The 114403-nt window shown below is 63.7% G+C and carries 110 protein-coding genes, 3 tRNA genes and 1 pseudogene (1 of these 114 cut by a window edge); 74 read left to right on the forward strand and 40 right to left on the reverse strand.

Translation table 11 applies throughout. From position 1 onward, the window contains the following. Positions 1 to 240 precede the first annotated feature (240 nt). Positions 241 to 669 carry a hypothetical protein gene (locus HGO92_RS03725; protein ID WP_169992088.1) on the reverse strand — a complete coding sequence of 143 codons (429 nt, stop codon included), beginning with the start codon at positions 667 to 669 and terminating at the stop codon, positions 241 to 243. Positions 670 to 1093: 424 nt separating this feature from the next. After that, the gene (locus tag HGO92_RS03730) at positions 1094 to 1282 is read right to left on the reverse strand and encodes a hypothetical protein (protein WP_169992089.1); all 189 of its coding nucleotides are present in this window, start codon (positions 1280 to 1282) and stop codon (positions 1094 to 1096) included. Positions 1283 to 1335: 53 nt separating this feature from the next. On the opposite strand from HGO92_RS03730, the gene HGO92_RS03735 reads away from it, so the two are divergent. Beyond that, positions 1336 to 2559 (forward strand): DUF418 domain-containing protein, encoded by a 1224-nt coding sequence (locus HGO92_RS03735; RefSeq protein ID WP_169992091.1) that lies wholly within the window; start codon positions 1336 to 1338, stop codon positions 2557 to 2559. Here the strand turns inward: HGO92_RS03735 and HGO92_RS03740 are convergent. Together HGO92_RS03740 and HGO92_RS03745 are read right to left on the reverse strand one after the other, a co-directional pair. Next, positions 2540 to 3178 (reverse strand): histidine phosphatase family protein, encoded by a 639-nt coding sequence (locus HGO92_RS03740; RefSeq protein ID WP_169992093.1) that lies wholly within the window; start codon positions 3176 to 3178, stop codon positions 2540 to 2542. The two genes, HGO92_RS03735 and HGO92_RS03740, sit on opposite strands and share 20 nt — an antisense overlap. Continuing rightward, positions 3178 to 4677, reverse strand: coding sequence for a CCA tRNA nucleotidyltransferase (locus HGO92_RS03745; RefSeq protein WP_169992095.1), 1500 nt, complete (start codon positions 4675 to 4677; stop codon positions 3178 to 3180). The genes HGO92_RS03740 and HGO92_RS03745 overlap by 1 nt, the downstream gene beginning before the upstream one ends. 101 nt (positions 4678 to 4778) lie before the next feature. Between HGO92_RS03745 and HGO92_RS03750 the strand changes: the two genes are divergently transcribed. The 7 genes and pseudogenes from HGO92_RS03750 to HGO92_RS03780 all read left to right on the forward strand — a co-directional run. Further along, a complete protein-coding gene (locus tag HGO92_RS03750) occupies positions 4779 to 5303 on the forward strand; it encodes an NUDIX hydrolase (protein WP_169992097.1) in 525 nt (174 codons plus the stop codon). 184 nt (positions 5304 to 5487) lie between these two features. Continuing rightward, entirely contained in the window at positions 5488 to 7155 is a 1668-nt protein-coding gene (gene murJ / locus HGO92_RS03755) for a murein biosynthesis integral membrane protein MurJ (RefSeq protein ID WP_169992099.1), read from the forward strand. A gap of 90 nt (positions 7156 to 7245) precedes the next feature. Continuing rightward, positions 7246 to 8922: an ABC transporter substrate-binding protein gene (locus tag HGO92_RS03760; RefSeq protein WP_169992101.1), complete on the forward strand. Its 1677-nt coding sequence runs from the start codon at positions 7246 to 7248 to the stop codon at positions 8920 to 8922. Between the two features lie 145 nt (positions 8923 to 9067). Continuing rightward, a complete protein-coding gene (gene trxB / locus HGO92_RS03765) occupies positions 9068 to 10051 on the forward strand; it encodes a thioredoxin-disulfide reductase (RefSeq protein WP_169992103.1) in 984 nt (327 codons plus the stop codon). 26 nt (positions 10052 to 10077) lie between these two features. Further along, positions 10078 to 10404: a thioredoxin gene (trxA, locus tag HGO92_RS03770; protein ID WP_074700288.1), complete on the forward strand. Its 327-nt coding sequence runs from the start codon at positions 10078 to 10080 to the stop codon at positions 10402 to 10404. Positions 10405 to 10409: 5 nt separating this feature from the next. Continuing rightward, positions 10410 to 11597, forward strand: coding sequence for a peptidoglycan-binding protein (locus tag HGO92_RS03775; RefSeq protein ID WP_169992105.1), 1188 nt, complete (start codon positions 10410 to 10412; stop codon positions 11595 to 11597). A gap of 4857 nt (positions 11598 to 16454) precedes the next feature. Further along, positions 16455 to 16877: pseudogene (locus HGO92_RS03780) on the forward strand (ATP-binding protein); the annotation flags it as partial. A 219-nt stretch (positions 16878 to 17096) separates the two neighbouring features. On the opposite strand, the gene HGO92_RS03785 reads toward HGO92_RS03780, so the two are convergent. The 8 genes from HGO92_RS03785 to rpmH form a co-directional block, all read right to left on the reverse strand. Next, complete coding sequence (locus tag HGO92_RS03785) at positions 17097 to 18455, reverse strand: ParB/RepB/Spo0J family partition protein (RefSeq protein ID WP_169992107.1); 1359 nt, start codon at positions 18453 to 18455, stop codon at positions 17097 to 17099. 58 nt (positions 18456 to 18513) lie between these two features. Further along, on the reverse strand, positions 18514 to 19512 hold the full coding sequence (locus HGO92_RS03790) for a ParA family protein (RefSeq protein ID WP_240974408.1): 999 nt from the start codon (positions 19510 to 19512) through the stop codon (positions 18514 to 18516). A 218-nt stretch (positions 19513 to 19730) separates the two neighbouring features. Beyond that, positions 19731 to 20366, reverse strand: coding sequence for a 16S rRNA (guanine(527)-N(7))-methyltransferase RsmG (rsmG, locus tag HGO92_RS03795; RefSeq protein WP_169992109.1), 636 nt, complete (start codon positions 20364 to 20366; stop codon positions 19731 to 19733). A gap of 42 nt (positions 20367 to 20408) precedes the next feature. Continuing rightward, complete coding sequence (locus HGO92_RS03800; protein WP_169992111.1) at positions 20409 to 20969, reverse strand: Jag family protein; 561 nt, start codon at positions 20967 to 20969, stop codon at positions 20409 to 20411. Beyond that, positions 20966 to 21931: a membrane protein insertase YidC gene (yidC, locus tag HGO92_RS03805; protein WP_169992112.1), complete on the reverse strand. Its 966-nt coding sequence runs from the start codon at positions 21929 to 21931 to the stop codon at positions 20966 to 20968. The genes HGO92_RS03800 and yidC overlap by 4 nt, the downstream gene beginning before the upstream one ends. 6 nt (positions 21932 to 21937) lie before the next feature. Then, entirely contained in the window at positions 21938 to 22339 is a 402-nt protein-coding gene (gene yidD, locus HGO92_RS03810) for a membrane protein insertion efficiency factor YidD (RefSeq protein ID WP_169992114.1), read from the reverse strand. After that, the gene (rnpA, locus tag HGO92_RS03815; protein WP_169992116.1) at positions 22336 to 22719 is read right to left on the reverse strand and encodes a ribonuclease P protein component; all 384 of its coding nucleotides are present in this window, start codon (positions 22717 to 22719) and stop codon (positions 22336 to 22338) included. The genes yidD and rnpA overlap by 4 nt, the downstream gene beginning before the upstream one ends. A gap of 74 nt (positions 22720 to 22793) precedes the next feature. Further along, the gene (rpmH, locus tag HGO92_RS03820) at positions 22794 to 22931 is read right to left on the reverse strand and encodes a 50S ribosomal protein L34 (RefSeq protein ID WP_003800212.1); all 138 of its coding nucleotides are present in this window, start codon (positions 22929 to 22931) and stop codon (positions 22794 to 22796) included. A gap of 428 nt (positions 22932 to 23359) precedes the next feature. Here rpmH and dnaA point away from each other — a divergent pair, with 428 nt between their 5' ends. The 12 genes from dnaA (at position 23360) to HGO92_RS03875 (ending at position 36412) form a co-directional block, all read left to right on the forward strand. Continuing rightward, the gene (gene dnaA, locus HGO92_RS03825; protein ID WP_169993009.1) at positions 23360 to 24778 is read left to right on the forward strand and encodes a chromosomal replication initiator protein DnaA; all 1419 of its coding nucleotides are present in this window, start codon (positions 23360 to 23362) and stop codon (positions 24776 to 24778) included. Positions 24779 to 25336: 558 nt separating this feature from the next. Further along, positions 25337 to 26461, forward strand: a complete 1125-nt coding sequence (gene dnaN, locus HGO92_RS03830) for a DNA polymerase III subunit beta (RefSeq protein WP_169992118.1) — start codon at positions 25337 to 25339, stop codon at positions 26459 to 26461. 73 nt (positions 26462 to 26534) lie between these two features. After that, positions 26535 to 27458: a phosphogluconate dehydrogenase (NAD(+)-dependent, decarboxylating) gene (gene gnd, locus HGO92_RS03835; RefSeq protein ID WP_169992120.1), complete on the forward strand. Its 924-nt coding sequence runs from the start codon at positions 26535 to 26537 to the stop codon at positions 27456 to 27458. A gap of 10 nt (positions 27459 to 27468) precedes the next feature. Beyond that, positions 27469 to 28650: a DNA replication/repair protein RecF gene (gene recF, locus HGO92_RS03840; protein WP_169992122.1), complete on the forward strand. Its 1182-nt coding sequence runs from the start codon at positions 27469 to 27471 to the stop codon at positions 28648 to 28650. 59 nt (positions 28651 to 28709) lie between these two features. Beyond that, entirely contained in the window at positions 28710 to 29255 is a 546-nt protein-coding gene (locus HGO92_RS03845; protein WP_413542014.1) for a DciA family protein, read from the forward strand. Between the two features lie 263 nt (positions 29256 to 29518). Beyond that, positions 29519 to 31567, forward strand: coding sequence for a DNA topoisomerase (ATP-hydrolyzing) subunit B (gene gyrB, locus HGO92_RS03850; RefSeq protein WP_205834206.1), 2049 nt, complete (start codon positions 29519 to 29521; stop codon positions 31565 to 31567). A 62-nt stretch (positions 31568 to 31629) separates the two neighbouring features. Next, a complete protein-coding gene (gyrA, locus tag HGO92_RS03855) occupies positions 31630 to 34311 on the forward strand; it encodes a DNA gyrase subunit A (RefSeq protein ID WP_169992128.1) in 2682 nt (893 codons plus the stop codon). After that, positions 34308 to 34901 (forward strand): DUF3566 domain-containing protein, encoded by a 594-nt coding sequence (locus HGO92_RS03860; RefSeq protein WP_169992130.1) that lies wholly within the window; start codon positions 34308 to 34310, stop codon positions 34899 to 34901. Before gyrA ends, HGO92_RS03860 begins: the two co-directional genes overlap by 4 nt. Before the next feature lie 154 nt (positions 34902 to 35055). After that, positions 35056 to 35129 (forward strand) — tRNA-Ile (locus HGO92_RS03865). 31 nt (positions 35130 to 35160) lie between these two features. Continuing rightward, positions 35161 to 35277, forward strand: a complete 117-nt coding sequence (locus HGO92_RS23640; RefSeq protein ID WP_211482295.1) for a DLW-39 family protein — start codon at positions 35161 to 35163, stop codon at positions 35275 to 35277. A gap of 39 nt (positions 35278 to 35316) precedes the next feature. Further along, positions 35317 to 35389, forward strand: a tRNA-Ala gene (locus tag HGO92_RS03870). A gap of 105 nt (positions 35390 to 35494) precedes the next feature. After that, complete coding sequence (locus HGO92_RS03875) at positions 35495 to 36412, forward strand: EamA family transporter (protein ID WP_169992132.1); 918 nt, start codon at positions 35495 to 35497, stop codon at positions 36410 to 36412. On the opposite strand, the gene HGO92_RS03880 is transcribed toward HGO92_RS03875, so the two are convergent. Then, complete coding sequence (locus HGO92_RS03880) at positions 36413 to 37252, reverse strand: glycosyltransferase family 2 protein (protein WP_169992134.1); 840 nt, start codon at positions 37250 to 37252, stop codon at positions 36413 to 36415. 97 nt (positions 37253 to 37349) lie between these two features. Beyond that, the gene (locus HGO92_RS03885) at positions 37350 to 38366 is read right to left on the reverse strand and encodes a hypothetical protein (protein ID WP_205834176.1); all 1017 of its coding nucleotides are present in this window, start codon (positions 38364 to 38366) and stop codon (positions 37350 to 37352) included. Between the two features lie 153 nt (positions 38367 to 38519). Here HGO92_RS03885 and HGO92_RS03890 point away from each other — a divergent pair, with 153 nt between their 5' ends. Both HGO92_RS03890 and HGO92_RS03895 read left to right on the forward strand, forming a co-directional pair. Then, positions 38520 to 39062: a peptidylprolyl isomerase gene (locus HGO92_RS03890; RefSeq protein WP_169992136.1), complete on the forward strand. Its 543-nt coding sequence runs from the start codon at positions 38520 to 38522 to the stop codon at positions 39060 to 39062. A gap of 79 nt (positions 39063 to 39141) precedes the next feature. Then, on the forward strand, positions 39142 to 40014 hold the full coding sequence (locus tag HGO92_RS03895) for a rhomboid family intramembrane serine protease (RefSeq protein WP_169992138.1): 873 nt from the start codon (positions 39142 to 39144) through the stop codon (positions 40012 to 40014). An 867-nt stretch (positions 40015 to 40881) separates the two neighbouring features. Here the strand turns inward: HGO92_RS03895 and HGO92_RS23435 are convergent. Continuing rightward, positions 40882 to 41019: a hypothetical protein gene (locus tag HGO92_RS23435; protein ID WP_205834177.1), complete on the reverse strand. Its 138-nt coding sequence runs from the start codon at positions 41017 to 41019 to the stop codon at positions 40882 to 40884. 270 nt (positions 41020 to 41289) lie between these two features. On the opposite strand from HGO92_RS23435, the gene HGO92_RS23440 reads away from it, so the two are divergent. Both HGO92_RS23440 and HGO92_RS03905 read left to right on the forward strand, forming a co-directional pair. Beyond that, positions 41290 to 41673, forward strand: coding sequence for an alpha/beta fold hydrolase (locus HGO92_RS23440; protein ID WP_346768875.1), 384 nt, complete (start codon positions 41290 to 41292; stop codon positions 41671 to 41673). A 365-nt stretch (positions 41674 to 42038) separates the two neighbouring features. Beyond that, positions 42039 to 43220, forward strand: a complete 1182-nt coding sequence (locus HGO92_RS03905; protein ID WP_346768846.1) for an NAD(P)-dependent malic enzyme — start codon at positions 42039 to 42041, stop codon at positions 43218 to 43220. A 75-nt stretch (positions 43221 to 43295) separates the two neighbouring features. Here the strand turns inward: HGO92_RS03905 and HGO92_RS03910 are convergent, their stop codons facing one another. Continuing rightward, a complete protein-coding gene (locus HGO92_RS03910; protein ID WP_074703149.1) occupies positions 43296 to 43547 on the reverse strand; it encodes a cell division protein CrgA in 252 nt (83 codons plus the stop codon). 207 nt (positions 43548 to 43754) lie between these two features. Here HGO92_RS03910 and HGO92_RS03915 point away from each other — a divergent pair, with 207 nt between their 5' ends. The 3 genes from HGO92_RS03915 to HGO92_RS03925 are packed head-to-tail and all read left to right on the forward strand — an operon-like array spanning position 43755 to position 45393. Continuing rightward, positions 43755 to 44579, forward strand: coding sequence for a class E sortase (locus HGO92_RS03915; RefSeq protein WP_169992140.1), 825 nt, complete (start codon positions 43755 to 43757; stop codon positions 44577 to 44579). A gap of 2 nt (positions 44580 to 44581) precedes the next feature. Next, entirely contained in the window at positions 44582 to 44746 is a 165-nt protein-coding gene (locus tag HGO92_RS03920; protein ID WP_169992143.1) for a hypothetical protein, read from the forward strand. Between the two features lie 2 nt (positions 44747 to 44748). Continuing rightward, positions 44749 to 45393, forward strand: a complete 645-nt coding sequence (locus HGO92_RS03925; RefSeq protein WP_169992145.1) for an aminodeoxychorismate/anthranilate synthase component II — start codon at positions 44749 to 44751, stop codon at positions 45391 to 45393. A gap of 39 nt (positions 45394 to 45432) precedes the next feature. Here the strand turns inward: HGO92_RS03925 and pknB are convergent, their stop codons facing one another. Genes pknB through HGO92_RS03960 form a run of 7 tightly spaced genes read right to left on the reverse strand, consistent with a single transcriptional unit; the run spans position 45433 to position 55038 of the window. Next, complete coding sequence (gene pknB, locus HGO92_RS03930; RefSeq protein ID WP_169992147.1) at positions 45433 to 47481, reverse strand: Stk1 family PASTA domain-containing Ser/Thr kinase; 2049 nt, start codon at positions 47479 to 47481, stop codon at positions 45433 to 45435. A gap of 27 nt (positions 47482 to 47508) precedes the next feature. Then, positions 47509 to 49302, reverse strand: a complete 1794-nt coding sequence (locus HGO92_RS03935; protein WP_169992149.1) for a protein kinase domain-containing protein — start codon at positions 49300 to 49302, stop codon at positions 47509 to 47511. Beyond that, entirely contained in the window at positions 49299 to 50747 is a 1449-nt protein-coding gene (locus tag HGO92_RS03940; RefSeq protein WP_169992151.1) for a peptidoglycan D,D-transpeptidase FtsI family protein, read from the reverse strand. Before HGO92_RS03940 ends, HGO92_RS03935 begins: the two co-directional genes overlap by 4 nt. After that, positions 50744 to 52180 (reverse strand): FtsW/RodA/SpoVE family cell cycle protein, encoded by a 1437-nt coding sequence (locus HGO92_RS03945; RefSeq protein ID WP_169992153.1) that lies wholly within the window; start codon positions 52178 to 52180, stop codon positions 50744 to 50746. Before HGO92_RS03945 ends, HGO92_RS03940 begins: the two co-directional genes overlap by 4 nt. Further along, positions 52173 to 53813 (reverse strand): PP2C family protein-serine/threonine phosphatase, encoded by a 1641-nt coding sequence (locus HGO92_RS03950; RefSeq protein ID WP_169992155.1) that lies wholly within the window; start codon positions 53811 to 53813, stop codon positions 52173 to 52175. The genes HGO92_RS03945 and HGO92_RS03950 overlap by 8 nt, the downstream gene beginning before the upstream one ends. Before the next feature lie 2 nt (positions 53814 to 53815). Continuing rightward, positions 53816 to 54298, reverse strand: a complete 483-nt coding sequence (locus tag HGO92_RS03955; protein ID WP_169992157.1) for an FHA domain-containing protein FhaB/FipA — start codon at positions 54296 to 54298, stop codon at positions 53816 to 53818. Beyond that, a complete protein-coding gene (locus HGO92_RS03960) occupies positions 54298 to 55038 on the reverse strand; it encodes an FhaA domain-containing protein (RefSeq protein ID WP_169992159.1) in 741 nt (246 codons plus the stop codon). Before HGO92_RS03960 ends, HGO92_RS03955 begins: the two co-directional genes overlap by 1 nt. A gap of 426 nt (positions 55039 to 55464) precedes the next feature. On the opposite strand from HGO92_RS03960, the gene HGO92_RS03965 reads away from it, so the two are divergent. Both HGO92_RS03965 and HGO92_RS03970 read left to right on the forward strand, forming a co-directional pair. Then, positions 55465 to 55547, forward strand: a tRNA-Leu gene (locus tag HGO92_RS03965). 110 nt (positions 55548 to 55657) lie between these two features. Next, positions 55658 to 56038 carry a VOC family protein gene (locus HGO92_RS03970; RefSeq protein ID WP_169992161.1) on the forward strand — a complete coding sequence of 127 codons (381 nt, stop codon included), beginning with the start codon at positions 55658 to 55660 and terminating at the stop codon, positions 56036 to 56038. Positions 56039 to 56102: 64 nt separating this feature from the next. Here the strand turns inward: HGO92_RS03970 and HGO92_RS03975 are convergent, their stop codons facing one another. Next, positions 56103 to 56498, reverse strand: coding sequence for a DUF5997 family protein (locus HGO92_RS03975; RefSeq protein ID WP_169992163.1), 396 nt, complete (start codon positions 56496 to 56498; stop codon positions 56103 to 56105). A gap of 124 nt (positions 56499 to 56622) precedes the next feature. On the opposite strand from HGO92_RS03975, the gene HGO92_RS03980 reads away from it, so the two are divergent. The 6 genes from HGO92_RS03980 to HGO92_RS04005 all read left to right on the forward strand — a co-directional run bounded on the left by HGO92_RS03980 (position 56623) and on the right by HGO92_RS04005 (position 61015). Further along, entirely contained in the window at positions 56623 to 57423 is an 801-nt protein-coding gene (locus HGO92_RS03980; protein ID WP_169992164.1) for a LysR family substrate-binding domain-containing protein, read from the forward strand. A gap of 53 nt (positions 57424 to 57476) precedes the next feature. Further along, positions 57477 to 58265, forward strand: a complete 789-nt coding sequence (locus HGO92_RS03985) for an inositol monophosphatase family protein (protein WP_169992167.1) — start codon at positions 57477 to 57479, stop codon at positions 58263 to 58265. A 27-nt stretch (positions 58266 to 58292) separates the two neighbouring features. After that, positions 58293 to 59090 (forward strand): enoyl-CoA hydratase/isomerase family protein, encoded by a 798-nt coding sequence (locus tag HGO92_RS03990; RefSeq protein ID WP_169992169.1) that lies wholly within the window; start codon positions 58293 to 58295, stop codon positions 59088 to 59090. A gap of 134 nt (positions 59091 to 59224) precedes the next feature. Continuing rightward, on the forward strand, positions 59225 to 59767 hold the full coding sequence (locus HGO92_RS03995) for a YceI family protein (RefSeq protein ID WP_169992171.1): 543 nt from the start codon (positions 59225 to 59227) through the stop codon (positions 59765 to 59767). Between the two features lie 215 nt (positions 59768 to 59982). Then, positions 59983 to 60348: a hypothetical protein gene (locus tag HGO92_RS04000; RefSeq protein WP_169992173.1), complete on the forward strand. Its 366-nt coding sequence runs from the start codon at positions 59983 to 59985 to the stop codon at positions 60346 to 60348. A 52-nt stretch (positions 60349 to 60400) separates the two neighbouring features. Beyond that, positions 60401 to 61015, forward strand: a complete 615-nt coding sequence (locus HGO92_RS04005; protein WP_169992175.1) for an SRPBCC family protein — start codon at positions 60401 to 60403, stop codon at positions 61013 to 61015. On the opposite strand, the gene HGO92_RS04010 is transcribed toward HGO92_RS04005, so the two are convergent. Together HGO92_RS04010 and HGO92_RS04015 are read right to left on the reverse strand one after the other, a co-directional pair. Then, the gene (locus tag HGO92_RS04010; protein ID WP_169992177.1) at positions 61002 to 62108 is read right to left on the reverse strand and encodes a phosphate ABC transporter substrate-binding protein PstS; all 1107 of its coding nucleotides are present in this window, start codon (positions 62106 to 62108) and stop codon (positions 61002 to 61004) included. The genes HGO92_RS04005 and HGO92_RS04010 overlap by 14 nt on opposite strands. A 79-nt stretch (positions 62109 to 62187) precedes the next feature. Beyond that, the gene (locus HGO92_RS04015) at positions 62188 to 63711 is read right to left on the reverse strand and encodes an FAD-dependent oxidoreductase (RefSeq protein WP_169992179.1); all 1524 of its coding nucleotides are present in this window, start codon (positions 63709 to 63711) and stop codon (positions 62188 to 62190) included. Between the two features lie 117 nt (positions 63712 to 63828). Here HGO92_RS04015 and HGO92_RS04020 point away from each other — a divergent pair, with 117 nt between their 5' ends. From HGO92_RS04020 to HGO92_RS04030, 3 genes are all read left to right on the forward strand, one after another. Beyond that, positions 63829 to 64392: a cysteine hydrolase family protein gene (locus tag HGO92_RS04020; protein ID WP_169992181.1), complete on the forward strand. Its 564-nt coding sequence runs from the start codon at positions 63829 to 63831 to the stop codon at positions 64390 to 64392. Between the two features lie 80 nt (positions 64393 to 64472). Then, positions 64473 to 64715 (forward strand): DUF2630 family protein, encoded by a 243-nt coding sequence (locus HGO92_RS04025; RefSeq protein WP_169992183.1) that lies wholly within the window; start codon positions 64473 to 64475, stop codon positions 64713 to 64715. A 38-nt stretch (positions 64716 to 64753) separates the two neighbouring features. Continuing rightward, entirely contained in the window at positions 64754 to 65524 is a 771-nt protein-coding gene (locus HGO92_RS04030) for an MBL fold metallo-hydrolase (protein ID WP_169992185.1), read from the forward strand. 78 nt (positions 65525 to 65602) lie between these two features. Here the strand turns inward: HGO92_RS04030 and ku are convergent, their stop codons facing one another. Further along, on the reverse strand, positions 65603 to 66535 hold the full coding sequence (gene ku, locus HGO92_RS04035; RefSeq protein WP_169992187.1) for a non-homologous end joining protein Ku: 933 nt from the start codon (positions 66533 to 66535) through the stop codon (positions 65603 to 65605). A gap of 69 nt (positions 66536 to 66604) precedes the next feature. On the opposite strand from ku, the gene HGO92_RS04040 reads away from it, so the two are divergent. From HGO92_RS04040 to HGO92_RS04075, 8 genes are all read left to right on the forward strand, one after another. Next, positions 66605 to 69136, forward strand: a complete 2532-nt coding sequence (locus HGO92_RS04040; protein ID WP_169992189.1) for an ATP-dependent DNA ligase — start codon at positions 66605 to 66607, stop codon at positions 69134 to 69136. A 59-nt stretch (positions 69137 to 69195) separates the two neighbouring features. Beyond that, on the forward strand, positions 69196 to 71676 hold the full coding sequence (locus HGO92_RS04045; protein WP_169992191.1) for a phosphoketolase family protein: 2481 nt from the start codon (positions 69196 to 69198) through the stop codon (positions 71674 to 71676). 102 nt (positions 71677 to 71778) lie between these two features. Beyond that, positions 71779 to 72846 (forward strand): LacI family DNA-binding transcriptional regulator, encoded by a 1068-nt coding sequence (locus HGO92_RS04050; RefSeq protein WP_169992193.1) that lies wholly within the window; start codon positions 71779 to 71781, stop codon positions 72844 to 72846. A gap of 10 nt (positions 72847 to 72856) precedes the next feature. Continuing rightward, positions 72857 to 73618: an alpha/beta hydrolase family protein gene (locus tag HGO92_RS04055; RefSeq protein WP_169992195.1), complete on the forward strand. Its 762-nt coding sequence runs from the start codon at positions 72857 to 72859 to the stop codon at positions 73616 to 73618. A gap of 58 nt (positions 73619 to 73676) precedes the next feature. Further along, positions 73677 to 74594: a PfkB family carbohydrate kinase gene (locus tag HGO92_RS04060; protein ID WP_169992197.1), complete on the forward strand. Its 918-nt coding sequence runs from the start codon at positions 73677 to 73679 to the stop codon at positions 74592 to 74594. 29 nt (positions 74595 to 74623) lie between these two features. Further along, positions 74624 to 75427, forward strand: coding sequence for an HAD family hydrolase (locus HGO92_RS04065; protein WP_169992199.1), 804 nt, complete (start codon positions 74624 to 74626; stop codon positions 75425 to 75427). A gap of 13 nt (positions 75428 to 75440) precedes the next feature. Next, positions 75441 to 76253 (forward strand): glycerophosphodiester phosphodiesterase family protein, encoded by an 813-nt coding sequence (locus HGO92_RS04070; protein ID WP_169992201.1) that lies wholly within the window; start codon positions 75441 to 75443, stop codon positions 76251 to 76253. Continuing rightward, positions 76250 to 77371 carry a glycerate kinase gene (locus HGO92_RS04075; protein ID WP_169992203.1) on the forward strand — a complete coding sequence of 374 codons (1122 nt, stop codon included), beginning with the start codon at positions 76250 to 76252 and terminating at the stop codon, positions 77369 to 77371. The genes HGO92_RS04070 and HGO92_RS04075 overlap by 4 nt, the downstream gene beginning before the upstream one ends. An 11-nt stretch (positions 77372 to 77382) precedes the next feature. Here HGO92_RS04075 and HGO92_RS04080 read toward each other — a convergent pair whose 3' ends face one another. Beyond that, complete coding sequence (locus HGO92_RS04080; RefSeq protein ID WP_169992205.1) at positions 77383 to 77634, reverse strand: hypothetical protein; 252 nt, start codon at positions 77632 to 77634, stop codon at positions 77383 to 77385. A gap of 123 nt (positions 77635 to 77757) precedes the next feature. On the opposite strand from HGO92_RS04080, the gene HGO92_RS04085 reads away from it, so the two are divergent. After that, the gene (locus HGO92_RS04085; RefSeq protein WP_169992207.1) at positions 77758 to 78411 is read left to right on the forward strand and encodes a dienelactone hydrolase family protein; all 654 of its coding nucleotides are present in this window, start codon (positions 77758 to 77760) and stop codon (positions 78409 to 78411) included. 38 nt (positions 78412 to 78449) lie between these two features. On the opposite strand, the gene HGO92_RS04090 is transcribed toward HGO92_RS04085, so the two are convergent. Both HGO92_RS04090 and HGO92_RS04095 read right to left on the reverse strand, forming a co-directional pair. Then, a complete protein-coding gene (locus HGO92_RS04090) occupies positions 78450 to 78659 on the reverse strand; it encodes a dodecin (protein ID WP_074700241.1) in 210 nt (69 codons plus the stop codon). A gap of 99 nt (positions 78660 to 78758) precedes the next feature. After that, positions 78759 to 80087, reverse strand: coding sequence for a uracil-xanthine permease family protein (locus HGO92_RS04095; RefSeq protein WP_169992209.1), 1329 nt, complete (start codon positions 80085 to 80087; stop codon positions 78759 to 78761). A gap of 223 nt (positions 80088 to 80310) precedes the next feature. On the opposite strand from HGO92_RS04095, the gene HGO92_RS04100 reads away from it, so the two are divergent. Further along, the gene (locus tag HGO92_RS04100; RefSeq protein ID WP_169992211.1) at positions 80311 to 80940 is read left to right on the forward strand and encodes a malonic semialdehyde reductase; all 630 of its coding nucleotides are present in this window, start codon (positions 80311 to 80313) and stop codon (positions 80938 to 80940) included. Positions 80941 to 80989: 49 nt separating this feature from the next. Here the strand turns inward: HGO92_RS04100 and pgm are convergent, their stop codons facing one another. Next, a complete protein-coding gene (pgm, locus tag HGO92_RS04105) occupies positions 80990 to 82636 on the reverse strand; it encodes a phosphoglucomutase (alpha-D-glucose-1,6-bisphosphate-dependent) (protein WP_169992213.1) in 1647 nt (548 codons plus the stop codon). Between the two features lie 175 nt (positions 82637 to 82811). Between pgm and HGO92_RS04110 the strand changes: the two genes are divergently transcribed. Then, the gene (locus HGO92_RS04110) at positions 82812 to 83276 is read left to right on the forward strand and encodes a DUF4190 domain-containing protein (protein ID WP_169992215.1); all 465 of its coding nucleotides are present in this window, start codon (positions 82812 to 82814) and stop codon (positions 83274 to 83276) included. A 63-nt stretch (positions 83277 to 83339) separates the two neighbouring features. Here HGO92_RS04110 and HGO92_RS04115 read toward each other — a convergent pair whose 3' ends face one another. Then, positions 83340 to 83714 (reverse strand): ArsR/SmtB family transcription factor, encoded by a 375-nt coding sequence (locus HGO92_RS04115; protein WP_205834179.1) that lies wholly within the window; start codon positions 83712 to 83714, stop codon positions 83340 to 83342. A 123-nt stretch (positions 83715 to 83837) separates the two neighbouring features. Here HGO92_RS04115 and arsB point away from each other — a divergent pair, with 123 nt between their 5' ends. The 3 genes from arsB to HGO92_RS04130 are packed head-to-tail and all read left to right on the forward strand — an operon-like array spanning position 83838 to position 86835. Further along, positions 83838 to 84965, forward strand: a complete 1128-nt coding sequence (arsB, locus tag HGO92_RS04120) for an ACR3 family arsenite efflux transporter (protein WP_169992217.1) — start codon at positions 83838 to 83840, stop codon at positions 84963 to 84965. Next, on the forward strand, positions 84965 to 85408 hold the full coding sequence (locus tag HGO92_RS04125) for an arsenate reductase ArsC (RefSeq protein WP_169992218.1): 444 nt from the start codon (positions 84965 to 84967) through the stop codon (positions 85406 to 85408). Before arsB ends, HGO92_RS04125 begins: the two co-directional genes overlap by 1 nt. A gap of 11 nt (positions 85409 to 85419) precedes the next feature. Then, a complete protein-coding gene (locus tag HGO92_RS04130; protein ID WP_169992220.1) occupies positions 85420 to 86835 on the forward strand; it encodes an FAD-dependent oxidoreductase in 1416 nt (471 codons plus the stop codon). Positions 86836 to 86970: 135 nt separating this feature from the next. Here the strand turns inward: HGO92_RS04130 and HGO92_RS04135 are convergent, their stop codons facing one another. The 4 genes from HGO92_RS04135 to HGO92_RS04150 all read right to left on the reverse strand — a co-directional run bounded on the left by HGO92_RS04135 (position 86971) and on the right by HGO92_RS04150 (position 92879). Next, on the reverse strand, positions 86971 to 88446 hold the full coding sequence (locus tag HGO92_RS04135; protein WP_169992222.1) for a peptide MFS transporter: 1476 nt from the start codon (positions 88444 to 88446) through the stop codon (positions 86971 to 86973). A gap of 117 nt (positions 88447 to 88563) precedes the next feature. Beyond that, positions 88564 to 89946, reverse strand: coding sequence for an amidase (locus HGO92_RS04140; protein WP_169992224.1), 1383 nt, complete (start codon positions 89944 to 89946; stop codon positions 88564 to 88566). Between the two features lie 57 nt (positions 89947 to 90003). After that, positions 90004 to 92061: an ABC1 kinase family protein gene (locus HGO92_RS04145; RefSeq protein WP_169992226.1), complete on the reverse strand. Its 2058-nt coding sequence runs from the start codon at positions 92059 to 92061 to the stop codon at positions 90004 to 90006. A gap of 74 nt (positions 92062 to 92135) precedes the next feature. Beyond that, on the reverse strand, positions 92136 to 92879 hold the full coding sequence (locus HGO92_RS04150; RefSeq protein WP_169992228.1) for a Type 1 glutamine amidotransferase-like domain-containing protein: 744 nt from the start codon (positions 92877 to 92879) through the stop codon (positions 92136 to 92138). 110 nt (positions 92880 to 92989) lie between these two features. Here HGO92_RS04150 and HGO92_RS04155 point away from each other — a divergent pair, with 110 nt between their 5' ends. The 3 genes from HGO92_RS04155 (at position 92990) to HGO92_RS04165 (ending at position 94658) form a co-directional block, all read left to right on the forward strand. Further along, positions 92990 to 93316 (forward strand): rhodanese-like domain-containing protein, encoded by a 327-nt coding sequence (locus HGO92_RS04155; protein WP_169992230.1) that lies wholly within the window; start codon positions 92990 to 92992, stop codon positions 93314 to 93316. Further along, a complete protein-coding gene (pheA, locus tag HGO92_RS04160) occupies positions 93316 to 94242 on the forward strand; it encodes a prephenate dehydratase (protein ID WP_169992232.1) in 927 nt (308 codons plus the stop codon). Before HGO92_RS04155 ends, pheA begins: the two co-directional genes overlap by 1 nt. Before the next feature lie 86 nt (positions 94243 to 94328). Beyond that, on the forward strand, positions 94329 to 94658 hold the full coding sequence (locus HGO92_RS04165) for a hypothetical protein (RefSeq protein ID WP_169992234.1): 330 nt from the start codon (positions 94329 to 94331) through the stop codon (positions 94656 to 94658). Positions 94659 to 94691: 33 nt separating this feature from the next. On the opposite strand, the gene HGO92_RS04170 is transcribed toward HGO92_RS04165, so the two are convergent. After that, positions 94692 to 95801, reverse strand: coding sequence for a diacylglycerol/lipid kinase family protein (locus HGO92_RS04170; RefSeq protein ID WP_169992236.1), 1110 nt, complete (start codon positions 95799 to 95801; stop codon positions 94692 to 94694). Positions 95802 to 95874: 73 nt separating this feature from the next. Here HGO92_RS04170 and serS point away from each other — a divergent pair, with 73 nt between their 5' ends. The 4 genes from serS (at position 95875) to HGO92_RS04185 (ending at position 98705) form a co-directional block, all read left to right on the forward strand. Further along, positions 95875 to 97158, forward strand: a complete 1284-nt coding sequence (serS, locus tag HGO92_RS04175; protein ID WP_169992238.1) for a serine--tRNA ligase — start codon at positions 95875 to 95877, stop codon at positions 97156 to 97158. Positions 97159 to 97241: 83 nt separating this feature from the next. Continuing rightward, complete coding sequence (locus HGO92_RS04180; protein WP_169992240.1) at positions 97242 to 98120, forward strand: HAD family hydrolase; 879 nt, start codon at positions 97242 to 97244, stop codon at positions 98118 to 98120. 91 nt (positions 98121 to 98211) lie between these two features. Then, complete coding sequence (locus tag HGO92_RS24190) at positions 98212 to 98340, forward strand: hypothetical protein (protein WP_277351860.1); 129 nt, start codon at positions 98212 to 98214, stop codon at positions 98338 to 98340. Then, positions 98337 to 98705 carry a type II toxin-antitoxin system death-on-curing family toxin gene (locus HGO92_RS04185; protein WP_169992242.1) on the forward strand — a complete coding sequence of 123 codons (369 nt, stop codon included), beginning with the start codon at positions 98337 to 98339 and terminating at the stop codon, positions 98703 to 98705. The genes HGO92_RS24190 and HGO92_RS04185 overlap by 4 nt, the downstream gene beginning before the upstream one ends. Here the strand turns inward: HGO92_RS04185 and HGO92_RS04190 are convergent. The 3 genes from HGO92_RS04190 to HGO92_RS04200 form a co-directional block, all read right to left on the reverse strand. Beyond that, on the reverse strand, positions 98702 to 99130 hold the full coding sequence (locus tag HGO92_RS04190; RefSeq protein ID WP_169992244.1) for a DUF1761 domain-containing protein: 429 nt from the start codon (positions 99128 to 99130) through the stop codon (positions 98702 to 98704). The two genes, HGO92_RS04185 and HGO92_RS04190, sit on opposite strands and share 4 nt — an antisense overlap. A 60-nt stretch (positions 99131 to 99190) precedes the next feature. Then, positions 99191 to 99820 carry a hypothetical protein gene (locus tag HGO92_RS04195; RefSeq protein WP_169992246.1) on the reverse strand — a complete coding sequence of 210 codons (630 nt, stop codon included), beginning with the start codon at positions 99818 to 99820 and terminating at the stop codon, positions 99191 to 99193. A gap of 105 nt (positions 99821 to 99925) precedes the next feature. Beyond that, positions 99926 to 100489 (reverse strand): inorganic diphosphatase, encoded by a 564-nt coding sequence (locus HGO92_RS04200; RefSeq protein ID WP_074700220.1) that lies wholly within the window; start codon positions 100487 to 100489, stop codon positions 99926 to 99928. A 185-nt stretch (positions 100490 to 100674) separates the two neighbouring features. Here HGO92_RS04200 and dacB point away from each other — a divergent pair, with 185 nt between their 5' ends. The 15 genes from dacB to lysS all read left to right on the forward strand — a co-directional run. Beyond that, positions 100675 to 102099 carry a D-alanyl-D-alanine carboxypeptidase/D-alanyl-D-alanine endopeptidase gene (gene dacB, locus HGO92_RS04205; protein ID WP_169992248.1) on the forward strand — a complete coding sequence of 475 codons (1425 nt, stop codon included), beginning with the start codon at positions 100675 to 100677 and terminating at the stop codon, positions 102097 to 102099. A gap of 116 nt (positions 102100 to 102215) precedes the next feature. Next, on the forward strand, positions 102216 to 103394 hold the full coding sequence (locus HGO92_RS04210; protein ID WP_169992249.1) for an Rv3626c family coenzyme F420 biosynthesis-associated protein: 1179 nt from the start codon (positions 102216 to 102218) through the stop codon (positions 103392 to 103394). Then, positions 103391 to 104578: a tRNA lysidine(34) synthetase TilS gene (tilS, locus tag HGO92_RS04215; RefSeq protein ID WP_169992251.1), complete on the forward strand. Its 1188-nt coding sequence runs from the start codon at positions 103391 to 103393 to the stop codon at positions 104576 to 104578. Before HGO92_RS04210 ends, tilS begins: the two co-directional genes overlap by 4 nt. 15 nt (positions 104579 to 104593) lie before the next feature. Then, positions 104594 to 105145: a hypoxanthine phosphoribosyltransferase gene (hpt, locus tag HGO92_RS04220; protein WP_169992253.1), complete on the forward strand. Its 552-nt coding sequence runs from the start codon at positions 104594 to 104596 to the stop codon at positions 105143 to 105145. 162 nt (positions 105146 to 105307) lie between these two features. Continuing rightward, positions 105308 to 107377 (forward strand): ATP-dependent zinc metalloprotease FtsH, encoded by a 2070-nt coding sequence (gene ftsH, locus HGO92_RS04225; protein ID WP_169992255.1) that lies wholly within the window; start codon positions 105308 to 105310, stop codon positions 107375 to 107377. A 9-nt stretch (positions 107378 to 107386) separates the two neighbouring features. After that, positions 107387 to 107995 carry a GTP cyclohydrolase I FolE gene (folE, locus tag HGO92_RS04230; protein WP_346768848.1) on the forward strand — a complete coding sequence of 203 codons (609 nt, stop codon included), beginning with the start codon at positions 107387 to 107389 and terminating at the stop codon, positions 107993 to 107995. Positions 107996 to 108023: 28 nt separating this feature from the next. Continuing rightward, on the forward strand, positions 108024 to 108929 hold the full coding sequence (folP, locus tag HGO92_RS04235) for a dihydropteroate synthase (protein ID WP_169992257.1): 906 nt from the start codon (positions 108024 to 108026) through the stop codon (positions 108927 to 108929). Positions 108930 to 108964: 35 nt separating this feature from the next. Continuing rightward, a complete protein-coding gene (folB, locus tag HGO92_RS04240) occupies positions 108965 to 109324 on the forward strand; it encodes a dihydroneopterin aldolase (RefSeq protein WP_169993017.1) in 360 nt (119 codons plus the stop codon). Continuing rightward, a complete protein-coding gene (gene folK / locus HGO92_RS04245; protein ID WP_169992259.1) occupies positions 109321 to 109815 on the forward strand; it encodes a 2-amino-4-hydroxy-6-hydroxymethyldihydropteridine diphosphokinase in 495 nt (164 codons plus the stop codon). Before folB ends, folK begins: the two co-directional genes overlap by 4 nt. A 19-nt stretch (positions 109816 to 109834) precedes the next feature. Next, complete coding sequence (locus tag HGO92_RS04250) at positions 109835 to 110332, forward strand: DUF3180 family protein (protein ID WP_169992261.1); 498 nt, start codon at positions 109835 to 109837, stop codon at positions 110330 to 110332. Continuing rightward, positions 110325 to 110837, forward strand: a complete 513-nt coding sequence (locus HGO92_RS04255) for a PH domain-containing protein (protein WP_169992263.1) — start codon at positions 110325 to 110327, stop codon at positions 110835 to 110837. Before HGO92_RS04250 ends, HGO92_RS04255 begins: the two co-directional genes overlap by 8 nt. Next, positions 110834 to 112366, forward strand: a complete 1533-nt coding sequence (locus HGO92_RS04260) for a PH domain-containing protein (protein WP_440915755.1) — start codon at positions 110834 to 110836, stop codon at positions 112364 to 112366. Before HGO92_RS04255 ends, HGO92_RS04260 begins: the two co-directional genes overlap by 4 nt. Continuing rightward, a complete protein-coding gene (locus HGO92_RS04265; protein ID WP_169992265.1) occupies positions 112353 to 113270 on the forward strand; it encodes a Rossmann-like and DUF2520 domain-containing protein in 918 nt (305 codons plus the stop codon). Before HGO92_RS04260 ends, HGO92_RS04265 begins: the two co-directional genes overlap by 14 nt. Then, positions 113267 to 114172: a pantoate--beta-alanine ligase gene (gene panC, locus HGO92_RS04270; protein ID WP_169992267.1), complete on the forward strand. Its 906-nt coding sequence runs from the start codon at positions 113267 to 113269 to the stop codon at positions 114170 to 114172. The genes HGO92_RS04265 and panC overlap by 4 nt, the downstream gene beginning before the upstream one ends. A gap of 118 nt (positions 114173 to 114290) precedes the next feature. Then, positions 114291 to 114403: the start of a lysine--tRNA ligase gene (gene lysS / locus HGO92_RS04275; RefSeq protein WP_205834218.1), read on the forward strand. It continues 1342 nt past the right edge of the window; 113 of the gene's 1455 nt are visible here — the first part of the coding sequence; the start codon lies at positions 114291 to 114293; its stop codon lies off the right edge, out of view.

Genomic DNA, 114403 nt, shown 5'->3' on the forward strand with positions numbered 1-114403 from the left:
GATTCAGCCGGAGAAAACTGGGCCAGATACGCCAGCCTGAAACGCCAACCGTAACCGGCGACGGAAAGCCAAAGCCCCAGCAGTATCGCCGCACAGAACACTACTCAGAGTCCTCCGGCGAACGGCCCGCCTCTTCTCCCAGATGGTCACTAGCAGCAGCGGATCAGACAGCCCTACACAGGCGCCAGCCGATGAATACGCCCGAACTTGATACGCAGAGGTGCCAGTATGACGGGCTTCTCAGCGGATCAGTTGCTGATTGCTCATCATCTGATCGCGGACCTGTTCCAACCGCTGCTCATCAACACGCACGCTCTGTATTCGCTTCCACAGCGACGCACCCTGCCGTAGCTTTCGGATCATCGCGCTCACCTCCTTTTGGGCCAAGTAGTTGGGCATGGTGTTTTCGGTGCGGACGGAGTCGCTTTCCTCGACATCGTCGTCGACGGCGGGTTCGGAAGCGCTGATTCCGTCCAGTTCGCGCAGACTGCCGGCGGTGATCAGCTCACCGGGGCCCGCATTTTGTTCGTCGCGCCGTGATTCCGTCGGGGACAGGGCCCGGGAGTCTGCGTACAAGACGGCCTGCGGCTCTGCCGATTCCTGCTTTTGTTTAGGCGGCCGGAGTGACCTTTCCGGAGCGGGTAAAACAGCTGAATCCAGCGGTTTCATGAGTGCTTCCTCTTTCGATGGGTTATCAACCGGGACTGACCGCGCGAAGGGACTCGTGATCCTGGCACGTGTCCTGGCTGTCAGATGGTTTTGGCGATGCAGGATTTTTGGGGATGCAGAAAGCAGCGGGCTATGCCCGTGCGACATTTACTGCGGAAGGTGCTCATGGCGAAGGTCCTCAACGATTGACGTGAGGCCTCCGCGCGTGGGAGCGGTAGAAATACGGTGGTTCTTAGGGAAAGCGGTTTAAGACAGAAACCGGCCCAAGAAACTGAAATCTAGTGCGCAGAAATGGCGGAGGCGGGGCGGACTTTGGCGGTAAATACGCCGCCGAGCGTCTTGAAAATATTCACGGAACCCACCTCCCTTTCATCTAGTGCGCCAATAGAGACAATGCCCGACGAAAACTCGTGATTGAGAAAGATCAATCGGACTCGTTTAACATACCCATGAAGTGTCTGATTTGACCAGCTTCTTTGGGAACTTTCTTGAGGAACTTCTTTTTCAGCGGCGTGTCTCCTTCAACACGCCGACCATTACGACGCCGGCCCTCACCCCGGGCGCCGATGGCCAGAAAATACGTCGCAAGATGGACTATCACCGGTTGGTCCATTAATAGACTGGCCGCAGAGACCGGCCACGTCACACCGATGGAGCAAAATCAGGATGAACAACGTAGTCCCTCACAACACCGCTCCGAATGCCAGGCTCACGGCTTCACGCGTCATTGAATTGGATGCCCTGAGAGCCTTCGCCCTGCTGGGAATTCTCTGCGTCAATATCTGGTTCTTCGCCGATCCCTTTGTCATGACGGGCAATCCCAATCCTGATTTCCAGTCACCACAGGATGTGGCGGTCAAATTCGCCGTCAGCGTTTTCTTCGAAGCCAAGTTCTACATCCTGTTCTCGTTCCTCTTCGGCTACAGCTTTGTCCTCCAGTGGGCCTCCGCGGCGTCCGCTGGACAGTCCGAGGTGCCCCGCACGCTGCGCCGCGCTGCAGGACTGGTCATCATCGGCCTCTTCCACGGGCTGTTCCTTTTCCACGGCGACATCTTGCTGACCTACGGACTCGTCGGCCTCGTCTTGCTGGGCACCCGCATGATCTCCGCCCGGGCCGCCGCTGTTACAGCCGGCATCCTCATCGGAACGATGGGTCTGGTCATTCTGCTGCTGGGGCTGCTGACGGCAGCGGTGGAGCCGACGCTCGGCGGGGCCGACCTCCAAATGGTGCCACCTGCGTTCGACCTCGCCGGAAGTCCGGCAGCCGTCCTGGCCCAGAACATCTCGCTATATCCGATGACGATGGTCAACGCCCTGTTCCTGCAGGGCCCGATCGCGCTCGGTGCGTTCTATGCCGGGCTGGCATGTGCCAAGAACAGGCTCATAGAGCGGGGCCTCTCCTGCCGCACTCTGATGTTGCTGGTCGGCATCGCCCTCCCGATCGGCCTGGCCGCAGCGCTGCTGCAGGGTTACCTCGTCAATTACGTGGGCGGCATGGGTCTCCAAGTTGTCGGCTTCGGTATCTCGACCCTGACCGGGCCCCTGCTGACAGCTGGGTATGTGGGACTGCTGCTCCTGGTGTTCCGCACCAGGCTGGGCCGGGTGGTGCGCAACGCCCTTGCGCCGGCGGGACAGCTTGCCCTGTCCAACTACCTCGGCCAATCCGTCCTGATGCTCCTGCTGTTCACCGGCTTCGGCCTATCGCTGACCAATCAGGTGCCGCCGCTCGGCGTGCTTGGCATTGCCGTCCTGATCTTCCTGACGCAACTGCTGCTCAGCTATTGGTGGGTCAGGAAATTCCGCTACGGCCCGATGGAAGCCCTGCTGCGGGCCGCGACGTACTGGCGGAAACCCACACTGGGTTCCGCGCCTAAATATTCCAGCCGGTAACCGCGGGCGTCTTCTTGTCCCACCCAAGATTGCAGACTGCCGCTGTCTCCAGGACAAAGCGCCGGCCCTCGATCGGCTCCAGTTGCAGCCATCGTGCGGCGAGGACGCGCAGGAAATGCCCGTGTGCCACCAGCAGGACGTTCCTTTGCTGCAATGACGACGGCGAATCCGGCTTGCTCCCGGAAAACGGGGCCGCATCAGGAGTGTCGAGCACTTTAGCTATGACATGGTCGGCCCGGTCCGCCACTTGCTGCAGCGTCTCCCCGCGCACCACGCCATGGGTCCAGATCAGGTAGGACGGATCCTTCTTGCGGATGTCGACACTGCGCTGGCCTTCGTAGTCGCCGTAGTCCCACTCGTGGGCATACGGCACCACCTCTGCATCGGGAAAGCCAGCCAGTTCGGCGGTGCTCCGTGCCCGTCTCAAAGGGGAGGTCAGGACTGAAGCAAAGTTGATGCCTGACAGTTTGCTTCCGGCGGCGATAGCCTGCGCCACGCCCTCGTCAGTCAGTTCCAGGTCGGTCAGTCCTGTGTACTGATGGTTTTTCGACCATTTGGTCTCACCGTGCCGCACCAGCCATAGTTTAGGGAAGTCATGGGCATCAGCAGGTTCGATCATTACAAACCCTTTGTTGAAGCAGGATCAGCAGCATCATGAGTTTTGGTACTGCCGGTCATCGCCTCGGGCTGCTCCGCCCACCAGGCCCGTAACTTCTGTTCCGCGACTTCAGCATCCTGCGGCCCGTTCTCCAACCGCTCCTCCAGCAGGAACTTATAGGCGCGGCCCACCACCGGCCCGGGCTTGATGCCCAGAAAGGCCATGATCTGCTGTCCGTCCAGGTCCGGACGGACAGCATTCATCTGTTCCTGTTCCTGCAGGTCCGCGATGCGCTGTTCCAGATCGTCATAGGCAAACGCGAGCCGCTCCGCCTTGCGCCGGTTCCGCGTGGTGACGTCGGAGCGGGTCAGCCGGTGCAGCCGCTCGAGCAAGGGTCCGGCGTCATTGACGTAGCGGCGCACGGCGGAATCGGTCCAGCCGGCTTCGCCATAGCCATAGAAGCGCATGTGCAGTTCCACCAGCCGCGCCACGGCCTTGATGGTGTCATTGTCGAAGCGCAGCTTCTTCATCCGCTTGGCCACCAGCTTGGCGCCGACCACTTCATGGTGGCGGAAACTAACCGCGCCGGAAGGCTCGAACCGGCGCGTAGCCGGTTTGCCGACGTCGTGCATCAGGGCAGCAAACCGCAGGACAAAATCCGGAGCCGGCACCGCGCCGTCGTCGTCGGTTTCCAGTTCGCACGCCTGCGCCAACACGGTCAGCGAGTGTTGGTAGACGTCCTTGTGCCGGTGGTGCTCGTCGATTTCCAGCTTCAGCGCCGAGACCTCCGGCAGCACATATTCGGCCAGGCCGGTTTCCACCAGCAGATCGATGCCGGTCCGCGGGTCCCTGCCATTGATCAGCTTGGTCAGCTCGTCGCGCACCCGCTCGGCCGAAATAATCTCGATCCGCTGGGCCATGTCCGTCATCGCCGCGCGCACCTCGTCCGCCACCGTGACGTTGAGCTGGGAGGCGAAGCGGGCGGCGCGCATCATGCGCAGCGGATCATCGGAGAACGACGCCGAGGGCTCACCGGGGGTGCGCACCACGCCTGCATGCAGGTCCTTGACGCCGCCGTAGGGATCGACCAGTTCCAGCGACGGCAGGCGCAGCGCCATGGCGTTCATGGTGAAGTCGCGGCGGAAAAGATCATCCTCGAGCGACTTGCCGAAGGCGACCACGGGCTTGCGGGAATCCGGATCGTAGGCCTCGGCGCGGTACGTGGTGATCTCGATGGTGTGCTCGCCCTTGCGCAGGCCGATGGTGCCGAAGGCCCGGCCGATTTCCCAGAAGTTGTCGCACCACTTGCGGATGACGGCGATGGTGGCATCCGGATCCGCATCGGTGGTGAAATCCAGATCCGGCGACACGCGGCCCAGAAAGAGATCCCGCACCGGCCCGCCGACCAGGGAGAGCTCGTGCCCGGCGTCAACGAAAAGCTGACCCAGTTCGACAACAACTTCGGGCAACGGCAGGGCGGACGTCTCGGGATTACTTGCCGAGCCAAAAAGGTGAACCATAGTGATTTAAGGGTGCCAGAAACACGCGGGCGATGTTTAACAATCTCTGCGCCATGTCCTACTCGCACAGCACTCGATTAAAAATCGTTAGAGTGGACTGCATGGCACATCCGGTCCCGAGCGCTCCGAAGCGCACTCCACTGACAGCGTCAGTGGGCAGTGCCGCGCCCGGACACCATTCCCTGCCAACCGTGGAGGAAGTTTCGGCTGGCGGAGTCGTGGTGGACACTTCCACCAAGGAATTCCGCGTTGCCATCATTGCCCGCTTCAACCGCGGCGGCCGGCTCGAGTGGTGCCTGCCGAAGGGCCATCCGGAGGGCGAAGAGACCAACGCCGAAGCCGCGATCCGCGAGATCGAGGAAGAAACCGGCATCCAGGGTGAAGTGCTGGCCACGCTTGGCAGCATCGATTACTGGTTCACGGTCAGCGGCCACCGCGTGCACAAGACGGTCCATCACTTCCTGCTCAGGGCCACCGGCGGCGAGTTGACCATCGAAAACGATCCGGACCACGAGGCCGTGGACGTCGCGTGGATCCCGTTGGGGGACCTGGGCCGGAAGCTGTCCTTCCCGAACGAGCGCCGGATTGTGGATCTGGCCCGCGAAGTCCTGCCCGAGTACCTCTAAGCGCGCGGACAAACACGACGCCGTAACTGCTCGGTGACACTCCGATGACCGGCCGATCACGTTGCGATGGCTGCCCGATCACACTTCGATTGCTCCCGCGTGACGCCGCGCCGTCCCGCATTGCTGGACGTTCGCTGAACAGATCCTGCCCCGTCAAGTGAGACGATAGACAGCGATGTCTGACATGGAAACACAAAGCACAGCGCGCGCCAGCGCCGTCATGGCCGGCGGGACCCTGGTCTCGCGCGTCCTCGGGTTCGTGCGCACGTCGCTGCTCGCCGTCGCCATCGGTGCCAACACCACCATGGGCGACATCTTCGAAAAAGCGAACACCATCCCGAACATCATCTACCTGCTGCTGGCCGGCGGCGTGTTCAACGTGGTGCTGGTGCCCCAGATCATCAAAGCAAGCAAGAACAACAACGACGGCGGCGCCGACTACATCTCGCGCCTGCTGTCCCTGACGCTGCTGGTGCTGGCCGCCATCGCGCTGGTTGTGACGGCGCTTGCCGGACCGATCATCCGGCTGCTGACGCGGGACTGGACGCAGGGCATGCTCGAACTGGGCACCATCTTCGCGCTCTGGTGCCTGCCGCAGATTTTCTTCTACGGGCTCTACGCCGTGGTCGGCCAAGTGCTCAACGCCAAGAGCCGCTTCGGCTGGTATATGTGGGCGCCCGTGGTGAACAACGTGGTGGCCATCGGCGTCCTGGTCCTCTACATCGTGCTTTTCGGGACCTTCTCGCGCGCCACCGACAGCCCCGAGGCCTGGACCTCTGAGCAGACGCTGCTGCTGGCAGGCGGCACCACCCTGGGCATCATCCTGCAGGCCCTGGTGCTGCTTTGGCCGCTCAGCCGGCTGGGGCTCGGCCTGAAGCTGAAGTTCGGCTGGCGCGGCATCGGGCTCGGCCGCGCGGGCAAAGTGGCCGGCTGGACGCTGGGCACCATGGTGGTGGGCAACTCCGCGTACCTGCTGTATGGCACCATCGCCTCCAGCGCCACCGCCGGACGCCAGGAAGTCGAAGGCTCCGGGGCCGGGGTTGCCGGCGAGTACGCCCTTAATACTGCGACCCTGATCGCGATGCTGCCGCACTCCGTCGTCGTACTTTCAATCGCCACGGTGCTGTTCAACCAGCTCTCACGTTCCCAGGCCCACGGGCAGCTCGAAGAAGTCCGACAGACCGTGAACTCGGGCCTGCGGACCATCGGCGTTGCCACCATGTTCGGCGCCGCCGTGATGGTGGTGCTGGCCGGACCGCTGGCACGGCTGTTCGCCGGCTCCGGCCCAACTGCCCCCGCTTCGGCAGCCGCGATGGGCCAGCTGCTGGCCGTCCTCGGGGCCGCGATGCCGTTCATGAGCATCTACTTCTTCCTCGGCCGCGTGTTCTACGCGGAAGAGGACGCCAAGACGCCGCTGGTCATGCAGTCCATCCTGTCCGGCACGTGCGTGGTCATCGCCCTGGTCATGGCACAGCTCATGCCGGCCACCGAGATCGTGTTCGGCCTGGCCGTGCTTTTCGCCGTCTTCCATATCCTGTCGGCGCTGTTGGCGCACTTCTTCACGGTCCGGCGGGTGGGCGATTACGGCGCCGGCCAGGTCGCCGAGACCTATATCCGCATTGGCTACGCGGCCCTCGGCGCCAGTCTCGCCGGCGCATCCGCACTGTGGCTGTTCGGCGGGTACCAGCCCGGCGGCTTCGCCATGGCGTCGATCTTCAGCGCCATCGTCACCATCGCCGTCTGCGGCATCGTCATGGCGTTGGCCTACCTGCTCCTGCTCAAGGCCCTGCGGGTGGCCGAACTCCACGATTTCCTGCAACCAGTCCTCAGCCGGCTACCGGGGCGCGGTTAACAGAACCGCAAGCCGGCCGGTGCCAACCGGTAGCATGTAACCAAACGTCCAGGGCGCCCAAACGCCCAACTATTCCGCCTGGAGGAACACGTGCCGCAACCAGTAGATGTGGGGACCTTGCTCGGCGGCCGCTACAAGGTCACCGCGCAGATCCTCGCGTCCGCCGAGCAGGACCTGGTGCTCAATGGCGTGGACCAGGTCCTCAACCGACCGGTCAGCATCCTCGTCGCCGCGCCGGAGAATGCGAGCCAGGCCGCCATGAGCGCCCGCGAGATCGCCACGGGCGAGCGTGCCGGCAGCGTGCAGGTCCTGGACCTGGGCATCACGGACGGCTACACGTACCTCATCACCAACCAGGCCGAGGCGGCGGACCTCCTGGACCTGGTCATCCAGCAGGATGCCGCTCCCTATGTCGAGCCGTTCTTCACGGACACCCTCGGCTCGGAGATCTTCGGCCAGGCCCGCTCGCGCGAGCCGGAGACCTATGACGAGGATGACTACTACGAGGAAGAGTACGAGGACGAGCCGCGCACCAGCCTCCGCGACCGCCTGAACAAGCTGGACCTGCCCAAAATCGGCCGTTCAAACAACGACGGCGGCGCCAAGCCTTTGTTCGGCCGTCGCCCGGGAGCCGGTACAGCGGCCGGTGCTGGAGCCGCAGGCGCGGCAGCCGGCGCCGCTGCAGCAGGTCACTCGGGAGCCGGTACGGCCGATGACCGCACAACCCACTTCGAGCGTCCCCGGGCAGACAGCTCCGCGCGTGCAGGCAGCGTGCCCCCGCCGCCCCAGTCGCCGCCGCAGTTTTTCGACGACAACAACCATCCGGCTACCGCACCGGTGGACCAGCGGACGGAACACCGGGAAAACGGTGGAGCCCCGAAGGTCAGCCTCTGGTCGGACAACGATTACTACGAGGACCGGCCGCAAACCTCCTATCAGTCGGCCGCTGAACCTGCCGCACCGGCCCCGCCGGCACGCGATGCCCGTTCAGAGGAAGACGAGTACGTCCGCGCTGCCTCGATGTTCCCCGCCGGGGCCCGCGGCAATTCGAAGTCGCGCGAAGAAGACTACGAGTACGACGAGTATGACGACGACGAGAACAACAGCCCGAAAACATCGCGGCTGCTGATCGGCGGCTTGCTTGCCGTCCTGCTGATTATCGCCGTCGTCATTGCGGTCAACCAGCTGAACCTGTTCCGCGGCGGCCCCGTTGCAGGTGAAAATACCGAAGAAAACAACTCCGCGCCGGCAACTCCGGGCGAGACGGGCGCCGCAGAGAGCGCTCCCGCCGAAGACGCCGTGGTGGAGCCTGCAATCGCCGGCCTGGAACGGCTGGTGCCGGATATGCCCAGCCTCGACGCGGAAAACGACGGCAGTCTACCGGAGGCCATAGACGGGAACCCGGCCACCTACTGGGCCAGTTACCAGTACCAGTCGGACCAGTTCGGTGGTTACGCCTCCAGCATGGCCTTGGTCGTCGAACTTGAGGAGTCCTCGAGCATCAGCACCATCGAGTTGACCCAGCTCAGTGGCAGCGGCGGAAACTTCTCGGTGATGCTCAACGATTCCCCCTCGCTGGAGGGTGCGCGGCAGGTTGCCCAGGGCAGCTTCACCGCCCAGAAGACCACCATCCCGGTTCCGGAAGATGAAGGCGCCGCGCCGAAGGCAGAGTACGTCATCATCAACTTCACCCAATTGCCCAGGCTTTCCAATCCTCAGGGCGGTCCGCCCTTTGGTATTCGCATGGCGGAGATCGAAGTTTCGTGATCGCTACCCGCAGTGCCGGATGCCCCGCGGCGCTCGGGACGGAATAAGCTTGGCACTCCGCTCGTTGTGACAGTTGGCTAGACCCGGTCAGGACCGGCCTCTATCCGGGCATGACACCGTAAAAACAGGAAGAGGTTCACAAGCAGTGAGCACAGATACCACCACGTCCGTGCGGGACGTCATCATCGTCGGCTCCGGCCCTGCCGGTTACACGGCAGCTGTCTACACGGCGCGTGCCAACCTGAAGCCCCTGCTGATCGCCAGTTCCGTACAGGCCGGCGGTGAACTCATGAACACTACCGACGTCGAAAACTACCCAGGTTTCCCCGAAGGCATCATGGGACCGGATCTCATGGACACCTTCCAAAAGCAGGCCGAGCGCTTCGGCACGGAAATCCTGTTTGAGGACGTCACCGAGCTGGAACTCGATGGCCCCATCAAGAAGGTCACCATTGGCACGGGCGAGACGTTCACCGCGAAGTCCGTCATCATCTCCACCGGCTCCGCCTACCGCGAGTTGGGCCTGGAAGATGAGAAGCGCCTGGCAGGCCGCGGGATCAGCTGGTGCGCCACCTGCGACGGCTTCTTCTTCAAGGACCAGGACATCGCCGTCGTTGGCGGTGGAGACTCTGCCATGGAGGAAGCGCTCTTCCTGACCAAATTCGCAAAGTCGGTCACGGTCGTCCACCGTCGGGACAGCCTCCGCGCCTCGAAGATCATGCAGGACCGGGCGCTGAACCACGAGAAGATCAAGTTCCAGTGGAACTCTGCAGTCACCGGTATCGATGGAACCGATAAGGTAACTGCACTCAGGCTTACGGACACTGTTGACGGGACCGAGAGCGTGCTGCCCGTGACCGGTGTGTTCGTGGCCATCGGCAATGATCCCCGAGTGGATCTCGTAAAGGGGAAACTGGACCTGACGGCCGAAGGCACCATTGCCGTTGACGGTCGGTCTTCCCGGACGTCTGTCGCGGGCGTCTTCGCGGCCGGCGACGTCATTGACCCGACCTACCGTCAAGCCATCACCGCTTCCGGCTCCGGCTGCGTCGCAGCCATCGACGTCGAGCACTACCTCGCTTCCCTTGAGGATGCCGAACTTCCGGTAGCCGAGCCGGCAACCGTCTAGTCCAACTGTTCAGAAGGAGAATTATTATGAGCAACGCCAAAGATGTCACAGATGCCAGTTTCGACGCTGACGTCCTGAAGTCCGACAAGCCCGTCATCGTCGACTTCTGGGCCGAATGGTGCGGCCCCTGCCGTATGCTGACGCCCATTCTGGACGATATTGCCGCAGAGCATGCGGGCAAGGTCGAGGTCGTCAAGCTGAATGTGGATGACAACCCTGCTACCGCCGCTCAGTATGGCATTACGTCCATCCCCGCTGTCTACGTCTTCAAGGACGGCAAGGTGGCCGCCACCTCAATCGGTGCCAAGCCGAAGCAGGTTATCGAGAAGGAATTCGCTGAGTTCCTCGGCTAGAAATCATGGATAACGACGCTGCAGACCAGAGTCTGCGCCGTTCGGATACCAGCCGGCGCGTGGTGGCCCTGAGAGAGAGGCTGCTGCGCGCCGGCATTTCCATGGCGTATCTGGCACCGGATCAGGTTAACGACCCGTCGGTCTTCGACGACCATGTTGATGCTGCCGTCCGCACGTTCCAGCAGAACCGTGGACTTATGGTGGATGGCGTCGCAGGGCCAGAGACACTAAGGGCGCTGGGCGAAGCACAGTACAATCTGGGCGACAGGCCCATGCTCTGGCAACACGGCATCGACCACACGCGGGGAGACGATGTATCGGAGCTCCAACGCCAGTTGTCCTATCTCGGGTTCTATTACGGCCACATAGACGGCGAGTTCGGCGAACGTACTCATCTCGCCGTACGGGAACTCCAGCAGAACCTCGGTCTTGAACCCACCGGCGTAGCGGATGCCCCGCTCATCGCAGCGATGGCACGCGTGAACCGCAGCATTAGTCCGAGCCAGGCCTTCTCGCTCAGGGACTATGAACGACTGAACCAGGCATCCGCTGCGCTCAAAGGCCGCGTTGTTTGTCTGACCGCCGGCAGCGGAACCTCTTTCCAATCCCCCGTAGCCGACAAGGCTAGCGGCCGTCCTTTGACTGAGAAACTGGTCGCTTCCGACGTGATGCGTCGCGTTGAGAGCATCCTGTCAGGTCTCGGCGCCGCCGTATCCGTTGTCGAAGTCGATCCGGAGAATGCAACGGGCAACCGAGTTCAGTTGATTCGCCAGTCTTCTCCCAGTTTGAGCATTTCAATCAACTGCGACTGGCTTGATCAACCGATGGCCAATGGCGTCTCTGCCTTCTTCTGGGGGAAACCTGAAACAGGCGAAATTCGTTCGCCCATCGGTCACCGGGCGGCAGAGCTGATCCTTAAGGAAGTTCTTGCCCGGACAACGGCGACAGACCTAGGCATTCATGGACGCAGTTGGGACATCTTGCGCCTGACCAGCATCCCGTCAATCCAACTCGACATCGGTTATCTCAGCAATCCTGACGAGGCAGGGAGACTGGCCGACCCTGTATTCCGCCAGGTACTTGCTGACGCCGTCGTTATAGCTATCCAGCGGCTGTACCTGCTGGAAGAGGATGACGAACCGACTGGCACCTTGGCACTCGATGACGTGCTGCGTTTCAACCCCGGGCTCTGAACCAGAGTTTCACGTGAAACGTTGCCTTAGCAGTAGAACCCGGGTTCTTCCCTGAGGATGTTGATTGGGGTTCGCAAGGTCATGCCGTCGACACGACGGCTGGACTCGCCCGTGCCATTGGAGTTCGCCTCCGCCGCTCTTAGACCTAGCAGTAGAGGAGGGACACAATCTTTTTGTGGCGCTACCGCGGGCCACAATCTCAAAGGTAACCCCGTGGCACGTGCACTGCTGCGCCTTCACTGCCAGGAGCCCTTCAGATAGCCAAAGTCTGTGAGCTGGGGTTCAACTGTACGAGCTCGGGAAAGTTCTGCTGATTGTCTTGCGACCTCCCGTGGGGACGTGGCTCATGCAGACGCAGACCAAGACAAATAGATGACCGCAGTCCTCAGTTCCTCCAGGTAGTGGGACGTAGCTGCCCAAGCTGGTATCTCCCTCATTTCGAGGGACCGTTATCACCGGTGACCCACATACCTGGTACTGCTATTCCGTCGGCCGGTGCAGGTCAGGTCATACAGTTAGGCGCTCCCGATCGGAACCCTTTGAAGCCTCTAGGGTTGATTGCGGCTAAGACTGTTGCGTCGGGCTATTCTCAGCAGCTGCTGGAGACTCTAGACTCCGGGCTGCTCCGCCGAAGCATATCAACACGCAGTCCTATCGTGTGGTCGGTACGCCAGCCGATTCATAATGATCAGCGGCGATTGATCTGAAAGGGTATCGATCCACTACACAGATCCGAGTCGATAAACCGGTTGTAGCCGTTGGTGATAACGGGTCGCCAGGACGACAACGAGGTTGCTGAGGGTAGTCGCGTGGGCACTGTAGGTGAGTAAGACGTCGATAATGCCCAATCGGGCAACGCTGAAGGTTGAGCGTCTATTGGTGTCCGTACCTGGCATAGATGTCTAGCTCTTGGGAGCACATCAACTCCCGAGAATAGCGGTACCATCTACGTGGACTGCCATACTAACAATCCCCAACAATCACTGCCGGGTCAACCTAGTCAGTCTCCGACCCAGGAAAACGGCTCCATGCCATTAACGGCGCAATTGAGTGTCGCCAGTAGCAGTTGCTGCCGACAACAGCTTCATTACGTCTGGATAGACTATGGGGTCTGGAAGTGGCAAATGCCCGGACTCTTCGAAGTTCCACGTGAAACAGCAGTGATCTGCAAGGGTACCAACGTCACCCACAGCAACATAGCTTCACCCGCCATCGACAGCCTATGCCCCTGAGCCTCCGGAAGAAGCCTTTTCGGAGCGCTAGTGCGCAATTCCCACTGTCTTGGACTTCCATGGTAAGGTCTTCACGATTGTTCTGGCTGCAACTTGCATTCCGCAGTTAGGACCCGTCGATCGGCCATCGTTAAAGGTCCTTGTATATGCTGCCCATCCGCGAAGAGCTCCCGGTGCTTGAACGAAGAGCAGCGTACCACTGCCGACTCGAGCCTCAACTTGCTGTCACCGTTTCACGTGGAACAGCTTCCCCCGATACGGGGCAACAATCTGATGCGCTGGGGCTCTACGACGTCCTCGAGCGAAAGGAGGGCTGGCTCTATTGGTGGTTCGTTTTGTTCCACCTGAGCGCTGCCATTCTAACGAACGCCGCTGTACGTGCCACAAGACGTCTAACAAACCAGGTGCCCCTGATCGTCTCTGCGGTAGCAGGGTAGGGTTCCAAGTGTTGAAGCAGAACTGAGTGGTGTAACGAGACAACGCGTGAACTCGTAACGGGATTTGCGAAGCGGAACAACCATAATTAATACGCCCGCCCTCTTTAGCCACATCTGTCGAACCTCCCTATTTAGGAGGCCACCTCGCAAGGGGTTCCGTCTTAGAAGAGCGTTCGTGTGGTCGGCGTCAATGGACTGCTTCTCAGCAGGTGTGGGTACCAGCGCAGGAGAACAAATGGTCCGATGGGCATCTGCAGACCGCAGTCTACAAAGCTAGGACGACTGCAGATGGTGTCGGGATTGATTCACTTCCTGCTCTTGTATAGCAGCGGGAGGGCCTCCATCGACACCAACTGGCCTGTAGTCTTGCCTGTCCACGCGGCGACTCCAACCAAACCGCCGCCCTAGGTACCGCGCTCGTTCCACGTGAAACTCTGCATGAGCGGAATCTGTCTTCCTCTCCACGCAATTGTCAACCAAATGCCTACGCGACCCAGTGCGGCTGCCCCCCGTAACAGACACGGCGCGCTGCTGCGCCGCACATTCAGGAGAAGGTCCTCCTACTTTCTCAAGTCAGACTTAGACAGTGAGCTCTGGCCGGCGCGACGTCGTACATGGACGACGTCATTTTCGACTACGTTCCACGTGAAACTAGCCTTCGAGCGATCTGCTCATTCTCAGTAAACTGCCTTGGCCCAAGAATCGTAGTAAGTAGGGCCGCCTTTTCTGAGGATCGTCACTGCAAGGTAGAGCCGGCAATCACTTGATCCGCCGCCAGTGCATAGGTCCCGTTCCGAATGAAACGAGAGCCTAAGCTGCCAGAGTCGGCCAGAGAGTAGGCAGCAGGACTGGACCTGCGCTGCACGCGTCAAACACCCCTACTCCGAGAACCAAAAGGATGTCTGGAAAGCGCTTCAATCCGCAAGTGGATCGGGATTCCAATGAGCCGGGAAATAGAAATAGACCCAGCCCCTGGAACGTGATGCTGCCGCACAGTTGAGGGCAATATCAAGGCACGCAAGCCGCGGCACTATTGTGCTCTATTGTCCACCGGCTTTGGTGAACGAATCCATGCTATTTGCCACACCGAGAGTTCGCATGAGGAGCACGCGCCATGCAGCTTTATAGACGCTCAACCGCTTCCGCCGCTCTGCCAGCTGGCCACTTGTTCCACGTGAAACCTATCTTGCAAATGAGTGATCCGCCGCCGCACACCCCCGCTTGCAACATTGGTCTGCCAGGACGCCGCTCCGAAGAACAACATGGGTGCTGCAAGCTGGCACCGCCGGAACGAGTAGGCGGCCCAATGTAGAGTCGGCTCGACCATATCTGGGATGGAAAGAAAGAATAGCGGCCGTCCACTGCTGGCCTGATACGACGGTTACACGTGAAACATTGCGCTTACTGCCGCAGCAAAAGCCCCATACCCAGAATGAGCGCAGAATTCCAACAGCGGGAGTTAGTACCCATCAGATCGGTTTCGGAGTGGCTGCTCCCGCTAAAGCGTCTGTTTCGACGACGCTAGTGAATTGGAACTACGATGTCAGCACCCTCAAGCAATATCTCGATGACGTGTTCGACAGACAATTTTATGGTTTGCGTTTCATGTGTGCGGCGCGGACAAACCCCATGGAACTACGAGCGGGCCGAACTAGACCGTCCGGTAGCGTCAAAATGGATCCCAGAACCAGCAAGCCGGGGGCCGGAACCGCCGACAAACCTTGGCGTTCCACGTGAAACCAGCAGGATGGCCGGGAACGCGATGCAACACAAGAATCAGAGGGTGCAACACCAGCCAATGAGTACCAAGCTTCGAGATCAATCAATTTTGCTATTAGCAATGGCACCGGGACAATTTACGACCCTGTGATGCTGCGACAACCATAGCCGATCCATCTAAACCAATATCGCCGGTGCCTTCGCAATTCCCGCACCAGCCGACAGATGGGCAGGGGGTCCCACTAAAACTATAGAATCTCATAAGGACTGGTCGATCGGCGTCGATGCTTGACCATCGGCGATCTATAGCACCCACCACTACTGCGAAACACTGCCATCCTGCAACAGCGCTGGTAGAACTACCTACCATTGGTGCCTGGGCCCCTACTAAACAACGAGAAGCGCAGTTGACCGCCGCATCTCAAGGCGCTTGTTCTCGAGCGGCAACATCTCCAGTCCCTTGACGTACAAACACCTCTGGGGCGCCTCCTACACCTGGGCAGTTTGAGGAACATCTGCTCACCGGGACTTCTTACGAAGTCGATCATCGGCGACGAGATTGCATGCCACTCGTTCCTTGTTTTTACCGCGATCGACCGCGACAGGTCTTAGGCCGACCCACGCTAGTGCTCCTCCGCTAGCCGCGAATGCCAGGAACGCGGCACGTTTCACGTGAATCATCTCAACGGACTCCTGGGGCAGTTTCACTAGTGGTTCCTCGTGACCAAAGCTGAACTGTTCCAAACATGTACTGACACTTCTATCCGCAATTCGAGAGATGACGATTGCGTGCGATAGCCTTCCCAACTCGGAAGCCCAAAGGCGGTCCCGCCGTGCGGCACTTTTCGCGTCTGCGTAGGAGAACGGTTATAGGGTTTCACGTGAAACCCTAGATCGGAGCAGCAATAGTGTCCCTGTGATTTTGCTGTTCCGGTTACCCGAACACTGCGCAACCAGATCAACCACGACGGTCCAGCGCCGACAGATGGACAAGGCGGATGTCGGGGAGTCATGAGACCTTTTTAGATCCGCCCTTTCGCATCAATTTTCGTCCGATGAACCACCCAGTTACCCGATGCGAACTGATTGATGAGAACCGAAACCTCACGACCTCGGAAAAATCCCTCGTCTATGCCGCTTCCCAAACTGAATTGACCAGGCTGATGGAATCGTGTCTTTCCCAAGCCGCGCATCACGATCCACGTAACTCAAGCCTAAGGCGGGGCGAGCCGGTAACGTCTCAAGCCGCACCTTCGGTTTCACGTGGAACACAGTACGCCCAAACGCAAGAAGCGTAGGAGCCACGCGATTTCGACAGATGAACCCAGTCGACAGCTCATACCGATCTAAGATTCCCTAAACACCTGGAGTGGTGAAACGGTCTGGTCCTCACCGCCCAGTACTTCAATCAGTCTCATTCACTTGATGACCGCAGCGGCTGGTCGACCCCGGCTACACAGGACCTATCGTTGCATAGGCGTGCTCTATCGACAGACGGCGTAAAACCCAAAGACTACGGTGCCAGCGAGATCACCGTTCTGGAAGGTCTCGAAGCGGTCCGCAAACGCCCCGGTATGTACATCGGCTCCACGGGTCCCCGCGGTCTGCACCACCTGGTCTATGAGGTAGTCGACAACTCCGTCGACGAGGCCCTGGCCGGCTACTGCGACACGATCGACATCACGCTGCTGGCCGACGGCGGCGTCCGCGTGATCGAAAACGGGCGCGGCATCCCGGTGGATATGCACCCGACCGAGGGCCGGCCCACGGTCCAGGTTGTGATGACCATCCTGCACGCCGGCGGCAAGTTCGGCGGCGGCGGATACGCGGTTTCCGGCGGTCTTCACGGCGTCGGCATTTCCGTGGTCAACGCACTGTCCTCCCGCGTGGAGGTCAGTCCGTTTACTGGTCCGCTTGCCAAGATAAGTCTTCAGGCGGTGAACATTATCTAACCGGAATCCGTCACCGTTCCACGTGAAACCAATCGCAAGCTGAACTACGGGGCGACTTCTGCCTGGCTTCTCGGTTTCACGTGGAACAGTACGCACAAGGGCGGAAGGGCAGGAACTGCTTGACTGCGGCCCTGCCCTTCCATGTAGCTTGGTGCTGCACTATCCGTCGTTATTTGGACTCAAGACGGTCATGATCCTGTTCAAGTCGTCGACGCTGGCGAACTCAATACTGACGCGGCCCTTCTTTGCGCCCAAGGTAATCTTGACACTCGTATCTAGCCGATCAGAAAGCGAAGTGGCGAGATAGTCCAATCGCTCATGGCGTGCGCCAGCTCGAGGCTTTGATTCCTTCTTTGGCCTACGAAGTCCATCGCTTAGCGAGACCATCTCCTCAGTTGCGCGGACAGACAATCCTTCAGCAACAATCCGTTGGGCGAGCTTCTCCATTTCAGCGGGATCTGCAAGCCCGAGCAGGGCACGCGCGTGCCCGGCAGATAGGACACCCGCTGCTACACGACGTTGTACCAACGGCGGCAACTTCATGAGTCGGATCATATTACTTACTTGGGGGCGTGAGCGACCGATGCGATCAGCCAGCTCGTCATGCGTGCATCCGAAGTCTTCCAGCAATTGTTGATAAGCCGCTGCCTCTTCAAGCGGATTCAGTTGGCTCCGGTGTAGGTTTTCCAGGAGCGCGTCACGGAGTAGATCGTCATCGGTTGTCGAACGGATAATAGCTGGAATTGTCTCCATTCCGGCTTCTTGAGAAGCACGCCAGCGCCTCTCGCCCATGACCAGTTCATACTTGTATTCGCCACTCTCACCCGATGGTCGGACAACAATGGGCTGCAGGATGCCGATCTCTCGGACCGAGTGCACCAATTCCGCCATGTCTTCTTCATCGAAGACTGTCCGCGGCTGCTTCCGGTTGGGGTGAATGGACAGGATTGGAACTTCAGCGAATGTCGTCCCTGGCACCTCTACAAGAGTTTCACGGGAAACATTCTCATCGGCTTCCGTGTCAGCCGGCAGTTCGATAGATTCCACCATCTCCTGTTCGGCTGCTTCCGACTCATCAGCTGCCACCGCAGTTACGGGAGACGCAACCTGAGTTACCGCCTTTGCCTCAGGATCCACGGGAGCCAATGGCTCTTCATTCCCATTAGCTGTGGAGTCCGGAGGAGTCTCAGTCTTCGTGTCCGCGCTATCAGTGTCCGACGACGGCTTGACCGAAGGCTTCTTCACTGGTTTACGTGCTGATGGGGAGTTTTTTCGGGGTCCTCGAAGGACCTCGGCGACCTGCGCCGCTGAAGAGGCACCGCCTCTTTCCGATTGGGTATTCAGGAACGGCGAGTTATCTTCGTCGCGACGGGAAGCTGCCGGGAAAAAAACGTCGACCGGACGACCACGGCGGGCAGCTGCCGGACTGGGCTCGATATTCTTTTCTTCTGTGGCTACAGGTGAATTCGGAATCAACGCACCCAGGCCCCTACCCAAACCGCGGCGTTTCTCACTCATCAAGGGATCCTTCCTGAATGCACGCGAATGCGAGCATTTTTATGACTAGGAGCTAAGTCTACCGTTGAGAGTTGGAGTTACTTGGTTGCCGCCCGCGCTCGGCAATTTCCGCTGCTGCTTCCTGATACGACAGAGCACCGCTGGAGGATGCGTCATAAGTGATGACTGTCTGCTGATAACTTGGCGCCTCGGAAATACGAACGGACCGAGGTATCACAGCGCCCAGCACCTGATCCGGGAAGTGCTGGCGTACCTCCGCGGCAACCTGAGCAGCCAAGTTTGTTCGACCGTCGTACATGGTCAGGAGAATCGTTGAAACAACCAGGTCGCTATTGAGGTGCTTCTGAATCATCTCGATATTGCTGAGGAGTTGGCTGAGTCCCTCCAATGCGTAGTACTCACATTGAATAGGAATCAAAACTTCTTGCGCAGCTACGAAAGCGTTGACGGTGAGCAGTCCCAGGCTCGGCGGGCAGTCGACGAAGACGTAGTCCAACCGCTCCTGTCCCGCGGCTTCCCGTTCCTTCGCGTACACGTCTATGGCGCGACGCAATCGCTGTTCCCTGGCGACCAGTGAAACGAGTTCAATCTCCGCACCGGCCAAATGGATCGTAGCCGGCGCTACGATGAGGTTTTTGATGTCCGGGCAGGGAGCCAGTACGTCAGCCAACGGCAGATCATTAATCAGGACATCGTAAATGCTGTCCACGTCCGCGTGATGCTCGACGCCAAGAGCGGTCGAGGCGTTACCCTGAGGATCAATATCCACGACAAGAACGTTCAGCCCAGCGGCGGCCAGGGCAGCGGCAATGTTGACCGTCGTCGTTGTCTTACCGACGCCACCCTTTTGGTTACTTACTGTAAGAATCCGCGTTTCGCTGGGCCTCGGCAGGTCGCGTCCCTGCAACCTTTCGCGTCGCCGGTTCTCGCTAGCAAGCTCACGTGCTAGCGGGGTGCTTTCATCGATCGAATCCATAACGCTGGGAACCGTCGACTCGACCTTCATTTCCGTGGCACTGGTAGCCGATGTTTCACGTGAAACCTCGATGTTAGTCATTAATTATCGACCTTTATGAGTTGAGTGAACGAAGAAAACCAGCCTCGGAGCCGGTCCCGTGATGAAGTGAAGCTGCGTCCCGCAGAGCGCTCGTCTCCCAAACCCACCAGAACTCGCTCACTTCCCTTATCTCCGGCTTTAGTGACTCTAGACTATCTGCTGGCACTCCAGAATGACGACGACCCCACGCACGTGTGGGTTATTCGTCAGCGGAGGAATCAGCGGCCAACCACAATACGAACAACGGTCGTGGGTTCCTCCAGGAGATCTTCCCCGACCGTCACAACAGAAGTGTCCGTGCCGCCCAGCTTGCGGATCACCTTGGCCGCCTTCTCGATCTCCTCGGCCGCGCTTCTCCCCTTGATGGCAAGGACTTGCCCATGGCCTTCCAAGAGCGGAATCGTCAGGGGCGCCAGCTTGTTCAGGGCGGATACGGCGCGCGCCGTTACAACGTCTGCTTTGACCTGCCCTACGGCCAGTTCTGCACGGCTGCGCAGGACCTCCACGTTGTCTAGGCCTAGGTCGTCGATAACTTCATTCAGCCAAGTTACCCTGCGCTCCAAGGGTTCGATCAGTGTGAGCCGCAGGTCAGGTCTCGCCAAGGCGAATGTGAGTCCGGGCAAGCCAGCACCGCTTCCGACGTCCGCGACATAAGCGTCGGCGGGGATGAGTTCAGCTACGACCGCACAATTCAGCACGTGCCGACTCCAAAGACGCGGCACTTCACGGGGACCCAGCAAGCCACGTTCCATGCCCGATGTTGCAAGATGCTGCACGTAACGTTCTGCCAGCGCTGTTCGGTCTCCAAATACCGACGACGCCGCTGCCTTCTCTTTCGGCGTTATTTCAACCACGTATATACCTCGATAAGTAGGTCAGGCCAGCGGCCGGCAGGACTAGGAAGCCAGCGAGACGACGATGTGGCGGTTGGCTCCTTCGCCTTCTGACTCGCTGGCCAACCCGAGGTCAGCCACCGCGTCATGGACGATCTTCCGCTCATAGGCACTCATCGGGGCCAATGCGACCTCTTCGCCGGTCTCTTTTGCCTTGGCGACGGCGTCCTGGGCGATCTTGTGCAATTCGACGCTACGTTCTTCCCGGTAGCCGGTGATATCAAGAACAAGCCGTGATCGGCTCTCGGTAGACGTCAGCACGGCCAGTCTTGCGAGTTCCTGCAGTGCCTCCAGGACTTCGCCATCACGGCCGACCAACGCTTGAAGAGCGTCGTTGTCGTCCTCTTCAGAAACGATCGAGATATAAGTACGTCCGTTGCGGACTTCGATGTCGATGTCGCCGTCAATATCGGCGATGTCAAGCAACTCTTCCAAGTAGTCCGCAGCTACGTCGCCTTCTTCTTCCAAACGGCTCGCGTTGTTGGACTGTGTGGCCGACTCTTCGGTTTCGGCTTCCAGGGCTGACTGATCGGCAGATGTATCGGAGACGCTCTCGGTGCTCATTTTCTCTTCCTGTTCTTACGCTGGGGCTGCGGGCGCTGCACCTTGGTGGCAGCCGGGGCCTCGACGGCCGGTTCCTCGGACTTCTTCTCTCCCAGAAGGGGGACCATTGGCAGTCCCTTCTTTGCACGACGTTCAGCCAAGGCCTTGGCAGCAGGCGAACCGGGGGTAGGCATCCGCCTGATCACAAGGAACTGCTGGCCCATTGTCCAAAGGTTGGTAGTGGTCCAGTAGATGAGAACACCAATGGGGAAGTTGATTCCGCCGATGCCGAAGACCAAGGGGAGGATGTACAGCATCATCTGCTGCTGGCGCATGAACGGGCTGGCCAGTGCTTCCTCGGACATGTTCTTGGACATGATCTGCTTCTGGGTGATGAACTGCGAGGCAGTCATCGCCAGAATCATGATGATCGACAGCACGATCACGGCAACCTGGTTGTCGCCACCGCCGCCGTGAAGAAGAGAGGCAGATAGGGGTGCACCGAAGATGGTGGAGGCATCGAACTGCTGAATGTCCTGGGCGGACAAAGCACCGATACCGCGGCCTTCGTCGCTAGCTCCGGAGGCCTGGCTCAGTACCTGGAACAAGGCAAAGAAGAACGGCATCTGGATCAGCATCGGCAAGCAGGCCGAGAATGGGTTGGTGCCGTGCTTTTTGTACAGGGCCATTTGTTCCTGCGTCATCGCCTGACGCGAGAGCTGATCCGTCTTGCCCTTGTACTTCTGTTGGAGCTTACGAAGATCCGGTTGCAGCGCCTGCATTCCCCGCTGGGCCTTGATCTGCTTGACGAACACCGGGATGAGAGCAGCCCGGATGACGAGCACCAGAGCAACGATGGACAGCGTCCAGGTCCAGCCGTTCGCCGCATCCATTCCCAAGGTGGTGAACAGGTCGTGGAACGCCCGCATGATCCATGAGACCACCCACATAAAAGGGAAAAGTATGGTGTTCAGGAAGTCCATTACTCGTTAGCTCCTCGGGCCGCTTGGACGGCCTTCATCGTCGGCCGGAATCTCCGGGTGATTCAGCACAATAATCCGTGGCGTTCCAGCGGGATTCTCCCGAAGCAGACGCTCATAGTATGGGGACAACGGCACGTGATCGACGCCGCCGTCGTTCCAGGGGTGGCAACGCGAAAGCCGACGCACCGCAAGCCATGTTCCCTTAGCGGCTCCATGGACGGTCACCGCTTCCAGCGCGTAGGCCGAACAAGAGGGGAAAAACCGGCACACTTGTCCATATACAGGAGAGACGACTTTTCGGTATGCCTTCAGCAACCCGATCAGCGAGTTCTGCGGCAAGGCCCAGAGAAAATGCGCCGCAGAAGCAGCGGCAGGAGGCTGCACCGGCGAATGGCTTGTTGTGCTCATTCGGCGGGTCCTCCCTGCTCGGCCGCGGGCAGTGCCGCGCGGAACTTTGACGTCGCTGCTGCAAATGTCTTGCGGTAGTCGTTGCTCAGAGCGCCGAAGTCTGCGTTCGCTGCCGGAGGCAATGCCCTGACGACAACAGAAAGCCCCTGTGGATAAGCCCTGAGACTCTGCACCGCGATCTCCCGCAGTCTCCGTTTAACGAGATTGCGGGTTACAGCGTTCCCCACGGCCTTGGACACGATAAAGCCGAAAGTGCTCGGCTGATCCAGGGCAGTGGGAACCGCGTATAACACTAAGTTCCGACGCCCAGAGCGGGCGCCGGAACGTACAGTTGTTGAGAAGTCTGCCGAAAGGCGCATCCGGTTTTTACTGGACAGCATAATAATGAAAGCTGCCTACTCCGGTGCGCGGCTGCTGAAAGACAAAGCAGCCGGATTCGACAAACGGCAGTTGGTTAGGCCGACAGTTCGGTACGGCCCTTGCCGCGGCGCGCTGCCAGGATGGCACGGCCGGCGCGGGTACGCATGCGAAGGCGGAAGCCGTGCTTCTTGGCACGACGGCGGTTATTCGGCTGAAAAGTCCGCTTGCTCACGGTGGTTACTCCAAGACGATCGACAGATGCGCCTCAGCCCGTTGCAACAAGGGGAAGTAACAGGCGGACGCTCTATTGGGCATCTGCTCTGGCAACCTCACAAAAGGCATGGGGGTATGCACAAAGCAGACACGAAGGACTACATAACGGTAGGGGTTCGAACGGCGTTCCGTCAAACCAGCATCGTGCCGTTGATATCCACCGGTGTGGATAAACACCTGTGGACAACCTCCTGCCGACCGCTTTCGCCGGCGCCGAACGCATTAGTTCACCTAGGCCACTTTCCAGCTATCTTCTACCAGAATCATCATCTACTCTTGGCAAGAGCACTTTATCCACGTCTGTGTATAACTCTGTGGATGAAGGTCCTGGATCCGGTAAAACGGGAAGTGGAGGAATTTGCATTACTGCTATTTGAGGGGTTTTCGGTGGATACGGACCAAATAAACGACGTCGGAAGCTCCTGGCGTAAGGTGGTTCGCACCTTGGAACGGGACGACAGAGTCAGTCCCCGGCAACGAGGTTTCGTAGTCCTCGCCCAGGCCAAGGGCTTGATTGGAACCACGCTGTTGGTAGCTGTTCCCAATGAACTCACCAGGGAAGTCTTCCAATCCCAGCAGCTCAAGGAACCGCTGCAGGATGCCCTCCGCGATGTCTTCCAGGACGAGATTCTCTGTGCATTCTCTGTCGATACCGACATGGTCACTGAGTCGGAACCGGAACCCGAACCGGAAGCTGCCCCGTCGCCGGTCAGCACCGCCGGTGACGAAGTTCGTGCGCAGCCCACTCCGCCGAGTACCTCGCATGAATTCGGCCGGCTCAATCCGAAGTACATTTTCGACACCTTTGTCATCGGTTCATCGAATCGTTTTGCACATGCAGCTGCCGTGGCCGTGGCCGAAGCTCCTGCAAAGGCCTACAACCCGCTCTTCATCTACGGCGATTCAGGGCTGGGCAAAACCCACCTGCTCCACGCGATCGGGCACTATGCCCGGCATCTCTACAACGGGATCCGCGTCCGCTATGTAAATTCCGAAGAATTCACGAACGACTTCATCAACTCCATTCGTGACGATGAAGGCGCAAGCTTCAAACAGTTGTACCGGAACGTGGACATTCTCCTCATCGACGACATCCAGTTCCTTGCCAACAAGGATGCAACGCAGGAAGAGTTCTTCCACACTTTCAACGCGCTGCACAACCACAACAAACAGGTGGTCATTACCTCGGATCTTCCGCCGAAGCAGCTTTCCGGGTTCGAGGAACGGATGCGCTCACGTTTCGAGTGGGGCCTGCTGACCGACATCCAGCCTCCCGAGTTGGAAACCCGGATCGCGATTCTGCGCAAGAAGGCCATCAGCGAGGGCCTTTCCGTCCCGGATGAGGTGCTTGAGTACATCGCGTCCAAAATCTCTACCAACATCCGCGAACTCGAAGGCGCGCTGATCCGTGTCACTGCCTTCGCAAGTCTGAACCGCCAGGCCGTGGACATGGCCCTGGCCGAAATCGTCCTCAAGGATCTGATTACCGACGACGGGGCACAAGAGATCACGTCGACCACGATCCTGGGCCAGACAGCGGCCTACTTCAAGCTCAGTCTTGAAGAGTTGTGCAGTAAGTCGAGGACCCGCACGCTCGTGACCGCCAGACAGATCGCCATGTACTTGTGCCGGGAGCTGACGGATATGTCACTGCCGAAGATCGGTCAGGAACTGGGTGGGCGAGATCATACAACCGTCATCCATGCGGATCGAAAGATCCGGGAACTGATGGCTGAACGACGCGCCATCTACAACCAGGTAACCGAGCTGACCAACCTCATCAAGCAGCAGCAGCGCGAGAACTAACACCGTAAAGTCCACTCCCCAGGTACCCTTCGTACCCTTGGCGATTTTCTGAAGCTTCTCTTTCAGATCCTCAAAGACCGTCCGAAATTAACAGGTGTGGATAAAGCTGTGGATGGTTAAGTGGAGAACCGCGCTTCATCAGAGGATAACTACCCAGTCGTCTGTGGATCCCAATAATCACAAGGATTTTTGTCCACACGACCTCACAGGCCCCAACGGAAGAACTGCACATCTTGTGAACAGGGCAATTTGGCCAGCACCCGGGGCTAGAACGAGTTATCCACAGTATCCACAGACGTTATTAACACTACGAATCCCATTTATTCAGGCTTTTCCAAATAACATTTGACCCTTCCGATCCCAGCTCACCGATGCCTGATCCTCTGATCCACCGAAATCACCCTCCGGTGTGAGAATGCCTGTCTGGCGGCTAAGCTTGCACAGAGAATTGTTGTCATTGGTCAACAGCAGCCGCCGGTTCTTTCTGCCGGGAAGAGCGGCAGAGTTGTAACCACTGGCATTCCCCGGCATGTACGTTGTGAAAGGCGGCACACTTCAGTGAAGTTCAGAGTTGATCGGGATGTCCTGGCCGAGGCCGTTACCTGGACAGCCCGCTCGCTGTCACCGAGACCTCCTGTTCCCGTACTATCCGGCCTGCTCATCAAAGCCGAAGCCGGCATGGTCAGCATCGCGAGCTTTGACTACGAGATATCCGCCCGTCTTCAGATTCCGGCGGAGGTAACCGAAGAAGGCACCATCCTCGTTTCCGGCCGGCTTCTCGCGGACATTTCCCGGAGCCTCCCCTCGGCCCCGGTTGATGTCTCCACCGATGGCACGAAGGTGACCCTGACCTGCCGCAGTAGCCGGTTCAACCTGGCAACCATGCCGGTCGGCGACTACCCCGAACTGCCTGCCCTGCCGGATATCAGCGGTGTTGTTGATGGAGAAGCTTTCGCGGAAGCGGTCAGCCAGGTGATCATCGCGGCGAGCCGGGACGACACACTGCCGATCTTGACAGGTGTCCGCATGGAGATCGAAGACGACCTCATCACGTTGCTCTCCACCGACCGGTACCGTTTGGCGCTGCGCGAGGTTGTCTGGCGGCCAACTACGCCCGGTATCTCCACCAGTGCGCTGGTCAAGGCCAAGACCTTGAACGAAGTTGCCAAGACGCTCGGTGGTGCCGGCGATCTGAGCATTGCGCTTTCGGACAACAGCGAACTCATCGGTTTCGAAAGCGGCGGTCGCCGTACCACTTCGCTGCTGGTCGACGGCGATTACCCCAAGATCCGTTCGTTGTTCCCCGAGAACACACCCATCCACGCAACGGTCGAAACCTCCGTGCTCGTGGAAGCAGTACGCCGCGTGTCCTTGGTGGCCGAGCGCAATACGCCCGTACGCCTGGCCTTCACCGACGGGCAGCTTTCGCTGGATGCAGGCACGGGCGAAGATGCCCAGGCTTCGGAGGCAATCGAAGCAGGTTTGTCCGGTGACGAAATCACGGTTGCTTTCAACCCGCACTACCTGTCGGAAGGCCTCAATGCCTTCAGCAGCAAGTTCGTTCGTTTCTCCTTCACAACCCCGCCAAAGCCGGCGGTCATGTCTGCCCAGGATGACCTCGAAGGCGAAGACAAGGAAGACTACCGCTACCTGCTGATGCCGGTGCGGTTGCCGAACCAATAGGCCGAAAGCAGTAAGAACCTCAGTTCAGGCCCGCGCCACCAGTCTCAATCACAACCGGGAAAGAGTGATCGTTATGCACATCGGACTCATTGGACTTGGGAAAATGGGCTTCAATATGCGCCAACGTTTGCGTGACGCGGATATTGAGGTAACCGGATACGATCGCAATCCCGAACGGACGGACGTCGAATCGGTCGATGCGCTGGTGGCAGCCCTTCCGGCGCCGCGCACCATCTGGGTGATGGTTCCGGCGGGGGAAATCACTGATTCGGTTATCACTGATCTAGCCGGAAAGCTTGAAGCCGGAGACCTTGTGATCGACGGCGGGAACTCCAAGTTCACCGAGGACCAGAAACATGAGGCGCTGCTGGCCGAGAAGAACGTCGGGTTTGTCGACGTCGGCGTTTCCGGCGGTGTCTGGGGACTGGCCAACGGTTATGGGTTGATGGCTGGCGGAGATCCAGACCGTGTCCAGGCAGCCATGCCGCTGTTCGATGCACTGCGCCCCGAGGGACCACGGGAAGAAAGCTTTGTTCACGTAGGCGATGTCGGCGCCGGCCACTACGCAAAAATGGTGCACAACGGCGTCGAATACGGACTCATGCAGGCCTATGCCGAAGGGTACGAACTGCTCGAAGCCAAGGACATCATCAAGGATGTCCATGGAACCTTCCGCGCCTGGCAAAAAGGAACCGTGGTCCGTTCGTGGCTGCTGGATCTTATGGTCAAGGCGCTTGAAGAGGATCCGGGCCTGAGCAAGATCGCCGGCTACGTCGAAGACTCGGGCGAGGGCCGCTGGACGGTGGAAGAAGCCATAGCCCACGCCGTTCCCGCACCCGCCATTACCGCCGCGCTCTTCGCCCGGTTCGCTTCCCGGCAGGACGACGCCCCGGCCATGAAAATGGTCGCGGCCCTCCGCAATCAGTTCGGCGGACATGCCGTCCGCACACCCGGCGTGCGCGACGCCGGAGAACAGCACGATGACAACCAGAAGTAGCCGTTGCTAGGTGTTTGTAGAGTATTTATCCCTGACTGATTTCCGGACTTATCCCCAGCTGGATATTCCCTTTACGCCCGGAACCACTGTATTTGTGGGCCCAAACGGCGTCGGCAAAACCAATATTGTCGAAGCCATCGGCTATTTGGCGTCCCTGTCCTCGCACCGCGTCAGCACGGATGGTCCCCTTATCCGCTTCGGCGCGGAACGCGCCCTCGTACGTGCCAGGATTACCCGCGGCGGCCAGTCCACTTCCCTGGAACTGGAAATCAACCCCGGCAAGGCCAACCGGGTCCGAATCAACCGCGCGAACCCGGTCCGTGCCCGCGACGTATTGGGCATCCTTCGGACGGTTCTTTTTGCACCGGAAGACTTGTCGCTGGTCAAGGGCGATCCATCCAACCGGCGTCGTTTTCTCGACGAACTCTTGGCGAGCCTGGTTCCCCACCATGCCGCCACGCGCAGCGACTATGACCGTGTATTGAAGCAGCGCAACGCGTTGTTGAAATCGGCGCGTGCCAGCGGTCGGTTCACCGCAACGCACGAATCTACCCTCGAGGTCTGGGACCAGCACATGGCCCAAGCCGGTGCGGCACTGCTCAAGGCGCGGCTCGAACTGGTCGAACTGCTGCAGCCGCATGTTGCCGCTGCTTACGCATCCTTGACGGACGGTTCGAAAAAGGCCGCCGCCATTTACCGCTCCACTATCGACCTGCAGCTTTCGGACGACGGAGAAATAGAGAACGACGGCGGGACGCCGGATCTCCCTCTGGGTTCCTTGAGCGTTCAGGAACTGGCTGCCAAGTATCTGGAAGCATTCCGGGCTCAGCGCAAAAAGGAAGTGGAGCGCGGTATTTCCCTGGTCGGTCCGCATCGCGACGAGCTGGAGCTCGTTCTCGGCCCGACGCCGGCCAAGGGCTACGCCTCCCACGGGGAAACCTGGTCCCTTGCTTTGTCTCTGCGGCTGGCTTCCTACTATGTGCTCCGCGAAGATGACCAGACTCCCGGGGCTGCCCCGGTACTGATCCTCGATGATGTTTTCGCCGAACTCGATACCCAGCGCCGGGATAAACTGGCCGGGATCGTGGCAGGTGCAGAGCAAGTCATCGTTACTGCAGCAGTAGTGGAAGATATCCCTGCTGCCCTCAGCGGCGAGAAGCTGACCGTCATTCCGGGAGGGGTGGATCAGTGATGGCAACCGGAAAACGCCCCGCGTCCTTACCCAGGGAAAATCGGGGCGACCAAGCGGATTTGCCGGCGCCACGGACCGGTCCCGCGCAGCCCGAGACAACGCATCACGACGAAATTGATGCCGCCAAAGCGATGCTTAACCGGGTCCGTGAAGCGGCCGCAGGCCGTGGTGAGATCCGCACCCGGTCAGCCACACGCCGTCGTACGCCGCCGTCTCATCCTGTCAGCGCAACGTCGAAACAGGATTCCGGCCGGGATCCGAGGGGCGTCGGATCCGTCTTCGGTCGATTGATTCAGGACCGCGGATGGTCCTCGCCGGTGGCGGTGGGATCCGTGATTTCCCGCTGGGACGAGTTGGTCGGGGCGGAGATTGCGGCACATTGCCGGCCGGAGAGCTTCCAGGACACAACGGTCCAGGTGCGCTGCGATTCCACCGCGTGGGCGACACAGCTGCGGTTGATGAGCCATGCGCTGATCAAACGCTTCGATGAGGCGCTCGGTCCCGGCGTCGTCACCAAAATCCAGGTCCTCGCTCCGTCCGCGCCGAATTGGCGCAAGGGCTATCGGACCGTCAGCGGGCGGGGTCCGCGCGATACTTACGGATAAACTCCACAGCATCGAAGCGGGCTCTTGCGAAATGCGCAGGAGCCGAGTAGAGCACTCAGAGGGCCGCCGCCTATACACCGACCCATAACAGGGCCCCTCAATGCGGGAAAAGGCAGTTTCTTGCCCGTCCAGGGCCTGTTCATGCATAATTCGGCGCCGCGACACGCTAGAATTAGGTGGCGGCGCCTTTCCCTGCTGGGAGGGCGCCCAAACATGAGACGGAACTTGAGGAGTCGACGGCAACTGTGGCGCAGGAGAATGAGCTGGAAAATACCGGCGCAGAACCCCAGGAGACAGAGGGCGTAAAACCCAAAGACTACGGTGCCAGCGACATCACCGTTCTGGAAGGCCTCGAAGCGGTCCGCAAACGCCCCGGTATGTACATCGGCTCCACGGGTCCCCGCGGTCTGCACCACTTGGTCTATGAGGTAGTCGACAACTCCGTCGATGAGGCCTTGGCCGGCTATTGCGACACTATCGACATCACGCTGCTGGCGGACGGTGGCGTTCGCGTGATCGATAATGGGCGCGGTATCCCGGTGGATATGCACCCGACCGAGGGCCGGCCCACAGTCCAGGTTGTGATGACCATCCTGCACGCCGGCGGCAAGTTCGGCGGCGGCGGATATGCGGTTTCCGGCGGTCTTCACGGCGTCGGTATTTCCGTGGTTAACGCACTTTCCTCCCGTGTTGAGACAGAGGTCCGCCGGCAGGGATACGTCTGGCACCAATCTTTTGCGGATGGCGGCAAGCCGGTGGGTGACCTGCGCAAGGGCGAAGCCACGGAAGAGACCGGCACCCAGCAGACGTTCTGGCCGGACGCGGGCATCTTCGAGTCCACCGAGTTCGATTTCGAGACGCTGCGGGCCCGGTTCCAGCAGATGGCGTTCCTGAACAAGGGCCTGAAGATCACCCTCACGGATGAGCGCCATCCCGAAGACAACATCTCCGACAGCGAAGACGTGGATCTGGACCACCCGGCCACCGAGGTCGAAACCACTCCGGAGCACCGCAAGGTTGTCTACAAATACGACAACGGCCTGCTGGACTACGTCACGCACCTGAACTCTTCGAAGAAGGTGGACATCATCCACCCGGAGGTCATCGCCTTCGAAACCGAGGACACGGATCGCAAGATGTCCGCTGAGGTGGCCATGCAGTGGACCACCTCGTACTCCGAGAGCGTCCACACGTACGCGAACACGATCAACACCCATGAAGGCGGCACCCACGAAGAGGGTTTCCGTGCCGCTATGACCTCGCTGATCAACCGGTACGCGCGGGAAAAGAACATCATCAAGGAGAAGGATGACAACCTTACCGGTGATGACATCCGCGAGGGTCTGACCGCCGTCATTTCCGTCAAGCTTGCGGAGCCTCAGTTTGAGGGCCAGACGAAGACCAAGCTTGGCAACTCCGAGGCCAAGGGCTTTGTCCAGCGCGTTGTCACCGATGAACTCGGCGACTGGCTGGAGCGCAACCCCGGTCCCGCGCGCGATGTTATCCGCAAGTCCATCCAGGCATCCCAGGCCCGCCTGGCCGCCCGCAAGGCCCGCGAGTCCACCCGGCGCAAGGGGCTGCTGGAGTCCGGCGGCATGCCCGGCAAGCTGAAAGACTGCCAGTCGAAGGATCCGTCGAAGTCGGAAATCTACATTGTGGAGGGTGACTCGGCAGGCGGTTCGGCCGTGCGCGGCCGCAACCCCGAAACCCAGGCCATCCTGCCGCTGCGCGGAAAGATCCTCAACGTGGAACGGGCCCGTCTGGACCGCGCGCTGGGCAATGCCGAAGTCCAGGCCATGATCACCGCCTTCGGTGCCGGAATCGGTGAGGACTTCGACGTCGAGAAGGCCCGGTACCACAAGATCGTACTGATGGCGGATGCCGACGTCGACGGCCAGCACATCACTACTTTGCTGCTGACCTTGTTGTTCCGCTACATGCGCCCGCTGATTGAAAACGGTTATGTCTACCTGGCGCAGCCGCCGTTGTACCGCATCAAGTGGTCCAACCATGCGCACGACTACGTCTTCAGCGACCGGGAACGCGACGAGGTAATCCGCAAGGGGCTGGCCAGCAACCAGCGCCTGCCCAAGGAGAACGGCATCCAGCGCTACAAGGGTCTGGGCGAGATGGACTACACGGAACTGTGGGATACAACCATGGATCCGGATAACCGCACGCTGCTGCAGGTGACCATGGATGACGCCGCGGCCGCGGACCAGATCTTCTCCGTGCTGATGGGTGAGGATGTCGAGTCCCGCCGCACGTTTATTCAGCAGAACGCCAAGGACGTGAGGTTCCTGGACATCTAGCGATGTCCGGCCGGAAACCCTTGCCCTGGTAACACGATGACTTTGACAGAAGGAACGCAACGATGAGCGACGAAGAGACTCCGGACCTCCCCGAGGGTGTTGCCGGGGACATCCCGTTGGAAGGCGATATTCTGACGGACCGGGTCGAGCAGGTCGACCTGCAGACCGAAATGCAGCGGTCGTACCTGGACTACGCCATGGCGGTCATCGTCGGGCGTGCGCTGCCGGACGTCCGGGACGGGCTCAAACCGGTCCACCGCCGCGTGCTGTACGCGATGTTCGACGGTGGCTACCGTCCGGACCGCTCGTTCAACAAGTGCGCGCGCGTGGTCGGCGAGGTCATGGGCCAGTACCATCCGCACGGCGACTCCGCCATCTACGATGCGTTGGTGCGCCTGATCCAGGACTGGACCATGCGTTACCCCCTCGCGCTGGGGCAGGGCAACTTCGGATCCCCGGGTAACGACGGCGCTGCGGCCCCGCGGTACACCGAGACCAAGATGGCCCCGCTTGCCATGGAGATGGTGCGCGACATCGACGAGGAAACCGTCGACTTCCAGGACAACTACGACGGTAAGAACCAGGAACCGACCATCCTGCCGTCGCGCTTCCCCAACCTGCTGGTTAACGGCTCGTCCGGCATTGCCGTCGGTATGGCCACGAACATCCCGCCGCACAACCTGCGTGAAGTCGCCGACGGCGTGCAGTGGTACCTGCAGAACCCCACAGCTTCCCGCGAGGAATTGCTGGAAGCACTCATGCAGCGCATCAAGGGCCCGGATTTCCCGACCGGCGCACAGATCCTGGGCCACAAGGGCATTGAAGATGCGTACCGGACCGGCCGCGGATCCATTCCGATGCGCGCCGTGGTCAACGTGGAAGAAATCCAGAATCGTACCTGCCTGGTGGTGACGGAACTTCCCTACCAAGCCAATCCGGACAACCTGGCCATCAAGATTGCCGACCTGGTCAGGGACGGCAAGATCAGCGGCATCGCGGACCTGCGCGATGAGACCTCCGGCCGCACCGGCCAGCGCCTGGTGATTGTGCTCAAGCGCGATGCCGTGGCCAAGGTAGTACTGAACAACCTGTACAAGCACACCCAGCTGCAGGAGAATTTCGCGGCAAACATGCTGGCGATCGTCGACGGCGTCCCGCGAACCCTGACCCTGGACGCCTTCATCCGGCACTGGGTCGCCCACCAGTTGGAAGTGATCGTCCGGCGGACGCGCTACCGGCTGCGCAAGGCGGAGGAAGAGGCGCATATCCTGCGTGGCCTGCTCAAGGCACTCGATGCGCTGGACGAGGTCATCGCGCTCATCCGTGCCTCGGCCACTACGGAGGAAGCGCGTGACGGGCTCATGGGTTTGCTGGATATCGACGAGCTCCAGGCCCGGGCAATCCTCGATATGCAGCTGCGCCGGCTTGCCGCTTTGGAACGCCAGAAAATCCAGGACCGGCATGCCGAACTCGAGCGGATGATCACCGAGTTCAACCGGATTCTCGCCTCCGAGGAAGTCCAGCGCGGGATCGTCAGCGAAGAGCTGCAGGAACTCACCGACAAGTACGGCGATGACCGCCGCACCCAGATCGCTTTGGGTTACGACGGCGACATGAGCATGGAAGACCTGATTCCTGAAGAGGAAATGGTCGTCACCATCACCCGCGGCGGATACGTCAAGCGGACCCGCATCGATAACTACCGTTCGCAGCAGCGCGGCGGCAAGGGCATCAAGGGCGCACAGCTGCGCGGTGACGACGTTGTCGAACACTTCTTTGTCACCACGACGCACCACTGGCTGTTGTTCTTCACCAACCTTGGCCGCGTCTACCGGGCGAAGACCTATGAACTCGCAGAAGCCGGACGGGACGCGAAGGGCCAGCATGTTGCCAACCTGATGGCCTTCCAGCCGGACGAGCACATTGCCCAGGTCCTGGAGCTGCGCGACTACGAGCAGTCCCCCTATCTGGTGTTGGCAACTAAGCGCGGTCTAATCAAGAAAACCCGGCTCGAGGACTATGACACGAACCGCTCGGCCGGTGTCATCGCCATCAACTTACGCGACGAAGACGAACTGGTTTCTGCGCAGCTTGTTTCCGAGACCGATGACCTGATGCTTGTGTCCCGCAAGGGCCAGTCCCTGCGCTTCACCGCCACGGACGAGGCCCTGCGCCCGATGGGCCGCGCCACGTCGGGCGTGACCGGAATGAAGTTCCGCGAAGAAGACGAGCTGCTGACAGCCGACGTCGTCACGGATAATTCATTTGTCTTCATCGTCACTGAGGGCGGCTACGCCAAACGGACGAGCGTCGGGGAATATCGGGTACAGGGACGCGGCGGCCTGGGTATTAAGGTTGGCAAATATGCCGAGGACCGCGGAAACCTGGTGGGCGCGTTTGTCGTCCAGGAAGAAGACGAGGTTCTGGTGGTCATGGCCAGCGGAAAGGTAGTCCGTTCCTCGGTCACCGGCGTGCCTGCCAAGGGCCGGGACACCATGGGCGTTATCTTTGCCAAACCGGACAAGAAGGACCGCATCATCGCCGTCGCCAAGAACTCCGAACGGGGCCTGGGCGGGGATCCGGAGGAAGATGGCGGGAATGATGAGGTGGAAGTTCCAGGTGAGGCTGCAGAAGCAGCGGAATCTGCGCAGCAGCCTGCTGATGAAGTACCGTTGAATGCAGACCAAATGCCATCAGTTGCCGACGAGGCAGCAGAGGCGCCGGAAGACGGAGGTAACGAGTGAGCACACCCAATACGCCCCGGCCGGGTACCCGGCCGGCTAATGCACCGCGCGTAGGGGCTCCTCGCAACCCGCCGGCGAAGCCTTCGCAGCGTCCGTCGGGCGGCACAGGGCAAAAGCCGGCGGCGGGAGCACGCTCAGGCGGAAGTTCCGGCGCGCGTCCTGCCGGCACGCGTCCGACGGGCCAGGCATCACGTCCAGGACTGGTCCGTCCGGCACCCAAGGCCAAGGCCCGCCGCGCACGCCTGCTAGTCAGCAAGGTGGACCCTTGGTCGGTACTGAAGATGGCATTCCTGCTCTCCGTGGCGCTGGGCATCGTGACAGTTGTCGCGTCCATCGTTTTATGGACCACGCTGGACATCACCGGCATCTTCGACCGCGTTAATGACCTGCTGACTGAAATTGCCGGCAGCGAGGGCGGAGCCTTCGACCTCCGGGCCTATGCCTCGCTAGGCCAGGTGGCGTCGTTCGCGACCATCATCGCGGTAGTCAACGTCGTCCTCCTGACGGCGCTGGCGATGCTTTCGGCCGTGCTCTACAACATCTCTGCCACCTTGGTTGGCGGTATCGGCGTCACCCTCACCGACGACTGAGATCAGTACGGAACAACCCTCCTCCACCACGGATATCCGTCGGTGGAGGAGGGTTTTCTGCATCAGCAGACGCGTCCCGCAGGCACGGTGCGGGCCGATTTGGAGTTGCGTCGGGATGTGCTGTAAAGTCATATTTCGGCCCGACGGGGCAAGGGGGCGTATAGCTCAGGCGGTTAGAGCGCTTCGCTGATAACGAAGAGGTCCCAGGTTCAAGTCCTGGTACGCCCACGGAAAACTGTTCCGACTTATGGAGGACGCTGTGAAGAAGTTGCTGGTTCTGGCAGCTGCAGTCGCAGGCGCCGTCGTCTACAAGAAGTGGCAGGAATCTGAAGCGGAGAAATCCGCGTGGAGCAAGTCGACCGACAAGGTTGATTAGCTCCAAAGCCCGCTAGGTTATACTGGTGAGGTTCCTTTCGGGGGCATGGCGCAATTGGTAGCGCACCTGCTTTGCAAGCAGGGGGTTAGGGGTTCGAGTCCCCTTGCCTCCACCGAACATAAAGATCCCGGTCCATCAGGACCGGGATCTTTTGTATGTGCACCCTTGCCCGACGAACAACTGGGAGTTTGCCGCGTGCACACCTTACGGTGAGGACGTGACTTTCTTCCTCGCCGCGCTGGGTGTCCTGGGCGTCGCCGCTTCTGGCCCCATCATGGCTGCCACGGCTGCACCCGCGCTGGCCATCGCCTTTTGGCGCAACTTCCTCGGCGGCGTAGTCATGGGCGTGCCCGCTGGCCTTACGCGACGGCAGGAATTCCGCCGGCTCACGACGTCGGACGTGAAGTGGAGTGCCATCGCAGGACTTGCGCTGGCCCTCCATTTCGCCTGTTTCATCACGGCACTGCAGCTGACATCCGTTGCTGCTGCTACGGCCCTGGTATGCCTCCAATCGGCCTGGATCGCGGTTTTCAACCTGTTCCGGGGCATCCGCAGCGCTCCGCAGGTACTCGTGGGCCTGGGGCTGGCCCTTGGCGGCGTCGTCGTGATTTCGGGATTCGACCTGCAGCTTTCATCCGAGGCCATCATAGGGGACGTACTTGCGGTCGTTGGCGGGGCCATGGCAGGCATTTACACGGTCGCCGGCAGCAAAGTGCGCCGGACACTCTCGACCGGAACCTACACCACCCTGTGCTACGGGATCTGTTCGGGCATCCTGCTGGTGATGTGCCTCGTGTCGGGGCAGTCCCTTGTGGGATTCCCACCGGAAGCGTGGATTGGCATTCTGGCCGTGACGGCTGTCGCGCAGCTGATGGGCCACACGGTCTTTAATTACCTGCTCGCCACCTTGAGTCCTCTGGTGGTCTCCATGATTATCCTGCTGGAGATTCCTGGCGCTGCCATACTGGCAGCCGTGTTCCTGCATGAGGCGCTGCCCTGGGGCACATACCTCGGCCTCGCCCTCATAATGGCGGGACTTGCCGTCGTCGTTCTGTTTCAGAACCGTTCCGTTCACCGCCGTATGAGAAAGGGCTCGGCCTCCTCCGTCCGGCCCTCGGCACGGCCGCCGGAGTGATCAGATTCCGCCGCGCGGGACAATCTGTTTCGTGCGGGCCTGGTGGACCCTACGCAGGATCTTCGCCGGGTAGTAGACGCTCATGAAGATCAGCGTGGGAACCCTCAGCAGCCGCCGTTTAATCTTGTGGTTCTTGTAGGTCCGGTCGAACCGCGTCACGTAATACCGATAATCCTTGGGTGAGTCCTCCAGCCGGCGGGCGGACATCCCGCTGATCATTTCGGGAACGTACAGGATGCGAAGTGCATGCTCGGCAAGGTGGACGGAGATATCGATGTCCTCATGCATCTCGTCTTCTTCGTCGAGGCACACTTCATTGCGGATGATCTCCCAAGCTCCCCTGCGGATGGCCATGTTAGAGCCGAAAAGAAAGTGATACTGCTTCTTCGCCAGCTTCAGCACGAACCTGCGCATCCGGTCGTCAGCTTGGAGGCCGAAGCGGCGCAGGGGCATGTCGTAGTAGAGCACCGGGCCGGTGGCGGCCATTACTTCGGGATCCAGGAAGGCGTTCTGGAGGTGTTCCACCCAGTCCGGTTCCAGGATGGAATCGGCATCGATCCGCCCCAGCACTTCACCGGTGGCGTGGTCCAAGCCGAAGTTCCGGGTCGGGATAAGGCCTTGTTCCTGATCCTGGGAGAGCAGGACGAGGGGCGCGTCCGGATATTCGTCCTGCATCTGCCGTACGAGTTCGACTGTCCGATCGGTTGATTTGTTGTCCACAACGATGATTTCGGCAGGAGGTTTCGACTGGGATATGGCCGCGAAAAGACACTGTCGAATCACCGACTCTTCGTTGAAGGCGGGAATTACAATCGAAACGCTCGGCTTCGGAGTCTGCATGGGACTGAATCTATCAGCTCCCGTGGGGATTCATCCGGAGTTAAAAATGAGGTCCCTGCCGAAGCAGAGACCTCATTTACCATCTGTGGAAGATGCGTTACTTGTTGCTGTCCTTCGCCGCATCCGAGGCCGTTCCGGCCTTGTCTGCTGCATCCTTGGCCGCTGAATTGGCGACTCGTGCTGCGCCCTCCGCGGCGGAGGTCGTCGTGGCTGCCGAGGCATCGGCAGCGTTCTTGGCGGCCTCGGCGGACCGATCTACTGAATCCTTGGCAGCTTCGGCGGCTTTGTCCGCGTCTGCCTTTGCCTCGGTGGCAGCGTGCTTGGCGGTGCCGGAAACGCTCGCTGCTGCGTCGGCAGTTTTGTCAGCCAACGTTGCCGAAGCGGCTGCGGCAGCTTGCTTTCCTGTGTCTGCGACATCTGCAGTCGATGCAGTCGGAGCGGCCGAAGTGTTGGGAACCGGAGTAGGGGTCGGCGTGACCGGGGTCTTCCAAGGATCTTCAACCGGCCGGGAGGCACGCCATGCTGCGACACCGGCAGCCGCAGCCGCACCAATAACGCCGGCAATAAGCCAGCCCTTGCCCTTGCCGGACTTCTGCTGCTTTTTCAGTTCCTTGGCTGCTTCCTTGGCGGATGCAGCGGCCGCCTTCTGGGCCTTGCGGATCATCTTCTTCGACCCCACGACCTTTACCGCGGCCGACTTGTCGAGGGAACGCGAAAGGTTCTCCCCCGCATTTCCGACCCGCTCGGACAGAGTCGGTATGTACTCGCCGACGACCTTGTCCCGGGCGTGGGTGATGGCCGGAGATGCCTTGTCCAATGTGCCCTGGATGCGCGGAGTGGCGTCATCGACAATCTGGGCAATCTTCGGGGCAATCTTGTCCAGCTCAGCCTGAATCTTGGGGGTCACTGTTGAGACGCCCTGTGACAGGTCATGAGCGGCGCGCTGAATGCCCTCCTGGATTCTGGGAGAAGCTGTTCCGATGCCCTTTTCGATACGCGGCACCGCCCAGTTCAACGCAGCCTCTACCCGAGGAGTGGCCCAATCACGGGCATTTTCCACACCGACAGTGACAGTGCCCTCTAGATCACGGGCTAAACGTTCGGTTTTCTTCACTACTACCTCCCGGAGATGGTGACGGTCCACACTCAGACTACTTCGTGCGTGCGACAAGGTGCTATGCCGGTCCTTGAATAAGGGGCATTTTCACTGAACGCGGAACCAGGCGCCGCTGGCAATTTCCTTGCAGCCGCGTGGAAGAATGGCTCTATGACTGCTATTCCTACAGCTAAAGCAACCATTCACACCAACCATGGCGACATCGTGGTCAACCTCTTCGGCAACCATGCCCCGAAGACGGTCAAGAACTTCGTCGGCCTCGCTACGGGCGAAATCACTTGGAAGCACCCGGCGACCGGCGAAGAAACCAACGCCCCCCTTTACGATGGCGTCATCTTCCATCGCATCATCAAGGACTTCATGCTGCAGGGCGGAGATCCGCTCGGACAGGGCGTAGGCGGCCCGGGCTACCAGTTCGACGACGAGATCAACCCCGATCTGGACTTCACCGAGCCCTACAAGCTCGCGATGGCCAATGCCGGCCTCCAGGGCGGCCGCGGAACGAACGGCTCGCAGTTCTTCATCACGACGACCCCCACAACTTGGCTGCAAGGAAAGCACACGATCTTCGGTGATGTGACCGACGAGTCCTCACGCGCGGTTGTGGACAAGCTGAACACTGTGGCTACGGACATGCGGGACAAGCCGCTGGAAGACGTTGTTATCAACAACATCACAGTCGAGCAGCTCTAAGACCTCAACCATCCCCGTCCGGCCGAGTCCGGGCGGGGACATTTTTCTTAACCAGCTTTCCTCCAGGAGACGCCCCCTCATGTCCTACGGGATGCCAGCGGAACAGCCGCAATCCGAAGTTCCTGTCTGTCCACGCCATCCGGACCGCATTTCCTACGTCCGGTGCCAGCGCTGCGGGCGACCGACTTGCCCCGAGTGCCAGCGGACGGCCGCCGTCGGTATCCAATGTGTGGACTGCGTCAAGGAACAGGCGCGCAATCTTCCGACCCATCGCACGGTCTACGGAGGAGCGGTCACCACCGGCAGGCCGGTGGTGACGCTCACCATCATCGCGCTTTGCGTTGCGATCTATATTCTGCAGTGGGTGTTGCCCGGCGTTATTCAGGCGAACCTTGTCTATGCTCCTCTTTACACTGCGCAGGTCCCGGGACTGCCCTTCGAACCGTGGCGGATGATCACTGCAGGCTTCCTGCATTCAACGGGTCTTCTCCTGCACATCGCGTTTAACATGTATGCGCTCTGGATCTTCGGGCAACACCTTGAACCGTTGCTGGGGCGTCTGAAATTCGTGGCGCTCTACCTCCTATCGATCTGGGGCGGGTCCGTTGCTGTGCTCCTGCTGGGCGAAATAAACCAAGGTGTCGTGGGCGCCTCCGGCGGCGTCTTCGGGCTTTTCACAACCCTGTTGATCGTCCAGTTGCAGCGGAAACAGGACGTCCGCGGCATCCTGGTGCTGATCGGCATCAATGTTGTCATCAGTTTCTTCCCCGGCATCTCGTGGCAGGCGCACATTGGTGGCATGGTCACCGGTGCGTTGGCTGCTGCCGCCATTGCTTTCGTTCCCCGTGGCGAGAACCAGCAGCGGTTGCAATGGGCAGGCCTGGCGGGCATTGCGGTGTTGCTGGTCGTACTGACCTGGATCGGGTCATCAATGGTCACGCTGCCCCAATAGCTCCAAGGGTCAGACGGTCGGTACTGCTGCAGCCGCGGCGGTGCCGGCCGTTCCCGTTTAAGCTCATTCTTAGCCTCCGAAGCTCAGGGAGCACCTGTGGAAACATCCAGCCGGGCGGCTCGGCGGAAGGCGGTAGATCTCTCCTGAGGACCGCACGTAAGTTGTTCACAGTTGTGCACAGAGTTTTCCACAGGGGTGCATAACTCTTTGTCCCGGCCCAGCTTAAATTCTGTGATCACTGTCAGCGCAGTATCCACAGCTGTGGAATTACATGTGTGTAACTTATCCCCGTTGTGCATAACCTCTGTGGATAAGTTGAGGGGACCGCGAAATAAACAGTAGAACATATAATCGAAGGCGTATCCCCACGAAAAGCCAGGGCTGTGGATAACTATCAATGGGAGCCCGCCTTCTGCGGGCCCTCCACGCCGAGGCGCCCCTAGGAGTCCTGCCAGTGGGCTTGAACCGCGTAGCTACGAGGTGCCCCGGCGGGAACGTGGTATTTCCGCCGCTGCGAACCCGCTGATTCTGGTCTCAAGGTTTAGACCGCTCCGCTAGCCACGGGCTCCGCCAAAAGTGGGGGCACAACGGGAAGGCGAAGAAGTTGGTCGCCAGAGAAGGACATTCATCGACTCGCACGCCCGGCGCCATCCCTGTTTTCACATCTTTCCGGCGGTTATCCACAAGAGTTATCAACAGCGTGGATAACTTACACACCTGTGATTAACACAAATGTCTAGCTCCGGAGCGGCTCAACTGCGGCAACAATCCAAGGCCAAGGCAAAGTTTCCCCAAAGTTATACACGCCTGTGGATAACTCCGTGCACAACTTGTGCAAACTACATATTTTGGTAATTTTCGACCGATCTAAAACGAGCGCGCGGTCCGGTACAGCTCTACGTTGCCGGCAAGCCCGACGCGCCGCCGATATTGCTGCTGCATGGCGCGATGCTGGCCAGTGCCGAGTTGTCCTGTCAGCTTGTCGCGCCGGAGCTGGCTGCCCATGGCAGCAGCCGATCACGCAGGAGTTGTGTGAACAAGTTATTTTCGAATTGCTCAGCTATCTGGGCCTGCGACGGATCGCCATAGTGGGGACTTCCAGGGGAGCGGGGCTCGCGATCGGCTACGCCCTGAATAATCCAGGCACTGTAACCCGCTTGGTTCTGGCAGTTCCAGACGGCATCGGGGCCAGACGGCGCGCCCAATTTGCGACGTGGCTGATCATTCATCTGCCCTTCGTGCTGACAACAGCATTCAGATACTTCGCTCGTTCACCTGCGGCCGTTCGAAGGTCGCTTGCTGCTTACCTCACGGCAAGGGCACACACCCATGGATTTGGGCTTCATCCTCCGTCTGGCGAGCTCGAAAGCTATCGCTAGGTGCAGCCACAAGGAGAAGATCCTCGACGAGTGGCAGATCAGCGCCTACGGGCCATTCAGGATGCGCCTCGATTTTCTGCCCCGCCCGGGACAGCTGGACCTTCCCACCCTGTGGATTCACGGCCAGGACGACGATTTGGTGGGACGTAAAGAAATGCAGGCTGCCGCCGCAGCAACCGGAGGGAGACTGGAAACCATTCCGGATGCGGGGCACCTGGCCACCCTGGACCAACCGGAATACTTTGCCGACTTGGCTGCCGAATTCCTCGGTCAGCAGTGAGCGCGTGGATGCGCAGAAGTGGAAGTCGCCCCTAGCCCGGCCACTAGACGAGGTGTCGCGTCACGTTAGCTGGCTTGCCGCAAATTGCGAAATATAGGGAAATTTTTGGGAAACATCCCCGCAGTCGTGGTGCGCTGTCCGGTAACGTATTGAATCGAGTGTCGGCTCGACCAGCCGAAACCGAGACGGTCGCCGACAGGCCAGGCGACGTTGAGCAAGATTTGCCGTGTAATACCGCCATCGGCGTCGCCGCGCACAGCCCGACGGCCCGCCGGTAGAGGATCCGCCTCCTGTATGCATGTGCTGTGATGCCCGACCACCATGCGTTCTTCCGGATCGCCGGATGCTCAGAAAAGGACATACAAGTGACTGCTGAAACCGTGAACTCGACGCCGATCGAGCTGACAACCGAAGAGATTTTCGCTGCCCATGAGGGTGGCAAGCTCACGGTCGGACTGACCGCGCCGCTCAATGACAAGCGCGATCTCTCCATCGCCTACACTCCGGGTGTGGCACAGGTCAGCCGTGCCATCCATGCCGAGCCGGAACTGGCCCAAAAGTACACCTGGGCTTCCCGTCTCGTCGCGGTGGTCAGCGACGGTACGGCCGTCCTGGGACTCGGCAACATCGGTGCCAGCGCGTCCCTGCCGGTGATGGAAGGAAAGGCTGCACTTTTCCAGAAATTCGCCGGCCTGGATTCCATTCCGCTGGTCATTGAGTCCACCGATGTTGACGAGATCGTTGAAACCGTTGTGCGGCTGCGTTCGAGTTTCGGAGCCGTCAACCTCGAGGACATTTCCGCGCCCCGGTGCTTCGAGATCGAAGAGCGCCTCATCGAAGCCCTGGACATGCCGGTGATGCACGATGACCAGCACGGCACCGCCGTCGTTGTTCTGGCCGCCCTCACCAACGCCGCCAAGTTCGTCCAGCGCGAGCTCTCGTCCCTGAAGGTTGTCGTTTCAGGAGCCGGCGCGGCAGGCATCGCCGTGGCCGAGATCCTCATGACCGCCGGTATCTCCGACGTGACGATCCTGGATTCCAAGGGCATCATCCATTCGGGCCGCCAGGACCTGTCCGGGATCAAGGCCACGTACGCCGAGCGCACCAATCCGCGCGGAACCACCGGCGGCAGCGCCGAAGCGCTCGAAGGCGCGGATGTGTTCGTGGGGGTTTCGGCCGGTACGATTCCGGAAGAGCAACTCGCAGCGATGTCCGACGACGCCATTGTCTTCGCATTGTCGAACCCGGATCCGGAGGTTCATCCCGAGATCGCCCGCCGGTACGCCAAGGTAGTGGCCACCGGGCGCAGTGATTTCCCGAACCAGATCAATAACGTTCTGGCCTTCCCCGGTATCTTCCGCGGGGCTCTGGATTCCGGTGCGAAGAAGATCACCTCGGAGATGAAGGTAGCCGCCGCCCAGGCCATCGCCGACATTGCTGCCAGCGATCTCAGCGCCGACTACATCGTCCCCAGCCCGCTGGATCCGCGGGTAGCACCCGCCGTCACGGCTGCGGTGAGCGCCGTCGCCGAGGCGAGCAAGGCGTAACAAAAAATAAAAAAGCAGCGGCCGCCGGAGATAGTTTCCGGCGGCCGCTGCTTTATCCCGCGGTCTGGAAAGCTTCTATGAACGCCACTTGGTGGTCATCAGGAAGCCCGCGATCGCAATGCCGAATCCGATCATGATGTTCCAGGAGCCGGCGGCGGCGATCGGCCACTGTGCCTCGGTGATGTAGAAAACGATGATCCACAGCAGGCCGATGATCATCAAACCGAACATCACCGGCTTGAACCACACCGGGTTCGGCTTGTACTCCGGCGCCGCCGTCGTCTGCGGCCTGCGTTCGCTTCTTTTGCGGGGCTTAGACTCTGGCATGGGTCCTCCTTCACCGGCCTGAAGCATCAGCGAAAACCGGCGGTTGTCATCAGTAGCGGACATTCTCTGCCGACTATAGAAGGTATTCTGCTTGAGAGACCTTTAATCAGCATGTTCTAGCTGTTTAGTCTACTAATACTGTTCTGCGGTTGTGACCACTCCGCTCCTCCCGGAAGTGCGCGGTCACAACACCAACCTGGAGGTGCCGTGGCGGACGCTGTGGATCCTGCTGTCCCGGGCCGCCGGCGACGGCGAAAGGCCAGCGGGCGCAGGTCCCCCGTGCAGGTTGTCGTTCAAGTGATCGGCGAGCTGCTGATCACCTTGGGCCTGGTGGCGCTGCTGTTTGTGGGCTGGGAATTGTGGTGGACCAACATCGAGTCCAACCAGAAGCAGGAAGAGGCCCTCACCTCGCTCTTCGAGGAATTCGAGCTGCCCGCTGCTGCACCGTCCGCCAGCCCGGAAGCGAACAGCGGGGAAAAAAATAACGACGACGCCGAGCCGCCGGTTCTGGACAAGCCCGAATACGGCGAGACGTTCGCCGTCGTCTATGTGCCGCGCTTCGGGGAGGACCACGCCCGGCCGGTAACCAGCGGTGTCGGGGTTGATGTGCTGGACTCGCTGGGCCTTGGCCATTACCCGGGAACCCAGATGCCGGGCGAGGTAGGAAACTTCGCGGTTGCCGGACACCGGCAGACCCACGGGCAGGTACTGGACCTGATCCACACCCTGGTCCCCGGCGACAAGATCTATGTGCAGACCAAGGACGGCTACTACACGTACACCTTCCGCAACAACCAGATTGTGATGCCGGACCGCGTGGATGTCATTGCTCCGGTGCCCACCAAGCCCGAGGCCGAACCGACGGAACGGTATCTGACCATGACCGCGTGCAACCCACGGTACGGTGCCACGGAACGCATCATTGCCTACGCCGTGATGGAGAGCTGGCAGCCCATGTCCGAGGGGCCGCCGGCCGAGATTGCCGAGCGCGTGGCCGAGTATGCCGCCGCTCCGGCAGGAAGCGGGAGCTGATTATGTACGGTTGGATTTTCCGCCATTTGCCCGGGCCGCTCTGGGTGCGGATCATTGTATCCATCCTGTTGATTGCCGGGGCAGTCCTGCTGCTTTTGCAGTTTGTCTTCCCCTGGCTTTCGCAATTCAACCCGCTCACCGATTCCACGATTGGCACGATCGAATAATCATGACCACCACTCCCCGCATCCTGGTTGTCGATAACTACGACAGCTTTGTCTACACCCTCGTGGGCTACCTGCAGCAGCTTGGAGCCGAGACGACCGTTGTCAGGAACGACGACGTGACACTTGCCGAAGCAATCGAGCTGGCCGGAGCGCGGGACGGCGTGCTGGTCTCCCCCGGGCCCGGAAACCCCGCCGAGGCGGGTGTGTGCGTGGATCTGATCCGCTGGTGCGGCGAGAACAGCAAGCCGATGCTCGGCGTCTGCTTGGGCCATCAGGCGCTGGCCGAGGCCTATGGCGGCGTAGTGACCCATGCAGCGGAGCTGATGCACGGCAAGACGTCCCAGGTGCTGCACCGCGGCCAGAATGTCTTTGCGGGCGTCCCCAGCCCCTTCACCGCCACGCGCTACCACTCCCTGGCGGCAGTCCGGGAAACCATTCCCGCGCAGCTGGAGATCACCGCCGAAACCGATGGCGGGGTCATCATGGGCCTGGCGCACCGCGAAGCCCCGCTGTGGGGCGTGCAGTTCCACCCCGAGTCCGTGCTGACCGAAGGCGGCTACCTCATGCTGGGCAACTGGCTGGAATCGCTGGGCATGGAAGGCGCAGCGGAGCGCGCGGCGACCCTGAGCCCGCTGATCACCAAGTAGCCGCAGCCCGGATAGCCTCTAGACCTACGTAGCTTCGGCCTAGAGGAACGGGATGTCTGAGTCGTCGTAGGCGCGGCTGTTACTGTCGTCGCGACCGTCGTTGCCGCTGTCGTCCCGGCCGCCGTCGTTATTTCCCCGGCCGCGGTCATCGCCGTTATTGTTCCCGTTATTCTCATCCGAATCCGTCGGCGGATCCGTGGGCTCCGGTTCCGTCGGTTCCGGGGACGGCTCCGGCGGCGCGACGGCAACAGTAATGACGATTTCCGTGCCCTGCGCAACATTGCTGCCGGCATTGTGGCTCTGCGCGGTCACCGTGCCGGGCTCGACAACCTCGTTTTCCACCTGCTCAACCCGGTAAGGCAATGCGACGGCGGGGTCGTCCTGGAGCAGGCTGATGGCCTCCTCCTCCGTCTTGCCGAGGAGCGCCGGGACGGTTACCAGGCCATTTGAAATGACCAGGTCGACGGTGGAGTCAGTGCGGACCTTCTCACCGGCCTTGGGGTCCGTAGCGATGACATTCCCGCTCGGAACTACGGCGCTGTTGGCCGAGACGTTCTCCCCCGGGACCAGACCGAGCTGGCGAAGCTTGTCCCGGACTTCGCCCTCTGTGCGGCCGCTGAAGTCCTCCGGAATTGTGACGAACTCCTTGCCCTCCGACACGTAGATGATGACTTCGCTGTCAGGCAGGGCTGCTGTGCCGCCCTCGGGGTCGGTGCTGATGACTTCGCCTTCGGCTACTTCATCGCTGAACCTGGACTCGATCTGCGGCACCAGGCCATGGTTGAAAATGGTGTTGGAGGCCTCCGTCTGTTCCATACCGGCCACCTGAGGTACGGCGACCATGTCGGGTTGGGCGTTGCGCAGGTAGTTGAAGAGGTAAAAACCACCGCCGACCAGCAGGAGTATCAGCGCGATCACCAGCACCGTGGTCCACGCGCGTCGTCGGGTACGGCGGCGTGTATCGACTTCTTCGGATTCGTTGCCGACCTGCAGTGCCATCGGGATGGCGGCCGTGTGGGGCGATGCGTTGATGGCGCCGGTCTGGTCCAGTCCATCGGTGTCGTACTGCTCGTCGGGAGATTCCCCGGCTTCGGGCGTGCTGGGGCCGTTACTGCCCGGTGTTCCTACCGGAACGGGGAACGGAGCCGCTGTGAAGGCAGCAGTCGGAGCGTTCTGTGCGGGCATCGCTTCGGTCCGGGCCTCGTCGGCACCGACCACGATGCCTTCTTGGGCGCCTTGAAGGGCCGCACTGAAGGAGGCTGCGTCCTGGAAACGGTCTGTTTTGTCTTTCTGCAGTGCGCGCGCCAACACGGAATCCAAGGCGGGCGTGACGTTCCGGTTGAAGCTGCTGGGCGGTTCCGGCAGTTCTCTGACATGTTGGTAGGCCACGGAAACCGGGCTGTCGCCGATGAACGGAGGGCGGCTGGCCAGCATTTCATACAACAGGCAGGCCGCAGAGTACAGGTCGCTCCGTGCGTCCACCGTTTCACCGCGTGCCTGCTCCGGAGAAAGGTACTGCGCGGTACCGAGGACGGCCTGGGTCTGGGTCATCGTCGCGGCGGAATCCGCCAGGGCGCGCGCGATGCCGAAGTCCATGACCTTCACCTGGTCGTCCGGGGTCACCATGACGTTGGCGGGTTTGATATCCCGGTGCACTATGCCGGAGCGGTGGCTGTACTGCAGAGCTGCCAGCACGCCCAGGGCGTACTCGACCGACTTTTCGATGGTCAGTTCGCCCGACCGGATCAGGTCGCGAAGGGTGCGGCCGCGCACGTACTCCATGACAATAAAGGGTGCTTTGACATCATGGGCGGCTGAACCGGGGAGCTCCTGCTCGCCCGTGTCGTACACCGCGACGATGGCCGGGTGGTTCAGCCCGGCGACAGTCTGCGCTTCCCGGCGGAAACGGGACTGGAAGGAGGGGTCACGGGCCAGGTCGGCACGCAACTGCTTGATCGCCACGGTGCGTCCCAGACGGACGTCACGACCGAGGTGGACATCGGCCATGCCTCCACGGCCAATGAGTTCACCTACCTCGTAACGTCCGTTCAGGACCTGGGGCGCTTCCACTGAGTACTTACCTTCCATGTTCCAGTCCGCAACTGTTCACAACGCTTATCCCTCCGCGTCCGGGACGGTTGTCGGCAGGGTGAGCGTTTCTTCCGGCTCCTGGGTCTCTTCGGGACCGGAAGAGACGATGTAGGTGACGGTGGAGCCTTCCGGGACGGCAGTGCCCGGCGCCGGATCCATGCTGATCACGGTGCCGGCGGGGGCGTCGTTCGGCTCCTCGCCCCCGTTCTGCGGATTCAAGCCGAGCTGCAGCAGGGACTCGCGCACCTGCTGCTCCGACTGGCCGGAGAGCCCGCCCGGGATATCGACGGTGCCGGGGCCCTCGGAATAACTCACCGTGATGGTCGCGCCCGGTTCCACCGAGCCGGACGGACTGATGTCGGTCACCAGGCCCTCCTCGACGTCGCTTTGCACCGGATCACCGACGACGCCGAAACCGTCGTTCTCGAGCTGCGTACGGACTTCTTCGAAGGGGCGGCCCTGGAAACTCGACGCTACGAGCTGGACGGTATCCGGCGTCGAGGGTTCCCGCGTGGTGGTGGGTGCGTCCTGGGTCTGGGCGGGTGTGGTCTCGGTGGCTTCCGTAGTGGTGGCCGTAGCCGACCTGCTGGTTGTCGACGACGTCGCGGCCGGAGGCGGTGTGGACTCATCATCCGTTGCGGTGAGCAGGGGGACCAGCCAGGCGCCGAGGACTGCGAAGAGGATCAGCGCGATCAGTCCGATCAGCGGCCAGGTCCACGGACTGCGTCTTTTGCGAGGGTTCTGCGGCGGCACCTCGCCGTCGTCGTCAATATCAGTTTCGGTCCAAGCACGCTCGGCGCCCACCCCGCCGGCCGCGGCAGCACCTGCAGCAGCGCCAGCGGCAGCACCGCCGACGGCAGGAAGCTGCGAGGTGCCGGCGTCAACGGTCCGCGTGGGAGCCGTCCCTGCGGACGGGACCGGGGCGGTAACCGCGCTGGTAGCCGCGTCGCCGCCGTCGAAAAGGAGCATGCCCGGAACGGCGGCTTCGGCCGCGCGGATATTGCCGGCGCGGATGGCCTCGGCAGCCTCGGCAAGCTTCTCGGCCGTGGCGGGACGGTCGGCGGGATCCTTGGCCAGCATGGACATCAGCAGCGCGCGGATCGGGCGCGGCAGGTTTTCCTGCAGCGGCGGCGGCGTGTCATTGACCTGTGCCAGGGCAATGGCGATCTGCGACTCCCCGGAGAACGGGCGCGCGCCGGAGAGGCATTCGTAGCCGATCACGCCGAGCGAGTAGATGTCGCTCTGGCCTGTGGCGGTCTGGCCGGTGGCCTGCTCCGGAGCAAGATACTGGGCCGTACCCATGACCTGGCCGGTAGCGGTCAGCGGAACCTGGTCGGCGAGGCGGGCGATGCCGAAGTCCGTGATCTTGACCCGGCGGTCCGGCGTGATCAGCAGGTTTCCGGGCTTGATGTCGCGGTGCACCAGTCCCTGGGCATGTGCGACGGCGAGGGCACGCGCGGTCTGCGCGATCAGCGACAGGGTACGGTCCGGCGAGAGCACGCGTTCGCGCTCGATGATCGTGGACAGCGGCTGGCCGGGAACCAGCTCCATGACCAGATACGCGGAGCCTTCCTCTTCGCCGTAATCGAAGACATTGGCGATGCCCACGTGGTTCAGCAGTGCTGTGTGGCGTGCTTCGGCCCGGAAGCGGTTCAGGAAGCCCGGGTCACCGGTGTACTCCTCTTTGAGGATTTTGACGGCGACAATGCGGCCCAGGACCTTGTCCTGTGCCTTCCAGACTTCACCCATGCCGCCAATGGCGATACGTTCGGTGAGCTGGTATCTGCCGCCTAAGGTGATACCCGATGTAGGCCTCACTTATTTAACACCGCCTCTAGGAGTTTCTGAGCGTTCGGACTAGTCAGTTGGGAGCCGGTGGCCAGGTCCACATCTTCAATGACGATGCTGACCACGGCCTCCGGGTCATCGGCGGGAGCGAACCCGGTGAACCAGGAGTTATTGCCCTCGCTGCCGGCCATCAGCTCTGCGGTTCCGGTTTTCCCGGCAACCTCGACGCCGGGAATGGCAGCTCCGTTGGCAATACCGCGGTCCACAGCGTTGACCATCCACTGCTGGATGAGCTCCGCATTCTCTGCGGACAGGGAACGTTGCAGTTCTTCGGGTTCCGGGCTGTCAAGCACCCGCAGGTCGGGAGCGCGGACTGTGCGCACAAGATTCGGCTTCATCAGGACGCCGTCATTGGCGATGGCGGCGCTCACCATAGCTACCTGGAGCGGAGTCACGCGGACGTCGTATTGGCCGATCGCGGCCTGGGCCAGCAGATCGTCGCTCATGCCGGTGGGGAACTGGCTGGCGGTAACGGGAATCGGAATCTTGTAGGCTTCGCCGAAGCCGAACTTCCGAGCCTGCTCGGCAATGGCGTCCTCGCCGAGGTCCATGGCGATCTGTGCAAAGGGCGTGTTGCAGGACTGCTCCAGAGCAAAGGAGAAATCAACGGTGGTACGTGCCGCGCAACCGCCGTTGACATAGTTCGGCAGGGAGATGTTGGTTCCGGGCAGGGGCAGCTCGGCCGGGTTGTCCAGCTCGCTGTCCGCGTCGTATTCGCCTGACTCGAGAGCGGCTGCGGTGTCGACCAGCTTGAAGACCGAACCCGGTGCCAGGAGGCTCTGCGTGGCCGGATTGGTGAACGGCGAGAGACCGGCCACTTCCTCCAACTCGGCCATGTTCGAGGTGACTTCCTCGGTGTTATGTCCCGCCAGCAGGTTGGGGTCGAAGCTGGGCTTGGAGGCCATGGCCAGGATGTTTCCCGTATCCGGTTCCATCACCACGATGGACCCCTTCATCCCGTCGGGGATCATGTCGAAGGCCATCTGCTGAAGCTCCGGATCCAGCGTCAGTTCCACCGAAGCACCTTCGACCTGGGACCCCGAGAACAGCTGCAGAATCCGGTCATAGAAGAAGTCGTTGCTGTTGCCCGACAGCTCCTCATTCATGGCTGCTTCCATTTGCGTGGCGCTGTAGACCAGCGAATAGAACCCGGTGATGGGTGCATAGAGTTCGGGCTCGTTGTAAACGCGCTGGTACTCGAACTCGTCGTCGGACGGGACCGACTCCACAATGGGATCTCCGCCGACCAGAATGGCGCCGCGGTTCTTATCGAAGTTCTTGTACAGGGTGCGGCTGTTCCAGTCATTGGCATTAAGATCGTCCGCCTCAAAGAACTGCACCACGGTTAGGGAACCGAAGAGCAACGCGAACATGGCTATCGCGACTACCCACGTATTTCTGATGGCCTGGTTCATGGCTTCTTCACCTCCACGGTGCGGTGCGGATCCTGGTTCTTCGCGGGTTTGCTGCCCAGGGCTTTGATGCGCGCCAGGCCCCGTTGCCGTGGCCGGCCGCTGCTGATCGGACCGGTCATGGCGGGCCGCCGGGCGGCGTCGGAAATCAGCAGCAGCAGCGCGATGATCAGCCAGTTGGCGAGCAGGGAGGAACCGCCGGCAGCCATAAAGGGTGTGGTCAAGCCGGTCAGCGGGATCAAGCGGGTGACGCCGCCGATGACTACAAAGCACTGCAGTGCCAGTGTGAAGGACAGGCCTGTGGCGAGCAGTTTGCCGAAGGAATCGCGGGTGCCGAGGGCGGCGCGGATGCCGCGGCTGACCAGCAACACGTAAAGCATGACAATGGCCGACAAACCGATGAGGCCGAGTTCTTCGCCCATCGCGGCGATAATCATGTCGCTGTTGGCGAAGGTAACGAGGTCCGGCCGTCCCTGGCCAAGTCCGGTGCCGGTCAAGCCGCCGCTGGCCAGACCGAACAGGCCCTGGACAATCTGGTGGCTGCCGCCGATGCGGTTGTAGACCTCCGGGTCAAAAGCGTTGAGCCAGCCGTCGATCCGGGCGGTCACATGCGGGAAGAGCTTGAAGGCGACAAACCCGCCGAATGCGATCATGACCAGGCCGATCAGGATCCAGCTGACCCGGCTGGTGGCAATGTAGATCATCGCCATGAACAGTCCGAAGAAAAGGATGGAGGAACCGAGATCCCGCTGGAAAATCAGGACGCCGATGCTGACTAGCCAGGCAACCACCATGGGGCCCATGTCTTTCCAGCGCGGCAGCTGCAGGGGGCCCAGCTTCTTGCCGGCCAGCAGGATCAGGTCCCGGTTTGTCGATAGATAACCGGCGAAGAATATAGCGAGGGTGATCTTCGCAATTTCACCTGGCTGGAAGGTGGCGAACCCGAGGTTGATCCAGATCCGCGCCCCGTTGAGCTCCATGCCGATGCCGGGCAGGAGGGGAAGCATCAGCAGGACGGCGCTAACTATCAGGGAAATGTACGTGAAGCGGCGCAGGACACGGTGGTCCCGGAGCAGCCAGATCACAGCGATGAGGACAGCAATGGCCATGCCGGTCCACAGCAGCTGGCGGTTCGCGGCTTGGTCTCCGGTTGCGATGTCAATCCGGTGGATCATGGCCAGACCGAGGCCGTTCATGGCGGTCACGACGGGAAGTATTATCGGGTCGGCATATTTCGCGCGGATGCGCAGCACTATATGCACGGCGAAGACTAGGAAGATGAGCGTGGACCCCTGAACGAAGAAATCCGAGTCAAGGGCCTGGTCCTGGTCCAGTCCGACCAGGAAGTTCGCGCCTACGCCGACAGCAAGGGCAAGAATCAGCAGCAGCAACTCAACGTTGCGGCGGGGCTTGGGGACGGTCGTGATGTTACTCAACGGGACCACCTAGGCATTCGGGCGGAATGGTCGGCGTCGGCTGGGGTGTTGGGGTCCCGCCGGCGGCGGAAGCGGTTGGCCTTGCCGTCGACTCTGCTGCCTCCGGCGACGGGGATGCCGCCGGGGACGGCGGCTCAGAGGGCGAGGAGGTAGACCTCTCACCGCCCGGCGAAGGCGTTGGCGTGGGCACGGGATCAGGACAGTTCCGGCGGCTGGTGACCCGCAGGCTTTCCACGATTTCTTCGGCATGTTCCAGATCCCGTGCCGGAATGCTGGAGTTCAGCCGTTGCTGCTGGTACACGGGCAGACTCTCCAGCCGGATGTTGTAAGCGGTGTCCAGATGGGACAACTCGATGGGACCGATGTTCTGCGAGACCCCATTATAGATGGCGACGCGGCCCTCAAACTGGCTAACGAAATACTGGGTCTGGGTCCAGAGGTAGCCGAACCACAGGACGGCCACCAGGAGTATGGACATCACGGCGAGAAAAGCAGGCACGATCCAGCCGCGCCGTACGGGCTCCTCCGGTTCATCGTCAGCCGGGCTTTCGGCCGAAGGGGCCTTGTGGGTGAGCAGAGCGGCAGCGCGGCGTTGCGTGGAGTGCTGGGTAACGATCGGGATCTGGCCGGTCTCCGTGGCAAGGGCAGCGGCACCTACAAGCACGTGCGGCCGGGTGGAGAGTTCGCGGCGGATCAAGTCGGCCCGTACCGCGCCGATGGGATTGCCGGACAGGTCCACGGCGTCCGCCGCGCCATCCGCGACGGACGCAGCTGCGGCGGTGCCGTCGTCGTTATTTTGCCGGCCGGTGGAAGCAGTGGCAGCGGGGACGGCAGCAGCATCATCGATCAAGGCGTCGTCGGGCTCCGGCTGCGTATTCAACCGGACGGCCGCGGCGGCCAGATCCGCTTCGGTAGCCTCCACTACTTCGACCATGACAACGGTGACATTGTCCGGTGCCCCGCCCTCAAGCGTGAGCTCCACGAGTTTGTCCACCGTGTCCTGAAGCGAATCCGAATAGCGGACGGCGTCTTCGATCACGTGGTCCGGCACGACGGCGTCGAGCCCGTCCGAGGACAGCAACCACTTCTCGCCGGCCTCGGCAGGGTGTGAAGCCAGATCCAGTTCCGGGCTGGCATCCACATCGCCCAAGACCCGCATCAGCACATTGCGGTGCGGATGCACCTCCGCCTCTTCGGGACGCAGCCGGCCCTCATCGATCAACCGCTGGACGAAGGTGTGGTCGATGCTGACCTGTTCGAAGGTCCCGTTCTTGAGCCGGTAGGCGCGCGAGTCCCCGATATGCGCGAACTCGAGCCGGTCATCGTGGAGCAGCAGGGCCGTCACCGTGGTGCCCATGCCGGCGAGCTTGGGGCTGGTCTGCACAAGCTCGGAAAGGATGGAGTTGGCGGTCTGGATTTCGTCTGCGAGGACGTTGGCGGGGTCCTCGTGGTCGCTGCGGTCCAGATGGACCAGGTCCAGGACAGTGGAAGCGGAGGCGACATCGCCGCCCGCATGGCCACCCATGCCATCTGCCACAACAGCCAGATGGTGCCCGGCGTAGGCGGAATCATCATTCTTGGAACGGGACTTGCCTACATCCGACCGCGCCGCGTAGCGCAGGATCAATGCCATGGCTATGGCCTCAATTCAATGACCGTCTTACCGATCCGGATGGGTGCGCCGGGTTCAACCGGCAGGGCGCGTGTCAGTTGCGTATCCCCTAAGTAGGTCCCGTTGGTGGAACCCAAATCCTCGATGAACCAGCGGCTGCCCTGAGGGAACAACCTGGCGTGGCGGCCCGACGCATAATCGTCTTCGAGCACGAGTGTTGCTTCCTGCGCTCTGCCCAGCAGGATCGGACTGGCTGCGAGGTCAAGCGTCTTGCCGGCCAGGGGGCCTTCGACGACGATCAGTCTGTGCGCCTGAACGCGCGGCGGTGCGGCGTGCTGCTCGGCCAGATCCGGATTCTTGCGAGCCTGTCGTGCCGTCGGGGCACCGGTCTTGTCCTTTTTGCCGATCATCAGGTCCCTGCGAAGTGCGGAGATGATGCTGATGATCAGGAGCCAGAGCAAGATCAGGAATCCGAAGCGCAGGGCGGTTACTACCAGATCGTCCATCAGGCCCCGCCGCCCCGTGCCGGCAGCAGACGGAAAGTAATGCGGGTACGGCCCATCGTGATCACGGTCCCGTCAGTCAGGTCCTCCTGGCCATGGATGCGTTGGCCGTTGACAAAGCTGCCGTTGGTGGAGCCGAGATCCACGGCAGTGGCGGATCCACCTTCCGTACGGATTTCAAGATGCTTGCGGGAGACCCCCGTGTCGTCGATGAGGATGTCCGCTTCGGATGACCGGCCGAGAACGATGGAGGGTGCGTTCAAAGAATAGCGCTGGCCTTCGATCTCCAGGACGGGCTGAAGTCTGGTGGGTTGGCGGGCAGGCGCCGCCGGCGCGGCCGGTCTGCGTGGCTGGGAGGCCGGCTCAGCACCGGACTTTTCCGCCGAGGAGTCGATTTCAAAATCCCCAGGCTTGAGTTCGTCGTCGTGATTAAAGGAAACGCGTACAGCACCCTGCAGCGTGTACTTCTGGCTGTTCACGTGGTTGATCACCACATCGCACAGTTCTTCCGCCAGGGTGGAGCCCCACTGCTGGGCCATGGCGTAATCCGCACCGCTGAGCCGGATCTCGAATACATTGGGGGCAAGCGTGCGTCCCTGGGCCAGGGTGATGGAGCGGTTGTCGAGTTCGCGGCGCAGGCGGCTCGCGATTTCCACCGGCTGGACCTGGCCTTTTCCGCCCACCGAGAAGGCACCGCGGACCATCTTTTCGATGCCGCGTTCAACGTTATCCAGTAAGCCCACTGGCTGCCTCCTCTCCTTGGTATAGCGGTCCGCGCATGCCACGAGGGCACGCCCGTAGGACGATTATCCACTTCGATACTACTTGTGACTGGTCCAAAAGGCTTTAACGCTAACGTTTCCCCGCCACCGAAAGTTGCCGTGCAGTGGCGAAGGTCACCTTGGGTGCTCATGCTCCATTTTCCGTCTCCGGCAGTGTTCCAGAGCGAGCGGCGGCGTTCAACTCGGCGTGCGCGTTCCGCTGGCCTGCCCGCGCGAAGCCGTTTGTTTCAGGGGATGCAAGGGCCCGCATCCTGTCCCAATGGACTTGGGCGCGCTTCCCAACACCCCCGGTTTTGGTGCACGAATCCGCCGATTGGGAATTTCGGCAGGTTTCAGGCTAGTATTGATCTCGCTGTTCTTGCAGGAAACGATCTGCAAGGAAGTTGCGCGCGAGTGGCGGAACGGCAGACGCGCTGGCTTCAGGTGCCAGTGTCCGAAAGGGCGTGGGGGTTCAAATCCCCCCTCGCGCACGCAGAACTTCAGCCCCGGTCTTTGGACCGGGGCTGAAGTGTTTAAGGCGTGCCCCCGAGACGCTCCCGCACCTTCCCCGCAGCGCGACGGCCGGGGTAGTCTTCACGGCATGCGTATCAAAATGTGCAGCATCCATGTCCAGAACCCCGCCGAAGCGTTCAAGTTCTACACCGAAACGCTTGGCTTCGAGGAACTCATGGCGATGCCGGAACACCAGTTATTCATCGTTAAGTCGCCGGACGAGGGGCAGGGCGCCGGCCTGCTCTTGGAACCGAGCGACAACCCCATTGGCGAGGCCTACATGAGGGGCGTGTACGACGCCGGTATGGCCGCCATTGTTTTCGGCGTTCCCGATGTGCAGGCGGAATATGAGCGGCTCACAGCAAAGGGTGTGAAGTTCACCGGGGAACCGGAGGTGGATCCCAGCGGTGCGATGTCAGCGGTCTTCGATGACAGCTGCGGAAACCTGATCCAGCTCCACCAGGACTGACGGCCGACCGCCGCACTCTCCGTCCGCCGCGGCGCCGAGAGCCGGACGGAGAGTGCGGTACCGGTTACTTGGCTTTCTTGTCTTCGTCCTTCTTGGCTTCGTCCCTGAGACGTAGCTCCTCGGCACGGACCGCGGCGAACGAAGCACGTTCGGCGACCAGCCACTGCGGCGGGTTCTGCAGCAGCTCGGTAATTTCCGCCGTCGTCAGCGGTTCGGTGACCCCGCCGCGGGCGAGACCGCTGATGGACACGTTGAGTTTCCGGGCAACCTCGGGGCGGGGATGCGGACCGTTGCGGCGCAGCTCTTCAAGCCACTGCGGCGGATTGGACTGCAGTTCGCTGAATTCTTCGCGCGACACCGGGTTGTCCTGGAATTCCTGCGGGGCGGCCGGGAGATAAATGCCCAGCTTCTTGGCTGCCGTGGCAGGTTTCATGGACTGGGAGGATTTCGCGCTTGTCATGGCTCAAGCGTAACTGTCTTGGGCTAAGGTGTTGAAGAGCTTGGTGCGGCCCCTCGCTGGGACTGCCTGCGCGGCCGGCGCCGGAACAGACGAAGCGTCGGCCAGGCCGGCCGGAAGGAGTCGCATGGATGCACAAGTACCGCCGTTGCCGGCCTTGCGGATCGCGATTGTGCCCGGCGTGACGCCTGGGAAGTGGGTCCGGCGTTGGGAAGAACGCGTCCCGGACGTCACGCTCAGCGTTTTCGCTTGCGAAGAAGCCGAACAGGCCGCTGTGCTGTGGGATGGCCGGGCGGATCTTAGCTTTGTGCGCCTGCCGGTGGACCGTGAGGGCCTGAGCATCATCCCCTTATATACAGAGCTGCCGGTGGTGGTCGCGCCCAAAGACCACGACATAGAGCTTTACGACGACGACGTGCCGCTGGCCGAGCTGGACGGCCAGAACTTCCTGGATCCGGTGGAAATGGGCGGAGCCAAGACCGGCGTGGAAGTAGTGGCCTCCGGAGCCGGGCTGATGATCCTGCCGATGTCCGTGGCGAGGCTGCATAACCGCAAAGACGTGGTCTATAAACCCCTGTCGGGTGCCCCCGAAACGCAAATCGGGGTGGCATGGATAACCGACAGGACCAACGAAACCATCGAAGAGTTCATCGGGATTGTCCGCGGCCGCACCGCCAACAGCTCCCGGCAGCCGTCCGCCCAACAGGAGGCCGGACAGAAGGACTCCAAAGCCGGACGCAAGCCTGCCGGCGGAAGCGACGGCAAAGCCGGCCAGGCGAAGGGGAGCCAATCAAAAGGAGGCCAAACGGCGGGCAAGGCCAAGAGCGGTTCCGGCAAAAGCGGCTTTGCAAAAGGCAGGCAGCAAAAGGGCGGGCCGGCAAAGGGCGGCAAGCCGCGGGGCAAAGGCCCGCGCAAGGGCGGCCGCTGACCCGCCGGTGCCCGGCGGCAGAGGCAGACCGGCTTCGCCATTAGGGTGGAGCTATGACTTCACCCGAGATCCCCGAACACCTTGACGACGCCGAACTCGCCGCCTGGCTGGTGCGCTCCGCGGGCACACTGGCGGCAGGAATGCGTGCCGCCGTGGTGACGTTCGAGGAAAAGACGAGTATTTCCGACGTCGTCACCGCAGCAGATCATGCGGCCGAGCAGTTGGTGGTGGAGACCCTGCGCCGGGTCCGTCCCGACGACAGTATCCTCGGTGAGGAAGGCTCCAGCCACACGGGCACGTCCGGACGCACCTGGGTCATCGACCCGGTGGACGGGACCTACAACTTCTTTACCGGCGGCACCTACTGGTGTGCTGCCATCGCCCTCAAGAGCGACGACGGCGGCCTGCTCGGTGCCATCTACCACCCAGCCGAGGATGCGCTGTGGATCGGCGGGGACGGTCTGCCGACCACCCGCAACGGCGTTCGGACCGGTGAGGCCATGAGTGCCCCGTTGGACCAAAGCTGCGCTTCCGCGTACCTCCACCACACGTACCTTCGGGATCCTGCCGCGGCCGCGCCTTACATGGCAGCCGTGCTGGGAGCGGCAACGTACCGTACCTGGGGCTCGGCGTCCTGTGAGCTGGCAGCGACTTCGGCCGGTATCTTCGGCGTGTGGTTCCAGCAGGGCCTGCCGGAATGGGATTGGCTCCCGGGCAAAGCCCTGGTGGAAGCGGCAGGCGGGGACACCGCCGTCGTGCATCTTAATGGTTACCGCTGGTATGTAGCCGGTGGAAAAGCGCAGGTGGCGGACGCCGTCGCGCTGTTGCAGAGCCGGGCTTAGCCCGAAAAGATCCGGAAGGGAATGCCCATGGAGAAGACGTACGAAACCATCCAGCTGGAATGCCTCGGCGAACTGGCCACCGTGGTGATCAACCGGCCCGAGGCGCTCAATGCGCTGAGCACGCAGGTGGTGGCCGACCTGACCCAGTTTGTGGCGGACGTCCAGTCGCCCGAAGGCGCGGAAGTGCGCAGCATCCTGATCACCGGGTCGGGGGAGAAGGCGTTCGCGGCGGGAGCCGACATCCGGCAGATGGCTGACATGACCCCGGCCCAGGCCCGCGACTACAGCGCCGGCATGCAGGACCTGACCCGGTCGCTCGAACAACTGGCTATTCCCGTGATGGCATGCGTGAACGGTTTCGCGCTCGGCGGGGGGCTGGAGCTGGCCATGGGGTGTGACTTCATTTACGCCACGGCGAACGCCAAGTTCGGTCAACCCGAAGTGAACCTGGGCCTCATCCCCGGCTTCGGGGCCACGGTGCGCCTGCCGCATCTGGTGGGGCTGGCCCGGGCCAAGGAGCTGATCTACACCGGGCGGACCATCGGGGCCGAGGAGGCCTACCGGATTGGATTGGTGAACGCGGTGTTCGAGAGCAAGGACGATATGCTCGACGCCGCCGCGGCCACCTGCCGCGAGATCGCCGGAAAGTCTCCGGCCGCCGTCGCCAACGCCAAGCGCACTGTGGATGCTGCCGCCGGTCTGCCTACCGCCGAGGGGCTGTTGGTGGAGCGGAAGGCGTTCGGAGCGGCCTTTGCCACCGAGGACGCCCGGATTGGAACCAAGGCCTTCCTGGCCAAGGAGAAGCCCGAATTCACGGGGAAGTAGGCGGATTAAGTTCTGGAGGACGGACGGCGCCTTCGAGGTAAGTTGACACTTCAACTAAATAAGGGTCATACTAGATGCAAATGCATGATCATCGCAGGGAGGCATCCCAGCATCTACGCCTAGGAGGCACCGTTATGGCTTTTGAACTCACTCCCGGAACCTGGAATTTGGACACTTCCCACACCGAGATCGGCTTTGTGGTCCGCCACGCCGGCATCAGCAAGGTCCGCGGCCAGTTCACCGAGGCCGACGCTACGCTGGTGGTCGGTGATTCCCTGGCTACGTCCTCGGTGGAGGCCACGGTCAAGACCGCGTCCTTCGACTCGAATGACGACAACCGCGACGGCCACGTCAAGAGCGCCGACTTCTTCGACGTGGAGCAGTTCCCGCACATGACCTTCAAGGCCAACCAGGTCCAGGGCAGCCCGGAGGAATTCAAGCTGGGCGGCGAACTGACCATCAAGGACACCACCAAGCCGGTGACGTTCGCCGTCGAGTTCGGCGGCATGGCTGTCGATCCGTTCGGTTCCACCCGAGCAGGCTTCTCCGCCAGCACGCAGATTTCCCGCAAGGAATTCGGCATCACCTGGAACGCCGCCCTCGAAGCCGGCGGCGTGCTGGTGGGCGACAAAGTCACCATCACGGTCGACGCCGCCTTCGTGCTGCCGGCCAACTGATCCGAAAGTACCGGCCGGCTGTGCCGGCCCACTGAGCCGAACGCCCGCTCCCATTCCGGGGCGGGCGTTCGTTTTTTGCCGTATACCGGAGCGGATTCTCAGCAGTCTTACTACTTCGTTGCCGGTACTGGTCATGTTATGTACCGTTGGAAATAGGCGGCCACTCTCTGAAGCCCGACGGTTTCAAGTCAGTATCCAACTGGAAGAGGATGATCATGGCAAGTGTCAATGAAACGATCGATCCTGATGATGCTTCGACCGGAACCTCCGGGACTGCCGGGGCCCATGCGGCAACGGGTGCATCCACGGGCGGGACCGGGGAGAAAGACAATAGCTTGGGCAGCCGGGATTACTACGGCGGCACCGGGGCCGGCGGGTTTCCGCCGGGAGGCACCAACAAGGACGACCTGCCTATCGAAGACCCCGCCGCCCGGTCGGACAAGCCGCTCTTGGATGATCCGGCACTCGGCGAGACCTCCAAGGTTCCGCTCCAGGATGTCCCCGGCGGAACTCTGAATGACCCGGACAATGAGCCCGATCCGGACACCGATGAGACGGGGCGGAACGCAGCAGGGCGCTGACCCACCCCGCCGCGGCCACCAAAAAGGACCGCTGGAAGAAGAAGGTTGAATCATGGCCAAGATCGAGCAGACAGTCGAGATCGCCGCCCCGGCAGCCGAAGCCTACCGCGAGTGGGCCAGGTTCGAGGCATTCGGGCTCTTCATGCACGGCGTGGTGCGGGTCATCCGCGAGGATGACGTGACCCACCACTGGACCACCAAGGTCGGTGGAGTCCGGCGGGAGTTCGAGACGAAGATTACCGAGGAGCTACCGGGCCAGCGCATGGCCTGGGAAACCGTGGAAGGGGTGCCGCACCAGGGCTCGGTGGAGTTCCTTGAACTCGATCCCGGCCGCACGCGGATGGTCGTGCGGATCGACTGGCATCCCGGGTCGATGCTGGAAAAGGCCGGGGCCACCCTGGGTTCGGACCACCGCGAAGTGCGCAACGAACTGTGGCGGTTCAAGCAGTATCTGGAGACTGGCGGCGCGGAAACCCACCATCCTGCCTCCGAGCACGGCCTGGGCAGTCGGGACTACTATGGCGGCACCGCCGGCGGCGGGTTCCCGCCGGGGTTCACCGAGCAGCACGATATACCCGTTCAGGACCCTGCCGCAGGCAAGGACCAGCCGGCCGGCGGCAGTCCGGAGACCGGAGAGTCGACGGAGGCAGGATCTAGCGGGCGCTGATTCTTTCCACCGACTCGATGGCCCGCTCCGAGAGCCGCTCCGAGATCGGGGCGCTCTTGGCCGATTCGGCCGCAACAGCCTGGCCTTCCGGGCTGAGCACGTACTTGGCGAAGGTCTTGATCAGTTCGATCTTTTCCGGATCATCGTAGGTTGTGCACCAGACGTGGTAGGACACCAGCAGCAGCGGGTAGGCGCCTTCGGCCGTGGTGGTCCGGTCAAGTTCCAGTGCGAGGTCGTACTCCGGGCGCCCCTCTGCCGGTTCGGCCTCGTCGAGGGCGATGGCCGCGCCCTCGGAGCTGACCGGCACGTAATCGTCGCCGACTTTGAGGTTTACTTTGCCCAACGGGGGCCCGACCGCAGAATCATCTGCGTAGGTCACAGCGCCTTCGGTACGGGCGACCATGCTGACCACGCCGGTATTGCCCTGGGCGTTCTCCGCAACAAATTCCGGAGGGAAGGCGTCGCTGGGTTCGGCCGTCCAGACATCCGGAGCCACGGCATGCAGGTACTCCGTGAAGTTTTCGGTGGTTCCCGAATCATCGCCGCGGCTCACCCGAGTGATGCGCAGGTCAGGCAGCTCCACACCGGGGTTTTGCTCGGCGATGGCAGGATCGCTCCAGTTCGTGATCTCGCCCTTGAAGATCCCCGCTATCGTGGCCGCGTCCATGTTCAGTTCTGTGATGCCGGGTAGGTTGAAGCCGACGGCGATGGGGGAGACGTAGGCGGGGACGTTGAACGCGCCTTCGGGGCCACAAACTTCCTTAGCGCGTTCCATCTCCTCGGCGTCAAGGTAGGCGTCCGATCCGGCAAATTCCACGGCACCGGCCAGGAATGCGGTCCGGCCGGCACCGGAACCATCCGGGGAGTACTGGACCTGCGCCTTAGGATGAAGCAGGTTAAAGCCCGCGCGCCAAGCATCCATCGCCGCGTTCTGGGCGGACGAACCGGAGCCCGAAAGGGTTCCGGTCAGATCGGAACCGTGCTGGGCAGCGGCTTCCTGCTCCGGTCCCAGCGGATAGTCGGAACCGCAGGCCGTCAAGGCCAGCAGGGCAGCAGAGGTCAGGGCCAAGGTGGGGAAAAGTCGGGGAGCCATCCTCTTTAGGGTAACCGGGAACGAATCGTGCACAAAGGTGGCTCCCTCCGACGTCGGATAGGGCAAGTGGGTTTCTTGCTTACTTCGTCTCCAGATCCCGCGTGGCTGGGCCTTCCAGCACAGCGCCGTCGGCGCTGAAACGCGAGCCGTGCAGCGGACAGTCCCAGGTGCATTCGGCGTCGTTCCAGGACAGCACCCCGCCCAGATGTGTGCAGACCGCACTCACCCGCCGGGTATTGCCGTCCACGGTACTCACGCCCACCGGCCGGGCATTGTCCCGGACCACCGTGCCCTGGCCTTCCGGCGGTGCAGTTTCCGAGGTGCGGACCAGTCCGCCGAGCCAGCCGCTGACCAGTTCCACGCCCACGGCTGCATTGGTCTGTACCGTGGAGAAGGCATCCTGCGGGGCCACCCGCGTCTTGTACAGTGCCCTGGCCCAGGGCTTGGCCCCTTCGAGGATCAGCGAGGTCAGCGACAGCGCGGCCGCCACCGAATTGGTCATGCCCCATTTGTTGTAGCCTGTGGCCACGTAGATACGGTCCTCCGCAAAGGACAGCTTGCCCACATAGGGCACGGCCCCGTCCGGTTTGTAGTCCTGCGCGGACCAGCTGTGCGTCAGTTCGGCGCCGGGGAACGTGTTCTGCGCCCAGCGGACCAGATCCTCCAGCTGTCCTTTGGTGTGCTGCTGCCGGCCCACGCTGTGCCCGTTGCCGCCCACGATCAGGACCTGCCGGCCGGCGTTCTCGGCGGTGCGCAGGGATCTGGCGGGGGAATCGATCGAGAGGTACATGCCCTCGGGAATGGAGCCGGGCACATTGAAAGCGGTGGCGTACGACCGCTGGGGCTTGAGCAAGCCGAAATGGCCGCCGCGGTTCAGGATGGGCGTGCCGGTGGCCAGGACAACGTGGTCCGCGGTCACCTGGCCGGCCTCCGCGTGGACGGTGAGTTTGCGGCCCGCGCTGCCGCCGGCAGCTCGCTTGGATCCGGACGTAGCCCGGGTGCCGGTGACGTTGGTGACGCGTACCCGTTCAACCAGGACGCCGCCGCGTTCACGTAGTTCCGCGGCCAGCCCGGCGAGCACCTGAAGCGGGTGGATCTGGGCCTGGTCAGATAGCCGGATGGCACCGGCAATCGGAAAGGGTAGCTCCGCGGACGTGTCCACGTACTCCACCCCGAGGCCGGCTTCGGCGCTGGCCTCCAACTCCTTCTTGAGGTCTTCGATCCCTTTGCCCGTGTTGGCATAGGTATAAGCGTCACGGCGCTGGTAGTCGATTCCGTGTTCCTCGGCGAAGCGCAGAAGCCAGGACTGCCCTTCGCGCTGGGCGTCCACGTAGGCACGCGCAGTCTCGGCGCCGTGGTGGGAGCTGATGCTGGACATCTGCCGGCCCTGCAACAGGGAGACCTTCGCGGTGGTGTTACCCGTGGTGACGGCCCCGGTGCTGCGGGCCTCAAGTACGGCTACCCGGTGCCCGGCCCGCGCCAGCAGGACCGCGGTGGTCAAGCCGGTAATGCCGGCACCGACAATCACGCTGTCATATTCGGTGCCGGGCTCGTAGGAATCCGAGGCGATGTCCGGCGCCGTGTCTAGCCAAAGGGATTTCATGGTGATCCTTTCCGCTGCTAACTCCACCCCACCTTGTTGCGTGGCTTCCGTCAAGAGATCAGTAAGCTTACTTTCAATACAGACCGCAAAAGAGGTTTCGGGAGGCCGGGCTACGTTATGAATACCGCTGTGCTGATCATCGACATGCAGAACGCCTATTTCGAGGATCCCGCTCTGGGAGAACGGCAGGGACAGTTGGTCGATGCCTGCAACCACCTCATCGGACAGGCGCAAAAGGCCTCGGTTCCCGTGTTGATGGTGTGCACCGAACACGAGCGGGATAAATCCACCTGGACCGTGAGCATGCTCGAGGATGACCAGGGCTTCATCTTTTCCGGCAGTGAGCAGGCCGCGTTCCTCCCGGGGCTGCGGTATGAGAATCTGCCGCGGATGGTCAAGACGCGGGACAGTGCTTTCCAGGGCACCGACTTGCTGCTGCGGCTACGCAATTTCGGAGCGACGCAGTTGGTGCTGGCCGGGGTTTCCATCCACAACTGTGTGGCTCAGACCGCGGCCGATGCCTTCGCCAATAACTTCAAGGTGGCCTATGCCGCGGATGCCATGGCCTCGAACAGGGACGACTACGGACATATGGTGCGCAAGGTGCTCAGCGAGGAATACCGCCAGCCCATCCTTGATGCGGCAGGAGTGGATCGGCTGCTGGCCGGCGGAGATGTGTAGGTCCGCTCCCGGCTATGGCCTGCGGAGTGAATGCTCAGTAGCCTGATAGTCGACGCCAACAACTGCAGGAGGTAACGGACATGGACCAGGAAATCCACCGCCGGATCGAAGAACTCATCGAGCAGGAGCAGCAGCTCCGCGAGGGCGGAACGGTGGACAACGAGCAGGCGGAGGCACGGGCAGGGGAGCTCGCGCGGCTGGAAGAGCAGCTGGACCAGTGCTGGGATCTGCTGCGCCAGCGCCGGGCCAAGCGCCGTGCCGGGGAAGACCCCGATGAGGCCCACACCCGCCCGGTTGAGGAAGTGGAGGGTTACCGCCAGTAGCACTGGCCAGGGCACTCGCGGGGCGGCATGGTGGAGGTATGAATAAATTAGCACTCACTCATATCGGCGGTCCCACGGCGTTTTTCAAGCTCGGCGGATGGACCTTCCTGACCGACCCGACCTTCGACCCGCCCCAGGAGTACCCCACTCCGGCCGGAACCCTCGTGAAGACCTCCGGCCCCGCCGTCGAACTCGCTGACCTGCCCGGCGTGGATGTCGTCCTGCTGTCCCATGACGAGCATGCCGACAACCTGGACAACTCCGGGCGCAAGCTGGTCGAATCGGGCGGATGCACCGTTTTTGGTACGCCTGAGGCCGCCGGGCGCATCCCGGCCGTCACCGGTATGTCGGCCTGGGAGGAAACCACGCTGCAAGCCGCCGGAAAGCAGGACCTCACCATCACGGCCGTTCCCGCCCTGCACGGTCCCGAAGGCTGCGAGCCAGTCACTGGTACAGTGACCGGGTTCGTGCTGTCCGGGGCCGATCTGCCCACGGTTTATGTCAGCGGCGACAACGCCTCGGTGGCTGTGGTGGGGACCATCGCGGAGCGGTTCGCCCCCGTGGACGTGGCAGTGCTCTTCACCGGCGCGGCGCGGATCGGGATTTTCGACAACGCTCCGCTGACCCTCACGGCCGGGGCCGCGGCCGAGGCGGCGGCGAAGCTTCAGACACCGGCGGTCGTGCCGGTCCATGCCGAGGGATGGACGCATTTCAGCGAGGGCCACAAGGAGCTCCGCACGGAGTTCGCAGGCAAGGGACTCGGCGACTCCCTGCGCATCCCCACCCCGGGACAGGAACTCGTCCTGTAGCGCAAATGATGCAAGTACGACGCCGGCACCTGGATTCCGCTGCAACGGAACCCGGGTGCCGGCGTCGTTAGCTTTTTGTTAAGCGCCCTTTTTCGCCTTGGTTTTCGAGGCGGACGTCTTGGCGGCGGACTTCGCGGCCGGTTTTTCCTTGGTGTCCTCCGATCTAGCCGAAGACTTGGAGGCGGACTTGGAGGCGGCCTTGGGCTTGGATTCCGCCGGCTGCTTGCCTTCGCGGTTCTTCTCGACGCTGCGGCGCAGGGCCTCCATCAGGTCCAGGACCTTGCCGCCTTCCTCCTCGCCCTCTTCGCCGAAGGTCGCCTCGGTATCCAGGGTTTCGCCCTGCTCGAGCTTGGCCTCGATAAGGGTGCGCAACTGCTCCTGGTATTCGTCCGTGAAGTCCTCGGGCTTGAAGTCGCTGGAAAAGGACTCCACCAGGGCCGCGGACATTTCGCGTTCCTTCGCGGAAACCCGCACGTCCTCCTCGAGCGAGGGGAAGGCAGCCTCGCGGACCTCGTCCTCCCAGAGCAGCGTCTGCAGCATCAGCACATCGCCGCGGACGCGCAGCGCTGCCAGCCGGGTCTTCTGCCGCAGCGCGAACTTCACCACCGCCGTCCGGTCCGTGTCCTCCAGCGTGCGGCGCAGCAGCACATAGGCCTTGGTCGATTTTGAATCCGGCTCCAGATAGTAGCTGCGGTCGAACATGATCGGATCGATCTGGTCGCTGGGGACAAACTCCACGACGTCGATCTCGCGGTTCTTTTCCACCGGCAGCGAGTCCAGGTCCTCGTCCGTGAGCACCACGGTCTGCTCGCCGTCGTCGTACGCCTTGTCGATGTCCTTGTACTCGACGATTTCCCCGCACACCTCGCAGCGGCGCTGGTACCGGATCCGCCCGCCGTCCTTCTCATGGACCTGGTGCAGCTTGATGTCATGGTCTTCCGTGGCGCTGTAAAGCTTGACCGGGACGTTGACCAGGCCGAAAGCGACAGCCCCTTTCCAGATGGCTCTCATGGATCAATACAACACCAAGCATGCTGGCAATTACTAGCCATCGGCCACAATATTGGCCAGACTAACCCTATGGCCCAGACAAGCTCCAGCCAGCGCCAGCTGGTCACGGTGGACGGACACCGGCTGAAGCTGACGAGCCTGGACAAGGTGATTTACCCCGAAACCGGCACCACCAAGGCCGAAGTGCTGGACTATTACTCGCGGATCGCGGACTACCTGATTCCGCATGCCGCGCACCGGCCGGTCACCCGCAAACGCTGGGTCAACGGCGTGGGCACGGCGGACAAGCCGGGGGAGGTGTTCTTCCAGAAGAACCTGGAGGAACACGCCCCGTCCTGGGTCAGGAGCCACGCGATCGAGCACAAGAGCGGGACCAACGTGTACCCGATGGTCAACGATCTGGCCACGCTGACCTGGCTGGCGCAGATCTCGGCGCTGGAGATCCACGTTCCGCAGTGGAAGTTCGGGCCGCGGGGGAAGATCAACAATCCGGACCGGCTGGTGCTGGACCTGGACCCGGGGGAGGGCGCCGGGCTGGCCGAATGCGCCGAGGTGGCACGGCTGGTCCGCGCCGTGCTGGCCGGAATGGGGCTGGATCCGCGGCCGGTCACCAGCGGCTCCAAGGGCATCCATCTGTATGCCGCGCTGGACGGGAAGCAGACCTCGGAGGAGGTGTCCGCCGTCGCGCATGAACTGGCGCGCGTGCTGGAGGCGGACCACAAGGACCTGGTGGTCAGCGACATGAAAAAGACGCTGCGCAGGGGCAAGGTCCTGCTGGACTGGAGCCAGAACCACTGGAACAAGACCACCATCACCCCCTATTCGCTGCGCGGGCGCGCCCACCCGATGGTCGCCGCGCCGCGGACGTGGGAGGAACTCGATGACCCGGACCTGGCGCACCTGGACTATCTGCAGGTGCTGGAGCGGGTCGACGAACTCGGGGACCTGCTCGAAGGCATGGGTTCCGGGACGGCGGACGAGGAATCGCTGGCCGGGGCGGTGGAGGAAGCCGGGGAGGACCCTTCAAACAACGACGGCGCGGCGCGCCGTTCCGGGGCCGCTTACGGTTCCGACCGGCTCACCAAATACCGGTCCATGCGTGATCCGGCCAAAACGGCCGAGCCCGTCCCCGAGGCTCCGCCGGTGGACCGCGGCGGCAACACGTTTGTGATCCAGGAGCACCACGCCCGGCGGCTGCACTACGACTTCCGGCTGGAGCGTGAAGGCGTCCTGGTGTCGTGGGCCGTGCCGAAGGGCCCGCCCACCAGCGCGGGCAAGAACCACCTGGCCGTGCAGACCGAGGACCACCCGCTGGAATACGGCAGCTTCGAGGGCACCATCGCCAAGGGCGAGTACGGGGCGGGCGAGGTCTACATCTGGGATTCGGGCACCTACGACCTGGAGAAGTGGCGGGACGGCAAGGAGGTCATCGTCATTCTGCACGGCAAGGAGGGCGGCGGGCTCAGCAAGGACGGCGGTCCCGAGGCGCCGCGACGCTACGCCCTGATCCACACCGGCGGGGAAAAGGGCGAGAACAACTGGCTGATGCACCTGATGAAGGACCAGAAGCCCGGGACGTACCGGAAAGGCACGCCGCACGGGCGCCAAGCCGATGACCTGGCCAAGGAGGTGGAGCCCACGTTCATCAAGCCCATGCTGGCAACGCAGGGCTCCGCGGCCGATATCACCGCTGAACACCAGTGGGCGTTCGAGATGAAGTGGGACGGCATCCGTGCCATCGCCATCATCGAGGACCGCGGCGTGCGGCTGATCAGCCGCAACGGCAATGACCTGACCGCCGGCTATCCCGAACTGGCGGACCTGCCGGACCGGGTGCACGCGGAGACAGCCGTGCTGGACGGGGAAATCGTGGCCCTTAACAAGGCCGGCCGCCCGGACTTCGGTCTCCTGCAGACCCGGATGAAGCTGACCAAGAAGCGCGAGATCGATCAGGCCGCGGCGCGGACCCCGGTCCACCTGATGCTCTTCGACCTGCTGCAGCTGGACGGCAAATCGCTGCTCCCGCTGGAATACTGCCAGCGCCGCGAGATACTGGCACAGGCCGTGGATGCCGGCGGCGACGGCCACATCCAGGTGCCGCCGGACATGGACACCTCGCTGCAGGACGCCGTGGACACCAGCAAGGAACTGGGCCTTGAAGGTGTGATGGCCAAGCGGGTAGACAGTACGTACGCGGACGGACAGCGCTCAAGGAGTTGGATCAAGATCAAGAACCAGTTGACGCAGGAAGTGGTCATCGTGGGCTGGCGGCCCGGCAAGGGCAGCCGGGAACGCAAGATTGGCTCGCTGCTGGTGGCCATTCCGGACGGCGCGGACCTGCGTTACCTGGGCCGCGTCGGCTCCGGCCTGACCGAGCGGGACCTGGCGGCCGTAGGCGCGCGCCTGAAGAAGATGGCCCGCAAGACACCGCCGCTGGACGACGTTCCCGCCGCCGATGCCTCGGACGCGCACTGGGTCAGGCCCGCCCTGGTGGGCGAGGTGCAGTTCAGCGAACGGACCGAAGCCGGCAAACTCCGCCACCCCGTCTGGCGCGGCTTCCGGCCGGACAAGAAACCATCCGACGTCGTGGTCGAGGTCTGAGCCGACGTTCCGGCACCACCGCCGCGACAACACCGCACCACCGCCCCCAAGGAGGCTCCATGACTGAGAACAATGCAGTGCTGACCACCAATCCGGGCGCGGACCAGCGGAGCCTGGACGGCGTGGACCTGTGGTGGCGCGCGGCCAACTATCTTTCCGCCGGGCAGATCTACTTGCGCGACAATCCGCTGCTGCGCCGGCCGCTGGAACCCGAGGACGTGAAGGCGCGGCTGCTCGGACACTGGGGCACAACGCCGGGGCTCAACTTCATCTACGCTCATCTGAACCGGGTGATCGCCGAACAGGGCCAGGACGTCCTTTTCGTCACCGGCCCCGGCCACGGCGGCCCGGCCAATGTAGCCAACGCCTGGCTGGAGGGCACCTACTCGGAGATCTACACCCATGTAGGGAAGGACGAAGACGGACTGCGGGAGCTGTTCAAGCAGTTTTCCTACCCCGGCGGCATCCCCAGCCACGCGGCGCCGGAAACTCCCGGCTCCATTAATGAGGGCGGGGAGCTGGGCTACTCCCTGGCCCACGCCTTCGGCGCCGTGTTCGATAATCCGCAGCTGATCGCGGCCTGCGTCATCGGCGACGGCGAAGCGGAAACCGGGACGCTGGCCACCAGTTGGCACTCAAGTTCCTTCCTGGACCCGGTGCAGGACGGCGCGGTGCTGCCCATCCTGCACCTGAACGGCTACAAGATCGCCAATCCCACGGTGCTGGCCCGGGTACCCCAGGAGCAGCTGGCCGCACTGATGACCGGCTACGGGTACGAGCCGATCTTCGTCACCGTGCAGGATCCACGGGACACCGTGCGCGCCCATGAGGAATTCGCGCACGCCCTCGAGCAGGCCCTGGACGGAATCCGGCAGATCCAGGACCAGCACCGCGGCAAGGGCGGAACAGCTAACGACGGCGGTGCTACCGCCCACGGTGGTGCGGCCACGCCGTCGAACCAGTCCCGGTCGGATCAGGCAGCGCCGTCGGAATACGCCCCGCGCTGGCCGATGATCGTGCTGCGTTCGCCCAAGGGTTGGACCGGACCGGAAGAGGTGGACGGCAAACCGGTGGAGGGGACTTGGCGGGCACACCAGGTGCCGCTGTCCGAGGTGCGGACCAACCCCGACCACCTGGCCCAGCTGCAGAGCTGGCTGCAGTCCTACCGGCCGGACGAGCTTTTCGACGGCGAGGGCCGGTTGCGTGCGGAAATCGCCGGGCTCGCGCCGAAGGGCGACAAGCGGATGAGCGCTACAGCCTATGCCAACGGAGGCCGGCTCCTGCAGGACCTGAAGCTGCCCGCCTATGGTGGGCACGCCGTCGTCGTTAATCAGCCGGGAACCGAGCGCGTGAGCCCAATGAAGAATCTGGGTTCGTGGCTGCGCGAGGTGGTGCGGCTGAACCCGGAAAACTTCCGGATCTTCGGCCCGGACGAGACCGCGTCGAACCGGCTGCAGGACGTCTACGAGGTCACGGACAAGGTGTGGCAACAGCGGCTCGACGAGGTGGACGAGCATCTGGGCCGGGCGGGCCGGGTGATGGAAGTGCTCAGCGAAAACCTCTGCCAGGGCTGGCTCGAGGGCTACCTGCTGACCGGGCGGCACGGCGTGTTCAACTGCTACGAAGCTTTTGTGCACATTGTCGATTCCATGTTCAACCAGCATGCCAAATGGCTGCAGGTGCACCGTGAACTGCCCTGGCGGCAGCCGGTCGCGTCGCTGAACTACCTGCTGTCCTCGCACGTCTGGCAACAGGACCACAACGGCTTTTCGCACCAGGACCCTGGCTTCATCGACCATGTGATGAACAAAAAGCCCGAGGTGGTCCGGGTCTACCTGCCGCCGGATGCCAACACGCTGCTCTGCGTCACCGAGCACTGCCTGCGCTCCCGCGACTACGTCAACGTTATTGTCTGCGGGAAGCAGCCGTCGCTGACCTGGCTGGGCCCGGAGGAGGCCCGGAACCACTGCGAACGCGGGATCGGGGTGTGGGATTTTGCGGGCAGCGAGCGTCCCGGCGAGGAACCGGATGTGGTCCTCGGCTGCGCCGGCGACGTGCCCACCGTGGAAGCGGTGGCTGCGGCGGCGCTGCTCCGTGAACAGATACCGGAGCTGAAGGTGCGGCTGGTCAATGTGGTGGACCTGATGCGCCTCCAGGATGCCAAGGAACATCCGCACGGCCTGGAGCACCGGGATTTCGACCGGCTGTTCACTACCGACAAGCCCATCATCTTCGCGTACCACGGCTACCCCTGGCTGCTTCACCGGCTGACCTACCGGCGCACCAACCATGACAATCTGCACGTCCGCGGCTACGTCGAGGAAGGAACCACCACCACGCCGTTCGACATGGCCATGATGAACCGCATTGACCGCTACCAACTGGCTATCGACGTCATCGACCGGGTGCCTTCCCTGGGTGCATCCCGCACCGGACTGCGCCAGCAACTGCAGGATCTGCGCATGCAGGCACTGCGCCACACCCGCGAATTCGGCGAGGACCCGGACACCATCACCGAATGGATCCTGCCCGCCCAATAAATGTTAAAGGTTTCCGTAGCCTTACCCCTGTCAAATGAACCATGAATGGCTACGCTGTTAGCCAGGGGATTAAATTCTGTTGGGGGAGAAGGCAGACGGACCATGGGGAGTCTATTTAAGCCGACCATCCGCGATGTCGCGGAAAAGGCCGGCGTATCACTGGCGACAGTGTCATATGTGCTGTCCGGCCGCAGCGGCGGGTCAACACGGATCAGCGAACCCACCAAAGAGCGTGTCCTCGAGGCGGCCAAGGAACTGGGCTATGTGGCCAACAGCGCGGCACGCGGTATGCGCCGCGGACGCACGGACACCATTGCCGTGGTCATCGAGAACATGGAGTCGCCGTGGGACCGCGCGCTGGCGGAGACCGCCAACCGGATCCTGCCGGCCCACGGCTACCGGGTGGTGATCCTGCTGGGGCAGGAGGCCTGGCGGAACTTCATGCTCTCCGGCGGAGCCGACGGCGTCATCCTCGGTTTCAGCAACGAAACGGAAGATGAAACCCGGACCATCCTGGACCTCGCCAAACGCGGGGTGGCCCAGGTTGTGGTGTCCCAGTTCCTCGAGCCGCAGGGCTTCGATGTGCTCTCGGTGGACGCCGCCGGTGGGATCGCCGAGGCGGCCGAGTACCTGGGCGGCCGGCATAAACGGATCGGCGTGATCCACCGGGGAACTTCGGCCCCGGGTCCGCGCGGCACCAGGCTGGAACTGTTCCGTACCGCCCTGGAGCAGATCGGCGTGCAGCTCGACGACTCGCTGGTCCGTGCCTCGGGCGGGTCCTGGCGCACGGCCTTCCAAGGCGCGCTGGAACTGCTCTCGCTGCCGGATCCGCCCACCGCATTCTTCACCACGGCTGATCTTGAGGCACTGTGCGTCTCCGGCGCGGCCACCTGGAAGGGGCTGGAAATCCCGGACCAGCTGGAGGTCATCGGCGTGGAGAATTCGCAGCTGGGGAAGAACTCGGATCCCGCCCTGAGCACGGTGGGCCCGGATCCCTCCGAGCACCTGGCGGTGGATCTGCTGCTGGCCCGGCTGAAGGGCGAAGCCGGCGAACAAGGACGCAAGGTTCCGGTGCCGTGGAAGATGCGCTTCCGCGGGACCACGCAGCGCCAGGACGCCGAGTCGGGCAACGGGGACAACGGAGTTGTGAGCACCACGGCCGCCACCTAGAGTCCTGCCTATGGACTGCACCAGCTACAGCTACGGACCGGATCCCAGCCAGTACGGCCAGCTGTACCTGCCCGCGCAACGCACACATGACGCCGTCGTGGTTATTATCCACGGGGGCTATTGGCGCTCCCGCTACGCTCTGGACCTGGGCGAGCCCGCGGCCCGCGACCTGGCCTCGCGCGGCTACGTGTGCTGGAACCTGGAATACCGCCGCGCCGGCAACGGCGGCGGCTGGCCCGAAACGTTCGACGACGTGGCGGCCGGCATAGATCTGCTCGCCGAGCTGGGCGGCAGGCTGGCGTTCCCGGTGGAGAACGTGGTGGCGCTGGGACACTCGGCCGGCGGACACCTGGCTGCGTGGGCCGGCGGCCGTGCGTCGCTGCCCGCCGGGGTGCCTGGATCGGATCCGGCGGTTGGAATCTCCGCGGTGCTGAGCCAGGCCGGTGTGCTGGACCTGCGGCGGGCCTGGGAACTGGGTCTGAGCGATCAGGCGGTGGAAAACTTCTTGGGCTGCGGCCCGGACGATGAGCCGCAGCGGTTCCGCTGGGCCGACCCTCTCCAGCAGGTCCCGCTGGCCGTCCCGGTCTATGCGTTCCACTCGGAGGCCGACGACGCGGTGCCGGTGGAGCTGTCCGAAAACTATGTGGCCGCGGCCCAAGCAGCAGGCAGCCGCGCGGAACTGGTCAGGGTGCCCGGGGACCATTTCGACATCATCGACCCGGCTTCGGCGGCCTTCGAGAAGATCCGCACCGTGCTTCAGACATTGGCATAATGCCCTACCTCTACCCCTACCCCTGCCGCGGACTGGCGCGCTCTGCTACGTTGACACTGTGCTGACAGTTATCGGTGAGGCCCTGGTCGACGTCGTCTCGAGCGATACCTCTGCCGAGCGTGTCCACGTAGGCGGCAGCCCGCTGAACGTCGCGGTTGGGCTGGCTCGGCTGGGCCAACCGGTACAGTTCGTCGGGCGGTACGGCCGTGATGACCATGGCGCCCGGATCCTCCACCACCTGCGCGCCAACTCGGTGCTCACGCCGCTGGCTGCCGACGGCGAGCCGACCAGCGTTGCCAGGGCAGCCCTGGACCGGACCGGCGCCGCGCACTACACGTTCGACCTGCTGTGGGAACTGCCGCCGCTGGAGACGGCCCTGCCGAGGCTGCTCGAGGAGACGCTCTGGCTGCACACCGGTTCGATTGCCGCCATGCTCGAGCCCGGGGCGCATACGGTGCTGGCCACGGTCCAGCGGGCGCATCCGCGGGCCCTGATCAGCTATGACCCGAACTGCCGGCCCACCCTGATCACGGACCGGGACTTCGCCCGCCGGCAGGCCGAGAAGTTCGTGGCGCTAGCCGATCTGGTCAAGGCCTCCGAGGAAGACCTCCGGTGGCTCTACCCGGACAGCCCGGTGGAGGAATCGGCGCGTGAGTGGCTGTCCCGCGGACCGGGCATTGTCGTGGTGACCAAGGGAGCCCGGGGGCCGTGGGCCGTGGTGCGCGACGGCGCGGCCGAAGCCCCGGTACCTGAGGTCGACGTGGTGGATTCGGTCGGCGCGGGGGACTCCTTTATGGCCGCGCTTCTGGTGGCACTCATGGAGCGCGGGCTGGCAGGTTCCCGGAGCCGCGAGCATTTACAGAACCTGTCCGCCGATGCCCTGCGGGAAATCCTCGACTTCGCGGCCAGCGCCGCCGCCGTCACCGTTTCCCGCGCCGGTGCCAATCCTCCCACCCGGAACGAACTAGCCCGCTGAAACACCGGGTGACGCATAGACTGGGCTGTATGCGCTTGATTGCCAGTGATCTGGACGGGACCATCATTGGCCGGGACGGGAAAATCAGCGCCCGCACAGTCCGGGCGTTCAAGGACGCGGCTTCTGCCGGCGTCGAAATTGTCTTTGTCACCGGCCGTCCGCCGCGCTGGCTGGATCCGCTGCGCGAGCAGATCGGCCACGAAGGCACCGTGATTTGTTCCAACGGCGCGGTGGTTTACGACCTGGTCCGCAGCGAGGTCATCTCGGCCAAGACGCTGCCGCACACCAACATCTTCCAGACCCGCGAGATCATTCTGCGGCTGCATCCGCGCGCGACCTTCGCCGCCGAAACCACCTTCGGCTTCCAGCTGGAGCCGGGCTTCGTGGAGCAGGGGTCCGTGGAGCTGCTGGACGGAATCGAGCCGATGCTGCTGGAGCAATCCCTGACGGAAGGGGACGCGGTGGTGAAGTTCCTGGCCCGCGGCCGGGACCTGGATCCGGATGCGTTCCTGGCCGAGGTGCAGGACGCGGTGTCCCACCTCGTAGCAGTCACCCATTCGGCGCCTACCGTTGCTCTGCTGGAGATGGCGCAGCCGGGCATCAACAAGGCCGTGACCCTGGCGAGCTACGCCTCTTCGCTGAACATCGACCCGCGGGACGTGGTTGCCTTCGGCGACATGCCCAATGACATCGAGATGCTCGAGTGGGCCGGCCACGGGTACGCCATGGCATCGGGCCACCCCGAGGCGATCGGCGCCGCGCGCTACCAGGCACCGGCTTTCGCCGACGACGGCGTGGCCCAGATTCTCGAAGCCCGGCTCGCCGAGCTGTAGGCGGAGCCGGAAGGTGAGCAGGGATTTCCCGTATCTGCACAATCCGTTCGGGGCCGCGGCCGGCGCCGAACCCTGGCCGGTAGCCTTCGCGCACCGCGGCTTCTCGCCGGCCGGGCATGAGAATTCGATGGCCGCCTTCCGTGCCGCCATCGAGCTGGGTTACGGGTATGTCGAAACCGACGTGCGTACCACCGCCGACGGCGAACTGATGGTTTTCCACGACGAAACCCTGGACCGCATCACGGATGGCTCGGGGCCGATCGCGGAGCACACCCTCGCCCAGCTGCGGCAGGTCCGGATCGGCGGCGTCGAGCCGATCCCCACCATGGAGGAACTCTTGCGGGAGTGGCCGGACCTGAAGATCAACGTGGACGTGAAGGACCGGGCCGGCGGCCCTCTGCTGGCCCGGCTGATCGAGCAGTACAAGGCCCACGACCGCATCCTCGTCACGTCCTTCTCGGACCGGCGGCGGCTCGGGGTCTTCCGCGGCCTGACTTTGCCCGCGGCCAGTTCCGGCGGCGTCGTAGCACTGAGCGCATTGGTGGGTTTGGGCCGGGTGGGGCTGACCAGGGCCGTAGGCCGCGCGGCGCGCATGCACGCGGTGCAGGTGCCGGTGGCCTACGGGCGGTTCCGCGTGGTCACCCCCGCCTTCGTGCAGCGCTGCCATGCGGCCGGGTTGCACGTGCATGTCTGGACCATCAATGAGCGTGATGAGATGAACCGGCTGCTGGATCTGGGCGTGGACGGAATCATGACGGACCGGGCCGAGGTACTGGCACAGGTGATGGACGAACGCGGTTTCTGGCCGCAGAGGGAGCAGGCATGAAGGTTTTGGTGGCACCGGATAAGTTCAAGGGCACGCTGTCCGCGGCGGAGGCAGCCCAGGCGATGGCGGAGGGCGTCCTGCGCGTCTACCCGGACGCCGAGGTGCGGACCCTGCCGGTGGCAGATGGCGGCGAGGGGACGTTGGAAGCAGCACTGGCCGCCGGCGCCGAGGAGCACACCAGCCGGGTACGCGGGCCGCTGGACCGCGAGGTGACCGCCTCCTGGGCCATGCTGGACCGCGGCGGCATCAAAACAGCAGTGATCGAGACCGCCCGGGCCTCCGGGCTGCTGCTCACCGAGCCCTCCGTGCAGACCGCGCTGGCGGCGCATTCCTACGGCAGCGGGCAGCTGATCGCCGCGGCCCTCGACGCGGGCGCCCAGGAAATTGTGCTCGGGATCGGCGGTTCCGCGATGACCGACGGCGGCTCCGGTGCCTTGTGCGCGCTGGGCCTGAAGATTTACGACGACGGCGGGGCGCAGGTTCCGCTCGGCGGCGCCGGCCTGGCCACGGCACACCGGATCGATGCCTCCGGCCTGGACGCGCGGCTGGCCTCGGTGACTGTGCGGATTGCGGCGGATGTGGACAACCCGTTGCACGGCCCGGAAGGCGCCGCGCATGTCTTCGGCCGGCAGAAGGGTGCGGACGCCACGGGCCGGCAGCTCCTGGATGAAGGACTGCAGCGGTGGGCAGAACTGCTGCGGACCGAGACCGGGGCCGAGATCAACGTTCCCGGAGCCGGTGCCGCGGGCGGTTTCCCGGCAGGCTTCCTCGGCCTGACCACGGCACGGCTGGAGCGCGGCTTCGACTTGGTGGCGGAACTGACCGGTCTCGATGCTGCCCTGGAGGGCGCGGACCTGGTGATCACCGGCGAGGGGTCCATGGACGAGCAGTCGGAATATGGCAAGGCGCCCATGGGTATCGCCGATCGTGCGCATCAGAGGGGAATTCCCGTCGTCGTTGTTGCCGGGAAAATCACCTTGACGTCGGAGCAGCTGGCCGCGCACGGTGTGGAGGCGGCGGTCAGCCTGCTGGACCTTGCCCGCACGCCGGAAGAAGCGTTCGCCCAGGCGGCCAAATACGTCACCTGGGGAACGCAGCAGGCCCTCGAGGGAGCGTAAGCGACAGGCCGTTAGTCCTCGGGGACGGGTTCCGGCGGGAGGAAACCGTCCTGGCCCGGATCGTCCTCACGCTCCGGATCCTGCCGTGCCTCATACTCGCCGTCCGGGCTCAGCCCCGGAACCCGCTGGCCGGCGTTGGTCAGTCCGGAGGTGAAGGTGTCGCCGTCGAACTCGGCAGCGGATTCCCGTTCGGGCACTGCAGCGTTGATGTCCTGACGGAGATGCTCGTCCTCGGGGAGGTTCTCTTCTGGTATTTGGGTCATGAATCCAGCCAACCACCGCCGCCGGAAGGGCACAATGGCTTTCGCGTTCCCCGCCTGTGCTGCGGGCCAAAAATTTACTGGCGGGTCAGTGCGTGGTGTCCGCAGCTTTGGCATGCTGGGGACATGGACCAACAGATCACCGTGCTGCCCGGGGGACCGGGGCTGGATGCTGATCTGCACCTGGCGCCCGGGGCCCGGGGGATAGTGGTTTTCGTCCACGGCAGCGGCAGCAGCCGCCGCAGCGCGCGCAATATCCTGGTGGCCAGGGAGCTGCAGCAGGCTGGACTGGGCACGCTCCTCTTCGACCTGCTGACCTCGCAGGAGGAGCGGCGTGATGCCGTCGACGCGTCCCTGCGCTTCGACATCGGGTTCCTGACGGACCGGCTGACCGCGGTCGTGGATGAGGTAGTAGCCCGTCCCCAACTGGCAGGCCTGCCCGTGGGGTTGTTCGGTGCCAGCACAGGCGCTGCAGCTGCGCTCGGCACGGCGGCGGCGCGCCCCGGCGTCGTGCTTTCGGTGGTGTCCCGGGGCGGACGGCCGGATCTGGCCGCTTCAGCGCTGTCCGGGGTGCGTGCCCCGACGCTGCTGCTGGTCGGCTCGCTCGATACGAAGGTCATTGCCTTCAACGAACAGGCAGCCGCGCAGTTGCCGGCGGAGCACCAGTTGTCCATCATCCCGGGCGCCACGCACCTCTTCTCCGAACCCGGGACGCTGGAGGAAGCCGCGCGCCAGGCCGCCGCCTGGTTCAGCCGGACCCTGCCGCCGGCCCCGGGCTAAGCCCTATGGAAAGCCCGGGGCTGTCGGCGGACGTGGTCTCAGCCTTCGTGCCGGAAGCCCAGTTTGATGGTGACCTGCCAGTCCGCAATGGCGCCGTCCTTCAAATGGCCGCGTGTTTCCTTGACCTCGAACCAGTCCAGATTGCGCAGCGTTTTGGACGCCTCCGCGACGGCATTGGCGACTGCTTTTTCCATGCTGTCCGGGGACGTGCCGACGATTTCGGTGACGTTGTAGACGTGGTTGGCCATGCTTCCTCCTTGAAGATGGCCCCAGGACCGGACCCTGAGGCGCGATGTCTGCAACGCTAGTCGCCTAGCCCGAATCGGTCTAGGGCTCCGGCCGCACGGTCAGCCGAGCTTGGACGGTTTTACCCCGGAATCTTCGGCCGAATCCAGCGGTTCCGTGCCCCGCCACCGGGCGATCGCGCGCATGCCGTGGAAGATCAGCAACGCGGCGCCCGTGCCCAGGGCGATGCCCTCGAAGGTCAGTGCGCCGACGCTCCAGGTGAAATTGGCGATGCCGACCACTAGCGAGACCCCGGCGACGGAGAGGTTGATGGGGTTGGCGAAGTTCACGCGGTTCTGCACCCAGATGCGCACGCCCAGAATGCCGATCATGCCGTAGAGCACGACGCCGGCCCCGCCCAGCACTCCCGGCGGCACGGTTGCGATGGCCGCGCCGAATTTGGGGAGCAGGCTCAGCAGCACAGCGATGATTCCGGCCACCCAATAGGCAGCAGTGGAGTAGACCTTCGAGGCAGCCATGACACCGATGTTTTCCGCGTAGGTGGTGGTTCCGGACCCGCCGCCGGAACCAGCCAGGACAGTGGCCAAACCGTCGGCCATCAGCGCACGTCCGGTGTAGGGGTCCAGATCATCTCCGGTCATCGCCGCTACAGACTTCACATGCCCGATGTTCTCGGCGACCAGCACCAGCACGACGGGGATGAAGAGCCCGACGACGGAAAGGTGGAACTCGGGTGCATGGAAGTCCGGCAGGCCGAACCAGGCGGCATCGTTAATCGAGGAGAAGTCCACCTCGCCGCGGAAGATCGCCGTGACATAGCCCGCCAGGACGCCGATCAGGATGGACAGCCGTCCCAGCAAGCCGCGGAAGAGGACGGTGGTCAGCAGGATGGCGACGACGGTGACCAGCCCGGTGATGACGCCCTGCTCAAAGTTCAGCTTCGCGGTGGGCGCCAGATTGAGGCCAATGAGCGCCACGATGGAACCGGTGACTACCGGCGGCATGACCACGTGGATCCAGTGCGTGCCGGCCTTATGCACGATCAGGCCGATGACGAACAGCACGGCGCCGGCCATGACGAGGCCGCCCAGCGCGCCGCCCATCCCGTGCTGGTTCATGGCGGCGGAGATCGGCGCGATGAAGGCGAAGCTTGAGCCGAGGTAGCTCGGAACGCGGCCGGCGGTGATGAGCAGGAACAGGATGGTGCCGACCCCGGAGAACAACAGGGTGGTCGACGGCGGAAAACCGGTCAGCAACGGAACCAGGAACGTCGCGCCGAACATCGCCACCACATGCTGGGCGCCGATGCCGATGGTCCGCGGCCAGCTCAAGCGTTCCTGCGGAGAAACTACTGACCTCGGGCCGATGTGCTTGCCATCGCCGTGCATCGTCCAGCCGAGGCCGAGTTTGGTGGAACCGAGCGTACCCATGGAGAGTCTCCTGCAGATAAGGGGATTTTCTGAGCAAACTTTACCGCCAGCCGCGATACCGGGCTTCCACGGCGCAGCTGCTCAAGCGGGTTTGCTGACGCCCGGCAGCAGTGTGGCGGAAATCGTGACACAGATCATGCCGGATGCCGGACGGTTCAGCGGCGAAAAGGCGTTGGCACCTTTGAATGCTGTATTCCTACGAAAATTCCTACGAAAGGTCCCCATGAGCGCCCAGAGCACTGCCGAACCAAACCTTCAGGACGAACTGGTCCTCGACGCCGCGGCCACCGACGCGCTGTTCCTTGAGGGACGCTCGGCCAACACCTTCACCGACGAGCCGGTCACCGACGCGCAGCTGCACGCCATCTACGGGCTGGCCAAAATGGGCCCGACGGCGATGAACATCCAGCCGCTGCGCATCACCTGGGTCCGCTCCGCCGAAGCGCGCGAGCGGCTGGTCAAGCACATGGCGGCGGGCAACCAGGCCAAGACCGCCGCGGCTCCGCTGGTGGCCGTGCTGAGCTTCGATACCGAATGGCACGAGCAGTTCCCCACGTTCTTCCCGCACGCGGCCGAGCGCAAGGCCATGTTCGACGGCAACGAAGAACTCCGCGCGGTGATGGGCAACAACAACGGCCACATGCAGGCCGCCTACTTCATCATGGCCGTCCGCGCTGTCGGCCTGGCCGCCGGCCCCATGGGCGGGTTCGACGCCGCCGGTATCGACGCCGAATTCCACGAGGGCCTGAACCGCAAGACCTTCATGGTGGTCAATGTCGGCAAGCCGGGCGAGGACGCATGGTTCCCGCGGCTGCCCCGCCTGGACTACGACTTCGCCACCGCCACGGTCTAAGCCCGAACGCCGGATCTCCAACGCACGCAGTCCCGGCTCCGGCACCGGACTACGAGATGACGCCGTCGACAATCGCCTTGGCTTCGGCCTGGACCTGCTTCAGGTGGTCTGCGCCCTTGAAGGACTCCGCGTAGATCTTGTAGACGTCCTCGGTACCGGACGGGCGAGCGGCAAACCAGGCGTTCTCGGTGGTGACCTTGAGCCCGCCGATCGGCGCCCCGTTGCCGGGCGCCTCGGTCAGCTTGGCGGTGATCGTCTCGCCCGCCAGTTCCGTGGCCGTGACGTCGGTGGCGGAGAGTTTGCCCAGTGCCGCCTTCTGCTCCCTGCTCGCGGCGGCGTCGATGCGGGCGTACGACGGCGACCCGAACTTCGCGGTCAGCTCACCATAGATTTCGGACGGCGACTTGCCCGTGACGGCCTTGATCTCCGAGGCCAGCAGCGCCAGCAGGATGCCGTCCTTGTCCGTAGACCAGGGCTGGCCGTTGAACCGGACAAAGGATGCGCCCGCGGACTCCTCGCCGCCGAAGACCCCCTCACCCGAGAGCAGGCCCGGGACAAACCACTTGAAGCCGACCGGGACCTCCACCAGCTTGCGCCCGAGGTCCGCCGCCACGCGGTCAATGATCGAGGAGGAGACCAGCGTCTTGCCCACGGAGGCTTCCGCTGGCCACTGCGGCCGGTGCGTGTAGAGGTACTGGATGGCCACGGCCAGGTAGTGGTTGGGGTTCATCAGTCCCGCATCCGGGGTGACAATCCCGTGCCGGTCCGCATCGGCGTCGTTGCCGGTGGCAATGTCAAAGGAGGCACCGCCGTCGCGCACCTTGGCGATCAGCGAGGCCATGGCGAACGGTGAGGAGCAGTCCATCCGGATCTTTTCATCCCAGTCCAACGTCATGAACGCCCACTGCGGGTCCACAGTCGGGTTGACCACGGTGAGGTCCAGGTTGTGCCGGTCCGCGATCGCGCCCCAGTAGTCCACGGAAGCGCCACCCATCGGGTCCGCTCCGATCCGCACGCCGGCCTCGCGGATGGCATCCAGGTCCAGCACCTGCGGCAGGTCTTCCACGTAGTTGCTCATGAAGTCGTAGCTGCCCACGGCGCCGGAGAGCTGCGCCTGGCCGATGGGGATCCGCTTCACGCCGCGCAGGCCGGATTCGAGCAGCTCGTTGGCCCGGTTCGCGATCCAGCCGGTGGCATCCGAATCTGCAGGTCCGCCATGCGGCGGGTTGTACTTGAAGCCGCCGTCCTGCGGGGGATTGTGGGACGGGGTAATGACAATGCCGTCGCCCTGCGCATCGGGATGCGCCGCGTTGTGCTTCAGGATGGCGTGGCTGACGGCCGGCGTCGGCGTCCAGCCGGTTCGTGCGTCCACCCAGACGGTCACGCCGTTGCCGGCGAGGACCTCGAGGGCGGTGTTCTGCGCCGGATCGGAGAGCGCGTGCGTGTCCTTGCCGACAAACAGCGGCCCGCTGATCCCCTGGCCGGCGCGGTACTCCACGATGGCCTGCGTGATGGCGGCAATGTGCTCCTCGTTGAAGGAGCCCTTGAGGCTGGTGCCGCGGTGCCCCGAGGTGCCGAACGCGACGCGCTGGACCGGATCGCGCGGATCGGGCTTGATATCGAAGTACGCGTCGAGGAGCGCGGTGAGGTCAACAAGGTCGCTGGGTTGGGCCACGGTGCCCGCACGGTTTGCCATTGCACCAGCATGCCAAACATCGGGCCAGCCTAGTGACTTGGGTTACCGGAAATTCATCAGATTACGACGGCGGCGGCTCACCTCCGCGTTATCCACAACAAAGTTCTAAACTAGTAGCGGCGGGCGGCCCGCAGGTAGGCTGTACTGAGCTAAGCGGATCAAGGGGAGCAGGACCATGTCAGGTACGGACCACGGGCAACAGCCACCGTTCAACGACCCCAAGCACCCCAGCTGGTACACGGAGCCGGGTGCCGGAGGCGGCAGTCCGGTCCCGCCATCGTCGCCCGAGGTCGCCCCGAATCCCTACGCGTTCCAGCCCGGCCCGGGTGCCCAGCCTGCACCGCAGTACAACCCGTACGGCGGGCCCGGCTACAACCAGCAGATGTACTACCAGCCGCAGCCTCAGCCCAAGGGCTTGAGCATCGGCGCACTGGTCTGCGGGATTGTAGGCGTGGTGACCTTTGGTTTCCTTTTCCTGCCCCAGATTGCCGCCATCGTGCTGGGCCACATCGGCCTGTCCAAAGAGCCGGCCGGACGGGGACTGGCCATCGGCGGCCTGGTGATGGGCTATCTGGTAGCCGGGCTCTGGGCCATTCTGCTGTTCTTCGGGTTCATCGGCGCGGCCAGCAGCGGTTTCTGACGCGTCCCGCTCCGGCCTCCCGGGCGGTCCGCCCCTAACTGCTACTTCCTGCTACCGGCGTTGCTACTTGGGTTCGGCCAGCACTCCGGCCAGGTTGTCCAACGCTCCCGGCACAAGCGAGAAGTAGGCCCAGACGCCGCGCTTCTCCCGGCGGAGGATGCCCGCATCGACCAGGACCTTCAGGTGGTGGGACACCGTGGGCTGGCCAAGGTCCAGCGGCTCGATCAGGTCGCAGACGCAGGCTTCCGCCCCTTCGCTGGCCGAGATGATCGAGATCAGGCGCAGCCGGTTTGGATCAGCCACTGCCTTGAACTGTGCCGCCAGCGCGGCGGCGCGCTCGGTACTCATGACCGGCGCTCCGGCCGGGGTGCAGCAGGCAGCCTCGGGCTCGATTGGGCCGCTTGCCGGAGCAGCCGGCAGTTCAGTAGTGGACGTCATGCCAACCATTATGCACAGAGATTGACACTCGTCGATATTTCCGGCCATACTCGGAACCGATAAACATCGATTCCCTTCGATGTCTGCGCACCGGCAAGCCCGGCGCCGCAGCCAGCCGCATTCATGCCGAGGAGCTACGTGAGCACCCCTGTCGCAACACCCGAAACCCGTCAGGTCAGCGCCCGGCTCTCCACGCTGGATCGCTTCCTCCCCGTCTGGATCATCGCCGCCATGGCGGCAGGCCTGTTGCTGGGCCGTTTCATCCCCGGGCTGGCCGGCGCGCTGGATGCGGTCCAGGTAGCGGATGTCTCGCTGCCTATCGCCGTCGGGCTGCTGGTGATGATGTACCCTGTGCTGGCCAAAGTCCGCTACGACGAAACCCACCGCGTGATGGCGGACAAAAAGCTCATGGTCAGCTCGCTGGTGATCAACTGGCTCGCCGCCCCGGCCTTCATGTTCGTCCTGGCCTGGATCTTCCTGCCCGACCTGCCCGAATACCGCACCGGCCTGATCATCGTGGGGCTCGCCCGCTGCATCGCCATGGTCATGATCTGGAACGACCTGGCCTGCGGCGACCGCGAAGCCGCGGCGGTGCTGGTGGCGATCAACTCCGTCTTCCAGGTCATCGCGTTCGGCGCGCTGGGCTGGTTCTACCTGCAGCTGCTGCCCTCCTGGTTGGGACTGCCCACCACCAGCGCCGAATTCTCCTTCTGGGCCATCACCGCCAGTGTCCTGGTCTTCCTCGGGATCCCGCTGCTGGCCGGCTTCCTAACCCGTACCGTCGGTGAAAAGGCCAAGGGCCGCGACTGGTACGAGAATAAGTTCCTGCCCAAGCTCGGCCCCTGGGCACTCTACGGCCTGCTGTTCACGATCGTGCTGCTGTTCGCCCTGCAGGGCGACGAAATCACCTCCAACCCGCTGGACGTCGCCCGGATCGCGCTGCCGCTGCTGGTCTACTTCTCCGTGGTCTTCGGAGCCGGCATGGTGATCGGCAAACTCCTGAACATGGGCTACGCACGAACCACCACGCTGGCGTTCACCGCAGCCGGGAACAACTTCGAACTGGCCATTGCCGTGGCGATCGGCACCTACGGCGTCACCTCCGGGCAGGCGCTGGCCGGCGTCGTCGGTCCGCTGATCGAGGTTCCGGTCCTGGTGGCCCTGGTCTACGTAGCGCTTTGGGCACAGAAGAAATACTGGCCAGCAGCCACCCCCGCACTTTCCGCGCCTATCGAAGGACAGACGAAGTAATGACCACAGACGCAGAATCCACTGCTAAGAAGCCGTCCGTCCTCTTCGTCTGCGTCCACAATGCGGGACGTTCGCAGATGGCCGCTGCCTACCTGACGCATCTGGCCAAGGGCGCCATCGACGTCCGTTCCGCCGGATCCCAGCCCGCGGACCAGGTGAACCCTGCCGCCGTCGAGGCGATGCGCGAAGAGGGCATCGACATCTCGGCCGAACTTCCCAAGGTTCTCACCACCGCGGCCGTCAAGGACTCCGACGTCGTTGTCACCATGGGCTGCGGCGACGAGTGCCCCTACTTCCCTGGCAAGCGCTACGAAGACTGGGTGCTGGAGGATCCGGCCGGCAAGGGCGTGGACTCCGTCCGCCCGATCCGGGACGAGATCAAGGGCCGCATTGAAATGCTGATCTCCGAGTTGCTGCCCGCAGCTCATCCCGACGCGAGCTAGAGGAGGAAGCCATGCCTGACAAGGCCGTTCCCACCGCTGTAGCGGAACTTCCCGTAGTCGTCATCGGGGCTGGGCCGGTGGGCCTGGCTGCCGCGGCCCACTTGCTGGAGCGCGGACTGAGGCCGGTCATCTTCGAAGCAGGAACCGTGCCCGGTGCGGCTATCCAAGCCTGGCGCCATATCCGGCTCTTCTCGCCGTGGCGGTTCAATATCGACGCCGCCTCCCGCCGGCTGCTCGAGGCCACCGGCTGGGAGGAACCGCGGCCGACCTCGCTGCCTTACGGTGCGGATCTCATCGAGCGGTACCTCGAGCCGCTGGCAGCTGTCCCGGCCATCCGGGATGCCCTGCACACCTCCTCCCGGGTGATCGCCGTCAGCCGGGCAGGCCTGGATAAAACCCATTCCCGCCGCAGGGACGAGACGCCGTTCCTGGTCAGGGTGCAGGACGCTTCCGGCACGGTGGCCGACCACCTCGCCCGCGCGGTGATCGATGCCTCCGGCGCCTGGGACCGGCCCAACCCGCTCGGCCAGGCCGGACTGCCCGCACCCGGCGAAGCGGAGGCCATCGCCACCGGACACATTACCGAGCCGCTGCCCGATGTTACCGGCGGAGACCGTGCGCGGTTCGCCGGAAAACACATCCTCGTGGTGGGGGCCGGTCATTCGGCTGCCAACACTCTGCTCAACCTCGGCCAGCTGGCCAGGAACGAACCCGGCACTAGAATCAGCTGGGCAGTGCGCGGTGCCGACGTAACCCGGCTCTATGGCGGCGGCGACCTGGACGGGCTCCCCGCCCGCGGCCAGCTCGGCACCAGGCTGCGCAAACTGGTGGAAGACGGCCACATCGAGCTGCACGCCTCGTTCACCATCACGGGCTTCAAGACCGCGGACACCCTCGCCGTTTTCGGGACCACGCCCGACGGCGACGCGCAGCTGGACGTGGACGTGCTGATCCCGGCCACGGGCTTCCGGCCCGACCTGGACATGCTGCGCGAACTCCGGCTCGAGCTCGATCCCGCCGTGGAGGCGCCCCGCCAGCTGGGCCCGCTGATCGATCCGGAGTTCCACAGCTGCGGTACGGTGCCGCCGCATGGCGCCAAACTGCTGGCCCACCCCGAGAAGGACTTTTACCTCGCCGGAATGAAATCCTACGGCCGGGCGCCGACCTTCCTGCTGGCCACCGGCTACGAACAGGTCCGCTCCGTCGCAGGCGCCATCGCCGGGGACCGGGAAGCTGCTGACAAGCTGCACCTGGAGCTGCCCGAAACCGGCGTCTGCACCACGGACCTGGCGGGGAGCTGCGACGCACCCGCGGCCGTTACCACCTCTGGCGCGGAAGAAGAAGCCTGCTGCGCGGCTCCCGAACCGGCCTTCCTCGGCATCCCCACCGGCCTGGTCCACGGACGCTCCGTAACGCCAGGGGGGTGAGCGTAGCGGCCACCCGAAGAGCTTGAACGGACGACGGCGCCGCTCGAGGTGAGTTGGAAAACCCACCTCGAGCGGCGCCGTCGTTAGTTGGTTGCAGTTGCAGAACCGGCGCGAGGCCGGCGAATCAGGTTGGGGTCAGCGTACGCCGCCCATGATTTTCTTCAGGGACGGTGCTGCGATGGCCAGGGCAACGCCCAGGATGATCGCGGTGACGCCGATGAAGCCGAAGTACGGGGCCTCGTTCGCCGGGTCGTAGTAGCCGGCGAGGATGCCGGCCAGCGTGGTGCCCAGCGAGATGGAGAGCAGGAACAGCGCCACCATCTGCGTCTGGAACGCCTTCGGCGCCAGCTTGGTGGAGACGGAGCTGCCGGTGGGGGAGAGGAACAGCTCCGCCATGGTGAACAGGAACAGGATGCCCACCATCGCCAGCAGCGGGGTGCTGTTGGTGCCGCCGCCGGCCAGCGGGATGAAGGCCAGGAAAGCCAGTCCCATCACGGCCAGTCCGATCGCGAACTTCAGCGGGGAGCCGGGCTGCTTGGGGCCGAGCTTGGTCCAGACGGTGGCGAAGATGCCGGCGAAAATGATGATGAACACCGGGTTGATGGACTGCACCCAGGTGGCAGGCATTTCCCAGCCGAAGAGGCTGCGGTCCAGCTGCTTGTCCGCGTACAGCGCCACCACGGTGAACTGCTGCTGGAACAGTGCCCAGAACGCCGCGGAGCCGATAAACAACGGGATGAAGGCGTAGACGCGGCCGCGCTCCAGCGGTGTGACCTTCTTGCTGGAAAGAATCACCGCGAAGTAGGCTACGGCGGCAAGAATCGCCAGCCAGGCCATGATCGGGGCGAGGTTCTCGGCGGTGACCAGGCCCAGTGCCACGGCCAGCACCACGACCACCAGTCCGGCGATGCCGATTCCGGCGACCTTGCCGAAGTGGGTGCGCGGCAGCGGGTTGGCCACGTAGTGGGATTCCTCGGGCAGGTTCTTGCGGGTCAGCGCGTACTGCGTCAGGCCGATGGCCATACCGATGGCGGCCAGGCCGAAACCGTAGTGGAAGCCGAGCTGGACGTGGGCGAGGCCGGTCAGCAGCGGGCCCAGCAGCCCGCCGATGTTCACGCCCATGTAGAAGATGGAGAAGCCCGCATCGCGGCGCTCGTCCTTCTCCCCGTAGAGGGAGCCGACCAGCGAGGTGGCGGTGGCTTTCAGCCCGCCGGAACCGACGGCCACCAGGATCAGGCCGACGGCGAGACCAACGGTGCCCGGGATCAGGGCCAGCGCGATATGGCCGAACATGATCATGATGCCGGAGTAGAAGAGGACCTTTTCGGAACCGAGGAGGCGGTCCGAGACCCAGGCGCCGAGGATGCTGGAGAGGTAGACACCGCCGCCGTAGGCGCCCACCAGCCCGGTGGCGATGCCTTCGTCGATGCCCAGGCCGCCCTCGGCGACCGAGAAGTACATGTAGTAGAGGAGGATGCCCTGCATGCCGTAGAAGGAGAAACGCTCCCACAGTTCTACGGAAAAGAGGTTGGCGAGCATTCGGGGGTGCCCGAAAAATGTCTTACCGCCGGTAGCTTGTGGCCGAGTAGCCGATTGTGAGGTTTGGCTCATTTACGCCATTTTGCCACCGCGCTTTATGCATTGTCATATTCTTGGTTGCCTGCTGCAACCGATGATATTGCGAAAGCCCGGGATCCGGTCGGGGTTCTGCCTGGGTATCCGCCCCGGTCAGCGCACGTTTTCGAGCTGCGCGGCGACCGCCAGCAGCTCGGCTTCCGAACCGGGTTTTCCCACCAGCTGGATGCCCATGGAATGCCCGCGCGAGGTGGTCAGCACGGGCACGGAGATGGCCGGCAGCCCGCACACGTTGATCATGGAGGTGTAGGGCGAGTACTGGCACTGGCGCATGTAGTCCACCTCCGCGCTGGTGGCGGTGTACCAGCCGACCGGGCGCGGCGTCATGGCCAGCGCCGGCGTGAGCACCAGGTCGTAGGCCCCGAACTGCGCCACGGTGTCCTCCTGGAACCGCGCCAGGATCCCCAGCGCAGCTGCCAGCTCGGCCGGGGATTTTTTCAAAGCACGACGGCGGAAGGCCCGGGTGAGCGGCATCAGTTGCGGTTCGCGGCTGGCCGGCATCCGCAGTTGGGCCAGCGAAGAGGTCCACACCGTGGTGAAGGCGTCCGGATAGCGGTTGTCATAACGGAAGTCTGCGTCCATCACGTCGTGGCCAAGGCCGCCGAGCAGCCGGATGCCCAGGTCGAAGGCGGCCCGGGCATCGGGTTCGAGCCAGAGCGGGTAGCTGGCGGCGAACGGCGAGAGCGTGCTGGCACCGATCCGGAACCTGCCCTCCGCCCGCAGCGCGGCACCGAGGAAATCGGGCTTCGTCCCGAAGGCGGCGCGGGCGAGCGGCTCGTCCACCATCGCGTCCATCAGCAGGCCGGCGTCCGCCGCGGTCCGGGCCAGCGGCCCTGCCACCACCAGCCGCCCGGCGTCCTCCCCCGAGGAACCGGCCGGCACCCGGGCCCGTCCCGGCTTGAGCCCGACCAGTCCGGTGGCCGCGGCCGGGATCCGGATGGAGCCGCCGCCGTCGGAACCCGGTGCGAACGGCAGCATGCCTGCCGCAACGGCCGCCGCGCTGCCGCCCGAGGAGCCGCCCGGACTGGTGGCAGGATCCAGCGGGTTGCGGGCCGGCTGGGCAACCCGGTTTTCGCTGTAGGAGGTCAGCCCGAATTCGGGGACTTGGGTCTTGCCCAGGCTGATGGCACCGGCGGCCTGCAGGACGTCCACCAGCGTGTGGTTGGCCGGCGCCGGCACGTGGTCAACGGCTGAACTACCGTGGGTGGTGTGCACACCGGCCACGTCGGTCAGGTCTTTAAAGGCCAGCGGCAGCCCGTGCAGCCGGGGGAGCTGGTGGCCGTGGGCCTGACGCTCGTCTGCCTCGTGCGCGGCGGCGAGGGCTTGCTCCGCAGTGACCGTGATGAAGGCGCCCAGCTGGGGGTTCACCGCCTCGATCCGGGTCAGGTAGTGCTCGGTGAGCTCTCTTGAGCCGACCTCCCCGCGGCGGATGGCGTCCCGCTGCTGCAGTGCCGAGAGTTCGTGCAGCTCGCTCATAAAATTCAGAAGCCCTTCGGTAGCCCGAACCACCATGCTACGACGGCGGACACCCGATCAGACGTCCCGGTTGGCGCTTTCGGGATGCCGGCGGAACACCAGGGCCACGGCCCGCAGCGAAAGGACAAAGCCGGCAAAGAGCAGCGTGTAGCCGAAGAACGCGTGCATCCTGACGTTCTCGGTGAGCATCGGGCCGGTGTCGCTGGCAATGAGCACAATCGCGCCCAGTGTCGCCGCGCTGGCCAGCAGCGCCACCACCACCTGCTGCACCAGGGTGTCCAGGAAATGCCGGTCGCGGTTGTCGGCCAGCATCCGCACATTCATCGAGAAGCGGCCCTGTTCCAGGTCTTCGGTCAGCTTGTTGATGCGGCGCGGCATGCGGTCCAGCAGCGGCAGCAGCTGCAGCATCCGGCTTTCCAGCTGGTCCTTGAGGTTGCCCGGTTTGAACTGCCGGCCCATGATGCGCTTGCCTTCGGTGCGGGCGGCGGCAACGACGTCGAAATCCGGGCTGATCTGCCCCAGCGTGCCTTCCAGCGCGGCCAGGGCTCGGAAGGCCGCGGCAATCTGCGGCGGCACGGCGAAACCGTGCTGCACCAGGAGGTTGAGCAGCACCGAGAACATGCTGCGGCTGCCATGCGCGCCGAATCCGGTGCGGTAGCGGGTCAGCAGCTGGCCGACGCCGCGCTCCAGCGCGCGTTCATCGAGTTCGTCCGGGCGGTCCAGCAGCTCGATGAGGGCGTCCGTGGCCGAAACGCCGTCGTCCTTTTCCACCGCATACAGCAGCGTCCCCAGCGACTGGCGGGTGGCAGGATCCAGCCGCCCAACGGAACCGAAATCCAGCAGGCCGATGCCGCCGTCGTCGCGCAGGAAGATGTTGCCAGGGTGCAGGTCCGCGTGGAACACCCCGGTGTCCACAATCTGGCTCAGCGTGGCCTTGACCAGCTTCTCGGCGACCCCATGCCGTTGCCCCGGCTGCATTGCAGCCAGCAGCTTATGGGCGTGCGAGATGGGCAGGCCGTCCAGTTTGTCCATGACCAGCAGGCGGCTGCCGGAAAACTCCTCGTAGGCATGCGGGACCAGGACGTCCGCGATCCCGGACTCGGCCAGGGCGGCCGCCACGCTGCGCATGTTCTCCAGCTCCACGCGGTAGTTCAGCTCCTCCCGCAGCGAGTCCGCGAATCCCTGCGCGAGGTTGTTGATGCCCAGCGAGCGGGCCCAGGGCGCGGTGCGGTCCAGCCAGCGGGCCATCCGCAGCACAATGTCCATGTCCCGGCGGACCTGCCGCAACGCGGAGGGCCGCTGCACCTTCAGGACTACTACCTGCCCGGAGAGCAGCGTGCCCTCGTGGACCTGGGCAACGGACGCCGAAGCGAGCGGTTCCGGATTGACCCAGGAGAAGACTTCGTCCAGGTCCCGGCCGAGGTATTTGCCGATGGCAGGCCGGATCGCCGACCACGGTTCGGGCTCGGCGTGGGTCTGCAGTTTGGAGAGTTCCCGGATGTAGGGCTCGGACAGGACGTCGCGGCGGGTCGAGAGCATTTGGCCCAGCTTCACGAACGTTACGCCCGCTTCGTTCAGGGCCAGCCGCAGGTGCAGCGCCGTTTCTTCCTCATCCGCGCTCCGGGCGTTGCGGGTGAGCCCGCGAAGCTGCGAACCGAGCCCGTGCTTGAAGGCAATCCGCACCACGTCGGTGTAGCGCTTGGCGCGCTGCCGCCGGGCGCGCCAGCCGGAGAAGAAGCTGGTGAGCTTCGGCAGCGAACCGGTGGGAAAGGCGACCTCCAGCCCCACCAGCACGGCGACGCCGATCGCGAAGACCCACGCCACGGCGAGCACCAAAAACATCAGTACGACGGCGGCAGGAACGTTCAGATCGGTGCCGCCTACGCCGCCCAGGTCCGCCGCGTCGTAGAGGTACCTGGACATGGCGGAGAAGGACAGGATCATGAACACGCCCACCACCATGGAGCGCGGCCAGCCCACGGGCACCCCGAGCACACGGCGCGCAATAGTGGCAGCCAGCCACGCCAGCAAGAGCAGCGTCAGGGCGGCGGCAATGAGCGCGACGGCGGCTCCGAACCCGGACACAAAACCATCGCGTAGCAGCTGCAAATCCATATATCCCCCGTCAGTTCCGCGGCCGGCGATTCCCGCCTCTCATCCGGCAGGCAGCCGGAACCGCGGTGTGTGCATCAGCCCAGGTAGCGCGGCTCGATCGGTTCCTCTACCGCCACGGCTTCCGGGCCGTCCCCGGCCTTGGCCGTAACCCGGTACGCCAGCTTGCCCTTGACCTCGGTGACTGCCTCCGCCAGCTGGGTGCCGTGATAAACCAGCCCCACGCCGTCGTCGGTGCAGTGGGTCTCGCCAAGGGTGCCGTTGCTGACCAGCTGGTGGACCAGGGGCCGGCGTTCAGCTTCGGAGTCGTAGTGGACGCCGTTGTCATAGGGCAACAGCGCCAGGCCGTTGGTGACGGCACGCAGCTCCGGGCCGAACGAATCCGTGGTGCCGCCGCGGAACCAGCAGATGGAGCCGGCGGACACACCCGCCAGCACCACGCCCGCCTCCCAGACCTGCCGGAAGATCGCGTCCAGGCCGTGCACTCGCCACACGGCCAGGAGGTTGGCCACCGACCCGCCGTTAACCCACACCACATCCTGGCCCAGCAGGTGCTCCTCGATGTTGCCGACGTTGGGCATGCTGAACAGGTTCAGATGGGACAGCTCAAAGCCGGCGACCCGGGCGGCCTCGTCCAGCTCGGCGGCGTACCAGCGCTGGTCTCCGCCGGCTGTTCCCAGATGGGTGATTTTCGGTGCCCGTCCGCTGGCGCCGGAGAGCGCGACGGCGTGGTGGACCAGGTGGTTGAACTCCAGCCGGGTGCGGGATCCGGCTTTGTAGCCACCGGAAGTGGCCAGAATGGTGGGCTGTTCAGCGGCCATCAGTACCTCTGTCTGGAAGTCTTGTTAAGGTGCACAGCGTGATCCCACTATAGGCTGGAGAGGACGGCAAGCAGTCCGTCTTACGACTGATTTCTGCGGAGGATTCCCCGATGAGCGACTTCGAGAACGTTGATGTGGACAGCATCGGCGCCGACGCCAAAGTGCTGGACGTGCGAGAAGATTACGAGTGGGAAGCGGGCCATATCGACGGCGCGCTGCACATCCCGCTGGACCAGCTGCCCGAACGGCTCGACGAACTGGATCCGGACGAGGACCTGCACGTGATCTGCCGGACGGGTGGGCGCTCCTACCGCGCCACGGCCTGGCTGGTCGGCAACGGCTACTCGGCCGTTAATGTCGACGGCGGCATGGGTGCCTGGCTTGAGGCCGGCAAGCCGATGGTTTCCGATAACGGACAGGAGCCGACGGTCAAGTAATGGGCGGCACCTATACGTTCCTAGGTCCCGAGGGCACTTTCACCGAAGCCGCCCTGCTGCAGGTCCCGGGCGCCGCCGCGGCACAGCGCGTACCGGCGGCCAATGTCAGCGGCGCCCTCGAACTGATCCGCAACGGCACAGCAGATGCCGCGATGGTGCCGATCGAAAACTCCGTAGAGGGCGGCGTCAGCGCAACGCTGGATGCCATTGCCACCGGGGAACCACTGCAGATCCTGCGCGAAGAGCTGGTTCCCATCCGCTTCGTTTTGGTGGCCCGTCCGGGTCTGGCGCTTGCCGATATCAAGGCTGTTTCCACCCATACCCATGCCTGGGCCCAGTGCCGCAGGTGGAGCGAAGCAAATATTCCTGTGGCAGCATATCTCCCGGGATCCTCTACCGCCGCTGCTGCTGTGGGGCTGCTCGACGACAACTGCCCGTACGACGCGGCCATCTGTTCGCCGTTGGTGGCAGAACAGCGGGGCCTCCACGTGCTGGCCGAGGATATCGGCGACATTTCCGATGCCGTCACGCGCTTCATCCTGGTCAGCCGGCCCAACGGGCTGCCTGAGCCTACCGGGTCCGATAAGACCACGCTGGTGGTTCCGCTGCCCGAGGACCGCCCGGGAGCCCTGATGGAAATTCTGGAACAGTTCGGCACCCGGGGAGTGAACCTGAGCCGCATCGAGTCACGGCCTACCGGCCAGTTCCTGGGCGACTACTTCTTCAGCTTCGACGTTGACGGGCACCTCGCCGAGCAGCGCGTGGCCGACGCCGTCCGCGGCCTGCATCGGATCAGTCCGGATACCCGCTTCCTGGGCTCCTATCCCCGTGCCGACGGCCGAGCTCATAAAGTGCCCGGGCACAATCAGGACAAAGCATTCCGCGAGGCGCATGAATGGGTCCAGCGCCTGCTGCAGCCTGCCTGAGAAGCCGTCGAGCTTTCGCTGGCACGACTTGCTAAGTAAGCTGATCGAAGTTGGAGCCGAGCAATACTGAACGGAAGGTGCCTACGATGACCGAAAGCAACGAGGAACTGCACAGTGAGACCGGCGCCGACGGCGGCCAGTATGACGAGCAGCTGCAGCAGACCAATAGCGAGTTTCGTTCCGGCGATGCCGGTGACCTCGGCAATGACCTGCGCTTGGCTGAAGAGCAGGAAATGATCAAGCACCAGGCCAAGGGCGAATTTCCGAATCCGGAAGACGAGAGCGAAAACCTCGAGGACGTGCCGCCGCTGGACGCAGAGCGCGAAGCCCTTGATGTTCCGGGCGACGATCTGCACAACACGGACGAGGCGGACTCCAGCGACGATCCGTACAACCTCGGCGGCCAGGACACGTAGGACTAGTCCGGCCCGGTGGAACGGCGCCGCAGCTTAGGCCAGGTCCGTCCGGCGGTTCTGGCCTGCTGCGGCGCCGACAGCCGCCAGGGTCTGTGGATCCACCCGCACGCTGAGCGCGGAGGGCCGGACCTGGACGGTCAGTGACGTCACGTCGCCCGAGAGGTCCCCGTCCAGCTGCGTGCCCATCGGTTCATGGGCCGTCACCGTGACCTTGCGCCCTCGGTAATAATCGATGACCGGGATGCGGGCGTTGTGCCGCAACAGTGTCTTGGCGGCAATCCGGATCCAGCCCAACGCGTTACGTGGACTCATCACCACGATGTCCAGTTCGCCGTCGTCCACCGTGGCGGACGGGATGAAATCGATGCCTGCCGGCAGTTTGCCGCAGTTGGCAAACAGGATGCTGCGGATGCTGCGGGTCTGGGCTGGACCGTCGTCGATACAGATGGTCACTTTTTTGCGTTTGCCCGGCAGGTTCCGCACGCCCGCCTCGGAGTAGGCCAGCCAGCCGTACCTGCGTTTGAGATCGTCCTTGGTGTCCGCGAGAACCTGGGCGTCGAGCCCGATGCCGGCGATCACCAGGAAACTCTCCGTGATGCTGCTGCCGGTCACCGAATTCTTCAGCGTGATGGTCGCGGTGTCGATCCGGCGGTCCGCACCGTGCAGGGCCGTGAGGATGTTCGCGTCCAGTTGTCCGGGGTTGATGCCGAGGTTGCGGGCCAGCAGGTTTCCGGTGCCCAGCGGCACCAGGCCGAAGGGTATGTTCGTGCCAGCCAGCTCGCCGGTGACCACGCGGACCGTTCCGTCGCCGCCGCCGGCCAGGACAACGTCGGCGCCGGCTTGCAGCGCCCGTCTTGTCTGCGTGTGCCCCGGATCGTCCCGGGTCGTCTCGAAGACCATCGGCTCGGGCCACCCGGCCGCGGTGCAGGCCAGCCGGATCTTCTCCCGGGCTAAGTCGGCGTCGTTCTTCACGGGGTTGAGGATCACGGCCACCCGCTGCGCCCTGGCATCAAGGACTTCCACCGGCACGCCGGGCACCGCGGCTGCCCGCCGGGCCGGAAGATGGCGCACACTGAGCCAGCTCACGATAAAAACCACCGCGGCGATAACAACAACGAGGCCAACCATCCACTGAGTCTCCATGATGCTCTTAGAATAGCCGCACCACCGGGGCGCGAAATCGAGGTGGCAGCCGGTTGTTCGGTACCCTTAGCAGGTGATCGATGTAAATGAACTCCGCGCCAATCCTGAGATTTTCCGAGCCTCGCAGCGTGCCCGGGGAGCCGATGATTCCCTGGTTGATGCAGTCATTTCCGCAGACTCCGCCCGCCGCGAAGCCATTACCCGCTACGAATCGCTGCGCGCCGAGCAGAACGCTTTCGGCAAGAAGGTCGCCCAGGCCAAGGGTCAGGAAAAGCAAACCCTGCTGGCTGAGGTGAAGGAACTTGCCGCGTCGGTCAAGGCGGCCCAGGCCGAATCGGACGCTGCCCAAACGGAGCAGGAGTCGCTGCTGCGGCGCATCCCGAACCTCATCGAGGATGGCGTGCCCGCCGGCGGCGAGGACGATTTCGAGGTCATCAAGACCGTCGGCAAGCCCCGCGATTTCGGTCCGGACGGGTTCGAGCCCCGGGACCACCTGGAGATCGGCGAGCTGCTGGGCGCCATCGACATGGAGCGCGGCGCGAAAGTTTCCGGCGCGCGGTTCTACTTCCTCAAGGGCGTCGGCGCCCGGCTGGAGCTGGCGCTGCTGAACATGGCCATGGACCAGGCCATCGCGGCCGGCTTTACCCCGATGATCACCCCCACGCTGGTCCGCCCGGAGACCATGCAGGGCACCGGGTTCGATGTGGCGCACGACGAAGAAATCTACCGTCTGGCCGAAGACGACCTGTACCTGGTGGGCACCTCCGAGGTGCCGCTGGCGGGCTACCACGGGGACGAAATCCTGGATCTGGCCGGCGGTCCGCTGCGCTATGCGGGCTGGTCCTCTTGCTACCGCCGTGAAGCGGGCTCGCACGGCAAGGATACGCGCGGGATCATCCGGGTCCACCAGTTCAACAAGGTGGAAATGTTCATCTACACCACGGTCGAGAACGCCGCCGAAGAGCATGCCCGGCTGCTGGCCTGGGAAGAGGAGATGCTCGCCAAGGTGGAACTTCCCTACCGGGTGATCGATACTGCCGCCGGCGACCTCGGCATGAGCGCCGCGCGCAAATTCGATTGCGAAGCCTGGGTGCCGACGCAGAATGCCTACCGCGAGCTGACCTCCACCTCCAACTGCACGACCTTCCAGGCCCGACGCCTGAATGTGCGCGAACGCATCACTGGCGAGGAAAAGAAGGGCACCCGTGCCGTGGCCACCCTGAACGGCACCCTCGCCACCACGCGCTGGATCGTAGCCATCCTTGAACACCACCAGAATGCAGACGGATCGGTGACCGTGCCCGCGGCACTGCGCCCGTACCTGGGCGGCCTTGAGGTCCTGCCCGTACTCAGCTAGTTCGGCCGGTATTCATCAACCGTTAATTCCCAATGTGAGCGCCGCCCTACCGTTTCGGGGCTTGCCTCTGATTCACTGGAACAATGACAACTACAGCTGATAATGCGATTGCTGGCATCGAAGACCAGCAAAAGAACACAGGCCGGAATTCACTGGAGACGGACAGCCAGGTGCGGAAAATGGTCTGCCTGGATGTGGACGGCACACTGGTGAACCATGACGGCCACATGAGCGATGCCGTCCGCGAGGCTGCGCAGGCAGTGGTCGATTCCGGCCATGAAGTGGTGGTCTCGACCGGTCGCTCGCTGAACGCCACGCTGCCGATTATCGAACTCATCGGCCTAACCAAAGGGTACGCAGTCTGCTCCAACGGCGGTGTGACCCTGCGGATCGATACCGGCTTGGAGAATGGCTACGAGGTCATCGACCGCGTCACCTTCGAACCCGGTCCGGCACTGCGTGCCCTGCGCACGAAGCTGCCCACTGCCAAGTTCGCCCTTGAGGACGATGAGGGCAAATTCCTCTCGACCGAGCGCTTCCAGGACGCCAGTTTCGGGGTGGAGGCTGTCGGCGTGGACTTCGAAACCATGCTGGAAGCCTCGGCCGTGCGCGTGGTGGTGTTCAGTACCGAGAACACGCCGGAAGAGTTCAAGGAAGCCATCGACAATGCGGGTCTGCACGGTGTGGCCTACTCGGTGGGCTGGACCGCCTGGCTGGATATTGCGGCGAACGGCGTTACCAAGGCCAGCGCGCTGGAGACCCTGCGCCGCAAGCTCAAGGTGGACCCGGCACGGACCGTGGCCATGGGGGACGGCCGCAACGATATCGAAATGCTCGACTGGGCCGCCCGCGGTGTTGCCATGGGGCAGGCGCCGGAGGAAGTCATCGCCGTCGCCCACGAAGTGACCGGAACCGTAGACGAAGACGGCGCGGCCCCCATCCTGCGCAGCCTGCTCGCCTAGTTCTTTTCGGCCGAAACCGCCCAGGTCGTGGTATCAGATTTGAGAAGACTCCGCGCGCCTGAAGGCGCGGGCAGAGTCCGAAGGTGTTTCGATGCAGGAAGTGGCACTTACTGCACTCCGGCAATATTTGGACGGCGCAACCAGGGCAAAACTGATCGACGAAGCGTTGCAGGATGCGTTGGGCCGCTATGCCACTACATTACGGCGCCTGGGCGAGTGACCATTTATTTGACTCTGGAGGAAGCCCTAGTCATCGCCCGCGGAGCCGTGGGAGGTGAAGTTCAAGTCCGCGACTACGGGCTGCTGGAATCTGCCCTGGCGCGACCACGGACGCAATTGTTTGGCGAAGAGACCTACACCACCTTGGGACTGAAGGCGGCGCCGCTATTACAGTCATTGGTGGGGAATTACCCTCTGCTCGATGGAAACAAGCGATTGGGTTTCGCTTGCACCGCCGTCTTTTTGCACATCAATGGCCATCCGCTCAAGCTGAACGAAGACGAGGCGTATGACCTGACCATGGACGTGGCAGCAGGGCGGGCCGGAGATTTAGCGGAAATCAGCGAAAGGCTGCTTCGCAGCTAGGCAGCGCTGATGCCGAAGAGGCCGATGATCAGCGCCATGATCAAATAGGTGACCAGCTCGTGGGCGCAGTTCAGGACCGTCAGCCCGGCGGGCCGGCCCTCAAAGGCATCGTGGGTGATGAACCGTGCGGCGGTGAAACCGGCCCACAGGATCACCGCGGTGAGCACGGTATTCCAGAGGAAGCTGCCGCCGTAAAACTCCTGCGCGATGGCCGCCGCGCCCGCGAGCACCCAGGCGCTGATGAAGCTGACCACCAGCGTGATCAGGATCGGTTTGACCGCGTCCTTGGCGTCGCCGCTGGGGCTGACCTTGGCCACGCGCATCCAATAGTTGCCGAACACCTTGGGCGTGTACCAGATGGACCCGACCACCATGGTGGACAGCGTTGCCACCAGCACCGCCCAGAAATTGATCTCCGGAATCATCGTCAGCTCCTATTGCTTGTCGGTGTACTCCTTTCTCGGAGTCTAGGCCCCAGCCGCAGGTCAGCGGTATGGAAGGCTCGCCGCGGGCAGCGATCTGGGTCCGTAAACCAGGTCGAGCAGGCGCGCCGCGGCCGGACGGCAGGCCCATTCCTCCACCCAGTGCGAGCGGACCACGGCCTTGCTGACCGCCTGCGTGGTGATGCCGAGTTCCTCGGCGATGAATTTCTGCTGTCCCCGGGCGCCGGGGGTCATCAGGTCCAGCACCTTCCACTCGGCGTCGGTGCGGGTAGAGACGATCTGGCCGATCAGCCGCAGCACGGCCTCGGCCTCGGCGGCGATGTCGGCGTCCGGCCCGGAGACCGCCAGCGGCACCCTTTCGCCGGTCTTTTGGGCCCGCTCCACCGCGCGCCGCGCATAGACCAGCCCGAATCCCTGGGCCTCGTTAACGTCCTCGGGCAGCGGTACCAACAGTTCGCCCACGCCGATCCCGACATGCCAACGCCGGCTCCGCAGGGCGATCATGGCGGCGTCGATGGCAGTCTTCGGGTCTTCCAGCACGCCGATCGCTTCGTCCCCGACCGACCGCCGGAAGGCGATGGCGGTAGGCAGGTGCCGCAGCGATTTGATCAGCTCCGGAACCAGGTCGCCTACCTCGCGGGAGTCGCGCTGATTGATGGTGAGCACGTACATGCCCTAAGTATTGCGGACAAATAGGCCGAATCAACTGATTTCGGTTGGCAAAAAGGGCGGCCCGGTCTGAAAACAGCCCGGACCGCCCTCGAAGCAGCGTCAGATCTAGCGGCCCTGTGCTTCCGAACCGCTGGTGGTGCCTTCCTCGACGTCGCGGCCCTGGGGCTCGTCCGGTGCGGACTCCTCGCCCAGCGCGGCAAAGCGCTTGATCGAGGCTTCCAGCTCGGCCTCTGCGGCTGCACGGTCGGACCAGCCCTCGGCCTTGACCCACTTGCCCGGTTCAAGATCCTTGTAGCGGGTGAAGAAGTGCTCGATCTCCTTGACCAGGAACTCCGGGACGTCGGAGAGTTCCTGGATGTGGTCGAAGCGCTTGTCGGAGGGCACGCACAGCACCTTGGCGTCCCCGCCGCCGTCGTCGGTCATGTTGAACACGGCGATCGGGCGGGACTCGACCAGCACGCCCGGCAGCAGATCGAAATCCTGCAGCATGACCAGCGCGTCCAGCGGATCGCCGTCTTCACCCAGGGTGTCCTCGAAGTAGCCGTAGTGCGTGGGGTACTGCATGGAGGTGAAAAGGACGCGGTCCAGGCGGAGGCGGTGCGTCTCGTGGTCGATCTCGTACTTGACGCGCGATCCCTTGGGGATCTCGATGGTCACATCGTGCTGCATGGAAGTCTCCTTGGTGTTTGGTCTCACTGGCGCGGTGGACAGGGCAGGGCCCGGCGCCGGTCTACGCTTAACGATATAGGTCTTGGCTGCCCGGCCCGACATCAACCGGAGCGGCCGATTCACAAACCGCGTTCCGTCCCGCTGCCGGGCCGGTGACGCGCACGTGCAAACAGGGGGAGGGCAGGATGAACCGTGGCTTCCGGCTGCTGACATCCTGGCTGCTGGCCGCGGCCTTCGCCGTGCTCGCGATTCCCGCCGCCTGGCACCTGGCCCCCGCCCTTGACTGGAATCCCGGGGCGGCCAAACCGGTGGTCACCACGCCGGAGGCCCAGCTGCCGCCGACGAAACTGGCCGCCGCCGAACTCCTGGCCGGCTCGCCGGAGACCGCGCCAACGCCGGATCCGAAAGTGCTGGGCGAGGCGCTCGATAAAGCATTGAAGTACGACGGCGCCGGGGACTTCGCGGCGCTGGTCGCCGATGCGCAGAGCGGCGACGTACTGTATGAGCGCAACGGTTCGGAGCCGCGCATTCCGGCGTCCAACATGAAGCTGCTGACCGGGGCGGCGGCCCTGCTGACCCTCGGCGCGGAGGCACGGTTCTCCACCGAGGTCATCCAGGGCAACGTGCCGGGGACCCTGGTGCTGCGCGGCGGGGGAGATGCCCTGCTGGGTGCTGGCGAGTCGGAGCGGGAGGACGTCCTCGGGCATGCGGGGCTGGCCACGCTGGCACAGGCCGCCGCCGAACGGCTGGCCACCGTCAACTTCACCGGGGAACTGCGGGTGCTGCTGGACGACACCGCCTATGCCGGCCCAACGCTGAGCGCCGCGTGGGATCCGGCCGACATCCAGGCGGGAGAGATCGCGCCGATCTATCCGTTGGCGCTCTCGGGCGGCAGGGAAAACGCGGACGGCAGCGGAGAGCTGGTCGATGATGCGGCCCTCACGGCGGCACGAGCCTTCCGCGCGGCGCTGGCGGAGGAAATGTCCCAGCGCGGCGTCAAGGTGGCGCCCGATGTGGTCCGCGGCGCCGCGCCCAAGGACGGCATAGTGCTCGCCTCCGTTGAATCCGCCACCGTGGCCGAGCACGTCAACTACATGCTGCAGGAATCCGATAACTACGTTGCCGAGGTCATGGCCCGCAACACGGCGCTGGCCAGCGGCAAGCCGGGGTCCTTCGGCGGCGGCACCGAGGCGATCAAGGAGGCCATGGAGAAGCTCGATATTCCCACCTCCGGCCTGCTGATCAGCGATGCCAGCGGGCTGGCCCTCGGCAACGAGGTTTCGGCGGAACAGCTCTCCGCAGTGCTCCGCGAGATCACCAGCGGTTCCAACGAGGACCTGCGGGCGGCCATCGACGGACTGCCCGTGGCGGGATTGACCGGGACTCTTCAGGAACGCTTCGCCGGAAAGACTGCCGGCGGTGCCGGGCTGGTGCGGGCCAAGACCGGCACATTGCACACGGTCACCTCGCTCAGCGGCTACGCGGTGACGGCGGACGGGCGGACACTGGTCTTTGCCTTCGTGGCCAACGGTTTGCAAAACTCCACTCCGCAGGCCCGCGAGGCGGCCGACCGCGCGGCCACCGTCCTTGCCGGCTGCGGCTGCCGCTGACACCCGGCTGTTGGCGCGGGCTCCTGCGGCGCAGGCTGGCCCGCCGTCGAAATTTCCTTCACCGTTGGGCGAACGGCCGGTGACCTGCCGGGCTCCGGTGTGATCTGATGGTCACCATGGACAGCACCGCAAGCACCGGCAGCGCCGGAAACACCCCGTCCGCTCCGGAAACCCCGCCGCGCCTGATCAACTGGGACCTGGCGGCGGCCACCGCGGCCAAGCTCACGCCGGCCGGGCCCAAGATGCCGCAGGCGCAGATCCGTGCAGCCGTGGCCAATCTGCGCGAACTCTCGGAAGTTTCCGTGGACCACGTGCACCGGATCACCGGGCTGGAGGCGGCACGGGACCTGCGGGATTCGCAGGTGCTGATCGTGGACCGGGCCGAGTGGTCAAAGGCCAACGCGCGCAGTTTCGAAGCGCTCCTGCAGCCCGCCCTCACCGAGCTCGCCCGGAAAAAGCCCGAGCAGGTCAAGAGCGCTGCCACGGGCCTGAGCAGCTCGCTCACGGGAACCCAGATGGGCGCCATCCTCTCCTTCCTCTCCAGCAAGGTGCTGGGCCAGTATGACCCGTTCTGCTCGCTGCTGCCCGGCGGCCCGGCGGGCGGCCGGCTGATGCTGGTGGCGCCGAACATCATCGCCGTCGAGCAGGAACTCAACGTCGAACCCGAGGACTTCCGGCTGTGGGTCTGCCTGCACGAGCAGACGCACCGGGTGCAGTTCGCGGCGGCACCATGGCTGCGGGACCACATGATGGAGCAGATCGGCAAGCTCTCCTCGGGCCTGGTGGACAAGGCCGACACGTTCGGGGAGCGGCTGCAGCAGGCGGCCAAGGCCCTGATGTCCGGCAAAGACAAGAACGACGACGGCGCCGGCACCGGCGGCGGGACGGTCGCCGTCGGCGCCACCGGCACCATCATGGACCTGTTCCAGGACCCGGAAGAGAAGGCAATCTTCTCCCACGTCACCGCGGTCATGAGCCTGCTCGAGGGCCATGCCAACGTGGTGATGGACGAGGTGGACGCCAGCGTTGTGCCCACGGTGAAGACCATCCGCCAGCGCTTCAACGCACGCGCCAAGACCCGCGGCGCGCTGGAGTCCTGGATCCGCAAAATCATGGGCCTGGATGCCAAGGCACGCCAGTACACGGACGGGGCGAAGTTTGTGCGCGCCGTGGTGAAGCAAGTGGGCATGGAAGGCTTCAACCAGGTGTGGATCCGGGCTGAAAACCTGCCCACCGAAGAAGAGATCCACAACGCCGACCTGTGGATCAGCCGCATGGACCTCAGCCGTCCATGACCGATCCGTCCACCGCATCCGCAGTCGGCATGCCACGGCGCAAGCAACGGCTGCATCCGCTGGTCGGCACGGCCCGGAACCACATCAAGGCGGCGCTGGAGCTGCTGGATGCGCCGCAGGACAAAGCTGCCGGCACCACAGCCACCGGCGCCGCAGATCCAGCATCGGGCCGGGGCGAACCGCCCTTGCTGCTGGTGGCCTGCAGCGGCGGGCCGGACTCTCTGGCCTTGGCCGCCGTGGCAACCTACTTTGCCCGGCCGTTGCGGGACGGTAGCCGGCGTTACCGGGTGGGCGCCGTCGTCGTCGATCACGCCCTCCAGCCCGGCAGCGCCGAGGTGGCCGAACGAGCCCGCGACCAGCTTGTGAATCTCGGGCTGGCGCCGGTGGAAGTCCGCCGGGTCAGCGTCGGCCAGTCCGGCATGGGGCCGGAAGCCGCCGCCCGGGTGGCGCGCTACGATGCCCTCGACGACGCCGCTGCCGAACATGGAGCCGCCGCCGTGCTGCTGGGCCACACCCTCGATGACCAGGCCGAACAGGTGCTGCTTGGTCTCGGCCGGGGCTCCGGGACGCGTTCGCTGGCCGGCATGGCGCCGCGCCGCGGGAACTATCTGCGGCCGTTCCTGGGGCTGCGCCGGAAGCATACCGAAGAGCTGTGTGCCCTCGCCGGCCTGGAACCATGGCATGATCCGACAAACGCGGATCCTAAATTTCTACGCTCACGCGTACGGGCCGAGGTGCTGCCATTCCTGGAGCAGCAGCTGGGCCCGGGCGTCGCCGAGGCGCTGTGGCGGTCGGCGCAAATTCTGCGGGCGGATGCCGATTACCTGGACGGCCGGGCACGGAGCGAATACCTGCGGCTGAGGATCGATACCGCGCACGGCATAGAACTGGAGCGGACCGGCCTCGAAGCGCTGCCGGCAGCGATGAAACACCGGGTCATCGCGTTGGCGGCGGCCGAAATGGGCGGCGAGAACCCTAGTTACGAGCGGCTCATCGCTGCCGAATCGCTGCTGGCGAGGCAGGGGTCCGCCGGACCGGTGCAGCTGGCCGGAATGGTCAGCGTGTACCGCCGGGTGCGGCGGGAACCGGACGAACAAACAGGCCCGGTTGCGCAAGAGCGCGGCGGCTATGGCAATCTTGTCTTTAGAACAACTGGCTCGCGCCCAGTGACGCCACATCATTAATTACGGGAGTATCTGGTGGATTCCAACGACGTTCAGGCGGACCTCAAGCACGTTCTGTATACCAAGGAGCAGATCCAGCAGCGCGTGCAGGAACTGGCTGCCGAGATCGACAAGGACTACGCGGGCCGCGACCTGCTGATCGTCGGAGTCCTGAAGGGCGCCGTCATGATCATGGCGGATCTGGCCCGCGCCATGCACAGCCACGTGAGGATGGACTGGATGGCGGTGTCTTCCTACGGCTCGGGCACGCAGTCCTCCGGCGTCGTGCGGATCCTCAAGGACCTGGAAACCGACCTGATGGGCAAGCACGTGCTCATCGTCGAGGACATCATTGACTCCGGCCTGACGCTGTCCTGGCTGAAAACCAACCTGCTGTCCCGCGGCCCGGCTTCGGTGGAGATCTGCACGCTACTGCGCAAGCCGGATGCGGCCAAGGTGGAAATCGACGTCAAGTACATCGGTTACGAAATCCCCAACGAATTCGTGGTTGGGTACGGCCTGGACTTCGCCGAGCGGTACCGCAACCTGGACTTCATCGGCACGCTGGCACCGCACGTCTACGAGTAAAACGCACATTTCCGTCTCCAGCTGGAGCCAAAGGCTTGCTTGTACGCCGAGAGGGAACTAATCTTTGCCGCCGTGCGTGAATTATTGCGGACGGTGTATAGCTATATGGGTGACACCACGGGCTGATCAGCAGGAGGGACGGGGCATTGTGCCCTTAGACGCATGAAATTGAAGAACATTTTCAAGGGACCAATCATCTGGATTGTGCTGGTCCTGGCAATCCTGCTTATCGTGGTGCCCAATCTTGCCGGCCCGCAGGCCTCCCGTGTGGACACCAGCGTCGGGCTGCAACTGCTCACCGATGACAAGGTTGAGCAGGCCCGCATCAATGACGGCAACCAGAGCGTTGAACTGACCCTGCGTGAAGACTTCATCCAGGACGGCGCCAACGAAGGCAAGAGCATCACCTTCTTCTACAGCACCGCCCGTGCCGAAGATGTGGTCGATGCCATCAGCGCCTCCAACGTGGACGTGTTCACGGACCAGCCGGTGGAAAACAACTGGTTCACGGGCTTCATCAGCCTGATCCTGCCGATCCTGATCATCGGCATCATCTTCTGGTTCCTGCTCTCGCGCATGCAGGGCGGCGGGTCCAAGGTCATGCAGTTCGGCAAGTCCAAAGCCAAGCTGATCACCAAGGACATGCCCCAGGTCACCTTCGCCGACGTCGCCGGCGCGGACGAGGCCGTGGAAGAACTCCACGAAATCAAGGAGTTCCTGCAGGAACCGGGCAAGTTCCAGGCGCTCGGCGCCAAGATCCCCAAGGGCGTGCTGCTCTACGGTCCGCCCGGAACGGGCAAGACCCTGCTGGCCCGCGCGGTTGCCGGTGAAGCCGGCGTGCCCTTCTACTCCATCTCCGGCTCGGACTTCGTTGAAATGTTCGTCGGTGTGGGCGCCTCCCGTGTCCGCGACCTGTTCGAGCAGGCGAAGAACAACGCTCCGGCCATCATCTTCGTCGACGAGATCGACGCCGTTGGCCGCCACCGCGGGGCCGGTGTGGGCGGCGGCAACGACGAGCGTGAGCAGACGCTGAACCAGCTCCTGGTCGAAATGGACGGGTTCGACGTCAAGACCAACGTCATCCTGATTGCCGCCACCAACCGCCCGGACGTCCTGGACCCCGCACTGCTGCGGCCCGGACGTTTCGACCGCCAGATCGCGGTGGAGGCGCCGGACCTGCAGGGCCGCCACCAAATTCTGCAGGTGCACGCGGCCGGCAAGCCGATGGCTCCGGACGTGGATCTGCGTGCGCTGGCCAAGCGCGCCCCGGGCTTCACCGGTGCGGACCTGGCCAACGTGCTCAACGAGGCAGCGCTGCTGACTGCCCGCTCCAACGCGCAGCTGATCGACGACCGCGCCCTGGATGAGGCGATCGACCGCGTCATGGCCGGTCCACAGAAGCGTTCCCGCGTCATGAAGGAACACGAGCGCAAGATCACCGCCTACCACGAAGGCGGCCACGCCCTGGTGGCGGCGGCCCTGCGCTACACCGCGCCGGTCACCAAGGTCACCATCCTGCCGCGCGGGCGTGCCCTCGGCTACACCATGGTGGTGCCGGAAGACGACAAATACTCGGTCACCCGCAATGAACTGCTGGACCAGCTGGCCTATGCCATGGGCGGTCGGGTTGCGGAAGAAATCGTCTTCCACGATCCGTCCACCGGCGCCTCCAACGACATTGAGAAGGCCACCAGCACCGCGCGTCAGATGGTGACGCAGTACGGCATGAGCGAACGCGTCGGCGCCGTGAAGCTGGGCCAGGGCGGCGGAGAACCGTTCCTGGGCCGCGACATGTCGCACGAACGCAACTACTCCGACCACGTGGCTTTCGTGGTCGACGAGGAAGTGCGGCGCCTGATCGACACCGCGCACGACGAGGCCTATGCCGTGCTGACCGAAAACCGCGATGTGCTGGACCGGCTGGCGCTGGCCCTCCTCGAGCGGGAGACGCTGAACCAGCGCGAGATCGCCGAGGTCTTCGAGGACATCCGCAAGCGCGAGTACCGCGACGTGTGGCTGTCCAAGGAATCGCGTCCGGTCCACAACATTCCGCCGGTCATGAGTGCCAAGGAACGTGCCGAGGCCGCCTCGGTCCAGAGCCCGGACGAAGAAGAGGGCCATTCGGCCGTCATCGTTGATCCGGATCCGGCGCTGCCCGAACTGCCCGTCGAAAACCCTCCCGGCAGCACCCCCGGAACCAACCCGGGCGGGACCGCCGGCGGCAACGGCTAGGATTCACAAGTGACCGAATACGACGATGTAATCGCCGAGCTGGAAATCGACCGCTCGATAGACCTGCCCCGGATCGAGCGCGCAGTGCGCGAAATCCTTATTGCTGTGGGCGAAGACCCTGACCGCGAGGGGCTGGTGGAGACACCCCGGCGGGTGGCCAAGTCCTACGCCGAAGTCTTCGCCGGCCTGCACCAGGACCCGGCGGACCTGCTGGCCACCACCTTCGATATTGATCATGAAGAAATGGTGCTGGTCAAGGACATTCCGTTCTACTCCACCTGCGAGCACCATCTGGTTCCGTTCCACGGCACCGCCCATATTGGCTACATTCCTTCCCATGAAGGTAAGGTGACGGGGCTGAGCAAACTGGCCCGGCTGGTGGAGGTCTATGCCCGCCGCCCGCAGGTCCAGGAACGGCTCACCACGCAGATTGTTGATGCCCTGATGGAGCATCTCGAGCCCAAGGGTGCCATCGTCGTCATCGAGTGCGAGCACATGTGCATGTCCATGCGCGGTGTCCGCAAGCCGGGCGCCAAGACGGTAACGTCCGCAGTCCGCGGTCAGCTCAGGGAAACTGCCACCAGGGCAGAGGCCATGAGCTTGATCATCGGGCGATAAGCGAAACAAGCAGAAACGGTAGACATTTATGGATTCACTCGCAGCAGTGCCCGGAACCGGGCCCGCAACTTCCCCGCTGCCCGTCGTCCGCAAGGTGCGCGCACCCCGAAAGTTTTCGGATCTGCCCACCGACCGCGCCGTGGTGATGGCGATCCTGAACGTCACTCCGGATTCCTTCAGCGACGGCGGCAAGTTCGTCTCCCCGGACAAGGCCATCGCCCAGGGCCTGAAGCTCTTCTACGGCGGAGCAGACATCATCGACGTTGGCGGTGAGTCCACCCGTCCGGGTGCGGAGACCATCACTCCCGAAGAGGAACAGGCCCGCATCCTGCCCGTGATCGAGACGCTGGCGAAGGCCGGTGCCCTGGTCAGCGTGGACACCATGCACGTGGATACCGCGGCCAAGGCGATCGACGCCGGCGCGGGCATCATCAACGACGTCTCCGGCATGACCTTCAGCCCGGAAATGCCGGGCCTGATTGCCGAACGCAAGGTGCCCTATGTGCTGATGCACCGCCGCGGCGATGCGCGCAATGTGGATCCCGCCGCCAAGTACGACGACGTGGTGGCCGAGGTTGTGGCCGAACTCGCCGAGTTGCGGGACAAGTTTGTGGCCGCCGGGGTGGCCGAAGACCAGATCATCCTCGATCCGGGACTGGGCTTCTCCAAGAACGCCGAGCACAACTGGGCGCTGCTGCGCGGGCTGCCGGAGTTCACCAAGCTCGGCCACAAGGTCCTCATCGGGGCATCCCGCAAGCGCTTCCTCGGCACCCTGTTGTCTTCCGCCGGCAAGGTTGCCGCGCCGGCAGAGCGCGACCACGCCACGCTGGCCATCAGCGCCCTGGCCGTTGCGAACGGAGCATGGGGCGTGCGCGTGCACGATTCCGGTGCAAGCCTGGACGCGGTCAAGGTCGCCGCAGCCTGGGCCGGGTAGAACCGGTGCAGACGGGCACAGCCCGGTCCGGCCGCATGGACGTCATCAAACTCTCCGGCATCACCGCCCTCGGTTACCACGGAGTGTTTGACCATGAACGCCGGGACGGCCAGCCCTTCACCATCGACGTCGCCCTGCACACGGACATCCGTGCCGCGGCCGCCGCCGATGACCTGGCCCTGACCGCGCACTACGGCGAGCTGGCCGAGGGTGTCAAAGAGATCATCACGGGCGAGCCGGTGAACCTGATCGAGACGCTTGCGGAGCGGATCGCCGGTTTCGTTCTGGCCACCTTCAGCATTGCCGCCGTGGAAGTGACGGTCCACAAGCCCCAGGCGCCCATCGAAGTGCCGTTCGGCGACGTCACCATCACTATCTACCGGGAGAATTCATGAGTGTACGCGCGGTTTTGGCCCTTGGCAGCAATCTCGGCGAACGCAGCGACACGCTCTCCCACGCCGTCGCGGATCTGGTGGACACACCCAACGTCCGCCTCTGCGCGGTATCCCCGGTTGTGCAGACCAAGTCGGTGGGCGGTCCCGAGAACCAGCCTGATTACCTGAACATGGTGATCGAGGTGGAGACGGACCTGGAACCCCATCGGCTGCTGGAACACTGCCAGAGCGTGGAAAATAAGCACCACCGGACCCGCGAGGTGCGCTGGGGACCGCGGACCCTGGACGTGGACATCATTACCTACGGCGACCTCAAGCTCGACGACGAGGCATTGACCGTCCCGCACCCGCGTGCCCATGAGCGGGCCTTCGTGCTGCAGCCCTGGGCCTGGATGGACGCGCACGCAACCCTCAACGGCGTCCCGGTCGGCGAACTGGCCGAAGCCGCAGGGGACCTGGACGGCCTGGCGCCTTTCGAACCAGGGCACTGAGCCGGATGGGCGCGGCATCGTGAGGACCATCAAGTACAGCTGGCTGGGGGCGATCGCCGTCGTCACCGCGGTGCTGGGCTGGCTGGCCAACCTCGTGACCGCGCGCGGCGGCCTTCCGGTTCCCGTTCTGCATCTGAGCTCACTGGCCACCATGGGCGCCATCATGGTGTTCACGCTGGTCCTCGGCCTACGCGTGCGCAGCTGGCGCAACGGCAAGCGCGAGAAGCCGCTGGATCCCATCCTTGCCGCCCGTACGCTGGTGCTAGCGCAGGCCTGCGCCTACGCCGGTGCGCTGCTGCTCGGCTGGCATGCCGGCATTCTGGTTGACCAGCTGGTACTGCTGACCTACCGGCCGGCCGGCAGCATCCTGCTGCAGGTGCTGGCTATGATGGGCGGTGGCCTGGTCATGGTCATAATTGGTCTGATGGTGGAACGGTTCTGCAAGCTCCCGCCGGAGGATCCGGAATCGGCCGAACGCGAAGACGGTTCGACCGAGGGCGAGGGGGAGTATGCGTAGCGAGCCGATAGATCCGCCGGACATCAGCTGGATCCGGGTGGCGCCGAAGTACATCACGGTGCGGCTGATCGGCTGGGCCGTGTCCGCGCTGATCAGCCTGGCCATCCTCAGCGTCCCGCTGATCCTGCTGCTCACGGGCGTCTGGCCTGGCTTTCCGGCCTGGCTCGCCTGGCTGCTGGCCGGCGGCACGCTGGTCATCCAAGTCTGGATCGGCCTGCTCATTCCGCGTCAGGTCAAGGCCATCGGCTATGCGGAGCGGGACGAGGACCTGCTGATCCGGCAGGGCATCTTCTTCCAGCGCCTCATGGTGGTTCCCTACGGCCGCATGCAGTATGTCGACGTCGCGGTCGGCCCGCTGGAGCGCGCCTTCAAACTGGCCTCGGTCAAACTGCACACCGCCTCCCCGCAGACCAATGCCTCCATTCCCGGACTCCCCGCAGAAGAAGCCGCACGGCTGCGTGAGCAGCTTTCCGCGCGCGGGCAGGCAAGGCTGGCCGGGCTGTGACCATTCCGGAGGGCAACGGCCCGGTTTCCCCCTCGCGCGAGGTGCCGCTGACTCCGGACCGCGCGGAAAACTGGCACCGGGTCCACCCCGTTTCCCCGTTTGTCCGGGGCTGGATCGCCCTGGCCGCTATGGCCTACTTCTTCGGGCGCGACTGGTTCGAAGCGATGTTCCGCGGCGAGCCCCTGTGGTTCCTGACCGAGGGCCGGGGCATCTGGGCCGTCGTCGTACTGCTGGTTGTGGTGCTGCTGCTGGTGGGCGCCTTCGTGCTGTCCTGGTGGTTCACCCGGTACCAGGTCACCGAGGAACACGTCCGCGTCAATTCCGGCATCCTGTTCCGCCAGCACCGCCAGGCCAGGCTGGACCGGGTCCAGGCGATCGACGTTATCCAGCCGCTGCTGGGCCGGATCTTCGGTCTCGCCGAGCTGAAGTTCGAAGTGGCGGACGCCGGCGAATCCGCGGTGCGGCTGGCCTACCTCCCGCTGGCTTCCGCGCAGCAACTCCGTGCGACCATCCTGGCCCGGGCCTCCGGCGTCGAGCTGGACCCCGAGCATCCGGACGAGGCGCCCGAGGCCCCCGAGCACCCGATCGTCCAGCTTTCGCCGCAGCGGGTCGTCGGCGCCACGGTGCTTTCGGGCGCCACGGTGGCGCTGGCCGTCGTCGTCGTTGTTATTGGCGTCGCCGCAACGGTGGGCTTCGTGGCGGACTGGGGCGGCCTGCCGGTGCTGCTGTCGGCGCTGGTGCCCGGCATGATCGCGGTGGCCGCCGGCTACTGGAGCGTTTTCAGCACCGCCTATAACTTCCGCGCGGCCGTGTCCCCGGACGGCATCCGGTTGCGCTACGGGTTGCTGGAGACGCGGGCCCAAACCGTACCGCCCGGGCGGGTGCAGGCCGTGGCGGTGACCCAGCCGCTGCTCTGGCGGACCAAGGACTGGTACCGGATCAAGATCAACGTGGCCGGCTACGGCGTGAGCGCAGAAAACTCCGGCGCGCGCACCACCCTGCTCCCGGTGGGCACTCGGGACGAGGTCATGCAGATGCTGGCCTTGGTGCTCCCGGACCCCGGCACCGAGGACCCGTTCGGCGTTTTCACCGCCGGGCTGGCGGGACAGAACAACGACGGCGGCTTCGTCACCTCCCCGCCCCGGGTGCGGTGGCTGTCCTTCCTCACCTGGCGGCGCAACGGCTTCGCCGTGACGGAGACGGCGCTGCTGGCCCGCTCCGGCAGGTTCGTACGGAACCTGGCCGTGGTCCCGCACGAACGCACCCAGTCGATGGCCCTGCACCAGGGACCGGTTGCGCGGAAGCTGCGGGTGGCGGATCTGCAGCTGCAGACCACGGTGGGGCCGGTCAGCCCGGTGGTCTACCAGATGGACATCGACGTGGCCCGCCGCCTGTTCAACGAACAGTCGGCCCGCGCCGCGGCGGCTCGGCGGCACAGCGTGCCGGAGCGTTGGCTGGAACGCCGGCAGGAGATCGTGCCGGAGCAGGCCGGCGGAGAGCATGGAAAGGCCGAGGATGAACAGCGTTAGACCGGGCAGGCTTGGCATCGGCGTGATCGGCGCCGGCAAGGTGGGCGCCGTGCTGGGGGCGGCCCTACGCGCGGCCCAGCACGCCGTCGTCGGTGTTTCCGCCGTGTCCGAGGCCAGCCGGGAGCGGGCCGAAATGCTGCTGCCCGGTGTGCCGGTGCTGGAGATCCCCGCGATCATCGAGCGGGCCGAACTTGTGCTGCTGGCCGTGCCCGATGATGCCCTGCCGGAACTGGTAGCCGGCCTTGCCGAGACCGGTGCCTGGCAGCCGGGCCAGCTGGTGGCCCATACTTCCGGCCGGCATGGCGTGAGCGTGCTCGCGCCGGCGCAGGCCAAGGGTGCCATCGGTCTGGCCATCCATCCGGCCATGACGTTCACCGGCATGAGCCTGGACCTGACCCGGCTCACGGACTGCGCGTTCGGGGTGACCGCGGCGCGCACGGTGCTCCCCATTGCGCAGGCCCTGGTGGTCGAGATGGGCGCCGAGCCCATCGTGATTGAGGAGCGGGACCGGCCGCTTTACCACGCAGCCCTGGCGCACGCCTCGAACCACCTGGTCACCATTGCCGCGCAGGCCGCGCAAATGCTCAGCTCCGCCGGCGTGGACCAGCCGGACCGCCTGCTGGGTCCGCTGATGCGGGCCTCGCTGGAAAACGCGCTGGCGTCCGGCGAAGGCGCGTTGACCGGACCGGTGGCCCGCGGCGACGCCGGCACCGTCCGCGTCCACCGCGAGGCGCTGCTGGGGTACGAACTCGAGCACGGCAGCACCGACATCCGGCAGGCGTATGAGGAGCTGGCCCGCGCCACGGCCAAGCGGGCGTTCGAACGCGGCCTGCTCAAAGACGCCCAGGCCACCGAAATTCTGGATATTCTCAGTACCCGTTCCACTCCGGAGGACCCTCAGTGAGTAACCGCCCCCAGCTGGCCACCACGTACGCCGAGCTCAACGCCGCCAGCGCGGAGCTGCTGCGCGAGGCCGCCGGCAGGCACCATGCCGGCCACGCGAGCCAGGGCCTGGTCCCGACCATGGGCGGCCTGCATGCCGGCCACGCCGCCCTGGCCACCGCTGCACGCCAGGCGAACGACGTCGTTATTGCCACCATCTTCGTCAACCCGCTGCAGTTCGGCGACGCGGCGGATCTGGAGCGGTACCCGCGTACGGTGGATGCGGACCTGGACCTGTTGGGCTCCTGCGGGGTGGACATCGTTTTCGCGCCGGCCGTGGGAGAGGTCTACCCCGGCGGCGAACCGATGGTGCGGGTTGCGTCGGGTCCACTGGGTGGGAAACTCGAAGGCGCCTCGCGGCCCGGGCATTTCGACGGCGCCCTGACGGTGGTTGCGAAACTGCTGCATTACGGCATGCCGCCCATCCCGGCGGACTACCGCGCCTACTTCGGCAAGAAGGACGCCCAGCAGCTGGCTCTGGTCCGGCGGATGGCCGCGGACCTGAATTTCCCCGTCGAAATCGTCGGGGTGCCAATCGTGCGGGACAAGGACGGGCTGGCGCTGTCCAGCCGCAACCGCTTCCTCTCCGCCGAGGAACACGAGGCCGCCCTGGTCCTGCCGCGCAGCCTGCGCTACCTGAAGGAACAGGCGGACCGGCACGAGCCGCTGGACATCGAGGGTGCCCTGGCCATGATCAAGTCCGCCCGGCTGGTGGAGCTGGACTACCTTGAAGTGGTCGATCCGGTCTCTTTGGAGCCGCTGGCTTTCAACTGCCAGGACACCCCGTTTACCGGCGAAGCGCTGGCACTGATCGCCGCCAAAGTAGGCCCGGTGCGGCTGATCGACAACGTCGACTTGGGCTAGCCGGAGCACCCGGGAAGATCGAATAGGAGCCACCGGAGCACAACCGGTAACCTTAACTACCGTGACCACACATAAAACCCCCACCCCTTCCCCGGAACCTTCGGACGTCTCCGAGCAGATGCGCGTGCGCATGGACAAGCGCGCCAAACTGCTTGAGAGCGGTGTGGAGCCCTATCCGGTGGGTGTTGACCGGACCCACACTCTCAGTGAGGTCCGCGAGAAGTACGGTCA

It is taken from the genome of Crystallibacter degradans (assembly GCF_012952295.1).
Taxonomy (GTDB): domain Bacteria; phylum Actinomycetota; class Actinomycetes; order Actinomycetales; family Micrococcaceae; genus Crystallibacter; species Crystallibacter degradans.

Bases quoted from the DNA above. Each gene is read 5' to 3' on its own strand.
- HGO92_RS03725 (WP_169992088.1), bottom strand. From the start codon at position 669: ATGAAACCGCTGGATTCAGCTGTTTTACCCGCTCCGGAAAGGTCACTC.
- HGO92_RS03730 (WP_169992089.1), bottom strand. From the start codon at position 1,282: ATGGACCAACCGGTGATAGTCCATCTTGCGACGTATTTTCTGGCCATC.
- HGO92_RS03735 (WP_169992091.1), top strand. From the start codon at position 1,336: ATGAACAACGTAGTCCCTCACAACACCGCTCCGAATGCCAGGCTCACG.
- HGO92_RS03740 (WP_169992093.1), bottom strand. From the start codon at position 3,178: ATGATCGAACCTGCTGATGCCCATGACTTCCCTAAACTATGGCTGGTG.
- HGO92_RS03745 (WP_169992095.1), bottom strand. From the start codon at position 4,677: ATGGTTCACCTTTTTGGCTCGGCAAGTAATCCCGAGACGTCCGCCCTG.
- HGO92_RS03750 (WP_169992097.1), top strand. From the start codon at position 4,779: ATGGCACATCCGGTCCCGAGCGCTCCGAAGCGCACTCCACTGACAGCG.
- murJ (WP_169992099.1), top strand. From the start codon at position 5,488: ATGGAAACACAAAGCACAGCGCGCGCCAGCGCCGTCATGGCCGGCGGG.
- trxA (WP_074700288.1), top strand. From the start codon at position 10,078: ATGAGCAACGCCAAAGATGTCACAGATGCCAGTTTCGACGCTGACGTC.
- HGO92_RS03775 (WP_169992105.1), top strand. From the start codon at position 10,410: ATGGATAACGACGCTGCAGACCAGAGTCTGCGCCGTTCGGATACCAGC.
- HGO92_RS03785 (WP_169992107.1), bottom strand. From the start codon at position 18,455: ATGAGTGAGAAACGCCGCGGTTTGGGTAGGGGCCTGGGTGCGTTGATT.
- HGO92_RS03790 (WP_240974408.1), bottom strand. From the start codon at position 19,512: ATGACTAACATCGAGGTTTCACGTGAAACATCGGCTACCAGTGCCACG.
- HGO92_RS03800 (WP_169992111.1), bottom strand. From the start codon at position 20,969: ATGAGCACCGAGAGCGTCTCCGATACATCTGCCGATCAGTCAGCCCTG.
- yidC (WP_169992112.1), bottom strand. From the start codon at position 21,931: ATGGACTTCCTGAACACCATACTTTTCCCTTTTATGTGGGTGGTCTCA.
- yidD (WP_169992114.1), bottom strand. From the start codon at position 22,339: ATGAGCACAACAAGCCATTCGCCGGTGCAGCCTCCTGCCGCTGCTTCT.
- rnpA (WP_169992116.1), bottom strand. From the start codon at position 22,719: ATGCTGTCCAGTAAAAACCGGATGCGCCTTTCGGCAGACTTCTCAACA.
- gnd (WP_169992120.1), top strand. From the start codon at position 26,535: ATGCACATCGGACTCATTGGACTTGGGAAAATGGGCTTCAATATGCGC.
- gyrA (WP_169992128.1), top strand. From the start codon at position 31,630: ATGAGCGACGAAGAGACTCCGGACCTCCCCGAGGGTGTTGCCGGGGAC.
- HGO92_RS03880 (WP_169992134.1), bottom strand. From the start codon at position 37,252: ATGCAGACTCCGAAGCCGAGCGTTTCGATTGTAATTCCCGCCTTCAAC.
- HGO92_RS03890 (WP_169992136.1), top strand. From the start codon at position 38,520: ATGACTGCTATTCCTACAGCTAAAGCAACCATTCACACCAACCATGGC.
- HGO92_RS03895 (WP_169992138.1), top strand. From the start codon at position 39,142: ATGTCCTACGGGATGCCAGCGGAACAGCCGCAATCCGAAGTTCCTGTC.
- HGO92_RS23435 (WP_205834177.1), bottom strand. From the start codon at position 41,019: ATGGGCAGCCAGCTCCGGCGCGACAAGCTGACAGGACAACTCGGCACT.
- HGO92_RS03910 (WP_074703149.1), bottom strand. From the start codon at position 43,547: ATGCCAGAGTCTAAGCCCCGCAAAAGAAGCGAACGCAGGCCGCAGACG.
- HGO92_RS03920 (WP_169992143.1), top strand. From the start codon at position 44,582: ATGTACGGTTGGATTTTCCGCCATTTGCCCGGGCCGCTCTGGGTGCGG.
- HGO92_RS03925 (WP_169992145.1), top strand. From the start codon at position 44,749: ATGACCACCACTCCCCGCATCCTGGTTGTCGATAACTACGACAGCTTT.
- pknB (WP_169992147.1), bottom strand. From the start codon at position 47,481: ATGGAAGGTAAGTACTCAGTGGAAGCGCCCCAGGTCCTGAACGGACGT.
- HGO92_RS03940 (WP_169992151.1), bottom strand. From the start codon at position 50,747: ATGAACCAGGCCATCAGAAATACGTGGGTAGTCGCGATAGCCATGTTC.
- HGO92_RS03950 (WP_169992155.1), bottom strand. From the start codon at position 53,813: ATGGCATTGATCCTGCGCTACGCGGCGCGGTCGGATGTAGGCAAGTCC.
- HGO92_RS03955 (WP_169992157.1), bottom strand. From the start codon at position 54,298: ATGGACGATCTGGTAGTAACCGCCCTGCGCTTCGGATTCCTGATCTTG.
- HGO92_RS03970 (WP_169992161.1), top strand. From the start codon at position 55,658: ATGCGTATCAAAATGTGCAGCATCCATGTCCAGAACCCCGCCGAAGCG.
- HGO92_RS03975 (WP_169992163.1), bottom strand. From the start codon at position 56,498: ATGACAAGCGCGAAATCCTCCCAGTCCATGAAACCTGCCACGGCAGCC.
- HGO92_RS03980 (WP_169992164.1), top strand. From the start codon at position 56,623: ATGGATGCACAAGTACCGCCGTTGCCGGCCTTGCGGATCGCGATTGTG.
- HGO92_RS03985 (WP_169992167.1), top strand. From the start codon at position 57,477: ATGACTTCACCCGAGATCCCCGAACACCTTGACGACGCCGAACTCGCC.
- HGO92_RS03990 (WP_169992169.1), top strand. From the start codon at position 58,293: ATGGAGAAGACGTACGAAACCATCCAGCTGGAATGCCTCGGCGAACTG.
- HGO92_RS03995 (WP_169992171.1), top strand. From the start codon at position 59,225: ATGGCTTTTGAACTCACTCCCGGAACCTGGAATTTGGACACTTCCCAC.
- HGO92_RS04000 (WP_169992173.1), top strand. From the start codon at position 59,983: ATGGCAAGTGTCAATGAAACGATCGATCCTGATGATGCTTCGACCGGA.
- HGO92_RS04005 (WP_169992175.1), top strand. From the start codon at position 60,401: ATGGCCAAGATCGAGCAGACAGTCGAGATCGCCGCCCCGGCAGCCGAA.
- HGO92_RS04010 (WP_169992177.1), bottom strand. From the start codon at position 62,108: ATGGCTCCCCGACTTTTCCCCACCTTGGCCCTGACCTCTGCTGCCCTG.
- HGO92_RS04015 (WP_169992179.1), bottom strand. From the start codon at position 63,711: ATGAAATCCCTTTGGCTAGACACGGCGCCGGACATCGCCTCGGATTCC.
- HGO92_RS04020 (WP_169992181.1), top strand. From the start codon at position 63,829: ATGAATACCGCTGTGCTGATCATCGACATGCAGAACGCCTATTTCGAG.
- HGO92_RS04025 (WP_169992183.1), top strand. From the start codon at position 64,473: ATGGACCAGGAAATCCACCGCCGGATCGAAGAACTCATCGAGCAGGAG.
- HGO92_RS04030 (WP_169992185.1), top strand. From the start codon at position 64,754: ATGAATAAATTAGCACTCACTCATATCGGCGGTCCCACGGCGTTTTTC.
- ku (WP_169992187.1), bottom strand. From the start codon at position 66,535: ATGAGAGCCATCTGGAAAGGGGCTGTCGCTTTCGGCCTGGTCAACGTC.
- HGO92_RS04040 (WP_169992189.1), top strand. From the start codon at position 66,605: ATGGCCCAGACAAGCTCCAGCCAGCGCCAGCTGGTCACGGTGGACGGA.
- HGO92_RS04045 (WP_169992191.1), top strand. From the start codon at position 69,196: ATGACTGAGAACAATGCAGTGCTGACCACCAATCCGGGCGCGGACCAG.
- HGO92_RS04050 (WP_169992193.1), top strand. From the start codon at position 71,779: ATGGGGAGTCTATTTAAGCCGACCATCCGCGATGTCGCGGAAAAGGCC.
- HGO92_RS04055 (WP_169992195.1), top strand. From the start codon at position 72,857: ATGGACTGCACCAGCTACAGCTACGGACCGGATCCCAGCCAGTACGGC.
- HGO92_RS04065 (WP_169992199.1), top strand. From the start codon at position 74,624: ATGCGCTTGATTGCCAGTGATCTGGACGGGACCATCATTGGCCGGGAC.
- HGO92_RS04075 (WP_169992203.1), top strand. From the start codon at position 76,250: ATGAAGGTTTTGGTGGCACCGGATAAGTTCAAGGGCACGCTGTCCGCG.
- HGO92_RS04080 (WP_169992205.1), bottom strand. From the start codon at position 77,634: ATGACCCAAATACCAGAAGAGAACCTCCCCGAGGACGAGCATCTCCGT.
- HGO92_RS04085 (WP_169992207.1), top strand. From the start codon at position 77,758: ATGGACCAACAGATCACCGTGCTGCCCGGGGGACCGGGGCTGGATGCT.
- HGO92_RS04090 (WP_074700241.1), bottom strand. From the start codon at position 78,659: ATGGCCAACCACGTCTACAACGTCACCGAAATCGTCGGCACGTCCCCG.
- HGO92_RS04095 (WP_169992209.1), bottom strand. From the start codon at position 80,087: ATGGGTACGCTCGGTTCCACCAAACTCGGCCTCGGCTGGACGATGCAC.
- HGO92_RS04100 (WP_169992211.1), top strand. From the start codon at position 80,311: ATGAGCGCCCAGAGCACTGCCGAACCAAACCTTCAGGACGAACTGGTC.
- pgm (WP_169992213.1), bottom strand. From the start codon at position 82,636: ATGGCAAACCGTGCGGGCACCGTGGCCCAACCCAGCGACCTTGTTGAC.
- HGO92_RS04110 (WP_169992215.1), top strand. From the start codon at position 82,812: ATGTCAGGTACGGACCACGGGCAACAGCCACCGTTCAACGACCCCAAG.
- HGO92_RS04115 (WP_205834179.1), bottom strand. From the start codon at position 83,714: ATGACGTCCACTACTGAACTGCCGGCTGCTCCGGCAAGCGGCCCAATC.
- arsB (WP_169992217.1), top strand. From the start codon at position 83,838: ATGCCGAGGAGCTACGTGAGCACCCCTGTCGCAACACCCGAAACCCGT.
- HGO92_RS04125 (WP_169992218.1), top strand. From the start codon at position 84,965: ATGACCACAGACGCAGAATCCACTGCTAAGAAGCCGTCCGTCCTCTTC.
- HGO92_RS04130 (WP_169992220.1), top strand. From the start codon at position 85,420: ATGCCTGACAAGGCCGTTCCCACCGCTGTAGCGGAACTTCCCGTAGTC.
- HGO92_RS04135 (WP_169992222.1), bottom strand. From the start codon at position 88,446: ATGAGCCAAACCTCACAATCGGCTACTCGGCCACAAGCTACCGGCGGT.
- HGO92_RS04140 (WP_169992224.1), bottom strand. From the start codon at position 89,946: ATGAGCGAGCTGCACGAACTCTCGGCACTGCAGCAGCGGGACGCCATC.
- HGO92_RS04145 (WP_169992226.1), bottom strand. From the start codon at position 92,061: ATGGATTTGCAGCTGCTACGCGATGGTTTTGTGTCCGGGTTCGGAGCC.
- HGO92_RS04150 (WP_169992228.1), bottom strand. From the start codon at position 92,879: ATGGCCGCTGAACAGCCCACCATTCTGGCCACTTCCGGTGGCTACAAA.
- HGO92_RS04155 (WP_169992230.1), top strand. From the start codon at position 92,990: ATGAGCGACTTCGAGAACGTTGATGTGGACAGCATCGGCGCCGACGCC.
- pheA (WP_169992232.1), top strand. From the start codon at position 93,316: ATGGGCGGCACCTATACGTTCCTAGGTCCCGAGGGCACTTTCACCGAA.
- HGO92_RS04165 (WP_169992234.1), top strand. From the start codon at position 94,329: ATGACCGAAAGCAACGAGGAACTGCACAGTGAGACCGGCGCCGACGGC.
- HGO92_RS04170 (WP_169992236.1), bottom strand. From the start codon at position 95,801: ATGGAGACTCAGTGGATGGTTGGCCTCGTTGTTGTTATCGCCGCGGTG.
- HGO92_RS04180 (WP_169992240.1), top strand. From the start codon at position 97,242: ATGACAACTACAGCTGATAATGCGATTGCTGGCATCGAAGACCAGCAA.
- HGO92_RS24190 (WP_277351860.1), top strand. From the start codon at position 98,212: ATGCAGGAAGTGGCACTTACTGCACTCCGGCAATATTTGGACGGCGCA.
- HGO92_RS04190 (WP_169992244.1), bottom strand. From the start codon at position 99,130: ATGATTCCGGAGATCAATTTCTGGGCGGTGCTGGTGGCAACGCTGTCC.
- HGO92_RS04195 (WP_169992246.1), bottom strand. From the start codon at position 99,820: ATGTACGTGCTCACCATCAATCAGCGCGACTCCCGCGAGGTAGGCGAC.
- HGO92_RS04200 (WP_074700220.1), bottom strand. From the start codon at position 100,489: ATGCAGCACGATGTGACCATCGAGATCCCCAAGGGATCGCGCGTCAAG.
- dacB (WP_169992248.1), top strand. From the start codon at position 100,675: ATGAACCGTGGCTTCCGGCTGCTGACATCCTGGCTGCTGGCCGCGGCC.
- HGO92_RS04210 (WP_169992249.1), top strand. From the start codon at position 102,216: ATGGACAGCACCGCAAGCACCGGCAGCGCCGGAAACACCCCGTCCGCT.
- tilS (WP_169992251.1), top strand. From the start codon at position 103,391: ATGACCGATCCGTCCACCGCATCCGCAGTCGGCATGCCACGGCGCAAG.
- ftsH (WP_169992255.1), top strand. From the start codon at position 105,308: ATGAAATTGAAGAACATTTTCAAGGGACCAATCATCTGGATTGTGCTG.
- folP (WP_169992257.1), top strand. From the start codon at position 108,024: ATGGATTCACTCGCAGCAGTGCCCGGAACCGGGCCCGCAACTTCCCCG.
- folB (WP_169993017.1), top strand. From the start codon at position 108,965: ATGGACGTCATCAAACTCTCCGGCATCACCGCCCTCGGTTACCACGGA.
- folK (WP_169992259.1), top strand. From the start codon at position 109,321: ATGAGTGTACGCGCGGTTTTGGCCCTTGGCAGCAATCTCGGCGAACGC.
- HGO92_RS04255 (WP_169992263.1), top strand. From the start codon at position 110,325: ATGCGTAGCGAGCCGATAGATCCGCCGGACATCAGCTGGATCCGGGTG.
- HGO92_RS04265 (WP_169992265.1), top strand. From the start codon at position 112,353: ATGAACAGCGTTAGACCGGGCAGGCTTGGCATCGGCGTGATCGGCGCC.